This window comes from Brachybacterium sp. B718/18, from assembly GCF_055454375.1.
Genome location: NZ_JBVDDO010000002.1, coordinates 411,940 through 498,597 on the forward strand (window position 1 = coordinate 411,940; position 86,658 = coordinate 498,597).

At 72.0% G+C, this 86,658-nt stretch carries 66 protein-coding genes; 41 read left to right on the forward strand and 25 right to left on the reverse strand.

The window, feature by feature from the left end; translation table 11 throughout:
- Positions 1-52: 52 nt before the first annotated feature.
- The gene (locus ACZCAH_RS05760) at positions 53-589 is read right to left on the reverse strand and encodes a peptidylprolyl isomerase (RefSeq protein ID WP_329745713.1); all 537 of its coding nucleotides are present in this window, start codon (positions 587-589) and stop codon (positions 53-55) included.
- Between the two features lie 161 nt (positions 590-750).
- Here ACZCAH_RS05760 and ACZCAH_RS05765 point away from each other — a divergent pair, with 161 nt between their 5' ends.
- The 5 genes from ACZCAH_RS05765 (at position 751) to ACZCAH_RS05785 (ending at position 7,559) form a co-directional block, all read left to right on the forward strand.
- Positions 751-1,536 carry a hypothetical protein gene (locus ACZCAH_RS05765; RefSeq protein ID WP_464340163.1) on the forward strand — a complete coding sequence of 262 codons (786 nt, stop codon included), beginning with the start codon at positions 751-753 and terminating at the stop codon, positions 1,534-1,536.
- A gap of 34 nt (positions 1,537-1,570) precedes the next feature.
- Positions 1,571-2,206: a GNAT family N-acetyltransferase gene (locus tag ACZCAH_RS05770; RefSeq protein ID WP_464340164.1), complete on the forward strand. Its 636-nt coding sequence runs from the start codon at positions 1,571-1,573 to the stop codon at positions 2,204-2,206.
- Positions 2,207-2,217: 11 nt separating this feature from the next.
- A complete protein-coding gene (gene gluQRS / locus ACZCAH_RS05775; protein WP_464340165.1) occupies positions 2,218-3,132 on the forward strand; it encodes a tRNA glutamyl-Q(34) synthetase GluQRS in 915 nt (304 codons plus the stop codon).
- 195 nt (positions 3,133-3,327) lie between these two features.
- A complete protein-coding gene (locus ACZCAH_RS05780; RefSeq protein ID WP_464340166.1) occupies positions 3,328-6,429 on the forward strand; it encodes a YhgE/Pip family protein in 3,102 nt (1,033 codons plus the stop codon).
- Between the two features lie 305 nt (positions 6,430-6,734).
- Positions 6,735-7,559, forward strand: a complete 825-nt coding sequence (locus ACZCAH_RS05785) for an endonuclease domain-containing protein (protein WP_464340167.1) — start codon at positions 6,735-6,737, stop codon at positions 7,557-7,559.
- 248 nt (positions 7,560-7,807) lie between these two features.
- Here the strand turns inward: ACZCAH_RS05785 and ACZCAH_RS05790 are convergent, their stop codons facing one another.
- Positions 7,808-9,247: a UDP-glucose dehydrogenase family protein gene (locus tag ACZCAH_RS05790; RefSeq protein ID WP_464340168.1), complete on the reverse strand. Its 1,440-nt coding sequence runs from the start codon at positions 9,245-9,247 to the stop codon at positions 7,808-7,810.
- A gap of 161 nt (positions 9,248-9,408) precedes the next feature.
- Entirely contained in the window at positions 9,409-11,997 is a 2,589-nt protein-coding gene (locus ACZCAH_RS05795) for an ABC transporter ATP-binding protein (protein WP_464340169.1), read from the reverse strand.
- Positions 11,998-12,222: 225 nt separating this feature from the next.
- Here ACZCAH_RS05795 and ACZCAH_RS05800 point away from each other — a divergent pair, with 225 nt between their 5' ends.
- Both ACZCAH_RS05800 and ACZCAH_RS05805 read left to right on the forward strand, forming a co-directional pair.
- Positions 12,223-12,927, forward strand: a complete 705-nt coding sequence (locus tag ACZCAH_RS05800) for a DsbA family oxidoreductase (protein WP_464340170.1) — start codon at positions 12,223-12,225, stop codon at positions 12,925-12,927.
- Entirely contained in the window at positions 12,924-13,202 is a 279-nt protein-coding gene (locus ACZCAH_RS05805) for a hypothetical protein (RefSeq protein WP_464340171.1), read from the forward strand. The genes ACZCAH_RS05800 and ACZCAH_RS05805 overlap by 4 nt, the downstream gene beginning before the upstream one ends.
- A 109-nt stretch (positions 13,203-13,311) precedes the next feature.
- Here ACZCAH_RS05805 and ACZCAH_RS05810 read toward each other — a convergent pair whose 3' ends face one another.
- The 5 genes from ACZCAH_RS05810 to ACZCAH_RS05830 form a co-directional block, all read right to left on the reverse strand.
- Complete coding sequence (locus tag ACZCAH_RS05810) at positions 13,312-14,280, reverse strand: VOC family protein (RefSeq protein WP_464340172.1); 969 nt, start codon at positions 14,278-14,280, stop codon at positions 13,312-13,314.
- A gap of 796 nt (positions 14,281-15,076) precedes the next feature.
- Positions 15,077-16,366 (reverse strand): M20 family metallopeptidase, encoded by a 1,290-nt coding sequence (locus ACZCAH_RS05815; RefSeq protein ID WP_464340173.1) that lies wholly within the window; start codon positions 16,364-16,366, stop codon positions 15,077-15,079.
- A 37-nt stretch (positions 16,367-16,403) separates the two neighbouring features.
- Positions 16,404-17,093: an NUDIX hydrolase gene (locus ACZCAH_RS05820; RefSeq protein WP_464340174.1), complete on the reverse strand. Its 690-nt coding sequence runs from the start codon at positions 17,091-17,093 to the stop codon at positions 16,404-16,406.
- Positions 17,094-17,175: 82 nt separating this feature from the next.
- Positions 17,176-18,162: a class II fructose-bisphosphatase gene (gene glpX, locus ACZCAH_RS05825; protein WP_464340175.1), complete on the reverse strand. Its 987-nt coding sequence runs from the start codon at positions 18,160-18,162 to the stop codon at positions 17,176-17,178.
- Positions 18,163-18,348: 186 nt separating this feature from the next.
- On the reverse strand, positions 18,349-18,849 hold the full coding sequence (locus ACZCAH_RS05830; protein ID WP_464340176.1) for a DUF2871 domain-containing protein: 501 nt from the start codon (positions 18,847-18,849) through the stop codon (positions 18,349-18,351).
- 174 nt (positions 18,850-19,023) lie between these two features.
- On the opposite strand from ACZCAH_RS05830, the gene ACZCAH_RS05835 reads away from it, so the two are divergent.
- The 3 genes from ACZCAH_RS05835 (at position 19,024) to ACZCAH_RS05845 (ending at position 22,187) form a co-directional block, all read left to right on the forward strand.
- Positions 19,024-19,959, forward strand: coding sequence for an aldo/keto reductase (locus tag ACZCAH_RS05835; protein ID WP_464340177.1), 936 nt, complete (start codon positions 19,024-19,026; stop codon positions 19,957-19,959).
- Positions 19,960-20,121: 162 nt separating this feature from the next.
- Positions 20,122-21,171: a Gfo/Idh/MocA family protein gene (locus ACZCAH_RS05840; protein ID WP_464340178.1), complete on the forward strand. Its 1,050-nt coding sequence runs from the start codon at positions 20,122-20,124 to the stop codon at positions 21,169-21,171.
- A gap of 125 nt (positions 21,172-21,296) precedes the next feature.
- Positions 21,297-22,187 carry an ATP-grasp domain-containing protein gene (locus tag ACZCAH_RS05845; protein ID WP_464340179.1) on the forward strand — a complete coding sequence of 297 codons (891 nt, stop codon included), beginning with the start codon at positions 21,297-21,299 and terminating at the stop codon, positions 22,185-22,187.
- A 384-nt stretch (positions 22,188-22,571) separates the two neighbouring features.
- Here ACZCAH_RS05845 and xylB read toward each other — a convergent pair whose 3' ends face one another.
- Entirely contained in the window at positions 22,572-23,960 is a 1,389-nt protein-coding gene (gene xylB, locus ACZCAH_RS05850; protein ID WP_464340180.1) for a xylulokinase, read from the reverse strand.
- A gap of 193 nt (positions 23,961-24,153) precedes the next feature.
- On the reverse strand, positions 24,154-25,347 hold the full coding sequence (gene xylA, locus ACZCAH_RS05855) for a xylose isomerase (RefSeq protein WP_464340181.1): 1,194 nt from the start codon (positions 25,345-25,347) through the stop codon (positions 24,154-24,156).
- 280 nt (positions 25,348-25,627) lie between these two features.
- Here xylA and ACZCAH_RS05860 point away from each other — a divergent pair, with 280 nt between their 5' ends.
- From ACZCAH_RS05860 to ACZCAH_RS05870, 3 genes are read left to right on the forward strand one after another with little or no spacing between them, the layout of a single operon-like run.
- Positions 25,628-26,791 (forward strand): ROK family transcriptional regulator, encoded by a 1,164-nt coding sequence (locus ACZCAH_RS05860; protein ID WP_464340182.1) that lies wholly within the window; start codon positions 25,628-25,630, stop codon positions 26,789-26,791.
- A complete protein-coding gene (locus ACZCAH_RS05865) occupies positions 26,791-29,034 on the forward strand; it encodes a glycosyl hydrolase family 95 catalytic domain-containing protein (RefSeq protein WP_464340183.1) in 2,244 nt (747 codons plus the stop codon). The genes ACZCAH_RS05860 and ACZCAH_RS05865 overlap by 1 nt, the downstream gene beginning before the upstream one ends.
- Positions 29,035-29,038: 4 nt before the next feature.
- Positions 29,039-30,067, forward strand: a complete 1,029-nt coding sequence (locus ACZCAH_RS05870; RefSeq protein WP_464340184.1) for a LacI family DNA-binding transcriptional regulator — start codon at positions 29,039-29,041, stop codon at positions 30,065-30,067.
- Between the two features lie 45 nt (positions 30,068-30,112).
- Here the strand turns inward: ACZCAH_RS05870 and ACZCAH_RS05875 are convergent, their stop codons facing one another.
- The 4 genes from ACZCAH_RS05875 to ACZCAH_RS05890 all read right to left on the reverse strand — a co-directional run bounded on the left by ACZCAH_RS05875 (position 30,113) and on the right by ACZCAH_RS05890 (position 34,867).
- Positions 30,113-31,888 carry a type 2 periplasmic-binding domain-containing protein gene (locus tag ACZCAH_RS05875; protein ID WP_464340185.1) on the reverse strand — a complete coding sequence of 592 codons (1,776 nt, stop codon included), beginning with the start codon at positions 31,886-31,888 and terminating at the stop codon, positions 30,113-30,115.
- A gap of 56 nt (positions 31,889-31,944) precedes the next feature.
- Positions 31,945-32,925 carry a carbohydrate ABC transporter permease gene (locus ACZCAH_RS05880; RefSeq protein ID WP_464340186.1) on the reverse strand — a complete coding sequence of 327 codons (981 nt, stop codon included), beginning with the start codon at positions 32,923-32,925 and terminating at the stop codon, positions 31,945-31,947.
- Positions 32,926-32,935: 10 nt separating this feature from the next.
- Positions 32,936-33,955 (reverse strand): ABC transporter permease, encoded by a 1,020-nt coding sequence (locus ACZCAH_RS05885; protein ID WP_464340187.1) that lies wholly within the window; start codon positions 33,953-33,955, stop codon positions 32,936-32,938.
- Positions 33,956-34,255: 300 nt separating this feature from the next.
- A complete protein-coding gene (locus tag ACZCAH_RS05890) occupies positions 34,256-34,867 on the reverse strand; it encodes a DUF624 domain-containing protein (protein ID WP_464340188.1) in 612 nt (203 codons plus the stop codon).
- Positions 34,868-35,051: 184 nt separating this feature from the next.
- Between ACZCAH_RS05890 and ACZCAH_RS05895 the strand changes: the two genes are divergently transcribed.
- From ACZCAH_RS05895 to ACZCAH_RS05910, 4 genes are read left to right on the forward strand one after another with little or no spacing between them, the layout of a single operon-like run.
- Complete coding sequence (locus ACZCAH_RS05895) at positions 35,052-38,114, forward strand: glycoside hydrolase family 3 N-terminal domain-containing protein (protein WP_464340189.1); 3,063 nt, start codon at positions 35,052-35,054, stop codon at positions 38,112-38,114.
- Positions 38,115-38,144: 30 nt separating this feature from the next.
- Positions 38,145-40,250 (forward strand): alpha-xylosidase, encoded by a 2,106-nt coding sequence (gene yicI / locus ACZCAH_RS05900; protein ID WP_464340190.1) that lies wholly within the window; start codon positions 38,145-38,147, stop codon positions 40,248-40,250.
- Positions 40,247-42,277: a beta-galactosidase gene (locus ACZCAH_RS05905; RefSeq protein ID WP_464340191.1), complete on the forward strand. Its 2,031-nt coding sequence runs from the start codon at positions 40,247-40,249 to the stop codon at positions 42,275-42,277. Before yicI ends, ACZCAH_RS05905 begins: the two co-directional genes overlap by 4 nt.
- Before the next feature lies 1 nt (position 42,278).
- Positions 42,279-43,274, forward strand: a complete 996-nt coding sequence (locus tag ACZCAH_RS05910) for an acetylxylan esterase (RefSeq protein WP_464340192.1) — start codon at positions 42,279-42,281, stop codon at positions 43,272-43,274.
- Positions 43,275-43,285: 11 nt separating this feature from the next.
- Here the strand turns inward: ACZCAH_RS05910 and ACZCAH_RS05915 are convergent, their stop codons facing one another.
- From ACZCAH_RS05915 to ACZCAH_RS05925, 3 genes are all read right to left on the reverse strand, one after another.
- Entirely contained in the window at positions 43,286-43,957 is a 672-nt protein-coding gene (locus ACZCAH_RS05915; protein WP_464340193.1) for a hypothetical protein, read from the reverse strand.
- Between the two features lie 25 nt (positions 43,958-43,982).
- On the reverse strand, positions 43,983-44,456 hold the full coding sequence (locus ACZCAH_RS05920) for a hypothetical protein (protein WP_464340194.1): 474 nt from the start codon (positions 44,454-44,456) through the stop codon (positions 43,983-43,985).
- Between the two features lie 197 nt (positions 44,457-44,653).
- Positions 44,654-45,718 (reverse strand): ROK family transcriptional regulator, encoded by a 1,065-nt coding sequence (locus tag ACZCAH_RS05925; protein ID WP_464340195.1) that lies wholly within the window; start codon positions 45,716-45,718, stop codon positions 44,654-44,656.
- A gap of 169 nt (positions 45,719-45,887) precedes the next feature.
- On the opposite strand from ACZCAH_RS05925, the gene ACZCAH_RS05930 reads away from it, so the two are divergent.
- The 12 genes from ACZCAH_RS05930 (at position 45,888) to ACZCAH_RS05985 (ending at position 61,688) form a co-directional block, all read left to right on the forward strand.
- Positions 45,888-47,576: an ABC transporter substrate-binding protein gene (locus tag ACZCAH_RS05930; RefSeq protein WP_464340196.1), complete on the forward strand. Its 1,689-nt coding sequence runs from the start codon at positions 45,888-45,890 to the stop codon at positions 47,574-47,576.
- Positions 47,577-47,624: 48 nt separating this feature from the next.
- Positions 47,625-48,611 (forward strand): ABC transporter permease, encoded by a 987-nt coding sequence (locus tag ACZCAH_RS05935; protein ID WP_464340197.1) that lies wholly within the window; start codon positions 47,625-47,627, stop codon positions 48,609-48,611.
- A 9-nt stretch (positions 48,612-48,620) separates the two neighbouring features.
- Positions 48,621-49,559: an ABC transporter permease gene (locus ACZCAH_RS05940; protein ID WP_464340198.1), complete on the forward strand. Its 939-nt coding sequence runs from the start codon at positions 48,621-48,623 to the stop codon at positions 49,557-49,559.
- Complete coding sequence (locus ACZCAH_RS05945) at positions 49,556-50,479, forward strand: ABC transporter ATP-binding protein (RefSeq protein WP_464340199.1); 924 nt, start codon at positions 49,556-49,558, stop codon at positions 50,477-50,479. Before ACZCAH_RS05940 ends, ACZCAH_RS05945 begins: the two co-directional genes overlap by 4 nt.
- Positions 50,476-51,336, forward strand: coding sequence for an ABC transporter ATP-binding protein (locus ACZCAH_RS05950; protein WP_464340200.1), 861 nt, complete (start codon positions 50,476-50,478; stop codon positions 51,334-51,336). Before ACZCAH_RS05945 ends, ACZCAH_RS05950 begins: the two co-directional genes overlap by 4 nt.
- Positions 51,333-53,891, forward strand: a complete 2,559-nt coding sequence (locus ACZCAH_RS05955) for a glycoside hydrolase family 2 protein (protein WP_464340201.1) — start codon at positions 51,333-51,335, stop codon at positions 53,889-53,891. Before ACZCAH_RS05950 ends, ACZCAH_RS05955 begins: the two co-directional genes overlap by 4 nt.
- Before the next feature lie 18 nt (positions 53,892-53,909).
- Complete coding sequence (locus ACZCAH_RS05960; protein ID WP_464340202.1) at positions 53,910-54,749, forward strand: LacI family DNA-binding transcriptional regulator; 840 nt, start codon at positions 53,910-53,912, stop codon at positions 54,747-54,749.
- 167 nt (positions 54,750-54,916) lie between these two features.
- The gene (locus ACZCAH_RS05965; protein WP_464340203.1) at positions 54,917-56,203 is read left to right on the forward strand and encodes an extracellular solute-binding protein; all 1,287 of its coding nucleotides are present in this window, start codon (positions 54,917-54,919) and stop codon (positions 56,201-56,203) included.
- Between the two features lie 2 nt (positions 56,204-56,205).
- Positions 56,206-57,096, forward strand: a complete 891-nt coding sequence (locus ACZCAH_RS05970) for a carbohydrate ABC transporter permease (RefSeq protein WP_464340204.1) — start codon at positions 56,206-56,208, stop codon at positions 57,094-57,096.
- Complete coding sequence (locus ACZCAH_RS05975; RefSeq protein WP_329749470.1) at positions 57,093-57,914, forward strand: carbohydrate ABC transporter permease; 822 nt, start codon at positions 57,093-57,095, stop codon at positions 57,912-57,914. Before ACZCAH_RS05970 ends, ACZCAH_RS05975 begins: the two co-directional genes overlap by 4 nt.
- Positions 57,915-57,918: 4 nt before the next feature.
- On the forward strand, positions 57,919-59,790 hold the full coding sequence (locus ACZCAH_RS05980; RefSeq protein ID WP_464340205.1) for a hypothetical protein: 1,872 nt from the start codon (positions 57,919-57,921) through the stop codon (positions 59,788-59,790).
- Between the two features lie 221 nt (positions 59,791-60,011).
- Positions 60,012-61,688, forward strand: a complete 1,677-nt coding sequence (locus tag ACZCAH_RS05985; RefSeq protein ID WP_464340206.1) for an ABC transporter substrate-binding protein — start codon at positions 60,012-60,014, stop codon at positions 61,686-61,688.
- 36 nt (positions 61,689-61,724) lie between these two features.
- Here ACZCAH_RS05985 and ACZCAH_RS05990 read toward each other — a convergent pair whose 3' ends face one another.
- Entirely contained in the window at positions 61,725-62,756 is a 1,032-nt protein-coding gene (locus tag ACZCAH_RS05990) for a LacI family DNA-binding transcriptional regulator (protein WP_464340207.1), read from the reverse strand.
- A 196-nt stretch (positions 62,757-62,952) separates the two neighbouring features.
- Here ACZCAH_RS05990 and ACZCAH_RS05995 point away from each other — a divergent pair, with 196 nt between their 5' ends.
- A complete protein-coding gene (locus ACZCAH_RS05995) occupies positions 62,953-63,936 on the forward strand; it encodes an acetylxylan esterase (RefSeq protein ID WP_464340208.1) in 984 nt (327 codons plus the stop codon).
- 63 nt (positions 63,937-63,999) lie between these two features.
- Here ACZCAH_RS05995 and ACZCAH_RS06000 read toward each other — a convergent pair whose 3' ends face one another.
- The 4 genes from ACZCAH_RS06000 to ACZCAH_RS06015 all read right to left on the reverse strand — a co-directional run bounded on the left by ACZCAH_RS06000 (position 64,000) and on the right by ACZCAH_RS06015 (position 68,893).
- Positions 64,000-65,181 (reverse strand): endo-1,4-beta-xylanase, encoded by a 1,182-nt coding sequence (locus ACZCAH_RS06000; RefSeq protein ID WP_464340209.1) that lies wholly within the window; start codon positions 65,179-65,181, stop codon positions 64,000-64,002.
- A 97-nt stretch (positions 65,182-65,278) separates the two neighbouring features.
- Positions 65,279-66,205, reverse strand: a complete 927-nt coding sequence (locus tag ACZCAH_RS06005) for a carbohydrate ABC transporter permease (RefSeq protein WP_464340210.1) — start codon at positions 66,203-66,205, stop codon at positions 65,279-65,281.
- Positions 66,206-66,213: 8 nt separating this feature from the next.
- Positions 66,214-67,188: an ABC transporter permease gene (locus ACZCAH_RS06010; RefSeq protein WP_464340211.1), complete on the reverse strand. Its 975-nt coding sequence runs from the start codon at positions 67,186-67,188 to the stop codon at positions 66,214-66,216.
- A 31-nt stretch (positions 67,189-67,219) separates the two neighbouring features.
- On the reverse strand, positions 67,220-68,893 hold the full coding sequence (locus ACZCAH_RS06015) for an ABC transporter substrate-binding protein (RefSeq protein WP_464340212.1): 1,674 nt from the start codon (positions 68,891-68,893) through the stop codon (positions 67,220-67,222).
- A gap of 452 nt (positions 68,894-69,345) precedes the next feature.
- Between ACZCAH_RS06015 and ACZCAH_RS06020 the strand changes: the two genes are divergently transcribed.
- Positions 69,346-70,071: a DUF624 domain-containing protein gene (locus ACZCAH_RS06020; protein ID WP_464340213.1), complete on the forward strand. Its 726-nt coding sequence runs from the start codon at positions 69,346-69,348 to the stop codon at positions 70,069-70,071.
- Here ACZCAH_RS06020 and ACZCAH_RS06025 read toward each other — a convergent pair.
- Both ACZCAH_RS06025 and ACZCAH_RS06030 read right to left on the reverse strand, forming a co-directional pair.
- The gene (locus ACZCAH_RS06025) at positions 70,007-71,218 is read right to left on the reverse strand and encodes an endo-1,4-beta-xylanase (protein WP_464340214.1); all 1,212 of its coding nucleotides are present in this window, start codon (positions 71,216-71,218) and stop codon (positions 70,007-70,009) included. The genes ACZCAH_RS06020 and ACZCAH_RS06025 overlap by 65 nt on opposite strands.
- Positions 71,215-73,605 carry a glycoside hydrolase family 3 N-terminal domain-containing protein gene (locus ACZCAH_RS06030; protein WP_464340215.1) on the reverse strand — a complete coding sequence of 797 codons (2,391 nt, stop codon included), beginning with the start codon at positions 73,603-73,605 and terminating at the stop codon, positions 71,215-71,217. Before ACZCAH_RS06030 ends, ACZCAH_RS06025 begins: the two co-directional genes overlap by 4 nt.
- Positions 73,606-73,796: 191 nt before the next feature.
- On the opposite strand from ACZCAH_RS06030, the gene ACZCAH_RS06035 reads away from it, so the two are divergent.
- Positions 73,797-74,822: a LacI family DNA-binding transcriptional regulator gene (locus tag ACZCAH_RS06035; protein WP_464340216.1), complete on the forward strand. Its 1,026-nt coding sequence runs from the start codon at positions 73,797-73,799 to the stop codon at positions 74,820-74,822.
- Positions 74,823-74,967: 145 nt separating this feature from the next.
- Complete coding sequence (locus tag ACZCAH_RS06040; protein ID WP_464340217.1) at positions 74,968-76,599, forward strand: alpha-N-arabinofuranosidase; 1,632 nt, start codon at positions 74,968-74,970, stop codon at positions 76,597-76,599.
- A gap of 61 nt (positions 76,600-76,660) precedes the next feature.
- On the opposite strand, the gene ACZCAH_RS06045 is transcribed toward ACZCAH_RS06040, so the two are convergent.
- Positions 76,661-77,686: a substrate-binding domain-containing protein gene (locus ACZCAH_RS06045; protein ID WP_464340218.1), complete on the reverse strand. Its 1,026-nt coding sequence runs from the start codon at positions 77,684-77,686 to the stop codon at positions 76,661-76,663.
- 367 nt (positions 77,687-78,053) lie between these two features.
- Between ACZCAH_RS06045 and ACZCAH_RS06050 the strand changes: the two genes are divergently transcribed.
- The 8 genes from ACZCAH_RS06050 to ACZCAH_RS06085 all read left to right on the forward strand — a co-directional run bounded on the left by ACZCAH_RS06050 (position 78,054) and on the right by ACZCAH_RS06085 (position 86,614).
- Positions 78,054-79,376, forward strand: coding sequence for an extracellular solute-binding protein (locus tag ACZCAH_RS06050; protein ID WP_464340219.1), 1,323 nt, complete (start codon positions 78,054-78,056; stop codon positions 79,374-79,376).
- Between the two features lie 2 nt (positions 79,377-79,378).
- Positions 79,379-80,362 carry a carbohydrate ABC transporter permease gene (locus ACZCAH_RS06055; protein ID WP_464340220.1) on the forward strand — a complete coding sequence of 328 codons (984 nt, stop codon included), beginning with the start codon at positions 79,379-79,381 and terminating at the stop codon, positions 80,360-80,362.
- 1 nt (position 80,363) lies between these two features.
- A complete protein-coding gene (locus tag ACZCAH_RS06060; protein WP_464340221.1) occupies positions 80,364-81,176 on the forward strand; it encodes a carbohydrate ABC transporter permease in 813 nt (270 codons plus the stop codon).
- 28 nt (positions 81,177-81,204) lie between these two features.
- Positions 81,205-82,431, forward strand: a complete 1,227-nt coding sequence (locus ACZCAH_RS06065) for a Gfo/Idh/MocA family protein (RefSeq protein WP_464340222.1) — start codon at positions 81,205-81,207, stop codon at positions 82,429-82,431.
- Positions 82,428-83,198: a ThuA domain-containing protein gene (locus ACZCAH_RS06070; protein WP_464340223.1), complete on the forward strand. Its 771-nt coding sequence runs from the start codon at positions 82,428-82,430 to the stop codon at positions 83,196-83,198. The genes ACZCAH_RS06065 and ACZCAH_RS06070 overlap by 4 nt, the downstream gene beginning before the upstream one ends.
- On the forward strand, positions 83,195-84,274 hold the full coding sequence (locus ACZCAH_RS06075) for a Gfo/Idh/MocA family protein (RefSeq protein ID WP_464340224.1): 1,080 nt from the start codon (positions 83,195-83,197) through the stop codon (positions 84,272-84,274). Before ACZCAH_RS06070 ends, ACZCAH_RS06075 begins: the two co-directional genes overlap by 4 nt.
- A gap of 239 nt (positions 84,275-84,513) precedes the next feature.
- Positions 84,514-85,365 (forward strand): PadR family transcriptional regulator, encoded by an 852-nt coding sequence (locus ACZCAH_RS06080; RefSeq protein ID WP_464340225.1) that lies wholly within the window; start codon positions 84,514-84,516, stop codon positions 85,363-85,365.
- Positions 85,366-85,531: 166 nt separating this feature from the next.
- Complete coding sequence (locus tag ACZCAH_RS06085) at positions 85,532-86,614, forward strand: Gfo/Idh/MocA family protein (RefSeq protein WP_464340226.1); 1,083 nt, start codon at positions 85,532-85,534, stop codon at positions 86,612-86,614.
- Positions 86,615-86,658: the final 44 nt, after the last annotated feature.

Genomic DNA, 86,658 nt, shown 5'->3' on the forward strand with positions numbered 1-86,658 from the left:
GGGTGCCGGGCCGCTCCGTCCGTCAGGGGGCGCGGCGGCGCCCCCGGAGGGATCACTTCTCGACGGTGACCTTCTCGATCACGACGTCCTCGAGGGGACGGTCGCGCATGTCGGTCTTGACCGCGGCGATCTCGTCGACGACCTTCTTGGAGTCCTCGTCGGCGACGACGCCGAACACGGTGTGCTTGCCCTGCAGGTGCGGGGTCGGGCCCACGGTGATGAAGAACTGCGAGCCGTTGGTGCCCGCGGGGCGACCGGTGATCGCGTTCATGCGCTTGCCCGCGTTGGCCATGGCCAGCACGTAGGGCTCGCGGAAGTTCTTCTCCGAGATCTCGTCGTCGAAGGTGTAGCCGGGGCCGCCTGTGCCGGTGCCCAGCGGGTCCCCGCCCTGGATCATGAAGCCGGAGATGATGCGGTGGAAGACGACGCCATCGTAGAAGGGGCGGGTCACCTTCTCGCCGGTCTCGGCGTCGGAGAACTCGCGGGTGCCCTCGGCGAGGCCCACGAAGTTCTCGACGGTCTTGGGAGCGTGATCGGGGAACAGCTCGAGACGGATGTCCCCGTGGTTGGTGTGCAGAGTTGCGAACATGCGGCAATCCTCGCACAGCACCTGCCCGGGATCGTCCTGGGAGCATCGTCACCCGTTCGCGATAGAGTTGGGGCGATCAGGTCCGGGCGTCCTGCAGGGCGCCGGGGCCCGAGGACCATCGTCGGCCCCCAGCCGGCGGACACGACCGAGAGGGGAACCCCATGGCGCACACCAAGCGGGCGGCCAAGAAGGCCGCGAAGCAGGCGACCGCGGCGCAGGACGCCGTCGGCACCACCGCACAGAAGGCGGAGAAGGCCGTCGAGGAGCTGCAGAAGCTGGCCTCGACCATCGGCCCCGTGGTGTCCGAGGGCGCCCGCGAGGCCGCGCACAAGGCCTCCGAGCTGGCCACCGACCTCAAGGGCCAGTACGGCCCCGAGGTCGAGAAGCAGCTGCGCAAGCAGGGCGAGAAGCTGTCCGAGCTGTCCGGCAACCTCGGCCCCCGCGCCGAGAAGTTCCGCCACGACGTGGAGGACGACTACCTGCCCCGCGCCCGCAAGACCGCCACCGCGACCGGTGACGTGCTCAAGGCCGCGGTCGACGCCGCGCGCAGCGAGCTGCTCAAGGGCCAGGGCGACATCAAGGCCGCCCTCGCCCCCGCCCCCGTGGCCAAGAAGAACCGCGCCGGGAAGGTCCTGCTGATCCTGGGCCTCGCCGCGGCCGGTGCCGCCGCCGGGTACGTGGTGTGGCAGAAGACCCGCCCGGTCGAGGACCCCTGGGCCCCGCCGGCGGACTTCGCCCGCGCCCACTACCCCGCCTCCGCCGCGAGCGACTCCGACTCCGACACCGTCTCGGACACCGTCGGCTCGGCCGATGCCGGCGACGTGGCGCAGTCCCTCAAGGGCGACTCCCACGGCGCGGACACCACGCCCAAGGAGGTCAAGGTGGAGTCCGATGAGTCCGCCTCGGCGGGCGAGGAGAAGCGCGGCACCCACCGCGGTGACGCCTGATCATCCGCTGAGCTCCACTCCCGGAGCCCGCGCCGTGCGTCTGTCCACGCCCCGGCTGCACCTCGCCCCGGTCGCGGCGGACGACCTCGAGGAGCTGTTCGCGCTCCACGCCGACCCCGCCGCCTTCCGGGGTGACACGACCCCGCCGCTCACAGACCGGGTGCAGATGCGCTGGGTGCTCGGCCAGTGGCGCGCTGTGTGGGCGCGGGAGGGGCGCGGGTATCTGACGGTGCGAGCGGCCGACGGGGGCGCCGCGGGTCGAACGGCCGACGGGGGCGCGCCAGGCGGCCCGGGCGGCGGAACCGGTGAGCCGCCGACGGGCCCGGGCGGCTCGGGCGGCGGAGCCGGCGGGCTGCCATCCGGCCTGCTCGGAGTCGTCGGTGTCTCCCCGCTCGCGACCGACGACGGCCCGGTGCTGAGCGCCTACTGGCGGACAGCCCCCGCGGTGCAGGGCCGGGGCGTGGCCACCGAGGCGATGAGGGCGGTGCTCGCCGCTCCCCGGCTGCGCCCGCGCGGGGTCGAGGTGGTCGCGGTGACCGCTCGCGGCAACGTCGCCTCCTGCGCTCTCGCCGACCGACTCGGCTTCCGACCTGTCGCGGCCACGCGGACCGTCCCCGGCGGTCGGGACGGGGATCTCCTGCTCGTCCTCCCTCCGGCGGACGCTCCGTAGACTGCGGGGCCATGACCTCCACCGCCGTCGGAGCGGCCCGCTACGCCCCCTCCCCGAGCGGCGATCTGCACCTGGGAAACCTGCGCACCGCGCTCCTCGCCTGGGCGCTGGCCCGCCGCACCGACCGTGCCTTCCACCTCCGCCTCGAGGATCTCGACCGGGTCCAGGAGGGGGCCGCCGCGCGGCAGCTCGAGGACCTCGCCGCTCTCGGCCTGGACTGGGACGGCGAGGTGGTGCTCCAGAGCGAGCGAGGCGAGGCCCACGAGGCCGCGATCCAGCGCCTGGTCGCGGACGGCCGGACCTTCGAGTGCTACTGCACGCGGCGCGAGATCCTCGAGGCGCCGTCGGCCCCGCACGCCCCTCCCGGCGCCTATCCGGGGACCTGCCGGGATCTGACGCCGGCGGAGCGAGAGGCCGGGCGCGAGCGGATGCGCGGACTGCGCCGGGAGCCGGCGCTGCGGCTGCGCGCCGAGGTCGACTCCTGGGAGGTCGAGGACCTGTGGGCGGGGACGGTCACCGGGGCCGTCGACGACCTGGTGCTGCGTCGAGGTGACGGCGTCGTCGCCTACAACCTGGCGGTGGTCGTCGACGACGCCGCGCTCGGAGTGGACCAGGTGACCCGGGGCGATGACCTGCTGAGCTCCGCGCCGCGCCAGGCGCACCTCGCACATCTGCTCGGGCTGCCCGAGCCCGGCTACGCCCACGTGCCGCTCGCGCTCGGCCCCTCGGGGGCGCGCCTCGCCAAGCGGGACGGGGCAGTGACACTGCGGGATCGGCTCGCGCGCGGCGAGTCCGCGGCGGACGTCCTCGAGCGGCTCGCGGCCTCGATCGGCCTGCCCGGCCTCCGGAGCGCGGACGCGGTCCTCGCAGCCTGGGAACCGGCGACCCTCCCGCGGCAGCCGTGGGTCGTGGACCTGCCCGCCTGACTCGCGCTCGGGCGGGGGCGGCTCGTTACCGGCGGGGCGGCGAGCTGCGCGACCAGTCGGGCGTCCCACGGCGCCCGGCACCCGGCCCCCGTCGGCCCGCCCCCGTGCGCTCGAACGCACCGTTTGTCTGCCTCCTCACTCCGCGCCTGCATACACCGTCGTACTCGATACACGGGTGTATCGTCGCTGTCCGTGATGGATTCTCCCCGTGTCCCGCGCACCTCCTCGCCCGCCACCCCGGCCCCGTCGACTCCCGCCGGACCCGCCTCGTCGGCCCCGTCGGCGGCCCCGGCCCCGACGCGCTCCGCCCGAGCCCGCGCCGCGGCGCTGCTGCCCGCCGAGTGGAAGAAGCCGATCGCCGCCCTCTTCGTGGCCGGCCTCGCCCTCGTGCCGCTCATCTACTCCGGCGCCATGACCTGGTCCTTCCATGACCCCTCGGGCCATCTCAGTGGGATCACCGCGGCCGTGGTGGATCTCGACGAGGGCGCGGACTCGACCGCTCCCGACGGCACCACGACGCATCTCGACGTCGGCGCAGAGTTCACCGAGGAGCTGGTCACGCGGGAGGAGTCAGGGACCGTCTACCGCTTCGTCGAGACCACCCCGGCCCAGGCCCGGGCGGGCCTGGCCAACGGCACCTACGGCGCGACGATCGAGGTCCCCGCGGACTTCTCCCGCCACGTCGCCTCCCTCGGCGGCGACGCGGCCGACGCCGCCCCCGCGATGCTCACCGTCACCACCAACGACTCCGTCAACTACGTGGGCGGCAACTTCACCAAGTCGATCGGCACGGCCCTGACCGCGTCCCTGCGCGACAGCGTGCTCGCGGAGTACCTCGACCAGGTGTACGTGGGGTTCACGAGCGTCCACGACGGCCTCGAGGACGCCGCCTCCGGCTCCGGAGAGCTCGCGGACGGCAGCACCGAGCTGCACGAGGGCACCGGAGAGCTGGTCACCGGCACCGCGGACCTCGAGAACGGCACCGGGCAGCTCGCGAGCGGCGCCGACGACCTCGCCGCAGGGGCCTCCGACCTGCACGCGGGATCCCTCGACCTGGTCGCCGGACTCGACGAGCTGGCCTCCGGTGCGATCACCCTCCAGGACGGCACCGCGACCCTCGCAGCGGGCGCCCACCAGCTCGACGGCGGGCTCGCCGAGCTCGACGCCCAGGGCGCCCCGCTCCGCGACGGTGCGCAGCAGCTCGCCGACGGGACCGCGCAGATCGACGCGGGCGCCGGCTCCCTCGCCGACGGCAGCCGCCAGGTCGCCGACGGCACCGCCACCCTCGACGAGACCGTCTCCGCGGCGGAGCAGTCCCTCGCTGACCTCGGCGTCACCGAGGAGTCCGTGCAGGCCACGAGCGATGATCTGGTCGCCGCGATCGATGCGCTCGAGGGCCTCGCCGATTCCCTCCCCGCGCCGGCGTCCGACGCCCATGCCCTCGCCACCGAGGCGACCGCCCTCGACACCGCCGCGGGCGAGGCCGACACCGCCGCGCAGGATCTCTCCACGTCGGCCGCGGACCGCTCCGCCGACGCCGCCACCGTTCGCGACGGCGCGCGGGACATCGCGGCCGACGCCGGCACCCTCGACACCGCCGTCCAGGACGCGGCGACCTCCGCGACGACCGCCCGCAGCAGCGCCGACACCGCCTCGGAGACGGTCGCCGGCTACGCCGACGGGGTGGACGACCTCGCCGCCCGCTGTGCCGACTCGGGCGCCGACGAGCAGTTCTGCGCGGACCTCACCGCGCTCTCCGAGGACTCCCCCGCGACCCGCGAGGCCGCCGCGACCGCCGCCGCCGATGCGAGCACCGCCGAGACCGACGCGACCGACGCCGCCGGGCAGTCCACCGAGCTCTCCGAGACCGCCACCTCGATCGACGCCGCCGCGGAGCGAGTCGCGACCGACCTCGAGTCCCGCGCGACCACGACCGAGCAGCTCGCCTCCGACATCGGCACCCTGCGCGAGGATGTCTCCGCGCTCACCACCGCGGCGGGAGATCTCGACACCTCGCTCGCCGAGGTGCTGGCCGGGGCCCCGTCGGCCGAGGACCCCACCGCCTCGAGCCTCGCCGACGAGCTGGCCTCGCAGGCGCGCACCGCGGCCCAGGCCGCGCCCGAGGCGTACGCGACCCTGCAGCAGGGCGCGGAGGACGTGCACCGCCTGGACGACGGCGCCCAGCAGGTCGCCAGCGGCGCCGAGCAGCTGCGCGCCGCGACGGGCACCGCCTCCACCGGCGCGACGGACCTCTCCACGGGCGTCACCCGGTACACCGACGGCGTCGGCACCGCCGCCGACGGCGCGGACGAGCTCGCCGCGGGGTCGACCACCCTCGCGAACGGTGCGGAGCAGCTCGCCGACGGCGCGACCACCGCCGCGGACGGGGCCGACGCCCTCGCGACCGGCGCCGGGACCCTCGCCGACGGAGCGGGCACCCTCGCGAAGGGCGCGGACCAGGTCGACGACGGCGCGACGCGCCTCGCCGAGGGCGCGACCTCCCTCGACGACGGCGCCTCCCAGCTCGAGGACGGCGCGGACGAGCTGCACGAGGGCCTCGAGGGCTCCGTCGACGACGTCCCGACCTACACCGACGCCGAGCGGGAGCACCTCTCCGCGACCGCTGCGGACCCGGTGCGGATGACCTTCGATCGCCTCCACGAGCTGACCCGCTTCGGGGAGGGCCTGGCGCCGCTGTTCCTGTGCATCGGGCTGTGGGTCGGCGGTATGGCGATCTTCCTGATGATGTCCCCCTTCTCGGCGGAGGCGGCGGCCGCGGGGGCGTCCCCGCTGCGACTCCTCGCCGGGGGCCTGCTGCCGGCGCTCGGCCTCGGCGCGCTGCAGGCGCTCATCGCCGTGGGCGTCCTCCACTGGGGCATCGGCGTCGAGGTCGACCACCTGGGCCTCATGGTCGGGATCGCCCTGATCACCGGGGCCGTGTTCGTGACGCTCAACCACGGCTTCGGGGCGCTGCTGGGCCCGGTCGGCAAGTTCGTCGGCCTGGTCCTGGTCGCGCTGCAGGTCTCGGGCGCGGGCGGCACCTACCCGGTCGCCACCCTGCCCGACTTCTTCCAGGTCCTGCACCCGTACCTGCCGATGAGCCATGCGGTCGACGCGCTGCGCGGCGCGATCGGCGGCGGCTGGGTCGATCCGCGCGGCGACCTGCTGTGGCTCGCGGGCTGGCTGCTGCTGGGCCTCGTCCTCGGCCTGGCGGGGGCTGTCCTGCAGGGCCGACGCGCGATGCGCGATGGGCTCTCCCCCGCCACGGCCGCGGCGGGGGCGGTCAGCGGCGGGTGAGGTCTGGGGTGGGTGAGGTCGGGGGTGCGGGCTGGGCTGGGTAGCGCGGGCTCGCCCAGCCCAGCCCAGGGGATGGTCAGTGACCGGCGCGTAGCGTCCCAGTACGGATATATCGCCGTAGTGGGACGCTACGCGCCAGTAAGCAACCGCCCCTGCCCCCACCCCGGGCCACGACACGCGCAGGAGACGGCACGAGGGAGTGCAGCGCCCAGGACTCGAGGCACCTTTCCTCCCCAGGAGCGCCCCGTCCACACTGCCCGGCACGGCACCTCCGCCCTCAGCGCCCTGGGTCTGTACTGGCCGCCATGAGGATCCCCGGCATCGTCCACCGATCGGACCTGAGCACGTGCGGCATCGATGAGGCCGCTCGCCGACGTCTGCTCCGCCTCGGGCTCATGGTCCGAGTCGGGACCTGGTACGTCCGCAGCACCGCCCCGCCCGAGATCGTCGGACTGCTCGCGCAGGGACTGCGACCCACCTGCGTTACCGCGGCTCCGCACCACGGCCTGTGGACTCCACTCCACGACGGGGCGCATGTGTACCGCCCTCGCGGCCTGGCTGCGGGCGACAAGCCTCCCAAGGTCGTGATGCACGGCAGCGACCAGAGGAGTTGGCCCGACCGGGATCCTGTCGCGAGCCTCGAGATGACACTCGATCATGCTGGCCGGTGCCTTCCGGTCCGGGACGCTGCGATCCTGTTCGAGTCCGCTCTGAACCGACGTCGGCTGTCGGTCCGTGCGGCGCAGCAGCTCGTGGCCGCCCTGCCGTCCTCGCGCCGGCAGCAGCTGTCCCGCATCTCCCCGCACGCCGAGTCCGGGACCGAGACCGCGGTGCGCTGGTGGCTCGAGTCCCTTCACGTCCCGGTCACGCCGCAGGTGAGGATCCCGGGGGTGGGGAGGGTGGACCTGCAGCTGGGCGAGAGATGGGTCATCGAGTGCGACAGCGTGCGCTATCACGACAATCCTCAGCAGTACCACCTGGACCGGGCACGCGACCTGCAGCTCCAGGCACTCCGCTACTCCGTGACGCGACTGACCTGGGAGCAGGTGTTCCTCGACTGGGAGCGCACCTCCGCACTCCTGCTCACGATCCTCCGCCGCCGGGAGCACCGGCTCCCCCTCGCGTCCTGAGGGGTGCCGCGGTCGGCAGGGCATCTCGGCCGGGATCGTCCGTTCAGCGCCGACGAGTACGGGCGTGTGGCGTTCCTGTACGGATATATCGCCGTACTGGAACGCTACGCGCCAGTAACTGACCATCGCCTCGGGGAGAGGCAGGGCGGGGCAGGGGCGAGGCGGGGCGGGCGGGGCGGGGCGCCCGGGGTCAGGCGGGCGCGGGCAGGCGCGCGCAGGTCAGGCGGGCGTGGGCAGGCGCGCGCAGGTCAGGCGGGCGCGGGCAGGCGCGTGGACGCGGAGCCGGCGGGCACCGCACTGACCGCCGCCGCGCCGGTGGGCACCGCACTGATCGCCGCCGCGCTGCCAGCCCCGGGCCGTGCCGTGCCGCGGCCGAGGGCTCGCACGTCCCAGCCCGCGGCGCGCCAGGCGGGCAGGTCCAGCACGGTGCGGCCGTCGATGATCCGCGGTGCCGCGACCAGCCGTGCGGCCTCGGACGGGTCGAGGTCGCGGTACTCGCGCCACTCGGTCAGGAGCAGCACCAGCTCGGCGCCGCGCAGGGCCTGGGCGGTGTCGGGCTCGGCGATCAGGCCCTCGACGCGGCGGGTCGCGTTCGCGAGCGCCTCCGGGTCGGTGATCGTGACCTGGGCACCGGCGGCGAGGAGGCGGGAGGCGACCTCGAGGGCGGGCGAGTCGCGCACGTCGTCGCTGTCAGGCTTGAAGGCCGCGCCGAGAACGGTGATGCGTCGGCCCGCGAGGGAGCCGAGCATCTCGCGGGCGATCTCCACCATGCGCACCCGTCGGCGCTGGTTCACGGTGTCGACCTCGCGCAGGAAGCCGAGCGCGGGTCCGACGCCGAGGTCCTCGGCGGAGGCGATGAAGGCGCGGATGTCCTTGGGCAGGCAGCCGCCGCCGAAGCCCACCCCGGCGCGCAGGAACTTGGGCCCGATGCGGTCGTCGAGGCCGATCGCGGTCGCCACGTCGGTGACGTCCGCACCGCTCGCCTCGCACAGCTCGGCGATCGCGTTGATGAAGGAGATCTTGGTGGCGAGGAAGGCGTTCGCGGACACCTTCACCAGTTCGGCGGCCTCGTAGCCCATCACCAGGCGCGGCATGCCGGCGGCGAGGATCGGCGCGTAGACGGCGTCGAGCAGCGCCACCTCGGCGGCGGCCGCGTCGGTCCCGGGGTCGGCGACGCCGTAGACCAGTCGGTCCGGGGCGAGGGTGTCCTGCACCGCGAAGCCCTCCCGCAGGAACTCGGGATTCCACAGCAGCGACACCCCGGGGAGCGCGCTCAGGCGGGTCGCGAGGTCCCGCGCGGTGCCGGCGGGGACGGTGGACTTGCCGACCACCAGGGTGGGGGCGCCGTCGCGGGCGGGGAGCACGGCGGCGAGGGCGTCGACGGCGGCGTGCACGGCGGTGAGGTCGGCGCCGAAGCCGTCGGCCCGCTGCGGGGTGCCGAGGCCGAGGAAGTGCACGTCCACCTCGGCGAGCTCCGCGTAGTCGGTGGTGAAGCGGAGGCGGCCGCTGTCGAGGCCGCGGCGCAGCAGCTCGGGGAAGCCGGGCTCGTGGAACGGCGCGTCACCGGCGGCGAGGGCCGCGATGCGGGCGGCGTCGATGTCGAGGCCGATCACCTCGTGCCCGATCTCGGCCATGCTCGCGGCGTGCACCGCTCCGAGGTAGCCCACTCCGAGGACGGAGATCTTCACGGCGGGACCCGCTTTCTCGCGCGGCCCCGGGGGTCACCGGTGGTGCCAACGGACCCGCTGGGGCTCTGGGACAGTCCCTCCACTGTGGGCCGCGGAGGTGACATGCGGGTGTCGGCGCGGTGGAGCGCAGTCGAGGGTCCCCCGTCGATCCGGCGACGTGCTCAGCGCACGTCCTCGTCGCGGGCGCGCAGCCAGGTGGCGACGCGTCCCGACGGGTCGGTCTCGAGGGCGGCGGGAGAGCCGTCCTCGAGCACCTCGCCGTCCTCGAGCCACAGCACCCGGTCCGCGGCGCGCACCGCCTCGGCATCGCGGCTGATCACGAGGACGGTGCGGCCCGCCGTGAGGGTGCGGAGGGCGGCGAGGACGCTCTCGCGCTCGGTCGCGGCGAGCTCGGCGTCGGCCCCGTCGAGCACCACCACGGGGGCGTCACGCAGCAGAGCGCGGGCGATCGCGATGCGGCGCCGCTGCCCGTCGGTGACGGGATGTCCGTCGCGCCCCAGCACCGTGTCGACGCCGTGCGGGAGGGTCGCGGCGAGCTCGTCGAGCCCCACGCGGGCGGCGGCCTCGGCGACCTCGCGGTCGGTCGCCCCGGGCCGACCGATGCGGATGTTCTCGCGCATCGTGTCGGTGAAGAGGACGGGCTCGCGCTGGACCACCGCGATCTGGCGGCGCAGGTCGACGAGGGAGACGGCACGGGTGTCGTAGCGGTCCAGCAGCACCCGCCCGGTGTCCGGCTCCTCGAAGCGGAGCAGGTAGGCGAGCAGTGCCGCGGACTCCTCCCCCGCCTCGTCGAGCAGGGCGAGGTGCTGCCCGGCGGGGACCACGAGGGAGACCGCGTCGAACAGTCGCGCAGGGTCGCGGCCGGGGGCGGGACGGGCATGGGTAGTGATCGCGGAGTAGACGATCTCGCCGCGCACCTGCTCGAGCCGCTGGATGCGCTCCGGCTCGGCGATCCCGGTGGGGCGGGCGAGCAGGGAGCCGATCCGGGCGGCGGCCGTGCGGGCGGCGCGGAGCGCGGGCAGAGCCCGCGCCGTCGGACCCACCGCGAGGACCAGCACGAGCAGCTCGCCGAGCAGCAGCACCAGCTCCCCGGGGGTGACGGCGCCGCTCGCGAGCTGCGGGGCGAGGACCGCCAGCAGGCCCGAGGCGCCGGCGACCGCGGCGAGGAGCTGCAGGGCGCGGTCCAGGGCGACGCTGCGACGGGCGCGGGTGAGGGCCCGGCCGGCCCGCAGTCCCGCCTCGGCGAGGCCCCGCTCCGAGCGGGTCTCGAGGCCGTAGGACTGCACCGTGGTCGCGGCGGTGACCAGCTCCTCCGAGGTCGCGGCGAGCAGCTCCTGCTCGAGGGCGGCGGCCCGCTCGGCGGAGACCGTGCGGCGCGCGGTGAGCACGGAGAGCAGGGCGGCGAGCACCGCGGTGCCGAGCAGGACGAGCGCGGCGGACGGCGCGAAGATCGCCGTCACCCCGAGGGCGGAGACCACCGTGAGCAGCCCGCCGACGAGCCGCGGGCCCGCATGGGTGACCAGGTCGCGCAGCGCGTCGGTGTCACGGGTGAGGGGGCCGACGTCCTCGGCGGCGGAGCGGGCGTCGCGAGTGCGGCTCGGGGTCAGGGCGTGCAGGTGGCGCAGCAGGCGCGAGCGCAGTGCGGTCGCGGTCCCGGCGCCGGCCCGGCCGAGGGCGGCGGACGCGACGAGACGGGCGGCGACGGCCAGGACCACGAGCCCGCCGAACAAGGCGAGAGGGACGCCGATGCCGTCCGACCCGGTTCCCCGCGCCGCATCGACCGCCGAACCGAGCGGCACGGGCAGGGCGACCACGAGGCCCACGCCGAGGACGAGCGCGATCCAGCCGGTCAGCACCGCACGACGGCGGACGGTGAGGTGCGGGGCGAGCAGGTCGAGGGCGGCCCGCAGGGTGCCGGGGGCCGACGGGGCGGCAGACGCCGGGGCGGACGGGCCGGGAGTCGCGGTGGCCGACGAGCGGACGGGCACCGACGGAGCCCGTTCCGGATCGCCCGGCAAAGTCGGGGCAGGTCCGACGGAAGTCTCCGCAGCCTCGACGGGAGCCTGCTCGGGCTCCGCGGCGGCCGCGTCGACGTCCTCCGTCCGGATGCCGGTGCCCTCCGGGACCTCGGCGGCGGTCGGCGCGGTCGGCACGAGCTCGGGGGCATCGGCCGCGACGGCCCGGGCCTCGTCGCGGGCGAGCGGCTGGGTGACGGCGTCTGCCCCCGCATGGTCCGCCTCCGCGACCACGCTCCAGCGGGCCCCGGACTCGGGGTCGTCGGCGGCGAAGGGCCCGGGGACGGGGTCGGGAGCCGGCGCGGGCGCGGGCGCGGGTGCGAGCGCGGCGGAAGATTCCGGGGCAGCGGCGGGCCCGGCGGCGGGGGCGGGCTGCTCGATCAATTCTGGCTCTGCGGGGGCCGCGTCCTGCAGCCAGTCCGCGGCGGTGGACGACGTCACCGGGGAAGCCTCTGCGAGACGAGCGACGCGCTGCGCCGGCAGACGGAAAGGAGCGGGGTTGTGGGCCACCTGCGGGCGGCGCCTCGGCCGCACCCCGCGCAACACCCGGGCGGTCCGACCGGCGGCGTCAGCCGGGCCGACGTCGGCCCGATCGCCGCCGTCGGCCTGATCGGCGCCGTCGGCCGCCGCCTCCGCACCCGAGCCGGACGAGGCACTCCAGAGGTCGGCCTGCGCCTCGGGGCTCCAGGCCGGGGGCGTCCGACGGGAGGTGGGCACGGGGAGCGGCGGAGTCATGGCGGTCCTTGGTCGAGAGCGGGACAGGACGAGTCTGTCACCTCCGGGACGCACCCCGCCCCGTCGGCCGTCCCAGCATCCGCCGGTCCGGTGAACGGAGGGTGAGGACGGTATGAGGAGTCCCTCGGCACACCCCGCCGCACCGACCCCCGTACTACACTTTTCAAATACCCGCCGGGGGTCTCCGCTCCTCCGACGCCGCACCCCGACCCGAGGGAGGCCCCCGTGACGACCAGCCCCCAGCCCACCACCGAACCCCTGATCACCGTGGACGTCTGGACCGACGTGGTCTGCCCCTGGTGCTACATCGGCGAGTCCCGCCTGCACGACGCGATCGCCGCCGAGGGGCTCGAGGGCCAGGTGCGGCTGCGCGCCCACTCCTTCGAGCTCGACCCCACCTCCCCCGTCGACTCGGATCGCACGAACATCGAGCACCTCACCGCGGCGAAGGGCATCCCCGCAGGCCAGGCGCGCGAAATGGAGGAGAACATCCGCACGATGGCCGAGGAATTGGGTCGCGAGTACGTCACCGAGCGTCCGATGGCCAACACCCGCGGCGTGCACCGCGTGATGCAGGCGATTTCCGCCGCGCACGGCGCCGACGCCGCGACCTCGTACTTCATGGACCTCCAGCGGGACCACTTCACCGGTGCGGGCGACCCCTTCGACGCCGACGCCGTGGTGCGCCGCGCCGTCGCCGCAGGGCTCCCCGAAGACGTCGCCCGCGACGCGCTCGAGGGGCGCAGCCACGACGACGCGGTCGAGGCGGAGGTGCGCGAGGCCGTCTCGATGGGCGCGCGCGGCGTGCCGTTCTTCCTGTTCAACGACAAGTACACGGCACCGGGCGCGCTGCCGCTGGACGCCTTCCGTCAGGCGCTGCGTCAGATCGCCGAGGAGGCCCGGCGCGAGCGGTCGGCGGAGCAGGCATGAGCACCTCCTTCGAGGCGGCGGGGGTCGCGTCGGCGGAGACCGGGATCGCCGGGCCGACGGGCTCGTCGGCGGATCCCGCGGTCGCCGGGCCGACGGGCTCGTCGTCCGGGACCACCGCGGCGACCCGGCCTGCGGAGCCGGTCCTGTCGGCCGACGGCCCAGCACCCGAGACCCCGACCGAGCGGGCCATCGCGCCGCTCTCCTCCCTCACCTCCCTGCTGGGCGGGGACGTCGCCGGCGGGCAGGCCTGCGCCGCCGACGGCACCTGCGACTGACCCGGACGACGACCCCCGAGCACGACGAGCGGGGCGGGCCGAGGATCTCTCCTCGACCCGCCCCGCTCCGTCGTGCCCACGGCGCGCGTGCCCACGGCGCGGCGCCGGCTCAGCGCGTCAGCAGCTCCTCCGTGCTGGTGCCCGGGAGGCTCAGCGTGACCGGCGTGCCCCACGGATCCTGGACCGCGACGGAGCGGCCGGAGTCCGCGTAGGAGATGCCGGCGGCGGAGAGTCGGGCGGTGAGGGCGTCGAGATCCTCGCGGGCGGGGAGGGTGATCGCGACGTCGGCGAGGCCCAGGGTCGCGGCGCGCGGGCCGGCGCCGGCGCTGTTCCACGTGTTCATGGCGACGTGGTGGTGATAGCCGCCGGCCGCCGCGAAGAGGGCCCCCGGATGGGAGCCGACGGTGGTCTCGAATCCCAGGGTGTCGACGTAGAAGCGGCGGGCGGCGTCGACATCGCCGACCTGCAGGTGCACGTGGCCGACGATCCCGGGGCGCATGCCGGGGTCTGTCGAGGCGTCCTCGGTGAGGTGCTCGGTGAGGTACGCGTTGGGGTCGATGTAGAGGGTGTCCATCGCGACCTGGCCGTTGCTCCACGTCCAGGTGTCGCGCGGGCGGTCCCAGTACAGCTCGATGCCGTTGCCCTCGGGGTCGGTGAAGTAGAAGGCCTCGGAGACGAGGTGGTCGCCGGTGCCGGCGAAGCGGGAGCGAGGATCCTGCGCGGCGCGTAGCACGGTCCCGGCGAGGGAGGCCTGGTCCTCGAACAGGAAGGCGGTGTGGAACAGGCCGGCCTGGGCACGGTCGACACCCGGGAGGCCCGGGGTTGCGACGAGGCGCACGAAGGGCACGTCCCCGCGGCCGAGCACGCGGTGCACCTCACCGCCGACGCGGGCCTGCTCCTCGAGCGGGGCCAGGGCGAGGGCGTTCTCGTAGTACGAGCTCATCAGCTCGAGGTCGCCGACGCGGAGGGTGACGGCGTCCATAGCGAGGTCGGCCGAGAGGCGACGCTCGTCGACAGGGAGGTGGCGCTCGTCAACAGGGCGGGAGGCGGTGGAGGGCTGGGCGGGCGACGACGTCATGGCGGCGATCCTTCCGATCGAGGAGAACAGGACCATCATGCCTCGAGTTGATCCAATATTCAACCACTTGGGGAGATGCGGTCGCGCGCAGCACAGCGCGAGCGGTCGCGAGACGCCGCGCCAGGGACGGCGCCTGGGGCGTCGGGCGGCGACCGGGGCGAGGGACGAGGGGCGAGGGACGAAGACCGGGGCGAGGCGACGGGCTCGGGCCGAGGCGCTCGGGGCGAGGTCGACAGTGTCGGCTGGCGAGCCATATCTGGGGTGGATCTGGCTCGTGAGCCGACACTGTCGACCCGGGGTGACGGCGCGGGCCCGGACGGCTCCCGGAACCCCCACACACTTGGGGGAATTCGGCGCGGATAAGCCCCAGTGTGCGGGGGTTTCCAGGGGTGGGACGCAGGGCCGGGGCAGGCGGCGCCGGGCGGGGGCGGCCGGGGCGCCGGGCCGGGGCGGGCGCAAGGGGCGGCCGGGGCGCGGAGCGGAGGGCGCCCGGACAGGACTCAGGGCGGTGAGCTGTGCTCACCGCCCTGTCCGCCGCGGGTCCGCTCTCCCCTGCCGACCCGGGGTCCTGAACCGCTCCGCCCGAGAAGGCCCTCATCGGTGGAGCGATGAGTTAAGGCTAGGAGCCCCAGACGACCCCTGACCGGGACCTGGGTCCCGCATCGCGCCAGCCCCCGGCCGCGGCCTGGCACCGGGTCAGCCCCGCGCCGGGTCCCGCGTCACCCCGGCCGCAGCCGGCCTCGCGCCAGTCCCCGGCCGCAGATCGGCGCAGCCCGCCCCGGCAGCACGCGCCGGATCACTCCCCGACCGGAGCCCCGTCGCCCGCACCTGCTCCTGCCCGGGCCGCGAGCTCCGCCGCTCGGGCCAGCACCGCCTCGCGCGCCCCGGGATCCGCGGCGACGTCCCGGATCACCCAGGCCATCGCGACCGCGGCATCGTCCATCAGGCGCAGGCCCTCGGCGGAGAGCGCGTGCTCGGCGAACTCGCGGGTGTGCAGCGCCCCGCCCGCCCCGGTGATGCCTACGAAGGGGTGGATGCTCGGCACCCGCTGGGAGACGTTGCCCATGTCGGTCGACGCGCGCATGACGCCGAGCGAGCCGGCGAGCGGTCGCCCGAGGCGCTCCATCGCCGCGTTCCAGTGCCGGCCCAGCACCTCGTCCTGCAGCAGCGGCTCGTAGACGGGCTCGGTCTCCTCGATCGTGAGGCCGCAGCCCGTCGCGAGGGCGCCCGCCTCGATGCAGGCCACGAGGGAGCGCCGCAGCTGCTCGAACTCGTCCATCGCCAGGGCCCTGCACTCGAAGTCCACGATCGCGAGCTCCGGCACCACGTTCGTCACCCCGGACTGCTGGGGCACGAGGGAGAGCCGCTGGCCGTCCTGCAGCCGCTGCCGCAGCAGACCCGCCGCCACCTGGGCGATCACCGCGGCGTCGTTCGCGTTGATGCCGTCCGACGGGTTCGCCGCCGCGTGCGCCGCCCGGCCCGTGTAGGTCGCGCGCCACCGGCCGACGGCCTGGCTGGTCGAGCCGAGCACGTCGTAGGTGTCGGTGTGCGGCACGGCGTGGGTCATCAGCGACAGGTGCACCCCCTCGAAGACCCCACGGTCGATGAGCAGCTGCTTGCCGCCGCCGTGCTCCTCGGCGGGGGTGCCGATGACCTGCAGGGTCACGTCGAGGTCGGCGAGCTGGTCGGCGAGCGCGAGGGCGGCCCCGATCGAGGAGCCGGCAATGATGTTGTGCCCGCATCCATGGCCGATCTCCGGGAGAGCGTCGTACTCGACGCACAGGGAGGCCACGAGGGAGCCGGTGCTGCGAGTCCCGAGGGTCGCCCGGAAGGCGGTCGGCAGATCGGCGACGCCGCGCTCGAGGGTGAAGCCGTGGCCCTCGAGCAGGTCGGCGCAGCGGTCGTGGGCGCGGTGCTCGGCGAAGGCCAGTTCGGGGTCGGAGTGGATCGCGCGGGAGAGGGCGTGGACCTCGTCGCGGGCGGCGGCGTAGGCGGCGGCGATCTCGGCGCGGCCGGCGGCGCCGCCGGGATCTGCCGCGGGATCCGCGGACGTGCCGGGCGCGGGAGCGGCTTCGGGGGCGGTCATGTGCCCGATCGTGCCACGTGCCGCGTCCCCGTCGGCCTCAGTTCCCGGAGCGGAGCAGCGGCGGGTTCAGCGAGGCGCCGGTGCCCGCGCGGTAGAGACGGGCGGGGCGGCCGCCGGTCGGCGCCGCGTGGCGGTCGAGGTCGATGAGGAAGCCGTCGGTGCGGGTCGCCTTGCGGTGGAAGTTGCCCGCGTCGAGGCTGGTGCCCCAGACGCTCTCGTACACCCCGCGCAGCTGGGTGATCGTGAACTCCTCGGGCAGGAAGGTGACGGCGAGGGTCGTGTACTCGAGCTTCGAACGTGCGCGCTCGACGGCGCTGGCGAGCACCTCGGCATGGTCGAAGGCGAGGGCGATGTCGGCGAGCTCGTCGACCGCCCACCAGCGGGCGTCGGCGACGTCTTCGCCGCGGCGTGGATCGGGCAGGTCGGCGCCGAGGGCCATGAAGGCGATCGAGACGACGCGGCCGCGGGGGTCGCGGCCGGGGGTGCCGAAGGTGCGGACCTGCTCGAGATGCACGGCGCTGCTGCCCAGCGAGGCCTCGTCGGCGAGGACCCGGTAGGCGGCCTCCTCGAGATCCTCCTCGAGCTGCACGAAGCCGCCAGGCAGGGCCCAGGCGCCGCGGTGCGGGTCGTCCTCGCGCTGGATCAGCAGCACGCTCAGACGACCTGCGCGGAGGGTCAGGATGATCAGGTCGACAGCGACACGGAGCACGGGAGCGGGAGACGCCATGGGCTCAGGCTATGCCGCTTCTCGTCATCGTGACGCCAGGTGCCGCGGATTTCCTCGTCGGCGCGGCGCGGGAAGAGCCGCCTCAGCCGTTCAGCCAGCGGGCCCACTTCTCGGCGCGGTGCTCCGCCCGCACGATGCGGACCGTCCCCGAGGTGGAGCGCATGACGATCGACTCGGTGACGATGCGGTCGGCCCGGTAGCGGACGCCCTGGAGCAGGTCGCCGTCGGTGATGCCGGTCGCCGCGAAGTAGCAGTTGTCGGAGGTGACGAGATCATCCGTGGTCAGGACACGATCGAGGTCATGGCCGGCGTCGATGGCGCGCTGCCGCTCGTCGTCGTCGGTCGGGGCGAGGCGGCCCTGGATCATGCCACCGGTGGCCTTCACGGCGCAGGCGGCGATGATCCCCTCGGGAGTGCCGCCGGTGCCCAGCAGCATGTCCACCCCGGCGCCGCGGGCGGCGGCGATCGCTCCGGCCACGTCGCCGTCCATGATGAACTTGACGCGCGCCCCGGCGTCCCGGATCTCCCGCACGAGAGCCTCGTGGCGGGGCCGCTCGAGGACGCACACGGTCACCTGGCTGACGGGCTTGCCGAGCGCCTTCGCGACCAGCGCGACGTTCTGCTTGATCGGCAGGCGGAGGTCCACGAACTCCGCGGCCTCCGGGCCCACGACCATCTTCTCCATGTAGAACACGGCCGACGGGTCGTACATGCTCCCCTGCTCGGCGACGGCGAAGACGGCGAGCGCGTTGTTGTAGCCCAGCGCGGTCAAACGCGTGCCGTCGATCGGGTCGACGGCGACGTCGACGGTCGGTCCGCTGCCGTCGCCGACCCGCTCGCCGTTGAACAGCATCGGCGCCTCGTCCTTCTCGCCCTCGCCGATCACGACGGTGCCGTCCATCCGCACGGTGTCCATGAAGGAGCGCATGGCGTCGACGGCCGCGCCGTCAGCCCGGTTCTTGTCCCCGGCGCCCACCCAGCGCGCTCCGGCGATGGCGGCGGCCTCGGTCACGCGCACCAGTTCGAGGGCGAGGTTGCGGTCGGGCGCGGTGGTCTGGTTCTCGGTCATGGGTCCTCCGTCGTCGTTGTCGAAGTCCTGGCACGGTGCTGGTCAGCGGCGGGAACCGCGAGCAGCCGGGCGGCAGGCGCCCGTGCCGCGAGCCTACCGTCCCGGCTGCGGCGTGCGGGGCGCTACGGCGGGGTCCGCACTGGGTGTTGCGGCGGGGTCCGCGCGGGGCGCGGGGCCCCCGCCCAATCAGCGGCCGACGGGGGCGGGGCCGGAGGGGTCGACGGCGGCGGGGGCGGGCGCGGTGGCCGTCACGGCACCGCCGCGGGCGGCCAGGTGCTCCCGGACCCCGGCGCGGAGGGCGACGAACAGCGCCACGAGGCCGACGGTGAGGATCATGTGCCCGAGACCCGCGATGTCGGGGATGGCCGCGCTGTTGGTCGCGGGGTCCTGGCCGTCGAGGGTGAGGAGGCCGCGCACGGCCTGCATCGCGACGGTCAGCAGCAGGCCGACGTTGTAGGTCCAGTAGAAGACGGCGAAGGAGCGGCGGCCGCTGACCGAGAGCAGCGCGTCGAGGGCGAGCACCACGAGGAAGACGATCATGCCCAGGACCAGCAGGTGGGTGTGCAGGGTGGAGAGCTGGGTGTCGACCCCGAGGGAGTCGGTGGCCTTGGTGTACTCGCGGTAGAAGAGGCCCGAGGCGAGCCCGAGGACGAGGTACATGAGGGAGGTGTTCAGCAGTCGCATCATGTCCTCGACGGTAGGAACCCTGGGCCGCGCGGAGATCAACCGAAGGATGGAGCGCGCTGGTGGCGCGGACCACGGCGGGCATAGGCTCGTCCCCGGCATCGACGCCCGACCTGCTCGACCCGGCTGGCATCGACGCGCGGCCGTCCGGCTCCCTCTCGCGATCCGAGGATCCCCATGAAGCACTTCACCCTGCCCCACACCGACATCTCCGCGCCGAACGTCGTGCTCGGCCTGATGCGCATCGCCGAGAAGTCCGACGAGGAGATCCGCACCCTGGTGCGCACCGCCCGCGACGCCGGCATCGACTTCCTCGACCACGCCGACATTTACGGCGGGCAGAAGCACCGCTGCGAGGAGCGCTTCGCGGAGGCGCTCGCGCTCACCCCGTCCGAGCGGGACCAGGTGACGATCCAGACCAAGGCCGGGATCGTCACCGACGGCCCGTACTTCGACTACAGCTACGAGCATCTCGTCGAGTCGGTCGAGGGGTCCCTCGCGGCGCTGCGCACCGATCGCATCGACATCCTGCTGCTGCACCGCCCCGACGCCCTCGTCGAGCCGGAGGAGGTCGCCCGCGCCTTCGATCACCTGCACTCGAGCGGCAAGGTCCGCCACTTCGGCGTCTCCAACCACACCCCGCGCCAGATCGACCTGCTGCGCAAGCACGTCGACCAGCCGATCGTCGCCAACCAGCTGCAGCTGTCGATCACCCACTCGACGTTCATCGCGCAGGGCGTCGCCGCGAACATGCAGGGCACCGACCAGGCGATCGTCCGCGACGGCGGCGGGATCCTCGACTACTGCCGTCTGCACGACATCACCGTGCAGGCCTGGTCGCCCTTCCAGGCGGGCTTCTTCGACGGCGTGTTCCTCGGGCACCCCGAGCACGCGGAGCTCAACGCCGTCATCGACCGCCTCGCGACGAAGTACGACGTGACCCCGGAGGGCATCGCGACCGCGTGGATCACCCGGCATCCGGCGCAGATGCAGGTCGTCCTCGGCACCACCACCCCGCAGCGGGTCGCCGACTCCGCGGCCGGCTCCGAGGTGCCGCTGACCCGCGCCGAGTGGTACGAGCTGTTCCGCGCCGCCGGGTGGATCGTCCCCTGATCCACGAGGGTGCGCGCCGGTCGACGACCGGCCGGCGCGCTCCCGACCCCGTTGGCCGGGCATCCCGCGGCAACCCCTGCCGCCCCGCCGCCCGACCGACCAGAATGGATCGGATCTCATTCCCCCGAGGAGCCGCAGTGGAGCGGCGAGGAGGCACAGCCCATGGCGCAGCGACGGATCGGCCTGGTCGGATACGGCGACGTCTCCGTGGTGCACGTCGGAGCGATCGAGGCGATCGAGGGGCTGGAGCTCGTCGGCACCGCGGATCTCGACCCCGCCGCCCGGGAGCGCGCCACCGCCGAGACGGGGGTGCCCGCCTTCACGACCGTCGCGGAGCTGATCGACGCCCTGGGCCCGGACGCGATCCACGTGACCACCCCTCACGACCAGCACGTCGGCCCCTCCCTCGCGGCGCTCGAGCGGGGCGTGCACGTGCTCCAGGAGAAGCCCCTCGCGCACACCCTCGCCGAGGGCGAGCGGCTCGTCGCGGCCCTCGGCGAGGCCTCCCGGGTTCCCGCCCCACGGGCCGACGGGGGCACCGGTGCGCCGAAGATCGGCATCTGCTTCCAGAACCGTTACAACCGCGGCAGCCAGGAGCTGCACCGCCTGCTGACCTCCGGCGAGCTGGGCGCGGTCCGCGGCGCCTACGCCTCGGTGGTGTGGACCCGCACCGCCGAGTACTACGCGGCGAAGCCATGGCGCGGCCGCTGGGAGAACGCGGGCGGCGGGCTGCTGATCAACCAGGCGATCCACACCCTCGACCTCGTGCAGTGGCTGCTCGGGCCGGTCGAGCGCACCGACGGCCTGGTCTCGCAGCGCAAGTTCGCGGGGATCACGGAGGTCGAGGACACCGCGGAGCTGCTGCTGCACCACGCCGACGGCGTGACCACGAGCTTCTACGCGACGCTCACCGCGCCGATCGCCCGGCCCGTCGAGCTCGAGGTCGAGACCGATCTCGCCTACGCCGAGGTGCGCTCGGGGACCGGCGGCGGGCTGACCGTCCGCTGGAAGGACGGCCGCGTGGACAGCTTCTCGGACCGCGTCGCGACTGCGGGCGGCCGCTCCTACTGGGGCGTGTCGCATGAGGAGCTGATCCGCGACTTCTACGCCTCGCTCGACGACCCCGCGCCGTTCTGGATCGGGCCTGCGGAGGCGATGGGCTCGCTGCGGATCCTCAAGGACGCCTACCGCATCAGCGGCGTCGGGAACTGAGCCCGGCCGAGAAGGTCGGCTGGTGGGCTGACGGGTCGGCGGGTCGCGGCGGGCGGGTCGGCGGGCCACGCGGGCGATCAAGACTCTCGGGCGGAGTCCTGCCGTGCCCCGCTAGGGTCGCGCCCATGCCCCGCATCGCCATCGTCATCACCCACCCCGACTTCTACTCTGCGGCGGATCCGGATCGCGACTGCGCCCCGCTCGTCGCCTCCCTGCGGTCGCGAGGCGTCGAGGCCGAGTCGGTGTCGTGGCGCGACGAGACGTCGGACTGGGCGACCTTCGATCTCGCGGTGATCCGCAGCCCCTGGGACTACGTCCTGCACGCGGACGATTTCGCGGCCTGGCTCACGCGCGCCGGCGCCCGGACCCGGATCCTCAACGAGCCCGAGCTGGTGCGCTGGAACATGGACAAGCGGTACCTGCGCGAACTCGAGGCCGCCGGGGTGGCGGTGGTGCCGACCACCTGGCACACGGACGAGGCGTCGCTGCGCGCGGCGCTCGCAGAGCACGCCGACGGAGCGCACGTGGTCATCAAGCCCGCCGTCGGCGCCGGCTCCCAGGACACCGGGCTGTTCGCGCGCGACGACGCCAGGGCGATCGATCTCGGCAGACGGATCCAGGCGCGCGGCGGCACGGTGATGCTGCAGCCGGAGATTCCCGAGCTCTCCGCAGGCCTCGAGAAGGCTCTGTACACGATCGACGGCCGCCTCACCCACGCGGTCGCCAAGGGCGCCCTGCTCGCCCGCGGCGGTGGTCTGCGCGGCGGCGTGTACCAGGAGGATCCGCAGGTCGTGGAGGTGAGCGAGGCGGAGGCGGCGTTCGCCGAGCAGGTGCTCGCGGCGGTCTCTGCGGCGACAGGGCTGGAGACTCCGCTCTACGGCCGGATCGACGTGGTCGACTCGGCGGAGAACGGCCGGGTGCTGCTGGAGGCTGAGCTCTTCGAACCGACGTACAACCTGCACCTCGTGCCCGACGTGGTCGAGGTCTTCGCGGAGGCGATCCTCGCGCGGGTATGACGGCGGCTCGCGAGGCCAGCGGACCAGCCGCGCTGGCACCGTCGGCCGAGTGCTGCATATGGACCGCAAAGCGGGCGTCGAAGCGGTCCAAAGGCAGCACTCGCCTTATCGGCCGCGCCCGCATCGAGCATCGCCCCCGCACCGCCGCTGCTGCCAGGTCGACACTGTCGACTGGCGAGCCAGAAAGTCGCCGGATCTGGCTCGTGAGTCGACAGTGTCGACCGGCGCACGGGGCCGGGGGCTCCGCTCGCGCACCGAGTGCTGCATCTGGACCGCCAAACGGGCGTCGTGGCGGTCCAAACGCAGCACTCGACCCGGCAGGCTACTCACCACCTGCCAGGCGCCTCACCAACCGGCGGCGCTCCCCCGCCCGCGGCCGCTCGCTCACCAGCCGGCCGTGCGGTCCTTCAGCGCGCGGTAGGCCTCGAGCACCTCGGGGGTCGCCTCCGCCGAGACCGTGCGCGAGCCGCTGATCTCCCAGGCCGGCGGCTCGTCGGTCCCGGCGAGCGCCCACGCGGCCTGACGGGCGGCGCCGAGCGCGACGTACTCCCCGTCGGGCGCGATGGTGACCTCGCGGCCGAAGACCGCGGGCGCCAGCTCCTGCACGGCCCGCGACCGGGCGCCACCGCCGATCAGGGTGATGCGCTGCGGGGCGGTGCCGGTGCGCTCCTCGAGGGCGGCGATGCCGTCGGCGAGCGAGCAGAGAAGGCCTTCGACATAGGCGCGGGCCACGTCCTCGCGGGTGGTGGAAGTGCTCATGCCGGTGAGGGTCGCGCGGGCGCCCGGCCGGTTGGGGGTGCGCTCCCCGTCGAAATAGGGCAGCAGCGTCACGCCGTGCGCACCGGGCACCGAGGCGAGGGCGAGCTCCGACAGCTCCTCGTGGCTCACGCCGAGCAGCGCGCGGCCGGCCTCGAGGATGCGGGAGGCGTTGATGGTAGTAGTCATCGGCAGGAAGCGGCCGGTGGCGTCGGCGAAGCCGGTCACGGTGCCGCTCGCGTCGCCGGGCCGGGCGTCGCTGACCATCGCGCACACCCCGGACGTGCCGATCGACACGGACACGTCGCCGGGGCCGAGGGAGAGGCCCAGCGCCGCGCCCATGTTGTCGCCGGTGCCGGCCGCGATCGCGGCGCCGCCCGCGGTGCGCGCCATGATCTCCTGCGGGACCGACGGGAGGCGCGGCAGCTCGACCGCCCGACCCAGCGCCGCCTCGGCGAGCGCCGGCGCCCACGCCTCCTCGCGGGTGGAGTAGTAGCCGGTGCCGGAGGCATCGCCGCGGTCGGTGAACGGCGCGGTGCCCGCCTCGGCGAGGTGGAGGGAGACGTAGTCGTGCGGGAGCATCACGCGCGCGGCGCGGGCGGCATTCTCCGGCTCGGCGTCGCGCACCCAGCGCAGCTTGCTCGCGGTGAAGGAGGCGACCATCAGGCTGCCGATCTCCTCGACGCTCGCCGCCGCCCCGCCCATCTCCTCGATCAGCGCGGTCGCGGCGCCTGCGGAGCGGGTGTCGTTCCACAGCAGCGCGTCGCGCACCACCTCACCGGCGTCGTCGAGCAGCACCATGCCGTGCTGCTGGCCGCCGACGGCCATGGCCTCGGCCCGCTCGAGCAGGGGCCCGGCAGCGTCGTCGACCGCGGCGAGCCAGGCGCGCGGGTCGACCTCGGTGCCATCGGGGTGGGCGGCGCGACGCTCCTCGAGGACCTGGCCGGTCTCGGCGTCGACGAGCAGCGCCTTGGTGGACTGGGTGGAGGAGTCGATGCCGAGGACGAGCGGAGCCATCGTGGGTCCTTTCGGAGGGCGGGGGTGGAATGGCGGATGGTGCAGGGAGTGCTGTCCACGAAAGGGACGTCAGCGGCACGGGACCTGCATATAACAGGCCACGTGCCGCTGAGAGCCCGTTCGTGGACGACGGCCGACGGGCCGGACCGTGACCGAGATGGGGCGGGACGGGCGACCGACCCGCCCCCGGACCTCAGGCGCGGAAGCCCAGCAGGTGCTGCATGGCCAGCTGCTGCAGGCGCACGAAGCCGAAGTTGCGCTCCCCGGCCTTGTCCGCGTCGAACTCCTCGAAGGTGGAGCGGTCGGCGAGCAGGTCAGCGAGGGTCTCGCCCTCGGCGAGGGTGGGCTGGGCGAGCTCGTCGATGCCGGAGTACGCGAGCGCCTCCTGCACCTCGGAGTCCTGACGGAACGCGACCGCGCGCTCCTTGAGCATCAGATACATCTCCATGTTCGCGGCCGCGGAGTCGTACTGGCCCTGCTCGTGCTCGGTGCGCGAGGGCTTGAAGTCGAAGTGGCGGGCGCCCTCGTAGGCCCCGGGCTTGGACGGGAAGCCGTTCTCGAGCAGGTCGACGGTGAAGAAGGCGCTGATCAGGTCGCCGTGGCCGAACACGAGGTCCTGGTCGTACATCGGGCCGTGCTGACCGTTGAGGTCGATGTGGAACAGCTTGTCGCTCCACAGCGCCTGCGCGAGGCCGTGGGTGTAGTTGAGGGTCGCCATCTGCTCGTGCCCGGTCTCGGGGTTGATGCCCACGATGTCGCCGTGCTCGAGCTGCTCGATGAAGGCCAGGGCGTGGCCGACGGTGGGCAGGAAGATGTTGCCGCGGGGCTCGTTGGGCTTGGGCTCGAGGCCGATCCGCAGGTCGTAGCCCTTGTCCTTGATGTAGCCGGCGACGGTGTCGAGGCCCTCGCGGTAGCGCTCGAGCGCGGCGTGGAGATCCTTGGAGCCGTCGTACTCGGCGCCCTCGCGGCCGCCCCACATGACGAAGGTGGTCGCGCCGAGCTCGGCGGCGAGGTCCACGTTGGCGAGCACCTTGCGCAGGCCGAAGCGGCGCACGGAGCGGTCGTTGGAGGTGAACGCGCCGTCCTTGAAGACGGGGTGGGCGAAGGTGTCGGTGGTGACCATCTCGATCACGAGGCCGGTCTCGTCGGTGACGGCCTTGAGCTGGTCGATGATCCGCTGGCGCTCCTCGGGGGTGGCATCGAAGGGGATCACGTCGTTGTCGTGGAAGGTGAAGCCCCAGGCGCCGAGCTCGGCGAGCTTGCGGATGTGGGCGGACAGCTCGAGCGGCGGGCGGGTGGCGAGGCCGAACTGGTCGCGGGCCTCCCAACCGGTGGTCCACAGACCGAAGGAGAACTTGTCGTCGCGAGTGGGAACGGGGGCGGTCATGGCAGCTCCTGGGTAACGGCCGACGGCGGCGTCGGCGGGTGGCGGGGAGGTCGTCGCGAGAACGTCTTCCCTTAGTAAGTTTCCGTAACTAATCTACTCATGGGAGGCTGATCCGCACAAGCGGGAGATCAGTCGGATCCGCCGCCCGATCCGCCGGTCGGCGAGGATGGCCCGACCCCGATTCCCGCCGGCTCCCGCCGGAGCTCCGTTCGGACCCGGAGTCCGATTCCCGCACCAGCACCACCCCGGCACCGTCGCCGCCGACGAGAGGAAGGACCCCATGCAGTCCGCCCATCTGCGCGAGCACAATCTCTCGGCCGTGCTCGCCGCCCTGCAGTCCGCCCCCTCCCCCATCTCGCGCGCGGGCCTCGCCGCCCTCACCCGCCTGACCAAGCCCACGGTCTCCAAGCTGGTCGAGGAGCTGGTCGGCGCGGGTCTGGTCGAGGAGGGCGCTCCTGTCTCCGCGGGCGCGGGCCGGCCGATGGTGCCGCTGCGCCCCGCCGCCGGGACGCTGCTCGCGATCGGCCTCGAGATCGCCGCCGATCACGTCTCCTGCCTCGGGATCGACCTCACCGGCCAGGAGCTGGCCCGCCGCACCGTCTACCGTCGCATCGCCGACGGCACCGCCGAGGACACCCTCGCCCTCGCCGCCCGCCTGGTCCGCGAGGTGCGCGCGGAGGTGCCGGAGCTGCCCGTCGTCGGCGTCGTCGCCGCGGTGCCCGGCCGGATCGCCCCGGACGACGGCCGGATCCTCTCCGCACCCGGTCTGGACTGGGCCGACGTCCCCGTCGGCGCCCGACTGCAGGAGCTGCTGGCGCCCGCGGACTGGCCCGTCGGCGCCCAGAACGACAATCGCCTCTCGGTCCTCACCGAGATCGACCGCCGGCCCGGGGAGTCCTTCCTCTACGTGCGCGGCTCGACCGGCGTGGGCGGCGCGGTGGTGCTCGAGGGGAGCGTGCTCGAGGGCGTCCACGGCTGGGCCGGCGAGTTCGGGCACACGGTCGTGGTGCCCGACGGGCTCGAGTGCCGCTGCGGTCGCCGCGGCTGCCTCGAGGCGTACATCTCGTACCTGTCGCTCGCGCGCCAGGCCGGGCTCAGCGAAGACGTCCGCCTCGAGGATCTCGTCGAGGAGCTCGCCCGCAGCTCGAGCCGCGCCGAGGTGATCGGGGTGATCGGCCGCTCCCTCGGCCTCGCCATCGCCAACGCCCTGAACGTGCTGGACCTGTCCACCGTCGTGCTCTCCGGCTATCTCGCGCCGATCGCCGAGGAGATCACCCCGATCGTCCGCGAGACCGTGGAGCGGCACGCCCTCGCCGCCGAGGCGGGGCCGCTCGCGATCGAGCGTTCCGACCATCTCGCGGACCCGGCCCTCCACGGCGCCGCCCGTGCCGCCCTGCAGCCCGTGTTCGACCACCCCGTCACCTGGATCGAGAGGACCCGATGATGACCGTCCTTGCCCGTGAGACCCCCGCCGCCGACTGGCTCGACGCCCTGCCGCTCGGCAACGGCCGCCTCGGCGCCATGGCCTGGGGCGATCCGGCCCGCGCCCGTTTCGGGCTGAACGAGTCGACGCTGTGGTCGGGCATGCCGGGGGTGGATGCCGCGCACCGCACCGACGCCGGGACCGCCCGGGCCGCCCGCCAGGAGGCCCTGACCCTGTTCCGCGCCGGTCGCGAGAGCGAGGCGGAACAGGTGCTCGGGGCGCTCGGCGCGAGCTGGAGCCAGGCCTACCAGCCCGTCGGCGACCTGATCGTCGAGGTGCCCGGGGCGCTGCCGGGGCCGCGCGAGCTGGATCTCGTCGCCGCGCTGCACCGGGTGCGCACGCCCGCCGGCGAGCACGTCTCGTTCGTCTCCGCGGCCGACGAGGTGCTCGTCCACGCCGTCCCCTTCACAGACGGCGCCTCCCTGCGCGTCGCCTTCGACTCCCCGCAGGTGGAGGAGCATCGCGAGGAGCTCCCCGACGGCCTGGACCTCGTGCTCCGCGTCCCGTCGGACTCCCCGCCCGGCCACGCCCCCGGGAGGCCGCCCGTGCGCTGGGACGAGGACGCCCCGCGCGTGGCGGTCGCGGTGCGCTGGCAGCGCGGGGGCGGTGCCGACGGCGAGAGGCGCGCCGTGCTCGTCGCCGCCGTGGTCACGAGCTGGACGGGCTTCGGGCGGCGCCCCGACCGGCCGGCCGCCGAGATCCTCGCCGCGGCGCGGGAGCAGGCCGAGGGGGCTCTCGTCCGCGGGGAGGCGGAACTGCTCGCGCGCCATGCCGCCGCTCCCCTGCCCGGCGCGCACGAGATGGGCATCGAGCTGCCGCGCGACGGCCGGACCGGCCTGCTCGGCGACGTCCTCGCCTACGGTCGCTACCTGCTCGCCGCCTCCTCGCGGCCCGGTCTGCCGCCCGCGAACCTGCAGGGCCTGTGGAACGAGCTGCCGCGGCCGCCGTGGTCCTCGAACTTCACCACCAACATCAACGTGGAGATGAACCACTGGCCCGCGGCGACCGCGCACGTCCCGGACGCCGCGGCGGCGCTCGAGGCCTGGGTGGGGCTGCTCCGCGAGACCGGCCGCGAGACGGCGCGGCGGCTCTATGACTCAGGCGGCTGGGTGCTGCACCACAACTCCGACGCCTGGGGCTTCACCGACCCGGTCGACGGCGACGCGTCGTGGGCGATCTGGCCGATGGGCGGGCTGTGGCTCGAGCTGCAGCTCGAGGACCTCTCCCGCTTCACCGGCGAGGAGCCCGTCGCCCGCGCGGCCCGCCGCCTGCCCGCCCTGCGGGAGATCGCGGCCTTCGCGCTCGACCTGCTGCGCGAGGACCAGGCGGGCGAGCACCTCGTCACCTTCCCCTCCACCTCGCCCGAGAATCGCTGGCGCACCGCGGACGGCCAGGTCCTCGCGCTCACCGAGGGCTCCGGCATGGACCGCTGGCTGGTGCGCGGGGTGCTCTCGGCGCTGCTCGAGGCGGCGGAGCTGACCGGCGCCGCGGAGGATACGCTGCTCGAGCGGGCGCGGGCGGCTCTGCCTCGCGTGCAGGGCCCGCGGGTGGGCGCCGACGGGCGGCTCCTGGAGTGGCACGACGCCCTGGACGAGGCCGAGCCGACCCACCGCCACGTCTCCCACCTCGCGACCGTCTTCCCCGGCACCGAGTGGCTCTCCCCCGAGACCGAGGCGGCCGCGATCGCCTCCCTCGAGGCGCGCGGCGACGAGGCGACCGGCTGGTCGCTGGCCTGGAAGACGGCGCTGTGGGCGCGGCTGCACCGCCCCGAGAAGGTCCAGGACCTGCTCGAGCTGTTCCTGCGCGATGCCCGCACCGCGGACGGCGAGCGCAGCGGCCTCTACCCGAACCTGTTCTCCGCGCACCCGCCGTTCCAGATGGACGCGAACTTCGGGATCGTCGCCGCGGTCGCCGAGTGCCTGGTGCAGTCCCATCGCGGGGAGATCGAGCTGCTGCCGGCGCTCGCCCCGCTGCTCGCCACCGGGTCCGTGCGGGGCCTGCGCGCCCGGCCCGGCGTGGTCGTGGACCTCGCGTGGGAGCAGGGGCGGCCGACGTCCCTCCGCCTCGCGGCGCTCGGCCCCGGCGCGGCCGGGGAGCACACGGTCCGCCTCGGCGCGGCACAGCTCCGGGTGGAGCTGCCGGCCGACGGCACGGCGGTCGAGCTGGGCGCGCACGAGCTGCGAGCCCTGGCCGGAGCACACTAGTCCCATGGCCACGATGACCGACATCGCCCGGGAGGCGGGCGTCTCGCTGAGCACCGTCAGCTACGCGCTCAGCGGCAAGCGCCCCATCTCCGATGCGACCCGCGCGCGGATCCAGTCCGCGATCGATCGGCTGGAGTACCACCCGACGGCGTCGGCCCGGGCGCTCGCGACCCAGCGCATGTCCCTGATCGGGGTCGCGGTGCCGCGGCACGAGCGGGTCGACGATCACGTGATCATGGAGTTCGTCGGCTCGATCCTCGAGGCGGCGCATGCGCACGACCACGACATCCTGCTGGTCGCGGCGGAGGACCACGCGCGCACCATGAAAGTCGCCGAGGAGGGCAAGGTCGATGCGCTGATCGTCATGGACCTGGTCGAGGAGGATCCGCGGCTCCCGGCGCTGTCCCGCCTGCCCCGGCCGGTGGTGCTGATCGGGTATCCGCAGGATTCCGGCGGCCTGGCCTGCGTGGACTTCGACTTCCTCTCCGGCACGATGCTCGCGGTGCGGGAGCTGGCTCGGCGCGGGTCCCGGCGGGTCGCCCTGATGGTGCCGCCGCTGCGGCCCGACGGCCCGGTGCCCACCTATGCGCGCCGGGCCCGGCTCGGCTACGAGATGGCCTGCCGGGAGCTGGACCTCGAGCCGCTGCTCATCGAGACCGGCCACGATCCGGAGGAGGTCGAGGCGGCCGTCCGGGCGCATCTCGCCGGGCACGGCGGGTCAGTCGCGGCCGACGACGGCCTCCCCGCCGACGGCCTGATCGTGCACCACGAGCGGGCGCTGCCTCCCCTGGCCCGCGCGCTCGCCGCGCAGCAGGTCTCGGTCCCGGAGGACCTGCAGCTCGTGGCGATCGCCCCGCGGGACGTGGCGCAGTCGGGACCGGCGGAGATGTCCTCGGTGGACCTCCCGATCCCGGCGATCGGCCGCACCGCGGTGACCATGGTGCTCGAGCTGCTCGGCGCCTCCGAGGTCGCCCCGCACTCGCGACTGCTCAGCCCGAGCTTCACCGCACGCGCCACCACCCGCGCCCTCTGAGGAGGACGCGGGTGGCGGGGTGACGTCGGCCCGTCGGCCGGAGGATCAGCCGAACTGGGCGGCGACCTCGTCGCGCAGGGTGGCCTGCGCCTCGGCGTTGGCCATGTCCACGTCGAGCACGGTCTGGTAGCCGAGACCCTCGGCGGTCGAGCGCATGGTCTCCAGGAGCGAGTCGAACTCGGCCTGGTCGCTCGCGAACGCCATCTTCCAGGAGTTCTCGACGATCACGGCCTTGACCTGGTTGCGGATGGTCTCCACCTCGGAGGAGTCCTCCGGCGCGACATAGCTCGCGCCGGTGCCGACCGCGACCATGTCGTTCGCGGTGAGGTACTCCATCGTGGTGGCGAAGCCGCCCATGCGCCCAGCCCAGTCCTCGACCAGCGGGTTGGAGACGGACTCCTGGTAGGTCTCCCACATCTTGTAGTTGTAGGGAGCACCGGTGTCGGGGTCGATGTCGTTGCCCAGCACGGTGGTGACGTTCAGCCAGGAGGAGCCGTCGATGTAGTCGCCGCCGCCCCACTCCGTGGGGACCTCCGCGCCGGCACCCAGCAGCGCCTGCCGGCCGAAGTCGGTCAGCTCGGGCTTGCCGTCGGCGTTGAGCTCCCAGGTGAGGCCCTGCGGACCTGCCGCACCCATGGTCTGGCTCGAGTTGGCGTACACGCCGGCGGGCGAGTACAGCCAGTCGATGAAGGCGGCGGCACGCTGCGGGTCCTCGGCGTCGGCGCCCACGGCGAACACCTGCTGGGCGCCGTAGACGGAGGCGCCGTAGGAGAAGATCTTCTGGTCCGCGAGGGGGGCGATCATGAAGCCCTTGCCCGCGGCCATGTTGTCCTCGGTGTTGTACGCGGCCTGCCCCTGCCAGGGCCAGAAGGAGAACAGCACCTGGCCGGCCTGGATCTTCGAGAACAGGGTGTCGTAGTTCTGGGTGGTGGACTCGGGGTCCATGATCCCCAGCTGGTTCGCGTCGAAGAACCACTTCAGCACGCGGATGTACAGCGAGTCCGGGTCGAGGATCGACTGGAAGTCGCTGCCGTCGGCCTTGGCGAGCACGAAGCCCACCTCGTCGTAGCCGTAGTAGCAGCAGGGCTGCTTGGCGTTGTTCATGTAGTTGCCGTCCCAGTCGGCGAACAGCGACAGGGCGTAGGTCTTCTTGCCGTTGTCCGCGGTGGGCAGCGCGTCCTGCATGGACTTGAGCACCGGCAGCAGGTCCTCGAGGGTGCCGATCTCGGGGTAGCCGACCTCCTTGTAGAGGTCCCAGCGCACGAACGGCCCGAAGGTGGGGTCGATGCCCTCGCTGGGCTCGGTGGGCTTGATCGAGGAGACCTGGGTGGGGATCGCGTAGATGCCGTCCGCGCCCTCGCTGGCCTTCTGCACCGCGGCGTCGAAGCGGGCGGCGTTGGTCATGTTCTCGTAGTACGGGGTGAGGTCGGCGACGAGCCCGCCGTCGATCAGCTCGTTGAGCTTCTGGCCCACGTCGGTGACGATGACGTCGCCGAGGTCGCCGGCCGCGACGCGGGTGTTGTAGAGGGTGTCGCCGCCGCCGGCCACGTTGGGCGCGATGACGTTGAGGGTGAGCGCGAACTCCTCCTTGACGAGGTGCCCGAACCAGCCGGGCTGGTTGCCCATCTGGTTGGCGAGCCCGTCGAAGACGTCGAAACTGAGCTCCTCGTCCCAGGACTCGGGGAACGGGCCCTCGGCGACGACGGCGTCGCCGCCGCCCGAGCAGGCCGCGAGGCCGAGGCCCGCGAGGGTGAGGCTGAGCCCGCCGCCGAGGACGGTGCGGCGGGAGGGACGGCGCCGGAGGGTGGGGGAACTGGTCATCGTTCTTCCTTTCAGGGGGCCATGCAGGGTGGGTGGGCGAGCACCGCCCGGCGAGGTCAGCCCTTGACCGCGCCGAGCATGATGCCCTTGACGAAGTACCGCTGGAACAGCGGGTAGATGAAGAGGATCGGCAGCACCACCACGACGGCGACGGTGGTGCGGATCGAGGTCGCGGTCTGCTGCGTGGCGGCGCCCGCGATGGCGGAGAGGTTGCCGCCGGACTGCTGGGCGGCCTGCGCCAGGCTGTCGGCCTGGTTGATGTACATGTAGAGCAGGAACTGCAGGGTGTAGAGGCTCTGATCCGTGACGTAGATCAGCGTGTCCTGGAAGCTGTTCCACTGCGTGACCGCGGAGAAGATCGCGACGGTCGCGAGGATCGGGGTCATGTTGGGCAGGTAGATCCGGAAGAAGACCTGCAGGATCCCGGCGCCGTCCATCTCCGCGGCCTCCTGCAGCTCCTGCGGCATGGACTCCACGAAGGTCTTCACCAGGATGATGTTGAAGGGCTGCACGATGAGCGGCAGCACGTACACCCAGAAGCTGTTCGTCAGGCCCAGCGACTTCATGATGATGAAGACGGGGATCAGGCCCGCGTTGAAGTACATGGTGATGACGACGGCGCGGTACCAGAAGGCGCGCTTCCACAGCCGGGGCTGGGTGAACATGAACCCGAGGTAGGCGGAGGCGAGCACGGTCGCGGCGGTGCCGATGACGGTGCGGGCGAAGGAGACCAGCGCCGCCTGCGGGAGGCCGTCGAGCTGGAAGACCTGCCGGTAGTTGTCCAGGTGCATGCCCTGGGGCAGGAAGCGGATGTCGCCGAGGGCGGAGACGTCGTTGGCGCTGACCGAGTTGATGATCAGGTAGTAGAAGGGGTAGCCGCACACGAAGGCGAGCAGCGCGAAGACCGCGCAGTTCACGATCGTGAAGGGCAGGTGGCCGCGGTGGCGGTCCAGGGATCCGCGCCGACGGGCGGGCGCCGGGCGGGACGCGCCGGACGGGGTCGGGGCGCCGGGGCTGGTGAGCTCGGTGGTGGTCATCTCGGTCCCCTCAGATCAGCGAGGTGCCGCGCACGCGCTTGGACAGCGCGTTGACGGACAGCAGCAGGGCGACGGAGATGAGGCTCTTGAGCATCCCGATCGCGGTGGCCAGCGACAGGTTGTTGCCCGTCATCCCGATGTTGTAGACGTACAGGTCCAGCACCTGGATCTGTTCGCGGTTGAAGGCGTTCTGGAACACGTAGTACTGCTCCATGCCGTTGTTGAGGATGTTCGCGATGGAGAGCATCAGCAGCACGAAGAAGGTGGGCATCAGCTGCGGCACGGTGATGTGCCACATGGTCTGGAAGCGGCCCGCGCCGTCGACCCGCGCGGACTCGTAGAGCGACTGGTCGATGCCGGCGATCGCGGCGAGGTAGAGGATCGCGCCCCAGCCCACGGTCTTCCAGATGCCCCAGGCGGCCATCTTCAGCCACACGTGCTCGTCGCTGTCGAGGAACTTGATCGGCTCGGTGATCAGGCCGATGTTCTCGAGCAGACCGTTGACCATGCCGGTGGTGGAGAACATCGAGAAGGCGATCATGTACACGAGCACCCAGGAGATGAAGTTGGGCAGCGTGGTGATGGTCTGGACGAGGTTCTTGAACCAGGTCGCCCGGATCTCGTTGAGGAACACGGCGAAGGCCAGCGGCAGCACCGAGGCGGCGATCCCGAGGAAGCTCATGGCCAGCGTGTTCAGCATGACCTGCACGATCTGCTGCACCTGGGTGGGAGAGCCGACGAGCATCTCGAACCACTGCAGCCCCACGAACTCGCTGCCGGCCAGGCCCCGCGCGGGGCGGTAGTCGAAGAGCGAGTAGATCCAGCCGTACAGCGGCAGGTAGCTGAACAGGAACACCAGCACCAGCAGCGGCAGGATGCTCAGGAACAGGCCGAACGACTGGCGTCGGTGGCTGGGCAGCGGCTTCGTGCCGGCGGTCCGGCCACGCCGACCGCGGCGGCTCGCGCGCGGCGACTCCTCCTGGGCGGCCTCGGTCGCGGCGACCGTGCCGATGCCGACGGGCGCCGCCATCAGTGCCGCGCTCCGGTCTCGATGCCGTCGGCGCTGCGGGCGCTCTGCGGCGAGCGCGCTCTCGTGCTGTCCACTCCGCACTCCCTCGTGGGTCGGCCGCGGGCGTCATCGCTCCCGCGGGGGTTTGTTAACTCGGAACACTAAGTGTGGGCCCCTCCCCCGTCAAGACTTTCTCCGAAGCGCTTCGATAACGAATCGGACGCGATTCGGGGGCGATGCGCGGACCGGCGGTCCGCGGGGCGGGGCGCACGGACAGCGGCTCGGGGGCGTCGCGGGAGGCCGCGCGGGGGCGGCCCGGGGTCAGACGGCGCTCGGGTGGCGGCGGTGGATGCCGCGCAGGATCAGGGCCGCGAGATAGCCCGCGACGCTCGCCCCGATCGTCGCCACCACCCACCCCGCGCCCGGCACCACGAGGGCGAGGGCCACGAGCGTGACGGGCAGCAGCACGAGCCCCGCGGTGCGCAGCGGCTCGGCCCCGGGCAGCAGCAGGGCGTTGCGGAGCGTCTGCCGCAGCGGCGCCCGGAAGGCGGCCACGAGGCCCATCGCCTGCAGCCACGCCCCCGCGAGATAGAGCGCCGCGAGCAGCGCGATCACGGCTCCGAGCAGGGACAACGGTCCGCCGAGGGTGAGCCAGAAGCGGGCGATGAAGAGCAGCGCGAGCATCGGCAGGCCGAGCGCGAGGTGGACCGCCGTGGCCCGGGGGAAGTCACGCACCAGGGCGCGGAGGAAGTCCCGCAGGAGGTGGCCGCGCTCCTCGTCGGCGTAGCGCAGGGTGACCTCGAGCAGCGCGCTGGTCGCGGCGCCGGCGGTGATCAGCGGGAGGCAGCACAGCAGGTACAGGAGGTTCAGCACCACGAAGGCCACGAAGGCGTTCAGGCCCTGGAGGGTCCGGTTCTCGAGGTCGATCGCCATGCTTCGGCTCCTTGGTCGCGCGCCGCGCGCCCGATCGGCGACGACATGCCGATGGTACGCGGGGACGCGCCCTGATCGACAGGGACTTGACGTCTCGATGTCGAAGCGATTCGATGGGGTCTGTCGTCCCGCGGCCCGAGGAAGGGTGGCGGGGACGCCCCCTCCTGCCGAAGGATCCTCCGCCATGACCCCTCGCTCCCGCACGCGCCGCACCGCCACCCCCGCACGCTCCGCCTCGGGCGCCGCCCACGGCGCCCCTGCGCGCGGCACGACGGGCACGGCCGGGCGCGGCTCCGCAGCACCCGCCGCTCCCGCTCCGCGCGAGATCGACCCGGCGGACGCCCGCCGCCTCGAGCGCGCCCGCGAGCTCGCCGCCGCGATGACCCCGGCGGAGCGGATCTCCCTGCTCCACCAGTACTCCCCCGGCGTGGAGCGCCTCGGCATCGGCCCCTTCGTGACCGGCACCGAGGGCGTGCACGGGCTCGCCTGGCGCGGTGCCGCGACCCAGTTCCCGCAGCCCGTCGGCCTCGCCGCGACCTGGGACCGGGAGCTGCTGGCCGCCGCCGCGGGCGTCGTCGCCGAGGAGGTCCGCGAGCTGCGCGCGAGCGACCCGTCGGTCTCCCTCACCGTCTGGGCACCCGTGGTGAACCTGCTGCGCCACCCGCTGTGGGGCCGCACCGAGGAGGCCTACTCGGAGGATCCGCTGCTGACCGCCGAGCTGGGCACGGCCTACTCGCGCGGCCTGCGCGGGCCCGGCGCGACCTGGCGCACCGTCCCCACCCTCAAGCACTTCCTCGCCTACTCGAACGAGACCGATCGCTGCGCGACCAGCTCCGACCTCTCCGGCCGCGTGCTGCACGAGTACGAGCTGCCGGTCTACACCGGCCCCGTCGCCGAGGGCGTCGCGGGCTCCGTGATGCTCGCCTACAACCTGGTCAACGGGCGCCCCGCGCATCTCACGGAGCTGCTCGAGACCCAGCTGCGCGCGGTCCTGCCCGACCCCGATCTGCTGTTCGCGGTGACCGACGCGGGCGCCCCCTCGAACCTCTTCCGCAGCCAGCGCGTGGTGGGCACGGCCGCCGAGGCGTACGCGGCGATGCTGCGCGCGGGCGTGGACTCCTTCACGGACCACGACCGCGATTCGACCGAGACCGTCACGGCGCTCACCGAGGCGCTCGAGCGCGGGCTGATCGAGGAGTCCCACCTCGAGCGGGCCGTGGTGCGCCAGCTCGTGGCCCGAGCCCGCACCGGGGAGCTCGCCGAGCTGATGGGCGAGGACCCGTCGGCGGCCGACGCGCCCGCCCCCGGGGTCCCCGCCACCCGCGCCGCGCGCCGGGAGCTGTCCCGCGAGATCGCGACCCGTGCCGCGGTGCTGCTCTCGCGCCGCGACGAAGGCGCCCTGCCGCTGCCGGAGGGACCGATCGCCCTCCTCGGCGCGCAGGCGGAGGAGGTCCACCACGACTGGTACAGCGGCGACTTCCACGAGGTCACCTCGCTCGCGGAGGCGCTCGAGGAGCGGCTCGGCGCGGAGTCCGTGCGCCGCGCGACCGGCCGCGACACCGTGACCCTCGCGGTGCTCGACCCCGCGGCGCCGGCACTCCCCGGCGCGGATCCCACGGGCGGAGCCGCTCCTGAGCCGCTGCACCGGGCGGCCGACGGCGCGCTGCGCGCGGACCGCGCCGCCGCGCACCCGGCCGCCCCCGTCCCCGCCCCGGAGCCCCTGGTCGTGGTCGATCTCGGCGAGGACGTGATCGCCCTGCGCGCCGCGGCCGACGACCGCTACCTCGCCCCCGATGACCGCGGCCGCCTGGGCCTGCGCTCGAGCGCGATCGGCGGCTGGGTCGTGCAGGAGACCTTCCACCGCACCGTGGACGAGGGCGGGGACTGGACCCTGCGCCACCTGGGCAGCGGGCGGATGGTCGGCATCGAGTCCTTCACCGGCGACCTCGTGCTCACCACCTCCCTGCCCGGCTCCGCCGCGCCGCTGCGGCCGACGGTCCTCGAGGACGGCCGCGCCGCCGTCCGGGAGGCCGTCGACGGGGCCCGGGCCGCGGTGCTCGTGGTCGGCAACGACCCGCACGTCCACGGCCGGGAGACCGAGGACCGCCCCCATGCGCGGCTCGCGGCCCCCGATCTCGTCGCGGCCGAGGCCCTCGCCGATCTCGCGGGCGAGGTGGCGACCGTCCTGGTGATCACCTCCTCCTATCCCTACGACCTGGGCGGGCTCGAGGAGCGGATCGGTGCTGTGGTGTGGTCCTCCCACGCCGGGGAGACGGAGGGCGAGGCCCTCGCGGACCTCCTCACCGGGGCCCGTGACTTCAGCGGCCGCCTCGCCCAGACCTGGCCGGACGCCTCCCCGCTGCCCTCGGTCCTGGACTACGACGTGATCGGCACCGGCTCGACCTACCTCTACGGCCAGGGCGCGCGCTTCCCCTTCGGACACGGACTCGCCGTGGACCCCACGAGCTGGCCCGAGGCCTCGCTCGCCACCGGTCCCGCGGGGATCACCGCCCGGGTGCGGGTCGCCGCCCCGTCCGAGAGGCGCACCGCCGGACCGCTCCACGAGGTGGTGCAGGTGTACGCGGACGTCCCCGCCGAGTCCTTCTCGCGGCGGCGCTACGCCGTGCCGACCACCCGGCTGATCGGCTTCGCGAGCGTGGCCGTCCCCGAGGTGGGATCGGCGGAGGCCGTCGTCGAGATCCCCTGGCAGCGGCTCGCCCTGTTCGCCCCCGACCTCGACGCCTGGGAGCTGCCCGACGGACCGGTCACCGTGCGCCTGGCCCGTTCGTCGGCCCGCACCGAGACCGCCGAGGTGCTGCACGTGCCCGCCGCGGTGCGCGCGGAGCCGGTGCCCGCGGCCGGGTCGCCGACAGGCGGGCCGACGTCGGAGGCCTCGACGCTGATCCCGGCTGCCCGCGCCGAGGAGACCGTGGGCCTGCTGCGCAGCGCCGCGACCCTGCTCGAGGGCACCGTGCTGCGCCCTGTCGTTCCGGCCCTCGGCGGCACTGCCGAGTTCGTGCTCCCCGCGGGCACGACCGTGTTCGCCGGTGAGCTCGAGGGCGACGGCGAGGGCACAGTCGAGCTCGTCGACCCGACCACCCCGTCTGCTGCGTCGGCCGTGCCGGACCTCTCACCCCTGCCCTTCCCGCATGTCGTCCCCGCGGACGGCGACCGCCCCACCGGCCGCGTGCGCGTGCGCCTCACGGGCCGGGCCGCGCTCGTCGGCCTGCGCGTCACGCACCCCTGAACCCCCTTCCCCACCGAGGAGACCCGCCCCATGAAGTTCACCGACGGCTACTGGCTGCTGCGCGAGGGCGTGACCATGCTGCGTCCCGCCGAGGTCCACGACCACGAGGTGCTCGGCGCCGAGCTGCGCGTCCACGCCCCCGTGAAGCGCATCGTCACCCGCGGCGACACCCTGAACACCCCCGTGATCGAGGTGTCCTTCACCGCGCCGCGGGAGGACGTCATCGCGGTGCGCATCCGGCACTTCGCCGGCACCCCCGCGCCGCTGCCCCGCTTCGCGCTCGAGACGGCGAGCACTGCCGTCGACCCGGAGATCACGCACGACGAGGAGTCGGGCACCGTCACCTACCGCTCCGGGCGGCTCGCCGCGCGCGTGGCCCTCTCCGGCCCCTGGCACGTGGAGTATCTGTGGGACGGCGAGCTCCTGACCAGCTCGACCGCGCGCTCGATCGGCTATGCGCAGGTCGAGGGCGCGGGCCCGCACGTGCTCGAGCAGCTGTCCCTCGACGTGGGCGAGCAGATCTACGGCCTCGGCGAGCGCTTCGGCGCCTTCGTGAAGAACGGCCAGAGCGTGGACATCTGGAACGCCGACGGCGGCACCAACTCCGAGCAGGCGTACAAGAACGTCCCCTTCTTCCTCTCCTCCCGCGGCTACGGCGTGCTCGTAAACGACGCGGGGCCGGTCTCCTTCGAGGTCGGCTCCGAGAACGTCGCGGCGACGCAGTTCTCGGTGCCCGGCGAGGAGCTGCGCTACGAGGTCTACGGCGGCGGCAGCCCGCTCGCGGTGATCGACCGGTACACCGCCCGCAGCGGCCGCCCGCCGCAGCTGCCGGAGTGGAGCTTCGGCCTGTGGCTGTCGACCTCCTTCACCACGCAGTACGACGAGGAGACGGTGCTCTCCTTCGTGGACGGCATGGCCGAGCGCGGCATCCCGCTGAGCGTCTTCCACTTCGACTGCTTCTGGATGCGCGGCTTCCACTGGTCGGACTTCACGTGGGATCCGACCACTTTCCCCGACCCCCGCGGGCTGATCGCGAAGCTGCACGAGCGGGGCCTGAAGGTGTGCGTGTGGATCAACCCGTACATCGCCCAGCGCTCGCACCTCTTCGCGGAGGGCGCCGAGCTCGGCCACCTGGTGCGCCGCACCGACGGCGCCGTCTGGCAGACCGATCTGTGGCAGGCCGGGATGGGCCTGGTGGACTTCACCAGCCCCGCCGCGCGGGAGTGGTTCGCGGGGAAGCTCGGCGCGCTGATCGACGACGGCGTGGACTCCTTCAAGACCGACTTCGGGGAGCGGATCCCCACGGACGGCGTGGTGTGGGCCGACGGCTCCGATCCCCTGCGCATGCACAACCACTACGCGCAGCAGTACAACGAGGTGGTCTTCGACCTGCTGCGGGAGCGGCGCGGGGAGGGCGAGGCCGTGGTCTTCGCCCGCTCGGCGACCGCGGGCGGGCAGCGGTTCCCGATCCACTGGGGCGGGGACTGCGAGTCGACCTACGTCGCGATGGCGCAGTCGCTGCGCGGCGGGCTGTCGCTGGTCTCCTCGGGCTTCGGCTACTGGTCCCATGACATCGGCGGCTTCGAGGGCACGCCGGATCCGACGCTGTTCATGCGCTGGGTCGCCTTCGGCCTGCTCAGCTCGCACTCGCGGCTTCACGGCTCGAGCTCCTACCGGGTGCCGTGGCAGTTCGGCGAGGAGGCGGTCACCGTGATGCGCGAGTTCGCGGAGCTGAAGAGCCGCCTCTTGCCGTACCTGCTGGACGCGGCGGCGGTCACCACCGCCACCGGCGCCCCGGTGATGCGCCCGATGGTCATGCAGTTCCCGGAGGATCCGGCCTGCCGCACCCTCGACACGCAGTACATGCTCGGCGAGGACCTGCTGGTCGCACCCGTGTTCACCGCCTCCGGCGAGGTGGACCTGTACCTGCCGGCGGGCCGCTGGGTGCACCTGCTGGACGGTGAGGTGGTCGAGTCCGGTCAGGGCGAGGAGTCCGACGGGGGCCGCTTCCTGCGCCGCCGCTACGACGTGCACTCGCTGGGGCTGTTCGCCCGCGAGGGCTCCGCCCCGCTCGCGCTGCTCGCGGGCGACGGAGCATCGGGCGCGGCCGGTGCCGACGCGGGGTCCGGGCGATGACCCGCGGCGACTACGCGCCCGCACAGGTCCTCTTCGGCGGCGACTGGAGCCCCGAGCAGTGGGACCCGGCGACCTGGGACGAGGACCTCGCGCTGATGCGCCGGGCGAAGGTGAACACGGTGACCCTCGGGGTGTTCTCCTGGTCGGCGCTCGAACCGACCGAGGGCGCCTTCGTCACCGACTGGCTCGATGAGATCCTCGAGCGCATCACCGCCGCGGGGATCGGCTTCTTCCTCGCCACCCCCACCGCCTCGCCGCCGCCGTGGTTCACCCGCGCCCATCCCGACGCCCTGCCGGTGCGGCCCGACGGCACCCGTCTCACCCACGGCTCGCGGGACACCTATGCGATCAGCGCCCCCGCCTACCGGGAGGCCTCGCGGCGGATCGCCCGCCGCCTCGCCGAGCGGTACGGGTACCACCCGGGTCTGCGCGGCTGGCACCTGCACAACGAGTACGGCACCCTCGACCACGGCCCGCACGCTGAACGCGCCTTCCAGGCCTGGCTCGCGCGCCGCTACGGCACGATCGAGGCCCTGAACCGGGCCTGGACCACGGCCTTCTGGTCCCAGGGCTATGCCGACTTCGCGGAGATCACCCCGCCGCGCGCGACCCAGTACCTGCCCAACCCCGCCCAGGCGATCGACTTCCGCCGCTTCAGCTCCGACGAGATGCTCGCGGCGATGGTCGAGCAGCGCGAGGAGATCCGCGCCGTCGGCTCGACCGCCCCGGTGACCACCAACTTCATGCTCCCCACCTGGAACCATCTCGAACAGTGGTCCTGGGCGGACGAGCAGGACGTGGTCTCCCTGGACCACTACCTCGACACCGTCGGCCCCGACGCGGAGGCGCACGTCGCCTACGGCTCGGACCTCGCCCGCTCCTGGTCGGGCGGGCCGTGGGTGCTCATGGAGCAGAACGCGCGGGGGATCCGCGTGGACGGCCGCACCCTCGCCAAGGGCGCGGACCGCATGATCCGCCACTGCCTCGGCTACATCGCCCGCGGCTCCCAGTCCTCGCTGTTCTTCCAGTGGCGGCAGAGCGCGGGCGGCTCCGAGCAGTGGCATGGCGCGCTCGTCCCCCACGCCGGCGGCGACACGCGGGGCTTCGCCGCGGTCGAGCGGCTCGGCGGGATCCTCGAGCGGCTCGCCCCGGTGACCGCGCTCCCGGCCGACGGCCCGCTGGTGCGCTCGGAGGTGGGCATCCTCTGGCACGCCGATGCCTGGTGGGCGCTCGAGACCCCGGACCTGCCCTCCTCCCACCTCTCCTACTCGGCGGAGGTCCGGGCGACCCACCGCTCCTTCTGGCGCGCGGGGATCCCCGTGGACTTCGTGCGTCCCCTCGCGGACCTCTCCGCGCACCGCCTGCTGGTCCTCGCCGCGCAGTACCCGCTGAGCGACGCGCAGGTGACCTGGCTCGAGGAGTTCGTGGAGGGCGGCGGCGAGCTCGTCGTCACCTACCTCAGCGGTCTCGCCGACGAGCACCTGCGCATCGCGACCGGCGGCTATCCCGGCCGGCTGCGGGAGCTGCTGGGCGTGCGCGGCGAGGAGCTGCTGCCGCTGCCCGCCGGGGAGCGGATCACCCTCTCCGACGGCTCCGAGGCCGAGGGCTGGACCGAGCTGCTCGAGACGACCGACGCCGAGGTGCTCGCCGCCTACACCCACGGGGAGCTCGCCTCCCTGCCCGCGATCACCCGCGCCCGGCGCGGCGCGGGACGGGTCACCTATGTCTCCGCCGGCTGGACCCAGGAGGCGCGGGACCAGCGCCTGTCCGCCCTCGCCGCGGAGCTCGGCATCACCCCCACCCTGCCGGGCGCGGCGGAGCGGGGGCTCGAGGCGGTGCGCCGTCGGTCCGCCGGCGCGGACCACCTGTTCCTGCTCCACCACGGCGCGGCGCCGGTGACCGTGCGCGCCGACGGGCAGGATCTGCTCAGCGGCGACTCCGCGACCGGCGGCCTGCACCTCGAGCCCGGCGGGAGCGCCGTGCTGAGCCTCGCCCCGGACGCCCCGATCACCCTGCTGGAGGACTGACATGGCCCTGTTCGACCTGCCGCTCGAGGAGCTGCACCGCTATCGCCCGGAGCTGTCCGAGCCCGCGGACTTCGACGACTTCTGGGCGGGCACCCTGGACCGCGCCCGCGAGCACGAGGTGCTCGAGGACGTGGTCGACGTGGAGACCGGTCTCGACCTGGTGGAGACCTTCGACGTCACCTTCCGCGGGCACGACGGCGCCCCGATCCGCGCCTGGTACCTGCGGCCCGCGGGCGCCGCGGCGAAGCTCCCCGTGGTGGTCGAGTACATCGGCTACGGCGGCGGGCGGGGCCTGCCGCTCGAGCACCTGCTGTGGCCCGCGGCTGGCTACGCGCACCTGGTGATGGACACCCGCGGCCAGGCCGGGGCCTGGGGCAACGGCGGCGACACCGTCGACCCGGGCGGCTCGGGCCCCGCGGCGCCCGGCTCGATGACCCGCGGCCTCGCGGACCCCTCCACCTCGTACCTGACCCGGCTGATGACCGACGCCGCCCGCGCCGTGGACGCCGCGCGGGCGCTGCCGGGCGCCGACGGGCGCGTCGCCGTGACCGGCAACAGCCAGGGCGGCGGCCTCGCCCTCGCCGCGGGCGGACTGGTCCCGGACGTCGACGCGGTGATGGCGAACGTGCCCTTCCTGTGCCAGATCCGCCGCGCGATCGACATCACCGACAACGACCCCTACCGGGAGATCGTGCGCTACCTGGCCAGCAACCGCCATCAGCAGGCCGCGGTCGAGCGGACCCTCGGCTACGTCGACGCGGTGCACTTGGGCCGCCGCTCCCGCGCGCGGGCCCTGTTCTCGGCGGCGCTGCGGGACATGACCTGCCCGCCCTCGACCGTGTTCGCGGCCTTCAACCACTGGGGCGGGGCGAGCGGCACCGACCCCGAGCGGGACATCGAGGTCTACCCGTGGAACGACCACGAGGGCGGGGCCGCGGTGCAGAACGCACTGCAGATCCGCTGGCTCACGGAGCGGATGCCGGTGCGGGTGGGCTGAGCCGGAGCAGTTCAGGTGTGTTGTCGCGCCGCGATCGTCACCTCGCCGCGAAAGCCCGCGGCATGTAACGCGAGGACGGCGAGGTCGATGAGATGAGCTCCATGCAGCTCGGACCATCTCATCTCCTCGAAGAGCAGGCTCACACCGGACGACGTGGCCTCGGTCGAACAGGGATAGTCCCTCCCTCCCAGGGAGAGGAGCTCCTGGACTGCTCCCCCGAGCTGGTCTGCAGAGGGGAGGATGTCGGGGTCCGTCGATGACGGGCAGTGCAGCGACACCCTGATTCCCTCTGCACTGTCGGTGCGATGGGCGAGGTTGGCGATCCAGCTCCTCGGCTGCCAGCTCGGTTCGAAGTCGGTGATCTCGGTCAATACCCGCAAGCCGGTGATCTCGACCCGGCCACAGGTCCGGAGCACCTGCGAGACGCTGAGGACCAGGCCCGTCAAGAGGGCGTTCTCGGCGGGTGCAGTCGCCTCGATGATCGCCAGCGGCTCTTCAGCTCTCGAGGCATCACGGAGCTGGGCGTCGAGCCCGGAGAACCACCCGGATCGCCCTTCCGGCGGCCAGAGGATCCGTCCGTACGCGACCAAGAGGCTCCAGAGGTCCTCCTCGCCACGCCCCCCTTCCGCCAGCGGCCCGCCCGGATCGATCTGCAGCTCACCGAGTACCTCGAGCCGGGTCATCGAGCCTCCACATGCGGGAAAGGGATCAGACCGTGCATGCCAGGGTCTTCACGCTGTAAGCCCTTGCGGGTCCGTCGATGACACCGTGCACATCGACGTCGACCATGTTCCGGAACTGGTTCTTCTGCGGACCCTTGCACGCGAAACGCGCCTTCGCCCTCTTGGCCCCACCGCAGCCGGGGTACACGTCCTTCTGCCCACTCGCGACGGTTCTCCACGTACTTCCCGACTTCACCTGCAGCCAGACCTTCACGGTTGCCTTCCTCCCCTTCAGTTTCGAGCCGTTCAGCCCGAGCTTCCAGCATCCGTGCACAGACACTTCGCTCCCTGACAGGTGCGGATATTCAGCGATGGTGTCGAAGGTTCCCACCGTCGGCTTTCTTGCCGCGATGGAAGACCCACCACCTTCGACTTCAGGGCTCCACGAATCCTCGACCACGCTGGGAGACGTGCCGTCGACCGCGTACCGCTGCAGAACCCCCTGATCCATACTGGTCACGCTGCGATCAACACTGTCTACCTCATCGGCGCTGGCAGACGCCCCCACCACAAGAAGAGCCCCCGCAATCACCATCGTGATCGCGCGACTGCCGCATTACTTCATAGCGCCCCTCTTCGAGGATTTCATCAGCTCCCTCTCAGCCAGCTCGGAGACTAGCAGTCGGGGCTGGCGCGGCGGCGGCCCGTCCGCCGCGCTCAGCCGCGCCGCGCGAGGGCCAGCGCCGCGGCGCCGACCGCGCAGGGGTGCGGCTGCACCGTCGAGACCCTCAGCCGGGTCCCGGCGGGCAGGTGCGCGGTCATCGCCTCGAGGTAGAGCCGCGGCGCCATCGCCACGCTCGTTCCGGAGAGCACCACCTGGGCGACCCCGAGCGGCTCGATCAGCGCGCCGACGGCGCGGGCGATCCGCTCGGCGCCCGCGACCACCACGGCGCTCGCCTCGGCATCGCCGTGGGCGGCGGCCTCGGTGAGCCGGGCGTGGGCGGTGATCACCCGCTCCTCCACGGCGTCCAGGTCGATGTGCCGCCCGAGGCCCGCGGCGAGCGCCCGCTCGACGTCGGCCGTGCAGCCCGCCTCCGGCACGGGCAGGATCCCGGGCGACTCGCCCCACGGCAGCAGGGGGCGGCCGTCGAGCAGCAGGGCCACGCCGACGGTGGGTCCGAGGTGGACGGTCAGGCACGGCTCGCCGCCGTCCTGCTCCCCCACCCAGTCGCTGCCGAGCCCCGCGCAGACCGCGGCCGTGCCCCGCACCACCCTCTGGCCGGTGAGCTCCTCGACGTGCGCGGCCAGCTCCTCGATCCCCGCGGAGCGGGGGCGCAGGTCCGTCAGGCCCACGCCCTGGAAGGCCGCCCGCTCGGAGCGATCGAAGGCCCCGAGCGCGGCCAGCGCGGCCTCGAGCCGTTCCCCGGTGCGCACCGGCTCCTCGTCGGCGACCAGGGGCAGCATCACCCTCCCCCGCAGCGCACCACCGATCCCCATGGCGACCAGGGCGATCCGGTCGCTCTCGACCGTGCAGCCGATCGCCCAGCGGGAGGTGGTGGAGACCCGCAGCAGGGAGGCGGGCTTGCCGCCCGTGGAACGGGCGCGGCCGCTCTCGACCACGAGCCCGTCGGCGAGCAGGCGCTTGACCGAGTTGGTGACGGTCGCCGGGGTCACCCCGAGCTCCCGGGCGATCGCGATGCGCGTGGTGTCGGGGACCCGACGGATCGCGTCGAGGATCGCGGCGTCGGTCGCGGCGCCGCTGCGAGCGGTGAGAGCGGGCACGGGGAGCCCCTGTCTGTCGCGGGTCGATGGTGCGCTCTGATCGTGACGTCTTCGTGACGGGAGCGGAGGGGGTTTCGGTGTTGACGCGACGTGAAGATGGTCGCATACTCCAATCACTTCATTAACTTACTGAAGTTAGTCGCACCGCCGCGTCACCAGGAGAGCAACGATGCACCTTTCCCGTCGGACCTTCGCCGCCGCCTCCCTCGCCACCATGCCGCTCGCGCTCGCCGCGTGCTCCGGGCAGTCCAACCTGGACACCGGCTCCGGGGAGGGGTCGGACCTCCCGATCGTGAACTGCTACAACGGCGCGGGCGCCGGGTTCACCAAGAACTTCAACCCCCACTCCCCGACCGTGCTGAGCATGGTCCAGGGCCTCATCTACGAGCCGCTCTTCTACTACAACCCCCTCGCCGCGATCGACGTGGACCCCGTCCCGCAGCTCGGCGAGAGCTTCGAGTGGAACGAGGACGGCACGGTCCTCACCGTGACCGTCCGCTCCGGCGCGACCTGGACCGACGGCACCGCCTTCACCGCGAACGATGTCGCCTTCACCTTCAACGCCATCAAGGACAACGCGACCCTGAACCCCGCCGGCGCGGCCCCGGGCGCCGAGGCGACCGACGACACCACCGTCGTGCTCACCTACCCCGCACCCGCCTTCGTCGAGGGTCCGAACGCCCTGGGCCGCACCTGGATCATCCCCGAGCACCTGTGGACCGACGTCGAGGACCTCGCCACCTACACCAACGAGGAGCCGATCGGCACCGGCCCCTTCTCCCTCGGCGACTTCACCCCCGAGTCGTACCTGCTCAGCGCCAACACCTCCTACTGGGAGGAGGGCAAGCCCGCGATCGGCGGCGTGCGCGTGCAGTCCCTCTCCGGCAACCAGTCCGCGACCGACAAGTGGCTCGCCGGCGAGATCGACTACACCTCGACCTCCATGCCGAACCTCGACGAGCACGTCGCGAACAACCCCGACCTCAGCTACACCAACTCCCCCACCTCGCAGTGCGCCCTGTTCGCCGCGAGCAACCCGGAGCTGGGCTGCGAAGGTCCGCAGACCGATCCCGCCGTGCGCCGCGCCCTCTACCTCGGCATGGACCGCGAGCAGCTCTCCGCGCTCGCCTTCTACGGCCTCGGCACCGACATCTCCCCCGCCTTCGGCCTCCCGGAGCGGGACGTGGACTTCATCGACCCCTCGATCGACGTCGCCCCCTGGAACGCGGACGTCGAGGGCGCCCGCGCCGCCCTCGAGGAGGCCGGCTACGCGGAGGGCTCCGACGGCGTCTACGCGAAGGACGGGGTGCGGGTCTCGATGACCATCAGCTGCCCCACCGGCTGGTCGGACTTCGTGACCGCCCTCGACACCCTCGCCGAGCAGTACAAGGCCGTGGGCATCGAGCTGATCCCCCAGCAGGTCTCTGTCAACGAGTGGAACGACGCGAAGTCGACCGGCAACTTCCAGCTGGTCATCGACTCGCTCGGCCAGGGCCCCGCCCCGGATCCGTACTACCTCTACCACACCTTCTTCTCCACCGAGACGACGGTGCCCGTGGGCGAGAACGGCAACCCGTACCAGAACTCGGCCCGCTTCTCCGACCCGGAGGTGGACGCCGCCCTCGCCGCCGCCGCGGGCACCGACGATCCCGAGGTGAAGAAGCAGCAGTACGCGATCATCCAGCAGATCATCGTCGAGAACATGCCCTACATCCCGGTGCTGATCGGCTCGAGCCTCACCGAGTACAACAACTCCCGCGTGACCGGCTGGCCCACGCAGGAGGACCTCTACTGCTACCCGATGTCCTGGTCCGCCCCGGACAACGCCCAGGTCCTCAAGACCGTCGTCCCCGTCTGACGGCCCCGGGCGCCCGCGCCCTCCCGACCCGTCGACGAAAGGACCGCGGTGCACATCCTGCGGAAGCTCGGCTTCTACCTGGTCGCCCTCTGGGCGGCCGTGACCCTCAACTTCTTCATCCCCCGCCTGCTGCCCGGCAGCCCGGTCGACGCCGTGCTCTCCAAGCTCGCGCTGCGCGGCCCCGTCTCCCCCGAGACCCGCTCAGCGATCGAGGTCATGCTCGGCGCCGACGACCAGGGGCCCCTGATCCAGCAGTACGTGCAGTACCTGGGGAACCTGCTGCGCGGCGACTTCGGGGTGTCGGTGACCTACTTCCCGACCCCGGTCTCGCAGGTCGTGGGGCAGTCCCTGCCCTGGACCCTGGTGCTCGTGGGCGTCTCCACGATCATCACCTTCCTGATCGGCATCACGCTCGGCACGATCGCCGGCTGGAAGCGCGGCACCTGGCTGGACTCCCTCATCCCCGCCACCACGATCCTGCAGTCGGTGCCCTACTTCTGGCTCGCTCTGCTGTTCGTGTACGCGCTGAGCGTGAATCTGCACCTGTTCCCGATCTCGGGCGGCTACGACGTGACCCTGGTGCGGCCCGCGCTCGACTACCCCTTCATCTCCAACGCGATCTACTACGCCTTCCTGCCCGCGCTCACGATCGTGCTGAGCTCGCTGGGCGGCTGGCTGCTGGGGATGCGCAACATGATGGTCTCGACCCTCAGCGAGGACTACATCCTCACCGCCGAGGCGAAAGGCCTGCACCCGCGCCGGATCATGCTCACCTACGCCGCGCGCAACGCGGTGCTGCCGAGCGTCTCCGGCTTCGCGATCTCGCTCGGCTTCGTGGTCTCGGGATCGATCGTCGTCGAGTCGGTGTTCTCGTACCCCGGCATCGGCTTCACCATGCTGCAGGCCGTGCAGAACAACGACTACTCGCTCATGCAGGGCCTGTTCCTCATCATCACCGTCTCGGTGCTGGCGGCGAACCTCGCCGTGGACCTGCTCTACGGCGTCATCGATCCGCGCACCCGGGCGCGGGGCTGAGGAGGAGCCATGTCCGTCATCACCGAAGAATCCGCCCAGATCGGGGCCGACGAGCCGAAGCAGGCCACCCCGTCGGCCCGCCGGAAGCGGCCCGCCGCGACCCTCGTCATCGGCGTCGGCATCGTCGTCCTGATCGTCCTGTTCGGGCTCATCGCCCCCTTCGTCACGCAGAACCCGCTGGCCGTCTCCAACGACGGCATGCAGCCGCCGAGCGCAGCCCACCTGCTGGGCACCACCCAGACCGGCCAGGACGTCCTCGCCCAGCTCGCCCACGCGACCCGCGGCTCGCTCCTGGTGGGCATCCTGGTCGCGGTGCTCGCCCTGTTCCTCTCCGCCTTCTTCGGCATCCTCGGCGGCTACCTCGGCGGCTGGCTCGACGAGGTGTTCTCCCTGTTCACCAACGTGGTGCTGATCCTGCCGGGGCTGCCGCTGATGATCGTGATCGGCTCCTACGTGGAGCAGCGCGGCCTGCTGCTGATCGCCTTCGTCCTGGCGATCACCTCCTGGGCGGCCTCGGCCCGCGTGCTGCGCTCGCAGACCCTCTCGATCCGCACCCGCGACTACGTGCACGCCGCCCGCATCGCCGGTGAGAAGCCGTGGCGGATCATCTCCGTGGAGATCCTGCCGAACCTGCTGCCGGTGATGTCCAGCGGCTTCGTGTTCGCGCTGATCACCGCGATCCTCGGCGAGGCGGGTCTGAGCTTCATCGGCCTCGGCGTGGTGGGCACCCAGACCTGGGGCTCGATGCTGTTCTACGCCCAGAACGGCCAGGCCCTGACCCTCGGCGGCTGGTGGTGGTTCGTGCCGCCGGGCTTCATGATCGCGGCGCTCGGCTGCGGCCTGTCGCTGATCAACTTCTCGATCGACGCGATCATCAACCCCCGCCTGCGCAACGCCCCCGCGAACGCGCGCCGCGTGCGGAAGGCCCAGAAGGAGGCGGCGGCATGAGCGAGCCCGTCGACGAGATCATCCCCGACCTCGAGCAGGTCCGGGCGACCGACGGCCACGAGGTCGCGACCGCGGAGCCCGTGCTGACCGTGCGGGACCTCGACGTGGTCTACGAGGTGGCCCAGCCGGTGCACGCGGTCAAGGGCGCGAGCCTGACCCTGCACCGCGGCGAGGTGCTCGGCCTCGCCGGCGAGTCCGGCAGCGGAAAGACCACCCTCGCGTACGGCCTGAACCAGCTGCACCGGCCGCCGGCCCGGATCACCGGCGGCAGCGTCACCTTCCACGGTCGTGACGGCGACGAGGTGGATGTCCTCGCCCTCGAGGGCGAGGCGCTGCGCGCCTTCCGCTGGTCGAAGATCGCGATGGTCTTCCAGGGGGCGATGAACTCCCTGAACCCGGTCATCTCGGTGAAGGCCCAGCTGGAGGACGTGTTCACGACGCACCGCCCGCAGATGGGCGCGGCCGAGCGGCGCCGCCGCTGCGAGGAGCTGCTCGAGCTCGTGGGTGTGGATCCCTCCCGCATCACGGCCTTCGCCCATGAGCTCTCCGGCGGCATGCGCCAGCGCGTCATGATCGCGATGGCGCTGGCCCTGGACCCCGAGCTGATGATCATGGACGAGCCGACGACGGCGCTCGACGTCGTGGTCCAGCGCGAGATCCTGCAGGAGATCCTGCGGCTGCGGCAGGAGCTCGGCTTCGCGGTCGTGTTCATCACCCACGACCTCCCGATGCTGCTGGAGATCTCCGACCGCATCGCCGTGATGCGCCGCGGGGAGATCGTCGAGCTCGACACCGCCGAGAACCTGTACTTCGCGCCGCAGCACGCGTACACCCGCCGGCTGCTGGGCTCCTTCCCCTCGCTCACCGGCTCGACGGGGGACTTCCTCCGCGCCGGCTACTCCCCGGAGGAGACGCGATGACCACGCTGACCGCCACCGATATCTCCAAGACCTATCTGCTGCGCAACGGCCTGCGCTTCTCGCGGCTGCAGGCCGTGAAGGAGGTGTCCTTCGAGCTGTCCCCGGGGCGCACCCTCGCGCTCGTGGGCCAGTCCGGCTCGGGCAAGTCCACGATCGCGAAGCTCCTGATGCAGCTGGAGACCCCCACCTCCGGCAGCCTGTTGCTGGACGGGGCGCCGATCGGCCGTCACGGCCGGGCCCTCGCCGACTACCGCCACCAGGTGCAGATGGTCTTCCAGGACCCCTTCGCCTCCTTGAACCCGTACCACTCGATCGCCCACCACCTGGTGCGTCCGCTGCTGCTGCACGGGCGGGCCACGTCGGCGACCGCCCGCGGGGCGGCGAAGGAGCTGCTCGAGCGGGTGAACCTGCCGTCGGACGAGGCCTTCCTCGAGCGGCGCCCGCACGAGCTGTCCGGCGGGCAGCGTCAGCGCGTGGCGATCGCCCGCGCCCTCGCCCCGGGACCGAGCGTGCTGGTGGCCGACGAGCCGGTGTCGATGCTCGACGTGTCGGTGCGGCTCGGCGTGCTGAACCTGCTCGCCCGCCTCCAGCAGGAGGAGGACCTGGCGATGCTCTACATCACCCACGACCTGGCCACGGCACGGCACTTCTCCGACGAGATCATGGTGATGTTCGAGGGGCGGGTGGTGGAGCGCGGCCCGGCCGACGACGTCATCCTCTCGCCGCAGCAGGAGTTCACCCGCCGCCTCCTCGCGGCCGCCCCCGAGCCGGCCACCAACCAGCGCTTCCTCGCCGAGGCCCGCCGCCGCGGCGTGCCGATGCCCGACCACCTCGCCCACCAGGAGGACCTCGCATGACCGTCTCCCGCCGTGACCTGCACGAGGTGTGGACCCTCACCGTCACCGACGGGCCGATCCCGTTCGCGGTGGAGGACCTGCCGGCGACGGTGCCGGGCACCTTCCTCACGGACCTGCTGGATGCGGGGCTGATCGAGGATCCGTACCTCGACCGGAACGAGCACGATCTCGCGTGGAGCGGCGAGTGCGACCTCGTGTACCGCACGGGCTTCACCCTCGACGCGGTGCCGGCGGGGCGCACGGACCTGGTCGCGGCGAGCCTCGACACCGCGGCGACCGTGGTGCTCAACGGCACCGAGGTCGCGACCGTGCAGAACCAGCACCGCTCCTGGCGCTGGGCGGTCGAGGAGCTGCTGCGCGCCGGGGAGAACACCCTCGAGATCCGTTTCGCCTCCCCGCTGCGCACCGCGCGGGAGAACGCGCAGGCGCAGGGGAACCTGCCCTTCGTGGGCAATGCGCTGCCCTATAACGCGATCCGCAAGATGGCCTGCAACCTCGGCTGGGACTGGGGTCCGGTGCTGGTGACCAGCGGGATCGCAGGGCCCATCGGGCTGGAGAGCTGGTCGGGGGCGCGGCTGGACAGGGTGCGGCCGCTGGTCGTCCCCGCGGCCGACGGGCCCGGCGGCACGGTCACCGTGCACGTGCCCGTCGAGCGGGAGCCGGGGACGGACGCCCCGCTGCGCGCCCGCCTCGAGGTCGCGGACGCCGCCGGCACGGTGCTCGGCACGGCGACCGCCGAGATCCCCGCCGGGACCGACGCGAGCGACGCAGTGGAGCTCACCGTGGCGCTGGACGCGGTGGAGCGCTGGTGGCCGCGCGGCTACGGCGAGCAGCCGCTGTACACGGCGCGGGTCGTGCTCGAGGACGCGGCGGCCGAGACCCCGTCGGCCGGGGAGCCGCTCGACCAGATGACCCACCGGATCGCGTTCCGCACCGCGCGCGTGGTGGAGCAGCCGGACGCCGTGGGCACCTCGTTCACCGTCGTCGTGAACGACCGCCCGATCCTGGTCAAGGGCGCGAACTGGATCCCCGACGACTGCTTCCCCACCCGGCTCACCCCGGCGGACTACGCGCGCGGTGTCGGCCATGCGGTGGACGCCGGCATGAACCTGCTGCGGATCTGGGGCGGCGGACTGTACGAGTCCGAGGAGCTCTACGACCTGTGCGACGAGCTGGGCGTGATGGTCTGGCAGGACGTCGCTCTCGCCTGCGCCGCCTACAGCGAGGAGCAGCCGCTGCGCGGCGAGATCGAGGCGGAGCTGCGCGAGCACGCGGTGCGCCTGGCCTGGCACCCCGCGCTCGTGCACTGGAACGGCTCGAACGAGAACGTCGAGGGCTACTACCACTGGGGCTGGAAGGACGTGCTGCCCAAAGGCACGGGCTGGGGCAACGCGTACTACACGGAGATCCTGCCCGCGATCCTCGCGGAGCTGGACCCCACGCGCTCTTTCACGCCGTCGAGCCCGTACTCGCGCGGCGCCCTGGACCAGCCGCGGAACCCCGATCACGGCACGGTCCACAACTGGGTGGTGTGGGCGAGCGAGGAGGACAACGACTACGTCCACTACCGCGACACCGACCCGCGCTTCGCCGCCGAGTTCGGCTTCCAGGGCCCGGCGTCCTGGGCGACGATCGAGCGGGCGATCAGCGAGCGGCCGCTCACGGCGGACTCCCCCGCGATGCTCTCCCACCAGAAGGCGGTGCGCGGCCAGGAGAAGCTGATCTCCGGCTACCGCCCCCACTTCCCGGACCCGGATCCCGGCAGCTTCGCGGACTTCCACCTCACCACCTCGCTCAACCAGGCGCGGGCGCTGCGGGTGGGGATCGGGCACTACCGCGCGCTGTGGCCGCACTGCACGGGCACGATCATCTGGCAGCTCAACGACTGCTGGCCGGTGACCTCGTGGGCGGCGGTGGACGGCGACGGGCGGCGCAAGCTGCTCTGGTACGCGATGCGGGACCTGTACGCGCCGCGTCTGCTCACCGTGCAGCCGCGCGAGGACGGCCCCGTCGCCGCCCTCGGCAATGACACCGACGAGGAGCTGACGGGCACGCTGCGCCTGCGGCGGATCGATCGCGAGGGCACGGTCCTCGCCGAGGAGTCCCTGCCGGTGCGGGTATCGGGGCGCGGGAGCGTGCTGCTGCCGCTGCCGGCCGCGGTCGCCGCCGCCGGGGACCCGTCCCGGGAGGCGCTGCTGCTCGAGACGCAGGGGCACGACGGGCCCGCCGTGCGCGCCGTGCACTGGTACGCGGAGGACAAGGACCTCGCCCTGGACCCCGACGCCCTCGAGGTGAGCGCCGCCGCGGATCCCGCCGCGCCGGGGGCGGTGGTGCTGACCCTGCGCGCCCGCTCGCTCGTGCGGGACGTGGTGGTGGTCGCGGACCGGGTGCATCCGAGTGCGGTCGCGGATCGGCAGATGCTCGATCTGTTCCCCGGCGAGACGGCGATCGTGCACGTCACGGCAGGGGCCGACGGGCCGCTGGATCCCGCGGCGTTCCTGGCCGACGGGGTGGTGCGCAGCGTCAACGAGCTGGTGGCGCGCGCCGCCCGCTGACCGGGGCACCATGTCCCCATGAGCACCTTCGGCTTCCTCGCCCCCCAGGACCTCTGGGACGCCCGTTCCGAGATGTTCTTCAGCCAGGTCCTGGCCGGCGTGGAGGACGAGGTCGCCCCGCACGGGCACACCGTGGTGACCCTCGCCGCGCAGTCCCCCGCCGAGGAGATGGCGATCTACCGCCGCTGGGCGGCGGACGGCGCGGTGCGGGCGGTGGTCCTGCGGGACCTGCGCGAGGGCGACCCCCGGCCGGCCCTGCTCGACGAGCTGGGCCTCGGCTACGTGCTGCTCGGCGACGTCACCCAGCAGGGCGAGGAGGCAGCCGTGCTCGTCGACAACGCGGCCGCGATGCGCGCCGTGCTCGCCGAGCTGCGCACGCTGGGCCACGAGCGGATAGCGCACCTGGGCGGGCCGGCCGACCTGCTCCACTCCCGGCAGCGCCGCGAGGCCTTCCTCGCCGACGTGCAGGAGGCGGCGGCCGGGACCGGTCTGACCGCGGAGGGCGACTACTCCGAGGAGTCCGGGGCGGAGGCGCTCGCCCGGCTGCTCGCCCGCGATCCGCGCCCCACCGCGGTGGTGTGCGACAACGACGCGATGGCGATCGGCGCGCTCGAGGCGGCGCCCGCGCTCGGGGTGAGCGTCCCCGCCGACCTCTCCATCATCGGCTGGGAGGACTCCATGTCCTGTCAGCTGCACGAGCCGCCGGTGGCCGTTCTCGGCCACTCGCTGCGCCTGACCGGCTCGCTCGTCGGCCGCGCCCTGCAGGCGCTGGTCGAGGAGCCGCCGCGGCGTGCCCGGATCCTGCGCCCCGTGCCCGTGATCCTGCCGCGCGGGACACTGGGGGGCGCGCGCGGGTAAGCGCTTCTGTCAGGGCGCTTGTCCAACCTAGGTATTGACAAAGCGCTTTCCATGTCGGGATCATGTGAGCACCTCGGGTCCCCCCGAGCCCCCGGGTCCGGCGCCGATGCCGCCCCGGGCGGACCAGGCCACGTCGACGATGCGTCGCCGCCGAAGGAGCTCACGCCATGCCCTCCATGAATCGCCGTTCCCTCCTCGCCGCCGGCGCCGTCGCCGCGGCCGCCGCCCCCGCGCTCGCCTCGTGCGGCTCGTCCTCCTCCGGAGGCTCGGGCGGCTCCTCGAGCGGCCCCCTCCAGTTCGTCCTCTCCGGTGACGCCAACCAGGGCGGCGGCTACGCCGCGATGGCCGCGAAATACCTGGAGGAGACCGGTATCGAGATCGAGATCGTCGACGTCCCCTACGACGATCTCGGCACCAAGATCACCAACGCAGCCCGCGCGAACGACCTGCCCGCCCTCGCGCGAATGCCCGCACTCGACCCGGCATGGCTGGACCGCACCGCGGACCTCGCCGAGATCGCCGGCGAGGTGAAGCCCATCGAGGGCATGTACGCCGCGGACGCCGACGGCAAGATCCCCTCGCTGCCCAGCGACCTCACCGCCGTCGGCATGTTCCTCAACAAGGACCTGTGGGATCAGGCGGGCGTCGCCTACCCCACCTCCTTCGAGGATCAGGTCTGGACATGGGACGAGTTCGTGGACGCCGCGGGGCAGGTCCGCGAGGCGACCGGGATCAAGTTCGCGATGGCGATGGACCGCTCCTCGCACCGGCTGAACTCCTTCCTCTACCAGTTCGGCTCCGAGGGCCTGGCCCTCTCCGAGGACATGACCTCATACTCCGCGAACGAGCAGACCGCTCCTGCGCTCGAGTACTTCGTGGGCCTGAACGACGACACCTTCATGCCACGCAGCGTGTGGCTGTCCGAGGACGACCCCAACGCCATGTTCAAGACCGGTCAGGTCGCCGCCTACTACTCGGGCTCCTGGCAGATCGCGGACTTCGACGCGAACATCGACGACTTCGAGTGGGTCAGCGTGCCGATGCCGGCCCAGCCGGAGAAGGCCACCAACTTCGGCACCGCGGCCGTGGTCGTGGTCTTCGAGGGCACCGGCCAGGAGCAGGAGGCGCTCGAGTTCGTGCGCTGGCTCTACCAGCCGGAGAACTACGGCGAGCTCTCCACGATCTCCGGGTTCCTGCCGGCGACCGAGGGCGTCGAGGTGACCTACGCGTCCCGTCCCGAGGACTTCGCGCTCTACAACGAGGCGATCGCCAACACCCCGGCCTTCGTGAAGGAGTCCAAGGCGCGCGATCTGCAGCTGCAGGCCGCCGGCACCGCCGCCCCGCTCGACGGCGACCCGCTGCGCGACGGCATCATCCAGGTGATCAACGGCGAGACCACCGTGGACGCGGCCCTGAGCAGCGCTCTCGAGCAGCTGAACGAGAGCCTCGCCTGAGCATGGCCGTCACCACCGCCCGGTCGGAGAGGAGGCGCCGCAGCCTGATCGCGGCGGCCTTCCTCCTCCCCGCCTTCGTCCTGTTCGTGCTGTTCTTCGTCGCGCCGGCGGGGCTGGGCCTCGCGTACTCCTTCACGGACTACCGCGGGTACGGGACGCCGGAGTTCGTCGGCGCCGCCAACTACACGGATCTGTTCACCGACTCCGACTTCTACCGAAGCCTGTGGCGGACCGTGCTGTACACGGCGGTGTCGGTCCCCTTCGGCTACTTCGTCACCCTGATCATCAGTGCCCTGCTGGTGAGCCGGGAGACGAAGGGTTCCTCGCTGGCCCAGGTGATCTTCTTCTTCCCCTGGCTCATCTCGCCCATCGTCACGGGCGTGGTGTGGCGGTGGATGTTCGGGGAGAACTTCGGGCTGGTGAACTACCTGATCTCCTCGGTGGGCCTGAACCCGCTGCAGTGGGCCTCGGATCCGAACCTCGCAATGGTGGTCGTGATCCTCGCCGGGTCGTGGGGCGGGACCGCGTTCTCGATGCTTCTGTTCATGGCGGCGATGCGGAACATCCCCACCTCCTACCTGGAGGCGGCGAGCCTCGACGGCGCCGGGTCGATCACGCGCTTCGTGAAGATCGTCTGGCCGCTGCTGCGGCCCACCTCGTTCCTGGTGATCCTGCTCGGCACGATCGGCGCGATGAAGGAGTTCGCGATGATCCAGGCGCTCAACGGCGGCGGCCCCGGCACCTCCAACGTGCTGATCGTGCAGTACATCTACAAGACCGGCTTCGAGCAGTCCAAGATCGGCTACGCGAGCGCGGCCTCGATGGTGCTGATGGTGATCCTGCTGATCATCGCCCTGGTCCAGACCCGTTTCGACAGGAGCGACCTCTCATGACGAAGTCCCTGCGTTGGGTGGCACCGACCACCCTGACCTGGATCCTCGCGGCGCTCTTCCTGCTCCCGGTGCTGTGGTTCCTGCTGAGCTCCTTCAAGCCGGGCAGCGAGCTGTTTACGTGGCCGCTGCGGATGTTCCCGGAGGACTGGACGCTCTCCGGCTATCGCACGGCGTGGGAGCGGTACGACTTCCAGCAGTACTTCCTGAACACGGCCCTGGTGGCGGTGGTGACGACGGTGTTCACCGTGTTCGTCAGCGCGTGCACCGGCTTCGCCCTCGCGAAGTACCGCAACCGCTGGGTGCAGGCGTTCTTCCTGTGCATCCTCGCGACCACGATGCTGCCCACCGAGGTCATCATGCCCTCCACCTTCTCGGTGATCCTGGGGCTCGGACTGTACAACTCGCTCGCGGGCATCATCATCCCGTCGATCATCACCGCGACCGGCATCTTCATGTTCCGGCAGTTCTTCTCGACGGTGCCCGACGAGCTGCTCGAGGCGGCCCGCATCGACGGCGCCGGCGAGTTCCGGATCTTCTTCACGCTGATGCTGCCGATCGCCCGGCCGATCATCGCGGTGCTCGCGATCTTCTCCTTCCAGTGGCGATGGAACGACTACATCTGGCCGCTGCTCGTGCTGAACGATCCCGACAAGTACACGCTCCAGCTCGCGCTGCGCTCGATCGTCGGCGCGGAGAACATCGACTGGTCGGTGCTGCTGGGCGCCTCGGTGATCTCGCTGCTGCCGATGGTGCTGCTGTTCCTGGTGTTCCGCCGCCAGATCATGAACTCGGACATCAACTCCGGCCTGAAGGACTGACCCCGTGACCCCAGCCGCCGAGCCCGGCCCGTTCGATCCTCTCGCGCACCTGCCCGCGCCGTTGCCGGCGCTCGTGCACGAGGGTCTCGCGTCGATCCCCGAGCGGGCGGCGGCGCTGCGCGGACCGCTGGCGCGGCACCGGGCGCTCGGGCGCCTGGTGCGGGACGTCGTGCTCGACCGCTGGGTCGCGGGGCCGACGGGCGGGGGGCCGACGGGCGGGGCCGACGCCGGGCTCGCCCTCGAGGCGCTCGGCCGCCTGCGGGACCTGCAGTCCCCGGGCGGCACCTTCCGCTCGGGCGACAACGTCGACTCCCCGCCGGACTCGGCGTTCACCCTCAACGACCTGGCGTGGGCCCGGCGGGCGATCACGTCCGAGGGCCTGGGCGACGGGCCGGACGGTCTCGACGCCCTGCTGCCGGTCCTCGACGAGCTGCTCGCCGCGGCGGCGCCAGCGCTCGTGACCGGCGGGGTGCACACCCCTAACCATCGCTGGGAGATCAGCGCGGCGCTCGTGCGGCTCTGGGAGCTCACCGGGGCGGAGCCCTGCCGTGAGCGCGCCGAGCAGTGGCTCGCCGAGGGCGTGGACCTGCAGGCCGACGGGCTGTTCTCGGAGCGCAGCGCGAACTACGCCGCGCACGTGTCGGTGCCCTCGCTGCTGGTGCTCGCCCGGGTGCTCGGACGGGAGGATCTGCGCGCGGCGGCGGATCGGGCGACGCGAGCACAGGCGGAGCTCACCGGCCCCGACGGGATGATCGAGACGATCGCCTCGCGGCGCCAGGACCAGGGCGCGCCCTTCGACGGCGGCGCCATGCTGCCGGTGGTGCACGCGCATGCCGCGCGGACCGGGGATCCGCTCACGGCGCGGGCGGCCCGGCGGGTGCTCCCCCGCGCGGACACCGAGGCGGCGCTGACCCTGCTGGCCCTCGGGCTCGAGGACCGCACCGCCCTCGGCGCGCTGCCGGCGGCGGCGGCGGACCCGTCGGCCGAGGCGCCGGAGGTGCACGAGTTCGCCGACTCGGGTCTCGCCGTGGTCGACCACGGCCGGACGCGGGTCGTGATCCACGGCGGCACGGACACCGCGGCGCTGGGCCGGATCACGAGCGGCGCGGCGTCGAATCCGACGCTGCTGCGCTTCTCCGCCGGCGGGCTCTCGGTGCGGGAGCTGCGACTGAGCCGCGACTTCTTCTCGCTCGGCCCGCTGCGTCCGAGCTCCCCGCGCCGCCTGCCCGGGGACCGGCCCGGTGAGGAGCCGATCCGCTTCGAATTCGAGGAGCGGGTGGCGGGCGAGTACTTCCACCCGCTGTCGGCTGCGGACCGCTCCCCCGACGACGCTTACGCGCTCACCTTCAACGGTCGCTTCGCCGCGGCCATGGACTTCTCCCGGCGGGCCGCCGACGAGGTCGCGCTCGCGACGCGCGGCACGGTCGAGGTGCATCCCGGGAGGACCGTGCTGCGCCTCGCGTTCACGGGTCCGACGACCGCTCTGTGCCTGCTGCTCGCGCTCGACGGTGGGGAGCTCGCGGGCGGTCACCTGGAGCTCGACGCCCAGGGCCGGCACGTGCTGCGGGCGGCCGGGCCGGGCGAGCCGGCTCCGGCTGCGGGCGGCGGGACCGCCGGCGAGCGCGAGGCCGCCGCCGAGGTGGTCGGGGCGGCGGAGCTCGTCGCCACCGAGGTGGTCGCCACCGCGGAGCTCGTCGCCGCCGACGGCTCCGGGCGCATGCGGCTGACCGCCCGCGGGGCGCTCGGCGGCCGCGCCTTCTACGCCCCCGGCGAGGCGTTCACCGTCCACGGCGGGACCGACGAACCGGCCGGCACGATCCTCCTCATCCCCGCGAGCAGCGCGGGCGACCTCGAGCTGGAGATCGCGACGGAGTGAGGGCGGGGGCCCGACGAGCCCCGCTGCCGCGCGACCCCTTGACGGGCAATGGGCCCCGACCTACTCTTGCCAGCATCGGTCGTGTATCGATACATTTGACGTCTGGAGCCGCGACAGATCTGCATCGCCGCAGGTCAGCGAGCCTCCGCCACATCCACACCTGCTCACCGGCACACCCCGGGCCGCGCACCCAGCGCCCTCCCCCTCCGAAGGAGGCCAGAATGCTCCACCACCCCCTGCCCCTGCCCGTCTCGCGACCCCGCCGCCGCTCCGTGCTCGGACTGGGTGCCGCCGCCCTCGGGGGGATGACCCTCGCCGCGTGCGGAGGGAACAGCGACGAGCCCGCCGATGTCGCCTCGCAGAATGTCGGGGCGATGGAGTCCTACGAGGCGGACCAGCAGTTCACCGCCACCGAGCCCTTCTCCCTCTCCATCCTGTGGACGGACTGGCCCGAGAACCCCGTGACGGAGTCGTGGAAGCTCTTCGACCACATCGAGGAGCTCACGGGCGTCCGGCTCGAGCCGACCCACGTCCCTTTCAGCGACAACGTCGAGAAGCGCAGCCTGCTGCTCAGCGCGGGAGACGCCCCCAGCGTGATCCCCCTGATGTATCGCGGGGACGAGACCCCCTTCGTCTCCTCCGGTGCGATCCTGCCGCTGAGCGACTACGTCGAGCACATGCCTCACTTCCGCAAGTACGTCGAGGAGTGGGATGCGGTCGCGATGCTCGACAACATCCGTCAGGCCGACGGCAAGCACTACCTGATCCCCGGCCTGCAGGAGGTCTGGGTCCCGGCGTTCTCGCTCGTGATCCGCCGGGACGTGTGGGACGAGGTCGGCATCGGGGTCCCGGCCACGTGGGACGAGGTCCGCGAGGGCCTGCGCCTGATCAAGGAGAGCTATACCGAGTCGGTCCCGCTCGCCGACGGGTTCGAGGGCCAGTCGCTGATCAACTACGGCGGCTACGCCTTCGGCACCCGGGCCGGTTGGGGCTTCGGCGACGGCATGATCAAGGGCCAGGACGGTCCGGTCGAGTACGCCGCGGCGACCGCGGAGTACCGGGACATGGTCGAGTACTACCGGTCCCTCGTCGAGGAGGGGCTGCTCGACCCGGAGTCGCTGACCGCGTCGAACGACGGCAGCGGCGGCGGGGGCGTGCACGAGAAGTTCGCGGCCGAGACCTGCTTCGCGGCGTCGGGCTCGTCGGGCACCCTGATCGAGTTCGCCCAGGCGCTGGACGCCACCGTCGGACGCGGGAACTACCAGCTCGAGCTCATCCCGCCGCCGGCGGGCCCGGCCGGGAACATCATGGGGCCGCGCAACTTCTGGCACGGCTTCGTGCTCTCCTCCCACGTCGCCGAGTCGGAGAACTTCCTGGCGACGCTCCAGTTCCTCGACTGGCTGTACTTCAACCCCGCCGCCCGCGAGATGCTCCGCTGGGGCATCGAGGGCGAGACCTACACCAAGGCGGAGGACGGCACGATCACGCTGGACGCGGAGCACTCCCTGACCGCCTTCGACCTGAACCCCGACGGGGGCACCGACCTCCAGAAGGACCTCGGCTTCTCGACCTACCTGTCGGAGTCGACCGAGTCCCGGGCCCTGAAGGAGTCCTACAACTCCGCGGACTACACGACCTACATCGACGGCGTCCTGGAGAACCTCGAGCCGATGCCCCCGTGGACCCCCGCGCCTCTCGACGAGGCCGAGCTCGAGCAGGCCGCGCTCATGGCGACCCCGCTGAAGGACGCCGTCGACACGGCGACGCTGCAGTTCATCCTGGGCCAGCGCGACATCGAGGAATGGGATGCGTTCCAGCAGGAGCTCGAGGCGGCGGGGCTCCCCGCCTATCTCGATCTGGTCAACACCGCACGGGACCGTTTCGAGGAGCAGTCCTGAGGTGCCGCTGATCGCCTGCCCGTGAGGGGAAGGAGGTCACGCCCGGGGCGGCGCCGTCGACTCCCGCTCGACCAGATGGGTCTCGAGCTTGAAGGGGTGAGCGAACAGCCCCGGGTCCGAGGACAGGGCGAGCAGCCGCTCGACAGCGACCTGCCCCATCGAGAACAGCGGCTGGCGCACGGCGGTCAGCTGGGGGTGGGTCCATCGGGCGATCATCGTGTCGTCGAAGCTGACCACGCTGAGCTCCTCCGGCACGTCGATCCCGTGCTGCCGGGCGGCCCGCAGGGCTCCCACGGCGAGGGTGTCCGCGACGGCGAAGATCGCGGTGGGCGGCTCGGGCAGCCGGAGCAGGCGCTCGGCACCGCTCTGACCGTCGGCGTACGAGAAGTCACCGTGGGCGATGAGCTCCTCTTCCCACAGCACGCCGGCTGCGCCGAGCGCGGAGTGATAGCCCTGCAGCCGCTGGCGGGCGGGCACGGAGTCCGTCGGCCCGGCGAGCACGCCGATCCGACGATGCCCGAGGTCCAGGAGGTGCTGGACGGCTGTCGCGCCGCCCTCCCAGTTGGTCGCGGAGATGACGACGATGCCGTTCACGTCGGGATCGATGGAGACGGGGTCGATCGCGATCAGCGGCAGGCGCAGGTCCCGACTCCACCGCGCGTGCCGGGCACCGATCGGTGTGGTCACCAGGATCACGCCCTCGACCCCGCGGGCGGCGGCGTCGGCCATCCAGGCGCGGGTGAGACCGGCTGCGGTCTGGTCCCCGCTGACCACCATCAGGTCCACCCCCGCCCGATGGGCGGCCTGCTCCGCGCCCTCGAGGACCTGCAGCGAGTAGGGGCTGGTGAGGGTGTCGAAGTGGATCAGGACGGCGCGCCGGCTCTCGCTCCCCCGCCGCTTGGACTCGTAGCCGAGCTGACGGGCGGCCTCGGCGACGGTCTCGCGGGTCGACTGACGCACATCGGCACGGCCGTTCATCACCTTGGACGCGGTCGCCAGGGAGACCCCGGCCCGCTCCGCCACGTCCTTCAGGGTCACGCGCTCGCCCTGCGACTCGCTCTGCACCATGTCCTCGTCCTCCGCTGCTCCATCGCCACCGGCACTGCGGCACCTCGCTGAACGGTACCCGCAGATGCCCTGCTTGACCGTCACCACGGCCGCCCATAGCCTAAACTCTTACGCAACTTTCAGTTGCCTTTCGCATTCATCGTCCACCGGAGCGTGGGGTGTCCCCGCCCGGTCCTCACCGCGGAGGCCCACCCCCATGGCGTTGTTCGACCTGCCCCTCGAGGCGCTGCGGGAATACCGCCCGCAGCTCTGCGAACCCGACGACCTTCCGACCTTCTGGGAGCAGACGCTCTCCCGGGCCCGCGAGAGCTCCGGGCCCATCCTGTCGCTCGAGCAGGTCGACAACGGCCTGACGCTGATCGACACCTGGGACGTGACCTTCGCCGGCCACGACGGCACGCCGGTGCGCGCCTGGTACAACCGTCCCGCAGCGGTCGAATCGGACCTGCCGGTCGTCGTCGAGTACCTCGGCTACGGCGGCGGCCGCGGCGAGCCGCTCGAGCGCCTCTCCTTCTCCGCCGCCGGGTACGGACACCTCGTGATGGACTCCCGCGGTCAGGGCTCGACCTGGGGCTCCGGTGGTCACACCGATGACCCGGTCGGCTCCGGGCCGGCCGCCCCCGGAGTGATGACCCGCGGGATCTCCTCCCCGCACACCAGCTATCTCACGCGCCTGTTCACCGACGCGGTGCGCGCCGTGGACGCCGCCCGTGCACTGCCCGGCGCGGACGGACGCATCGCCGTGACCGGCAACAGCCAGGGCGGGGGGCTCGCCCTCGGGACCGCGGGCCTGGTGCCCGACGTCGACGCCCTCATGGCCAACGTCCCCTTCCTCACCCACATGCGCCGCGCGGTCGACATCACCGATGCCGACCCCTACCAGGAGATCGTCCGCTACCTGGCGGTCCACCGGGACCGCGAGGAGCAGACGTTCCGCACCCTGGCCTACGTCGACGCCCTGCACCTGGGGAGGCGAGCCACAGCGCCGGCGATGTTCTCGGTCGCCCTGCGGGACACGATCTGCCCGCCCTCGACGGTGTTCGCCGCCTACAACCTCTACGGCAGCGCGAGCGGCACCGATCCCGAGCGGGAGATCGTCGTCTACCCCTACAACAACCACGAGGGCGGAGGAGCCACGCAGCAGCATCGTCAGCTCGACTGGCTGCACGCACACCTCTGAGCGGAGGCGCGGGGGCCGGTGCCGCAGCACCCGCCCCCGCTCCGTCGGGGGCGGGCAGGGCCGTCAGCGCCGCAGCGCCGAATGCCCGGCACGACCGCTCGCCTCCGCGAGCGCGTCCTGCACGGCGTCGTAGGCCGGCTTGCGGGTGAAGTCGTCCCACAGCACCGTCGCCGCCCCTTCCCCCGGGAAGGTGACCGGCACCCATGAGTACTTGTCGAGCACTCCCCACAGGGTCAGGGAGCGACAGCTGTCCACGGCCAGGGCGGCCTCCGTCACGCGCCGGTAGTAGTCGGCCTGCTGCTCGAGCTGCTCCGGGGTCGGCGCGGCACCATCGGGCAGGTCCATGCGCACGTCGAGCTCGGTGATCGCGGTGTGCAGCCCGAGATCCGCGAAGCGCTGGAGGTTCTCCGCGAGGTCGTCGGGGAAGCCGTAGCGGATCGACAGATGCCCCTGCGTGGAGAAGCCGTGGACCGGCACGCCGTCGGCGAGCAGCTCCTGGATCAGCGCCAAATAGGCGTCGGACTTGGGGTTGATGCCGTCGACGTTGTAGTCGTTGACGAACAGCTGCGCCTCCGGATCCGCCTCGTGCGCCCAGCGGAAGCAGTCGGCGATGATCCCGACGCCCAGCTCCCGGAGCCAGATGTTGCCCTCGAGGCGGAACGCCGCGCTGTCGTCGACGATCTCGTTGACCACGTCCCACTGCTGGATCCGGCCGGCGTAGCGGCCGACGACGGTGTGGATGTGCTCCCGCAGGATCTCGCGCAGCCGCTCGGGGGTGTAGCCGCCCTCCAGGAGCCAGCTCGGGTTCTGGTTGTGCCACATCAGGGTGTGGCCCCGCACCACCTGACCGTTGCCCTGGGCGAAGTCCACGATCGCGTCGGAGTCGGCGAAGGCGAAGGCACCCGGAGCGGGGCGCAGATGATCCCACTTCATCTGGTTCTCGGCCGAGAGCGACGTGAACTCGGCGGCGAGCACCTCGCGGTACGGCTCGTCGCTCGTGAACGGGTCGGGATAGTCCTGGCCACGGTGGTGCCCGCCGCCGGCGACGGCGCAGCCGATGTTCAGCCGGTCGCCGGCGGCGAAGGCCAGGGTGTCCTTCGCCGCCAGGCCCGGCGGTGTCGTCCTCCCGTTCCCGGGAGGCCGCCCCGGACCGGTGCCGCCGTCGGGGGCTGCGGAGGCGGAGGGGGCGGCCGCCACCACCGTGGTGGCGACTGCTCCGGCGGTGAAGATCTCGCGGCGTCTCATGGGTCTCCTTCGACGTCGTCGTCGGGTGAGGACAGATCGGAACTGCGCCTGCACGTGCGCGCGCCCCGTCGACCGGGGATCGACGGGGCGCGGGTGCTCAGCCCTTGACCGAGCCGAGCATGATCCCGGAGACGAAGTACCGCTGCACGAACGGGTACACGCACAGGATCGGGATCAGGATCAGGATCATCGTCACCGACTGGATGTTGGCGTTGATGTCGTTGACGGCGGCGCCCGAGGCCGCGGCACCCTCGGACGCGGCGGTCGAGGCCCCGGCGATGAGGTTCCGCAGGAACAGCGTCACGGGGAAGAGTTCGGTGCGGTCCAGATAGAGGAAGGCAGCGAACCAGTCGTTCCAGTACTGGACCGAGTAGAACAGCACCATCGTGGCGATGACTGCCTTGGACAGCGGCAGCGTGATCCGGAAGAAGATCCCGAACCAGCTCAGACCGTCGATGTGCGCGGCCTCCTCGAGCTCCGTGGGCAGGTTCTCGAAGAACGCCTTCATGACCAGCAGGTTGAAGACGGAGAGGGCCGGCGGCAGGATGACCGCCCACATCGTGTTCTTCATGCCCAGCGAGGAGATCAGCACGTAGTTGGGGACGATGCCGCCGTTGAAGAACATCGTGAACACAGCGATGCCGATGAGCAGGCCGCGTCCCCGCAGGTGCTTCTTGGAGAGCACGAAGGCGTACGTCGTCGTCAGCACCATCGCGATGGTCGTGCCGATCACGGTGTAGACCACGGTGTTGCCGTAGCTGCGCCAGAAGCTGCCGTTGTTGGCGACCGCCCGATAGGTGTCGAGGTTGAAGTCGACCGGGAAGAGGTTGACCTTCCCGGCGTTGATCGCCCCGGCCGAGCTGAACGACTGCGCCAGGAGCATGATGAACGGGTAGAGCATCATCGCGCACAGCAGCAGCAGCGCCACCGTGTTCACGACGGTGAACACCTTGTAGGACGTCGAGTCCTTGATCCGGGAGGTCCGCCGGGCCGGCGCGGTGCTGCGCGGGGCGTCGGACGTCATCGCTTCGATCACCACAGGCTCGTCCCCACCAATCGCTTCGAGATGTAGTTGGCCGTCATGACCATCGCGAATCCGATGATCGCCTGGAACAGGCCGATGGCCGCGGCGTAGCTCAGGTTGTTCGACACCAGGCCTACGCGGTACAGGTACGTGGAGATTACGTCGCCCGTGGAGTAGGTCATGGGGTTGTACAGCAGCAGGACCTTCTCGAACCCGACGTTGAGGAAGCTGCCGATGTTCAGGATCAGCAGCGTGACCATGGTGGGCCGGATCCCCGGGATGGTGACGTGCCAGGTCTGCTGCCAGCGGTTGGCGCCGTCGATGCGCGCGGCCTCGTAGAGGGCGTCGTCGACCGCGGTCAGGGCGGCGAGGTACAGGATCGTTCCCCAGCCGACGGTCTGCCACGCCTCGGAGGCGACGTAGACGAACCGGAACCACTCGGGTCGCTGGAGGAAGGAGACGGCGTCGCCGCCGAACGCCTCGATGACCTGGTTGACCGTGCCCTGCAGGGAGAGCAGCTGGTAGACCATGCCCACCACGATCACGACCGAGAGGAAGTGCGGCAGGTAGCTGATGGACTGGACGATCCGCTTGAAGTGCCGTCGCCGCACCTCGTTGAGCATGAGCGCGAGGATGATCGGCAGCGGGAAGCAGACCACGAGTGTCATCCCGCCGATGATCACGGTGTTCGTGAAGACGTTCCAGAACGCCGGGTCATGGATGAACATGTCGACGTAGAAGGTGCCGACCCACTCGTCGCCGAAGATGCTCCCGCCCGGTCGGAACCGGCGGAAGGCGATCACGTTGCCGAGCATGGGCACGTACCGGAAGATCACGAGGAAGATCAGCGGTGCGATCACGAAGGTGTAGAGCGGCCAGTCGCGGCGCAGCGCTCGCTTCCAGGCCCCTGGCCTGCGCACCGGGGCCGGAGGCCGCGGCGCCGCCTCGGGCGCCGCGACCTCCACGGTCGATGTGGTCGTCATGGGGTCACCATCCCGCCGCTCAAGGGGCCGGTCACCCGTTCGCCTCGACGAACCGGTCACGAGCAGTGTTGAGCAGCTCGAGGTAGCGCGGCAGACCCGCGGCCTCGAGCTCGCCCACGAAGGCATCCCACTCGCCGAGGTCCCGCTCGCCCATGATGAACTGCAGGGTGGCGGTGTCGACTGCGTCCTTGATCGGGGTCGCCAGCAGCGAGGCCTGCTCGAGCTCGGCCTCGTCCATGGGCTTCGGGGGGTAGGGATCCCGCGGGGTGCGCACGGACAGGACGTTGTCGATGTACTCGACGAACTCCGGGGTGCTGTAGGACTCCTTGAGCGCGCGCGACTCCGTCGACTCGCAGGGGAAGGTGGAGAACCCGAGATCGACGTTGATGTCGACCTCGGCCCCCGAGTTGATGTTGTAGCTCTCGAGCGCGAATCCGTCCATCAGCTCGATGGTGCCGTCCTCGGACTTGGTGTAGTTCACGTCCTTCTCGCCCCAGCGCAGCATCTCGCGGGCGTCCGGGTTGTAGTAGAGCCAGTCCAGGAACTGCAGCGTGGCGAGGAAGTTCTCGGACTGCGTGATCTGCGAGTTCAGCATGAAGCCGTGCCAGAAGTTGCGCGGCTCGACGTTGTCCCCCGCGGGCCCGGCGGGCGGCGGGATGAGCGTCACCGAGTAGTTGCCCTCCCCCACGGTCTCGTTCAGGGCCTGGGCGAACTCGATCGCGGTGCCCGAGGAGCCGGAGGCGGCGAAGCAGGTCTCCGCGGCGAACTTCTCGCTCACCGAGGCCGCGCCGCTGCCGTCGTTGGAGGCGGTGAGGGACTCACGATCGAGCAGACCGTCGGCGACGAGCGCATGGAAGGTCTCCAGCAGCTGCTTGTACTCGTCGGTGACCGCGACATAGGTGAGCTTGCCGTCGGGCCCCTCGACCGTGCCGTCGCCGAAGCCCCAGCCGGCCTTCGTCCCGAAGGCGTGCGAGGCGTAGTTGAGCATGGACTGCGCCTCGAAGCCGTCCGCCAGCGGGACGGCGTCGGGGTACTTCTCCTTGATGAGCTTGAGGCCCTCGTGGAGTTCCTCCCAGGTGTTCGGCACCGCGCCGGTGAGCTCCTCGAAGACGTCCTTGCGGATCACGAGGCTGAAGACGGGGACGGAGACCTCCTGCAGGCCCGGCACCATGTAGTACTTGCCGTCGGCCTGCTTGAGGTTGTTGATCATCTCGCCGAGATCCCACTCCTCGACGTACTTCTGGAAGTTGGGCATCTGGTCGACGTAGTCGCTCATCGGCACCACGGCACCGGAGGAGACGAACGGGGCCTCCTCACCGGTGTAGACCAGCGGGATCAGGGTCGGCGCGTCACCGGCGCTGATGAGGAGGGAGCGCTTCTCCGTCGCATCGCTGAAGGGGATGTGCGTCAGCGTGATCTCGACGTTGGTGAGCTCCTTGATGAGGTCGAAGATGCGCCAGGTGTCCTCCACCGGCACGTCGGGCCAATCGGTCCACAGCATGCTGACCTGGATCGGCTCGGTCGCCTTGAACTGCATGTCGGCGGTGTAGTTCTCCATCGCGCCGACGTTCTGGGTCGAGACGTCGACCTCTTCCCCGGCGTCGGAGCTGCAGGCGGAGAGGGCCACCGTGGCGAAGGCCGCGGCGGAGAGGCCGACGAAGCTGCGTCGGGAAGGGGCGAAGGGGAAGGTGCGGGGCGTCGTCATTGCCGTCTCCTCATCAGAGTCAGCGCCGCGGCCGGTCGGGGCGGCGAGGGTGAAGTGGATCGTTACACTGCTGCACTCACGTCGGTCCAGCCCCTCCCGGATGACCGGGGGGATGCTCGAGCGCACCTGACGATCCGCCTCATTGACGGGGCATTGGCCAGCGACTGTGCCGGGGAGTTGCCGAGACTTTCGTCAGGTTTTCGTGACTCCCTCAACCTAGCCCCGGATTCAGCGCCGGTCAAGAACTTCCCGAAAACACGCAGTTCTGATCGCAGGACCGGATAGAAGTGCTGCGACCTGGGCTTTTGTGTCGAATAGCCCTTCTAGAGCTCCGCAGAGTCGGCACGCGCTCAGGTCACATTCCGGCAACTACGCCTCGACAGGAGTCGAAACTTTCGGGCATGATGGGTCGTGTCGCTCCCGGCGGCACCGCGGCGCCCCCAGGAGGAGCAATGACGCCACCCCACCGCTCACGCGGACTGTTCCTCGAGCTCGCCGAGGGGATCTACTGGTTCCTCGCGCTCGACGTGCTGCTGGTGCTCGCAGTGGCACCCACCCTGGTGCTCTGGACCGTGATATCCCCGAGCCCCCTGAGCTCGATGCTCTTCGTGCTCGGAGCGCTGCCGATGCTGCCCGCGGTGGCGGCCGGCCTCCACGCCAGTCGCGCCTGGCGCGAGGACCGGGAACTGATCCCGGCCCGTCACTTCCTCACGGGCTATCGGCGGAACGCGGTCGACAGCCTCAAGGTCGGCACGCCGGTGCTGCTCGTGCTCTCCCTGGTCGCGCTCAACCTCTCCACCGTCGCGTCGGCCGGCGGCGCGGCGCTGACCATCGCCCTCCTCGTCACGGGGGCGATCTCGCTGCTGGTCCTCGCGCGCGTGCTCTCGATCGTCTCGACCTTCAACTTCCGCGTGCGCGACACCTTCCGGCTGGCGGCCTTCACGCTGCTGGCCGCTCCGCTCTCCACCCTCGCCCTGCTCTCGCTGAGCGTCCTGGTACTCGGCATGACCCTGATGGTGAGCGAGTTCCTGCTGCTCATCACGGCATCCCTGCTGGTGTTCGCGCTGTGGGCCTCGGAACGGCCCGTGACCCGGCTGATCGCCGAGAGGTTCGTCAGCCCCGCAGCTCCGGACGAGTCCGAGACAGCTCCCTCTCCCCGCCCCCTCGGGGGATCGTGAGCGGGATGCTCTCCCCGTCCAGCTCGAGGAGGTACTCCCCGGCGAATCCGCGGAGCTCCAGGACGCCCTCCCCGTCGGCGTGCACGGTGCGCTTCCCGACCCACCACTCGTCGCGGATCAGCCCGCGAAGCACCTCGTAGCTCGGCTTGGGCGAGCCGTCGGCCCGCACCAGGCCCGCCGGGGCGCCGAGCCAGGCACCGGCGTCGCCGAGGCCCCAGTAGGTCAGCGACTCGACAGCGGGCTGGGCGAGGACGGTGCGGTAGTGGCGTTCGATCTCGTCCGCCTGCCGCGCCTCCCCCTCGTCCGTGGAGGGCCAGGAGTCCACCACGTGATCGTTGAGGTCCTCGATATGAGCGGGCATGAGGTCCCCCGAGACCAGGGTGGTCTCGGTGAGCTGGATCGGCAGGCCGAACCGCGAGAAGCGTCCGATGATCTCGGCGATCTGCTCCTCGCCCCGGAAGCCCTGGTGCATGTGGGTCTGCAGCCCGATGGCGTCGATCCCGAGTCCGGCCTCGAGGCACTCCTCGATGACGTCCTCGAAGGCCGGGGACAGATCGAAGTCGTTCAGCACCAGCCGCGCCGCGGGGTCGGCGGCCCGCGCGGTCTCGACGGCGAGCCGGATCACCTCCCGGCGACCACGGGCTTGGGCGAGGCGGGTGATCGCGTTCTCCTCGGCCTCGAAGACCGGCAGGATCACGGTCTCGTTGATCACGTCCCACTGCTCGATCACGCCCGCGAAGTCGGTCGCCTCGCGGGTGATGCGCTCCCGGATGCGCCGCTCGACCCCGGCGTCGTCCTCCGTCATCAGCCACTGGGGAGCGAGCGTGTGCCACAGCATCGGGTGCCCCTTGACTCGTACCCCGTGGCCGCGCAGCCCCTGGGCCAGCCGGAGCAGGCGTGCGGTGTCCGGCTCGCCGGGCGTCTTCTCGAACCACCGCCAGTAGAAGGGCAGCGTGGCCATGTCGAACAGGTCGAGCCAGAGCCGGGTGTGGGCATCGGGCTCCTCGGGGCGCAGCTCGAACGCCGAGCAGCCGAAGCCGAACGCGTGGCGGACCTGCTCGAGGCGGGCGGTCTCCCCGGCGCGGGCTCGGCCGTGCTGATCCGTGATCCTCAGCCGGAGGGTCTCCACGCGGTCATGGTCGATCACGTCGCGCTCCGCACCGCGCCGGTGGGGGCGGCCACGTCCGCGGCGGCTCCGGGGACGGTCCTCGCGGACTCCCGCTCCACCCGGACCGGGGTCTCGAGGACCCGGTCCCCGTCCCCGACCTCACGCACCTCGCCCACCACGGCGAAGGATCCCTCGAGGGTCATGTCCTCGCTCGAGGCGCCGACGCGCACGATCAGCTCGCCCGGCTCGACGATGCGCCGGAGGCGCTCGTCCAGGAACGCGGTCCGGTCAGCATGGAGGGAGAAGGTCACCCGCGCGCTCTCGCCGGCGGCGAGGGCGATCTTCGTGAAGCCGACGAGCCGCTTGAGCGGCCGGACCACCGAGGCGACGGGATCGCCGAGGTAGAGCTGCACGACCTCGGCGCCCTCCCGGTCGCCGACGTTGGTGACGGTCGCCGAGATCTCGACGGAGCCGTCCGGGGCGATCTCCTCGGCGGCGAGGCTCAGATCGGAGTAGGCGAAGCGGGTGTAGCTCAGGCCGTGCCCGAAGGGGAACAGCGGCTTGGGATCGAGGTTGGAGATCCCCTCGCTGACCCAGGCGAGCACGGGGGCGAGGTAGGTGCCGGGCTGCCCCCCGAGGGAGGCGGGCATGCCGATCGGCAGGCGCCCGCTGGGGTTGACGCGGCCGGAGAGCACCCCGGCCAGCGCGCTCGCGCCCTCCTCGCCGGGCATGAACGCCTGGACGATCGCCGCGCAGCGGTCCGCGTACTCCGCGAGCGCGTAGGGACGGCCGGTGACCATCACGAGCACCACGGGCGTCCCGGTCGCCAGGACGGCCTCGACCAGCTCGTGCTGGGCACCGGGGAGGCGGAGATCGGCGACGTCGCACCCCTCGCCGGAGGTGCCGGCGCCGAAGAGCCCCGCGATGTCGCCGACGGCCAGGACGGCCACGTCGGCCTCCTGAGCGGCGGCGACGGCGGCGGCGATCCCGCTGGTGTCGGTACCGGTGAATCCGACGCCGCGGGCGAGGGAGATCAGAGCGTCCGGGAACTCCTGGCCGAGGGCCTCCTCGAGGGTCGGCACCGGGACCGAGGTGCCGTTCTCCGTGAGCCGCGAGAGCACGTGGTTCGTGAAGCTGTAGCAGCCGAGGAAGCTGCGCGGTTCGACCGCCGCCGGGCCGATCAGCGCCAGCGAGGCGGGTGCCGTGAGGGGCAGCGCGTGGGGTCCCGCATCATTGCGCAGCAGGATGATCGACTGCTCCGCCATCCGTCGCGCGAGAGCCCGGCTCTCCGGCGCGTCGAGGTCGACGGCCTCCCCGGTGGTCCGCGGGTCGAAGTCCGGGTCGAGCAGGCCGAGGGAGATCTTCTGGCGCAGGACCCGTCGGACCGTCTGGTCGAGGACGGCGGGATCGAGCGTGCCGTCCTCGAGGGCGCCGGCCAGCTCCGGGAAGGTGCTGGTCTCGGGCAGCTCGACGTCCATCCCCGCGCTCAGGGTCGTGGCGGCGGCCTGCCGGCTCGTCCCCACGACCCGATGCATCGTGCGCAGGAAGTCCACGGCCCAGTAGTCGGAGACGACGGTGCCGTCGAAGCCCCAGGTGTCCCGGAGGAGCTCGGTGAGCAGCCAGTGGCTCGCCGCGGGCGGCACGCCGTCGAGATCCGCGTAGGAGTTCATGACGGCTCCCGCTCCGGCACGCCGTACCGCCATCTCGAAGGGCACCAGGTCGATCTCGGCGAGCTCGCGCCGCCCGATCGAGACGGGGGCGTGGTTCCGTCCGGCGCGCGACGCGGCGTGCCCGGCGAAGTGCTTGAGGGTCGCGATGATCCCCTCGCTCTGCAGGCCGCTGACGTAGGCCGTGGCGAGGGTGCCGGTGAGATAGGGGTCCTCCCCCATGGTCTCTTCGATGCGACCCCAGCGGTAGTCGCGGACGATGTCGAGCACCGGGGCGAGGCCCATGTGGATGCCGAGGGCGCGCATGTCCGCGCCGATGCGCGCGGCCATCTCGTGGATGAGCTCCGGGTCGAAGGACGCCCCCCAGGCGATGGACGCGGGGTACGTGGTGGCACCGTGGGCCATGAGGCCGGTGAGGCACTCCTCGTGCACGATGGCCGGGATGCCCTGAGGCGAGGCGGCGACGACGGCGGCCTGCATCGCGCGCAGCGCGTCGACCCCCTCCGCGGCGGTCACGGGGGCGCTGCCGTAGGGACGCGTGAGGTGACCGAGCCCGTGGGACACGGCCTCCTCGAAGGGATCGCGCCCCTCATCGAAGGTGGCCTGCATCGGGGCGAAGCCCTCGGCATCGCCGATCTCCGGCCGCTTCCAGTAGCTGCCGAGCTGGGCGATCCGCTCCTCGAGGGAGAGCTCGGCGAGGAGGGCATCGGCGCGCTCCTCGATGCTGCGCGACGGGTCGGTCCACGGGGCTGCGCTCACGGGTGCTCCTTTGCACGGCGGTCGGTGCGGGTCGCAGACGACCGTCGACCGTTCTGATTCATTCGGAAAGTTTTCTGTCGGCTTTCGTGACAGCGTAGGGCAGTGCGCGCGAGGCAGTCAACGGGTGACCTCCCCCTCCGATAGCCTTCGGGAACCGCGTTCAGCGGGCCTGCACCGGAGAGGAGGACCCCGTGAGGGCTGCGAGAGTGACCATGGCTACCGTCGCCCGCGAAGCAGGGGTCTCCCCGATGACCGTGTCCAACGTGCTGAGCGGCAAACAGAGCGTCTCCCCCGATCTCCGCGCCCGCGTCGCGGCGGCCATCGCCGCCACCGGCTATCGCATGAACACCACCGCCCGCACGCTCCGCTCGGGCCGCAGCGGGGTGATCGGCCTCCTGGTGCCGGGAGCCACGGAGCCGTACTCCTATTACGCCCGCCTGGGCGGGCTCATCGCCCAGGAGGCGCGACGACACGGGCTGACCCTCGTCGTGGAGTCCCCCGGTCCCGCCCCGGAGGCGGAGACCGAGCTGGCGGCGATCGAGCAGGGTCGGTCACTCCAGTACGACGGCATGATCATCACCCCCCTGGCCCTCGGGCCGCAGCATGCATCACGCCTGCCCGCGGACTTCCCCCTGGTCGTCCTCGGAGAGAGGCCCGGCCCGCTGGGCGTTCCGCACATCGGCCTGCCGAACCGGGACGGCGCCTACGCGGCGACATGGCATCTGCTCGAGCAGGGAGCACGGGACATCGCGCTGATCAGCGGGGCACCGACGGACGAGGAGACCGTGCTGACCCGGCGCGCGGACGGCTACCGCGACGCCCTCGCCGACTGGGGACCCGAAGCGGGCGAGCCGCACCTCGTCGAGATCTCGGACCTGTCCCCGTACGCCGCCCGCTCGGCGGTCCGGGAGTCCGTGCGCCGCGGACGCCGCCCGGACGCCTACCTCGGGATCACCGACGGGGTCCTGCTCGGCGCCCTGCGCGGGCTGGCCGACGTCGGTCTCCACGTCCCTCGCGACGCCCTGGCGATCGGCTTCGACGGCATCCCCGAGGGGGAGCTCTCCGTTCCGTCGATCTCGACGATCAGCCCCGACCACGCCTGGATCGCGCAGCGGGCGGTGGCCCTGCTCCGCGGGCTGCTCGAGGACGGGACGCCCGACGACCTGGAGTTCACGGCGCCGTACATCCTCGTCGAGCGGGAGTCGACGCGGCGCTGAGGTGACCGGAGCCCCGCCACCCCTCCGTGCGAGCCGGCAGGGCGCCTTCTCGTCGAGCATCTCTTGACGGGGCCGATGTATCGATACACGATGGCGCTGGGCGCCTTCCTCCGCGCTCTCTTCGATGACGCAGGAGCACTTCCTCATGACCACAGCCAATCGCCGTCGCTCGCTCGCGACGGCTCTCGTCACCTCCCTGTCCGCCGACGGAGCCGGCGCCGAGCGGGCCGAGCTGCCGACCGGACCGCTCTCCCCCGCCCGGGTCGTGGTGGACCTGGACCTGCCCGGGGCCACGATCTCCCGGCACCTGTACGGGCATTTCGCCGAGCATCTGGGTCGATGCATCTACGGCGGGTTCTTCGTCGGGGAAAACTCGGAGATCCCCAACACCCGCGGCATCCGGGACGATGTGGTGGCGGCGCTGCGGGCGCTGCACATCCCGAACCTGCGCTGGCCGGGCGGCTGCTTCGCGGACGAGTACCACTGGAAGGACGGCATCGGCCCGCGCGAGCAGCGGCCGCGGATGGTGAACTCCCACTGGGGCGACGTGGTGGAGGACAACTCCTTCGGCACCCACGAGTTCCTCGACCTGGTCGAGCTGCTGGGCACCGAGGCGTACGTGAACGGGAACGTCGGCTCGGGCACCGTGCAGGAGATGAGCGAGTGGATCGAGTACCTCACCCGCGCGGATGATTCGCCGATGGCGGCGCTGCGCCGCCAGAACGGTCGGGACGAGCCGTGGAAGGTGCCGTTCTTCGGGATCGGCAACGAGTCCTGGGGCTGCGGCGGGAACATGCGCGCCGAGGACTACGCGGCACTCGCCAGGCAGTACTCGACCTTCGTCCGTGACCATGCCGGGAACCAGGTCACCCGCATCGCGGCCGGCGCCTCCGACGGCGACCTCGCCTGGACCGAATCGCTCATGCAGGTCTTCGGCGAGAGCCTCATCGAGCGGCCCGAGGCTCGACCGAACCCCTTCGAGGCGATCTCCCTGCACCACTACACCGTCTCGGGCCCTTGGGCCGAGAAGGGGAACGCCGCGGACTTCACGGAGGACGGCTGGTATCTCACGCTGTCACGTGCCTACGAGATCGATGCCCTGCTCGCCCGGCACAGCACGGCGATGGATCGCTACGACCCGTACCGCACCGTCGGCCTCGTGCTCGACGAATGGGGCACCTGGTGGGACGTCGAGCCGGGCACCAATCCCGGCTTCCTGTACCAGCAGAACACCCTCCGTGACGCCCTCGTCGCTTCGATCCACTTCGATGCCTTCCATCGCCATGCGGGACGTCTGACCATGGCGAACATCGCGCAGACCGTGAACGTGCTGCAGGCGATGATCCTCACCGACCCGGACACCGGTGCGCTCGTCCTCACGCCCAGCTATCACGTGTTCGCGATGAACGTCGGTCACCACGACGCCGCCGCCGTTCCCGTGCACGTCACGCTGCCCGAGCGCACGGCGAGCGTCGACGGCCGCGAGCTCCCGCTCCTCTCCGCGAGCGCTTCGGTGAAGGACGGCTCGGCCCTGATCTCGCTGACGAACGTCCACGCCACGGCGGGTCGGACGGTCGAGCTCGATCTGCGCGGCGCGGAGCTACGAGGGCATCGGGCCACCGTGCTCACGTCCGAGACCCTGCAGAGCGTCAACACCCCGGAGACGCCGTCGGAGGTCAGCCCGCGGGAGCTCTCGGCCGTCCGGTCCACGCCGAGCGGCCTCGAGATCGACCTTCCGCCGGCCTCGTACGTCACCGTGCAGCTCGACCTCGCCTGAGCTGACCGGCTGACCGTTCACCCGGACGGACCGATCGCGGACCCCGTGAGCCACAGATGGCTCACGGGGTCCGCGCCGCTGTCGACCCCCGTTCGACGAGCCGGGTCTCGAGCTGGAACGGATGCGCGAAGGCCTGCGGATCCGCCGCCAGGGCCAGCAGGCGCTCCACCGCGACCTGCCCCAGGGAGAACAGGGGCTGACTGACCGCGCTCAGCGGGGGCGTGGTCCAGCGGGTCATCATCGTGTCGTCGAAGCCGATCACGCTGAGCTGCTCCGGCACCCGGACGCCGCGCGCCTCCGCGGCACGGAGCGCCCCGAGGGCGAGCGGATCGGCCGCGGCGAAGATCGCCGTCGGAGGATCCGCGAGGTCGAGGAACCGCCGCGCCCCCTCCTCGCCCGCCTCGGCGGTGAAGGCCCGGGAGTCCACCAGCTCCTCGTCGACCTCCAGGCCCGCCCTCGCCATCGCACTGCGATAGCCCTCGACCCGCTGTCGCCCCGGCACCGAGCCGGGAGGACCGGCGAGGAGCCCGATCCGGGTATGCCCGAGGCTGAGCAGATGTCGCACCGCGGCAGATCCGCCCTCCCAGTTGGTGGCTCCCACCGTCAGGAGCCCCTCCAGCTCCGGCTCCGCCAGGACGGGGTCGATCGCGATGAGGGGGAGCGAGAGGCTGCGGCTCCAGCGGAGGTGCTCGGGGCCGATGGTGGTCACCACGGCGATGATCCCCTCCGCCTGCTGCGAGGCGATCTCGGCCATCCACTCGCGGGTGAGCCCGCCGCCGCCGAGGCTCGAGACGATCAGGTCGACGTCCGCCCGCCGCGCGGCATGGACAGCGCCGGCGAGGACTCCCATGACGTACCCGCTGTCCACGGACTCCAGATGGAGTCCGATCTGGCGGCGGCGCCCCGTCTTGCGTCGACGCTGCTCGTACCCCAGCTCCTGAGCTGCTTCCGCCACGGCTGCACGGGTGGCGCTGCTGATCGCCCCGCGCCCGTTCATCACCTTCGACGCCGTCGCCAGGGACACGCCTGCCCGATCCGCCACGGACTCCAGCGTGACGCGCCTCGTCCTCCCGCTGTTCGTCGCCATCGACCCGGCTCCTCTCCGTCGCTTCTCGCGGTCAGGATACCTATCGCGAAACTTTCTTCCGGCTTCTGAACCGATACAAGGGCTCGGGGCGCGGGTCGCACGCCCGGGCGGCCTGCAGCCCAGGAGGAGCGACATCCCGTCCGTCGGAGAGCCCTCCTGGCAAGTCGAGACGGGACGCGCGAGCGGTTCCGCCCGAATCATCGAACGAACACGCAGGTCATTCGCGCAAACATGTCGATCCGGTCTCAGATCGGGTGGCTGTTGACCCAACGGAACTTCGTTGGTAATTTGCTCTTACTTTCCCCGGCACGGGCCTCCCTGCCCGCTGTCGACCGATCCCGTCAATGACGACACTCAGGAGCAGGTCATGCGAAACTTTCCTCTTTCCCGTCGGTCCCTGCTCGGCGCGACCGCCGGGCTCTCCGCGCTCACCCTCGGCGCCTGCGGTACCGCCGGCCCCGGCTCCGGTGGAGGCGGCGGCAACTCGGCGAGCTATTGGGCGCTGTCCGGCGAGCCCAACGAGACCATCTACGGCGACTCGGTGGAGGCCTTCAACGAGGGCGACCAGGGCACGATCGATCTGACCTTCTTCCAGAACGACGCCTACAAGCAGAAGATCCGCACCGCCATCGGGGCGGGCGAGGCCCCGACGATCATCTACGGATGGGGCGGCGGCGGTCTGCGCACCTACGTCGAGGAGTCCCAGGTCGACGATCTGACCGGCTGGCTCGACGAGAACGCTGACTACAAGAACCGCTTCGTCGAGTCCGTCTGGGCGGCCGCGACCGTCGACGACAAGATCTCGGCGGTGCCGCAGGGCGCGACCCAGCCGATCATCCTGTTCCATAACAAGACGGTGCTCGAGACCATCGGCGCCGAGGCCCCGGAGACCTGGGACGACCTGCTCGGCGTGGTCGAGAAGGCGAAGTCCGCCGGAGTCGCTCCGATCTCCCTCGCCGCGCAGTCGCGCTGGACCTCGATGATGTGGCTCGAGTACCTGCTCGACCGCATCGGGGGCCCCGAGGTCTTCGCGCGCATCGCGGCCGGCGAGTCCGACGCCTGGCTCGATGACTCGGTCATCGCGATGGGCGAGAAGGTGAAGGAGCTCGTCGACGCGAGCGCCTTCGCGGATGGCTTCGAGTCGATGGCCGCCGACTCCAACACCGACCAGGCGCTGCTGTGGACCGACCAGGCCGCGCTGATGCTCCACGGCGGGTGGACCTTCGGCAGCATGAAGGCGAGCGGCGGCGACTTCGTGCAGGCAGGCCGTCTCGGATTCGGTCCGTTCCCGACGATCGACGGCGGCGCGGGCGAGCTGACGAACCTGGTCGGGAATCCCTGCAACTACCTGTCCCTCTCCTCCGCGGCGAGCGACGAGGAGAAGGAGGTCGCGAAGGCCTTCCTGCGGGACGGCGCGATGTCCGACCAGGTCGCGACCGATCTGATCGCGTCCGGCTCCGTGCCGGTCATCGTCGGCCAGGACGAAGCTCTCGCGGCGAGCGAGGACGCCGAGTACCTGCAGTGGGTCTACTCCTCGATCCAGGAGGCCCCGGCCTTCACGCAGTCCTGGGACCAGGCGCTCCAGCCCACCGAGGCGGAGACCCTGCTCGTCAACACCGAGCAGCTGTTCCTCGGAGCCATTACCCCCGAGCAGTTCGCGGAGAACATGGCCGCCGGCAAGGGGGCCTGAGGATGACTGCGCTCTCCCCGTCGGTCACGCCGCGCACCATGGCCGGAGCCGACGCGTCAGCGTCCGCCACCCGTCGATCCGACACGGCGGCCACCGCCCCGCGTCCCTCCCGTGATCGCGTGCAGATCTCGCACGTCCTGTTCGCGCTGCCCGCGCTGCTCTTCTTCGGCGTCTTCGCCCTGCTCCCCCTGGTGGGCGTCGCCGCCCTGTCCTTCACCAGCTGGAACGGCATCGGAGCCATCGAGTTCACCGGCCTGACCAGCTGGGCCGAGGCACTGACCCGGCCCACCACCTGGCAGGGGCTCGGCCTCGTCGTGATCATGATCGTCGCGACCTGGCTGCTGCAGACCCCGATGAGCATCCTGCTGGGCTCCTTCCTCGCCGGTCAGCAGCGGTACCGCAACGTGCTCGCGATCCTGTACTTCCTGCCCCTGCTGCTGTCCTCCGCGGCCATCGCGATCACCTTCAAGTCGCTCCTGGACCCGAACTTCGGGCTCGCCAACGGCCTCGACATGCCCCTGCTGAAGCAGAACTGGCTGGGCGATCCGGTGCTGGTGTGGGTGGTCCTGCTGTTCATCATCGCCTGGCAGTTCATCCCCTTCCACACCCTGATCTACCAGGGCGCGGTGCGGCAGATCCCCCAGTCGATGTACGAGGCGGCGCAGATCGACGGCGCCGGCCGGCTGCGCCAGTTCTTCTCGATCACCCTGCCGCAGCTGAAGTACACGCTCATCACCAGCTCGACGCTGATGGTGGTGGGCGCGCTGACCTACTTCGACATCATCTTCGTCCTCACCCAGGGCGGTCCGGGGATGGCCACCCGGATCCTCCCGCTCGACATGTACCTCACCGGCTTCCGCGGGAACGAGATGGGCGTGGCCAGCGCCCTCGCGGTGATGCTGGTCGTCATCGGCCTGGGCCTCGCGCTCGGCGTGCAGCGGCTCGGCGGCCGGGACACCTCCGCCAGCCAGATGGAAGGAGCCTGACATGCAGCGCAACTGGATCGGCGGCGCCTTCGGCTGGCTCTGGCTCGGCGTCGTCCTGCTCCCGATCTACTTCGTGCTCATCACGAGCCTCAAGTCGATCTCGACCTACTTCGGCTCGAACCCGGTGCTCCCCTCGGCGCCCGTCGCGATCGAGAACTTCTTCGCCGTGCTCGAGGCGGACTTCACTCGGTACCTGCTGAACAGCGTGCTCGTCGCCGTCGGAACCGTGGTGCCGCTCGTGCTGATGGCCTTCATGGCCTCGTACTCGATCGTCCGCGGCACGGGACGGGTGTTCCGTCCGGTGCGCAGCGTGTTCCTGCTGGGGCTCGCGATCCCCGTCCAGGCGACGATCGTGCCGATCTACCTGATGATCATCCGGCTGCACATGTACGACTCCCTGGTCGCCCTGATGATCCCCGCGATCGCCTTCGGCCTGCCGCTCAGCATCCTGATCATCTCCAACTCCCTGCGGGACGTCCCCAAGGAACTCTTCGAGGCGATGGACATCGACGGCTCGACCGAGTGGCAGAAGATGTGGCGCCTCGCCTTCCCGATCGTGCGGCCCGCGCTGGTGACGGTCGCCGTCTACCAGGCGCTGATGTCCTGGAACGGCTTCCTGTTCCCGCTGATCCTGACCCAGAGTCCGGACAAGCGCACCCTCCCCCTGGCACTGTGGAGCTTCCAGGGCGAATATGCCACCAACGTCCCCGTGGTGATGGCGGCCGTCGTGCTGTCGTCGATCCCGATCATCATCCTGTACGCCTTCGGCCGCCGCTATCTGGTCAGCGGCATGACCGCCGGCTCCGGGAAGTGACCCCACCCTGAAGGAGACCCCGTCGTCCATGACTGACTCATCCCCCCAGCCCCTCAACGTCGGCCTCGTCGGCTACGGCTTCATGGGGGCCGCCCACTCCCATGCCTGGCGCACCGCGCATCGCTTCTTCGACCTGCCGGCCACGCCGGTGCTGCACACGATCGCGGGCCGCACCGAGTCCGCGGTCGCGGCGGCGGCGCAGCAGTACGGCTTCGCCGCGCACACCACCCGCTGGCAGGACCTGATCGAGGATCCCGAGATCCACGTTGTCGACATCTGCACCCCGGGCGACACCCACCACGAGATCGCTCTCGCGGCGCTCGCGGCGGGCAAGCACGTGCTGTGCGAGAAGCCGCTCGCGAACTCGGTCGAGGAATCCGCGGAGATGGCGGCGGCCGCCGCGGAGGCCGCGCAGCGCGGGATCCGCTCCATCTGCGGCTTCTCCTACCGTCGCACCCCGGCGCTCGCGTATGCGAGGCAGCTGGTCCAGGAGGGCTTCGTGGGCGAGATCCGGCAGGTCCGCGCCCAGTACCTGCAGGACTGGCTCGCCGACGCCGATGCCCCGATGACCTGGCGTCTCGACAAGCAGAAGGCCGGCTCCGGCGCGCTCGGCGACATCGGCGCGCACGTCATCGACCTGCTCCAGTGGATCTCCGGGCTGGACATCGCCGCCGTCTCGGGCACCCTCGCGACCGTGGTCCCCACCCGCCCCGCGGCGGGCGCGATGCATGGCCTCGGCGGCAAGGGGGACACCTCCGGCGAGCGCCAGCAGGTCACCGTCGACGACACCGCCCTGTTCTCCGTCCGCCTGGAGAACGGCGTGCTCGGCGCCGTCGAGGCGACGCGCATGGCGCAGGGCCGCAAGAACGCGATGCGCGTGGAGATCAACGGCGCGAAGGGCTCGGTGGCCTTCGACTTCGAGCGCATGAACGAGCTGGAGATCTACGACGCGACTGCGCCCGCGGGCCGCCAGGGCTTCACCCGCGTGCTCGCCACCGAGCCGGAGCATCCCTATGCCGCGGCCTGGTGGCCCACCGGTCACGGCCTCGGCTACGAGCACACCTTCACCCATGAGGTCGTCGACCTCGTCCGCGCGATCGGCGAGGGCACCGACCCCTCGCCCTCCTTCGCCGAGGCCCTGCACGTGCAGCGCGTCCTCGCCGCCGTGGAGGCCAGCGACGCCGACGGCTCGCGCTGGACACCCGTCGGCCCCCAGACCACCACCACCCAGGACACCCAGGAGCCCTCCGCATGAGCACCACCCCCACCCGCGTCGCCCTCGTCGTCCGCGGCGGCTGGGACGGCCACCAGCCCGTCGAGGCGACCGAGCTGTTCATCCCCTTCCTGGAGGAGAACGGCTTCAACGTCCGCATCGAGGAGTCGCCGGCGATCTACGCCGATGCCGCGTACATGGCCACGGTCGACCTGATCGTCCAGTGCAACACCATGAACACCATCCAGCGGCCCGAGTTCGAGGGCCTGCGCGCCGCGATCGAGGCGGGCACCGGCATGGCCGGCTGGCACGGCGGCATCGCCGACAGCTACCGCAACGAGTCCGACTACCTGACCCTGATCGGCGGCCAGTTCGGCTGCCACCCGGGCAAGCACCCCGACGAGCGCCAGGGCGAGCAGGCCGACAACTACGTGCCCTACACCGTCAACCTGCTGCCCGCCGCGGCGGACCATCCGATCACCACCGGCATCAGCGACTTCGACCTGGTCACCGAGCAGTACTGGGTGCTGGCCGACGACTACTGCGACGTCCTCGCCACCACCACCCAGAAGGTCCGGGAGTGGGATCCGTGGCACCGCGAGGTGACCTCGCCGGCGATCTGGACCCGTCACTGGGGCGAGGGCCGCATCTTCGTCTCCACCCCCGGCCACCGCGTCGAGGTGCTCGAGGATCCGAACGTCCGCACGATCATCGAGCGCGGCCTGCTGTGGGCGGCGCGCGGCTCCGAACAGCCCTACGGCGAGCACGGCGCTCTCCGCACTGCCGGCGCGCAGGAGACGACCCGATGAGGGTGGGCATGATCGGCTGCGGGAACATCTCCGCGCAGTACCTGAAGACCTTCCCGACCCTCCCGGACGTGGAGCTGGTGGCCGTCGCGGATCTCGACATGGACCGGGCGCGCGCCGTCGCGGCCGAGCACGAGGGCGTCCGGGCGCTCACGGTCGACGAGCTGATCGCCGATGCGGAGGTGGAGACGGTCCTGAACCTCACCATCCCCGCGGCGCATGCGGAGATCGACCTGCGGGCGATCGCCGCGGGCAAGAACGTCCACGCGGAGAAGCCCTTCGCGGTCACGGCCGACGAGGGCGCCGAGGTGCTCGCCGCCGCCGCGGCCGCGGGCGTGCTCGTCGGCTCCGCCCCGGACACCGTGCTGGGCACGGGCACGCAGACGGCGCGGCAGGCGATCGACGACGGCCTGATCGGCACGCCGATCTCCGCGGTCGCCACGATGATGACCCCGGGCCACGAGCGCTGGCACCCGAACCCGGACTTCTATTACGTGCCCGGCGGCGGCCCGCTGCTGGACATGGGCCCGTACTACATCCACTCCCTCGTGACCCTGCTGGGTCCGGTCTCGGCAGTGATCGGGGCGTCGAGCCGGCTGCGCGAGGAGCGCACCATCGGGTCGGGTGCACGGGCGGGCGAGGTCATCCCCGTCACCACCGACACCCACGTCACCGGGGTGCTGATCCATGCTTCGGGGGCACTGTCCACGCTGGTCATGAGCTTCGACGCGGTCGCGACCCATGCGCATCCGATCGAGGTGCACGGCACCCTCGGCAGCCTCTCCGTGCCGGACCCGAACCGGTTCGACGGCGAGGTGTCGGTGAACGTGCTCGGCTCCGGCGGCTGGGAGACCGTGCCGGAGTCGGCCGGGTACGTCGGGGCCTCGCGCGGCATCGCCCTGCAGGACATGGCGACCCGCGGCGAGCAGCTGCGGGCCTCCGGCGCGCTCGGCCAGCACGCCCTCGAGGTCATGAACGCGATGCTCGAGTCCTCCGGCTCCGGGCAGCGGGTCGAGATCGCCTCGACGCTCGAGCGACCGGACGCGGTGCCCCTCGCCGACGTGCACGTGAGCGTCTGATCCCCGCTCTCGCTCGCCGGCCGACGGGTCGGACGAGCGGGAGTGGCAGCATCCCGCCGGGCGGGCCGAGCTCCTCGAGCTCGGCCCGCTCTGCGTCGGCGGTCGGGGCGGTCGCCGGTCGCCGGGCGACAGTCGCCGCGAGAGCGCCGACGGGTCGCGCGTCACAGCCCTTTGCCGGATTCTCGTTAGCGATATATCGTGATGCTGTCACGATACGAACACACTGAAGGAGCGCATCCATGCGACAGCATCATGACGATCATCGATACGACGAGTTCCGCGGCGGGCGCCGCGGGCGAGCACACCGCCCCGAAGGCGGCCGGCCCGGCGGGGGCCGCTTCGGCGGCTTCGGCGAGGGTCCGGCGGACGCCGACCCGCGGGCCTGGGGTCCGCGCGGAGGCCGCGGCCGACGCGGAGGCTTCGGTCCCGGCGGCTTCGGCCCCGGGGGCGATCCCCGCGGGGGCTTCGGTCCTGGCGGCGAGCGGCGCGGCGGTCCGCGCGGGGGCTTCGGCCCCGGTGACGAGCGGCGCGGCGGCCCCCATCGGGGCGGCGAGCGCGGCCGACGCGACCGGCGGTCCCGCGGCGACGTCCGCACCGCGGTCCTGCTGCTGCTGGCCGAGGGCCCGCAGCACGGCTACCAGCTGATGCAGACCATCACCGAGCGGACCAGCGGACGCTGGAACCCGAGCCCGGGAGCGATCTACCCGACGCTCTCGCAGCTCGAGGACGAGGGGCTCGTGTCCACCACCCCCGACGGCGGGCGCAAGCTCGCGACCCTCACCGACGCGGGCCGCGCCCACGTCGAGGAGCACTCGGCCGGCTGGGCCGATCCTTTCGCCTCTCCCGACGCCGGGGCCGATGAGGAGATCCCCGATCTCCGCGCCGCCCTGCACGACCTCGGAGGCGCCGTCCGCGAGGCCGGCCGCTCGGCGCACGCCGCGCAGCTCGCCAAGGTCACCGCCCTGCTCACCGAGGCCAAGCGCTCGGTGTACCGGATCCTCGCCGAGGAGTCCCCCGCTGCCGAGGGTCCCGCGGAAAACACGGAGCCCGCGGAGAGCTCGGAGCCCGCGGAGAACACGGACGAGGCATGAGCCCCGTCGGCCGGTGGGTGGGACCGAGCGCTGAGCACTGAGCGCTGTGCTCGCCCCACCCACCTGGCAACCCCCGGCATGTAGCCCGATCACCGCTGGTGATGCAGGAGACTGGCGAGGAATGCGCCTGATCGCCGGGCGCCCGCCTCGACCGAAAGGACTGTCGATGTCTGCCTCCGAAGGAGCCAACTACGCGCCCGCCGCGATGCCGAAGCCGGTCGTCGAGCCCGGCGAGTTCGTCTTCGCCGTGATGCACCTGGACCACGGCCACATCGGAGGCATGACCCAGGGCCTGCTCGGCGCCGGAGGCACCCTGAAGTGGGTGTACGACCCGCAGCCGGAGCGCCTCAAGACCTTCACGGAGCAGTTCCCGCAGGCCAAGGTCGCGAGCTCCGAGCAGGAGATCCTCGAAGACCCCGAGGTGAAGTTGGTCGCGGCCGCCGCCGTCCCCGTGGACCGCGCGCCGCTCGGCATTCGCGTGATGGAGGCCGGCAAGGACTATTTCACCGACAAGACGCCGCTGATCACCCTCGAGCAGCTCGCGGAGGCGAAGGCCGCTGTCGAGCGCACCGGCCAGAAGTACGCCGTGTACTACTCCGAGCGGATCCACGTCGAGGCCGCCGTGCTCGCCACCCAGCTCATCCAGCAGGGCGCGATCGGCAAGGTCCTCCAGGTCACGGGCATGGGCCCGCACCGCATCGGGGATCCCTCGACCCGCCCGGACTGGTTCTTCGAGCGCGCCCGCTACGGCGGCATCCTCACCGACATCGGCTCCCACAACTTCGAGCAGATGCTCACCTTCACCGGCTCCGACGACGCGGAGGTCCTCTCCTCCTCGATCGGCAACTTCGGGAACCCCGAGCACCCCGAGCTCGACGACTTCGGCGACGCGCACATCGCGCTGTCCTCCGGCGCGACGGGCTTCGTGCGCGTCGACTGGTTCACCCCGCAGGGCCTGCGCACCTGGGGCGACGGACGCACCTTCGTGGTCGGCACCGAGGGCTACCTCGAGCTGCGCAAGTACATCGACGTCACCACCGAGAACGGCCCCAACCAGGTGATCCTCGTCGACGGGAAGGGCGAGCACCGCCTCGAGGCGAACGGGAACGTGGGCTACCCCTTCTTCGGGGAGCTCGTGCTCGACGTCCTGAACCGGACCGAGAACGCCATGACCCAGTCCCACGCCTTCAAGGCCGTCGAGCTCGCGCTCATCGCCCAGAAGCAGGCCCGGGAGCTGACCGGCCGCTGAGCCAGCGCGGCGCTGAGCCGCATGCCTGAGCCGACGGGGCCCGA

Excerpts from the sequence above, each read along its gene's own strand:
- ACZCAH_RS05760 (WP_329745713.1), bottom strand. The coding sequence starts at position 589 with ATGTTCGCAACTCTGCACACCAACCACGGGGACATCCGTCTCGAGCTG.
- ACZCAH_RS05765 (WP_464340163.1), top strand. The coding sequence starts at position 751 with ATGGCGCACACCAAGCGGGCGGCCAAGAAGGCCGCGAAGCAGGCGACC.
- gluQRS (WP_464340165.1), top strand. The coding sequence starts at position 2,218 with ATGACCTCCACCGCCGTCGGAGCGGCCCGCTACGCCCCCTCCCCGAGC.
- ACZCAH_RS05780 (WP_464340166.1), top strand. The coding sequence starts at position 3,328 with ATGGATTCTCCCCGTGTCCCGCGCACCTCCTCGCCCGCCACCCCGGCC.
- ACZCAH_RS05785 (WP_464340167.1), top strand. The coding sequence starts at position 6,735 with ATGAGGATCCCCGGCATCGTCCACCGATCGGACCTGAGCACGTGCGGC.
- ACZCAH_RS05795 (WP_464340169.1), bottom strand. The coding sequence starts at position 11,997 with ATGACTCCGCCGCTCCCCGTGCCCACCTCCCGTCGGACGCCCCCGGCC.
- ACZCAH_RS05805 (WP_464340171.1), top strand. The coding sequence starts at position 12,924 with ATGAGCACCTCCTTCGAGGCGGCGGGGGTCGCGTCGGCGGAGACCGGG.
- ACZCAH_RS05810 (WP_464340172.1), bottom strand. The coding sequence starts at position 14,280 with ATGACGTCGTCGCCCGCCCAGCCCTCCACCGCCTCCCGCCCTGTTGAC.
- ACZCAH_RS05815 (WP_464340173.1), bottom strand. The coding sequence starts at position 16,366 with ATGACCGCCCCCGAAGCCGCTCCCGCGCCCGGCACGTCCGCGGATCCC.
- ACZCAH_RS05820 (WP_464340174.1), bottom strand. The coding sequence starts at position 17,093 with ATGGCGTCTCCCGCTCCCGTGCTCCGTGTCGCTGTCGACCTGATCATC.
- glpX (WP_464340175.1), bottom strand. The coding sequence starts at position 18,162 with ATGACCGAGAACCAGACCACCGCGCCCGACCGCAACCTCGCCCTCGAA.
- ACZCAH_RS05830 (WP_464340176.1), bottom strand. The coding sequence starts at position 18,849 with ATGATGCGACTGCTGAACACCTCCCTCATGTACCTCGTCCTCGGGCTC.
- ACZCAH_RS05835 (WP_464340177.1), top strand. The coding sequence starts at position 19,024 with ATGAAGCACTTCACCCTGCCCCACACCGACATCTCCGCGCCGAACGTC.
- ACZCAH_RS05840 (WP_464340178.1), top strand. The coding sequence starts at position 20,122 with ATGGCGCAGCGACGGATCGGCCTGGTCGGATACGGCGACGTCTCCGTG.
- ACZCAH_RS05845 (WP_464340179.1), top strand. The coding sequence starts at position 21,297 with ATGCCCCGCATCGCCATCGTCATCACCCACCCCGACTTCTACTCTGCG.
- xylB (WP_464340180.1), bottom strand. The coding sequence starts at position 23,960 with ATGGCTCCGCTCGTCCTCGGCATCGACTCCTCCACCCAGTCCACCAAG.
- xylA (WP_464340181.1), bottom strand. The coding sequence starts at position 25,347 with ATGACCGCCCCCGTTCCCACTCGCGACGACAAGTTCTCCTTCGGTCTG.
- ACZCAH_RS05860 (WP_464340182.1), top strand. The coding sequence starts at position 25,628 with ATGCAGTCCGCCCATCTGCGCGAGCACAATCTCTCGGCCGTGCTCGCC.
- ACZCAH_RS05865 (WP_464340183.1), top strand. The coding sequence starts at position 26,791 with ATGACCGTCCTTGCCCGTGAGACCCCCGCCGCCGACTGGCTCGACGCC.
- ACZCAH_RS05870 (WP_464340184.1), top strand. The coding sequence starts at position 29,039 with ATGGCCACGATGACCGACATCGCCCGGGAGGCGGGCGTCTCGCTGAGC.
- ACZCAH_RS05875 (WP_464340185.1), bottom strand. The coding sequence starts at position 31,888 with ATGACCAGTTCCCCCACCCTCCGGCGCCGTCCCTCCCGCCGCACCGTC.
- ACZCAH_RS05880 (WP_464340186.1), bottom strand. The coding sequence starts at position 32,925 with ATGACCACCACCGAGCTCACCAGCCCCGGCGCCCCGACCCCGTCCGGC.
- ACZCAH_RS05885 (WP_464340187.1), bottom strand. The coding sequence starts at position 33,955 with ATGGCGGCGCCCGTCGGCATCGGCACGGTCGCCGCGACCGAGGCCGCC.
- ACZCAH_RS05890 (WP_464340188.1), bottom strand. The coding sequence starts at position 34,867 with ATGGCGATCGACCTCGAGAACCGGACCCTCCAGGGCCTGAACGCCTTC.
- ACZCAH_RS05895 (WP_464340189.1), top strand. The coding sequence starts at position 35,052 with ATGACCCCTCGCTCCCGCACGCGCCGCACCGCCACCCCCGCACGCTCC.
- yicI (WP_464340190.1), top strand. The coding sequence starts at position 38,145 with ATGAAGTTCACCGACGGCTACTGGCTGCTGCGCGAGGGCGTGACCATG.
- ACZCAH_RS05905 (WP_464340191.1), top strand. The coding sequence starts at position 40,247 with ATGACCCGCGGCGACTACGCGCCCGCACAGGTCCTCTTCGGCGGCGAC.
- ACZCAH_RS05910 (WP_464340192.1), top strand. The coding sequence starts at position 42,279 with ATGGCCCTGTTCGACCTGCCGCTCGAGGAGCTGCACCGCTATCGCCCG.
- ACZCAH_RS05915 (WP_464340193.1), bottom strand. The coding sequence starts at position 43,957 with ATGACCCGGCTCGAGGTACTCGGTGAGCTGCAGATCGATCCGGGCGGG.
- ACZCAH_RS05930 (WP_464340196.1), top strand. The coding sequence starts at position 45,888 with ATGCACCTTTCCCGTCGGACCTTCGCCGCCGCCTCCCTCGCCACCATG.
- ACZCAH_RS05940 (WP_464340198.1), top strand. The coding sequence starts at position 48,621 with ATGTCCGTCATCACCGAAGAATCCGCCCAGATCGGGGCCGACGAGCCG.
- ACZCAH_RS05945 (WP_464340199.1), top strand. The coding sequence starts at position 49,556 with ATGAGCGAGCCCGTCGACGAGATCATCCCCGACCTCGAGCAGGTCCGG.
- ACZCAH_RS05950 (WP_464340200.1), top strand. The coding sequence starts at position 50,476 with ATGACCACGCTGACCGCCACCGATATCTCCAAGACCTATCTGCTGCGC.
- ACZCAH_RS05955 (WP_464340201.1), top strand. The coding sequence starts at position 51,333 with ATGACCGTCTCCCGCCGTGACCTGCACGAGGTGTGGACCCTCACCGTC.
- ACZCAH_RS05960 (WP_464340202.1), top strand. The coding sequence starts at position 53,910 with ATGAGCACCTTCGGCTTCCTCGCCCCCCAGGACCTCTGGGACGCCCGT.
- ACZCAH_RS05965 (WP_464340203.1), top strand. The coding sequence starts at position 54,917 with ATGCCCTCCATGAATCGCCGTTCCCTCCTCGCCGCCGGCGCCGTCGCC.
- ACZCAH_RS05970 (WP_464340204.1), top strand. The coding sequence starts at position 56,206 with ATGGCCGTCACCACCGCCCGGTCGGAGAGGAGGCGCCGCAGCCTGATC.
- ACZCAH_RS05975 (WP_329749470.1), top strand. The coding sequence starts at position 57,093 with ATGACGAAGTCCCTGCGTTGGGTGGCACCGACCACCCTGACCTGGATC.
- ACZCAH_RS05985 (WP_464340206.1), top strand. The coding sequence starts at position 60,012 with ATGCTCCACCACCCCCTGCCCCTGCCCGTCTCGCGACCCCGCCGCCGC.
- ACZCAH_RS05990 (WP_464340207.1), bottom strand. The coding sequence starts at position 62,756 with ATGGTGCAGAGCGAGTCGCAGGGCGAGCGCGTGACCCTGAAGGACGTG.
- ACZCAH_RS05995 (WP_464340208.1), top strand. The coding sequence starts at position 62,953 with ATGGCGTTGTTCGACCTGCCCCTCGAGGCGCTGCGGGAATACCGCCCG.
- ACZCAH_RS06000 (WP_464340209.1), bottom strand. The coding sequence starts at position 65,181 with ATGAGACGCCGCGAGATCTTCACCGCCGGAGCAGTCGCCACCACGGTG.
- ACZCAH_RS06005 (WP_464340210.1), bottom strand. The coding sequence starts at position 66,205 with ATGACGTCCGACGCCCCGCGCAGCACCGCGCCGGCCCGGCGGACCTCC.
- ACZCAH_RS06010 (WP_464340211.1), bottom strand. The coding sequence starts at position 67,188 with ATGACGACCACATCGACCGTGGAGGTCGCGGCGCCCGAGGCGGCGCCG.
- ACZCAH_RS06015 (WP_464340212.1), bottom strand. The coding sequence starts at position 68,893 with ATGACGACGCCCCGCACCTTCCCCTTCGCCCCTTCCCGACGCAGCTTC.
- ACZCAH_RS06020 (WP_464340213.1), top strand. The coding sequence starts at position 69,346 with ATGACGCCACCCCACCGCTCACGCGGACTGTTCCTCGAGCTCGCCGAG.
- ACZCAH_RS06040 (WP_464340217.1), top strand. The coding sequence starts at position 74,968 with ATGACCACAGCCAATCGCCGTCGCTCGCTCGCGACGGCTCTCGTCACC.
- ACZCAH_RS06045 (WP_464340218.1), bottom strand. The coding sequence starts at position 77,686 with ATGGCGACGAACAGCGGGAGGACGAGGCGCGTCACGCTGGAGTCCGTG.
- ACZCAH_RS06050 (WP_464340219.1), top strand. The coding sequence starts at position 78,054 with ATGCGAAACTTTCCTCTTTCCCGTCGGTCCCTGCTCGGCGCGACCGCC.
- ACZCAH_RS06055 (WP_464340220.1), top strand. The coding sequence starts at position 79,379 with ATGACTGCGCTCTCCCCGTCGGTCACGCCGCGCACCATGGCCGGAGCC.
- ACZCAH_RS06060 (WP_464340221.1), top strand. The coding sequence starts at position 80,364 with ATGCAGCGCAACTGGATCGGCGGCGCCTTCGGCTGGCTCTGGCTCGGC.
- ACZCAH_RS06065 (WP_464340222.1), top strand. The coding sequence starts at position 81,205 with ATGACTGACTCATCCCCCCAGCCCCTCAACGTCGGCCTCGTCGGCTAC.
- ACZCAH_RS06070 (WP_464340223.1), top strand. The coding sequence starts at position 82,428 with ATGAGCACCACCCCCACCCGCGTCGCCCTCGTCGTCCGCGGCGGCTGG.
- ACZCAH_RS06075 (WP_464340224.1), top strand. The coding sequence starts at position 83,195 with ATGAGGGTGGGCATGATCGGCTGCGGGAACATCTCCGCGCAGTACCTG.
- ACZCAH_RS06080 (WP_464340225.1), top strand. The coding sequence starts at position 84,514 with ATGCGACAGCATCATGACGATCATCGATACGACGAGTTCCGCGGCGGG.
- ACZCAH_RS06085 (WP_464340226.1), top strand. The coding sequence starts at position 85,532 with ATGTCTGCCTCCGAAGGAGCCAACTACGCGCCCGCCGCGATGCCGAAG.